Annotated in this window: 109 protein-coding genes and 1 pseudogene (2 of these 110 only partly in view); 45 read left to right on the plus strand and 65 right to left on the minus strand. The window is 69.7% G+C overall.

All coding sequences use genetic code 11. The features are described 5' to 3' along the window. Positions 1-219 carry the 3' end of a succinate dehydrogenase/fumarate reductase iron-sulfur subunit gene (locus ABZV42_RS26480; protein ID WP_356053827.1) on the plus strand. It extends 552 nt beyond the left edge of the window, so 219 of the gene's 771 nt are visible here — the last part of the coding sequence; the start codon falls outside the window, past its left edge; the stop codon is at positions 217-219. Between the two features lie 259 nt (positions 220-478). Here ABZV42_RS26480 and ABZV42_RS26485 read toward each other — a convergent pair whose 3' ends face one another. After that, a complete protein-coding gene (locus ABZV42_RS26485; protein ID WP_355985767.1) occupies positions 479-802 on the minus strand; it encodes a hypothetical protein in 324 nt (107 codons plus the stop codon). Positions 803-1,059: 257 nt separating this feature from the next. Here ABZV42_RS26485 and ABZV42_RS26490 point away from each other — a divergent pair, with 257 nt between their 5' ends. Beyond that, the gene (locus ABZV42_RS26490) at positions 1,060-2,655 is read left to right on the plus strand and encodes a hypothetical protein (protein ID WP_356053829.1); all 1,596 of its coding nucleotides are present in this window, start codon (positions 1,060-1,062) and stop codon (positions 2,653-2,655) included. Between the two features lie 24 nt (positions 2,656-2,679). Here the strand turns inward: ABZV42_RS26490 and ABZV42_RS26495 are convergent, their stop codons facing one another. From ABZV42_RS26495 to ABZV42_RS26520, 6 genes are all read right to left on the minus strand, one after another. Beyond that, complete coding sequence (locus ABZV42_RS26495) at positions 2,680-5,397, minus strand: SpoIIE family protein phosphatase (RefSeq protein WP_356053831.1); 2,718 nt, start codon at positions 5,395-5,397, stop codon at positions 2,680-2,682. A gap of 247 nt (positions 5,398-5,644) precedes the next feature. Next, on the minus strand, positions 5,645-6,076 hold the full coding sequence (locus ABZV42_RS26500) for an ATP-binding protein (RefSeq protein WP_355985761.1): 432 nt from the start codon (positions 6,074-6,076) through the stop codon (positions 5,645-5,647). A gap of 106 nt (positions 6,077-6,182) precedes the next feature. Continuing rightward, positions 6,183-6,590, minus strand: coding sequence for a (deoxy)nucleoside triphosphate pyrophosphohydrolase (locus ABZV42_RS26505; RefSeq protein WP_355985759.1), 408 nt, complete (start codon positions 6,588-6,590; stop codon positions 6,183-6,185). 45 nt (positions 6,591-6,635) lie between these two features. Further along, a complete protein-coding gene (locus ABZV42_RS26510; RefSeq protein WP_355985757.1) occupies positions 6,636-6,818 on the minus strand; it encodes an SPOR domain-containing protein in 183 nt (60 codons plus the stop codon). A 410-nt stretch (positions 6,819-7,228) separates the two neighbouring features. Beyond that, positions 7,229-7,981 (minus strand): GntR family transcriptional regulator, encoded by a 753-nt coding sequence (locus ABZV42_RS26515; RefSeq protein WP_355985755.1) that lies wholly within the window; start codon positions 7,979-7,981, stop codon positions 7,229-7,231. 148 nt (positions 7,982-8,129) lie between these two features. Continuing rightward, entirely contained in the window at positions 8,130-9,374 is a 1,245-nt protein-coding gene (locus tag ABZV42_RS26520) for a DUF4190 domain-containing protein (RefSeq protein ID WP_356053833.1), read from the minus strand. Between the two features lie 183 nt (positions 9,375-9,557). Here ABZV42_RS26520 and ABZV42_RS26525 point away from each other — a divergent pair, with 183 nt between their 5' ends. Together ABZV42_RS26525 and ABZV42_RS26530 are read left to right on the plus strand one after the other, a co-directional pair. Next, complete coding sequence (locus ABZV42_RS26525; RefSeq protein ID WP_356053835.1) at positions 9,558-10,664, plus strand: threonine synthase; 1,107 nt, start codon at positions 9,558-9,560, stop codon at positions 10,662-10,664. A 53-nt stretch (positions 10,665-10,717) separates the two neighbouring features. Beyond that, positions 10,718-10,903, plus strand: a pseudogene (locus ABZV42_RS26530) (type II toxin-antitoxin system RelE/ParE family toxin); the annotation flags it as partial. On the opposite strand, the gene ABZV42_RS26535 reads toward ABZV42_RS26530, so the two are convergent. Next, on the minus strand, positions 10,875-11,105 hold the full coding sequence (locus ABZV42_RS26535; RefSeq protein ID WP_356053837.1) for a Txe/YoeB family addiction module toxin: 231 nt from the start codon (positions 11,103-11,105) through the stop codon (positions 10,875-10,877). The pseudogene ABZV42_RS26530 and the gene ABZV42_RS26535 overlap by 29 nt on opposite strands. Before the next feature lie 261 nt (positions 11,106-11,366). On the opposite strand from ABZV42_RS26535, the gene ABZV42_RS26540 reads away from it, so the two are divergent. Both ABZV42_RS26540 and ABZV42_RS26545 read left to right on the plus strand, forming a co-directional pair. Beyond that, on the plus strand, positions 11,367-11,636 hold the full coding sequence (locus tag ABZV42_RS26540) for a type II toxin-antitoxin system Phd/YefM family antitoxin (RefSeq protein WP_355985746.1): 270 nt from the start codon (positions 11,367-11,369) through the stop codon (positions 11,634-11,636). After that, the gene (locus tag ABZV42_RS26545; RefSeq protein ID WP_355985744.1) at positions 11,629-11,892 is read left to right on the plus strand and encodes a type II toxin-antitoxin system RelE/ParE family toxin; all 264 of its coding nucleotides are present in this window, start codon (positions 11,629-11,631) and stop codon (positions 11,890-11,892) included. Before ABZV42_RS26540 ends, ABZV42_RS26545 begins: the two co-directional genes overlap by 8 nt. Positions 11,893-11,976: 84 nt before the next feature. Here ABZV42_RS26545 and ABZV42_RS26550 read toward each other — a convergent pair whose 3' ends face one another. From ABZV42_RS26550 to ABZV42_RS26590, 9 genes are all read right to left on the minus strand, one after another. After that, positions 11,977-12,609 (minus strand): hypothetical protein, encoded by a 633-nt coding sequence (locus tag ABZV42_RS26550; protein ID WP_356053839.1) that lies wholly within the window; start codon positions 12,607-12,609, stop codon positions 11,977-11,979. A gap of 710 nt (positions 12,610-13,319) precedes the next feature. Next, positions 13,320-14,528: a tyrosine-type recombinase/integrase gene (locus tag ABZV42_RS26555; protein WP_356053842.1), complete on the minus strand. Its 1,209-nt coding sequence runs from the start codon at positions 14,526-14,528 to the stop codon at positions 13,320-13,322. A gap of 99 nt (positions 14,529-14,627) precedes the next feature. Beyond that, on the minus strand, positions 14,628-14,813 hold the full coding sequence (locus ABZV42_RS26560; RefSeq protein ID WP_356053844.1) for a helix-turn-helix domain-containing protein: 186 nt from the start codon (positions 14,811-14,813) through the stop codon (positions 14,628-14,630). Between the two features lie 15 nt (positions 14,814-14,828). After that, on the minus strand, positions 14,829-15,356 hold the full coding sequence (locus ABZV42_RS26565) for an NUMOD4 domain-containing protein (protein WP_356053934.1): 528 nt from the start codon (positions 15,354-15,356) through the stop codon (positions 14,829-14,831). A gap of 383 nt (positions 15,357-15,739) precedes the next feature. Beyond that, positions 15,740-16,702: a hypothetical protein gene (locus ABZV42_RS26570; protein WP_356053847.1), complete on the minus strand. Its 963-nt coding sequence runs from the start codon at positions 16,700-16,702 to the stop codon at positions 15,740-15,742. Between the two features lies 1 nt (position 16,703). Then, a complete protein-coding gene (locus tag ABZV42_RS26575; RefSeq protein ID WP_356053849.1) occupies positions 16,704-16,997 on the minus strand; it encodes a hypothetical protein in 294 nt (97 codons plus the stop codon). Next, a complete protein-coding gene (locus ABZV42_RS26580; RefSeq protein WP_356053851.1) occupies positions 16,997-17,488 on the minus strand; it encodes a helix-turn-helix transcriptional regulator in 492 nt (163 codons plus the stop codon). The genes ABZV42_RS26575 and ABZV42_RS26580 overlap by 1 nt, the downstream gene beginning before the upstream one ends. 325 nt (positions 17,489-17,813) lie before the next feature. Next, positions 17,814-18,347, minus strand: coding sequence for a hypothetical protein (locus tag ABZV42_RS26585; protein WP_356053853.1), 534 nt, complete (start codon positions 18,345-18,347; stop codon positions 17,814-17,816). Beyond that, positions 18,337-18,558, minus strand: coding sequence for a hypothetical protein (locus ABZV42_RS26590; RefSeq protein ID WP_356053855.1), 222 nt, complete (start codon positions 18,556-18,558; stop codon positions 18,337-18,339). The genes ABZV42_RS26585 and ABZV42_RS26590 overlap by 11 nt, the downstream gene beginning before the upstream one ends. Before the next feature lie 597 nt (positions 18,559-19,155). Here ABZV42_RS26590 and ABZV42_RS26595 point away from each other — a divergent pair. Both ABZV42_RS26595 and ABZV42_RS26600 read left to right on the plus strand, forming a co-directional pair. Further along, complete coding sequence (locus tag ABZV42_RS26595) at positions 19,156-19,929, plus strand: histone-like nucleoid-structuring protein Lsr2 (RefSeq protein ID WP_356053857.1); 774 nt, start codon at positions 19,156-19,158, stop codon at positions 19,927-19,929. Positions 19,930-20,332: 403 nt separating this feature from the next. After that, positions 20,333-21,646 (plus strand): hypothetical protein, encoded by a 1,314-nt coding sequence (locus ABZV42_RS26600; protein WP_356053859.1) that lies wholly within the window; start codon positions 20,333-20,335, stop codon positions 21,644-21,646. Between the two features lie 115 nt (positions 21,647-21,761). On the opposite strand, the gene ABZV42_RS26605 is transcribed toward ABZV42_RS26600, so the two are convergent. Further along, entirely contained in the window at positions 21,762-22,097 is a 336-nt protein-coding gene (locus ABZV42_RS26605) for a hypothetical protein (RefSeq protein WP_356053861.1), read from the minus strand. Positions 22,098-22,467: 370 nt separating this feature from the next. Here ABZV42_RS26605 and ABZV42_RS26610 point away from each other — a divergent pair, with 370 nt between their 5' ends. The 4 genes from ABZV42_RS26610 (at position 22,468) to ABZV42_RS26625 (ending at position 23,953) form a co-directional block, all read left to right on the plus strand. Then, positions 22,468-22,701, plus strand: coding sequence for a hypothetical protein (locus ABZV42_RS26610; protein WP_356053863.1), 234 nt, complete (start codon positions 22,468-22,470; stop codon positions 22,699-22,701). A gap of 452 nt (positions 22,702-23,153) precedes the next feature. Beyond that, positions 23,154-23,306, plus strand: coding sequence for a hypothetical protein (locus ABZV42_RS26615; protein WP_356053865.1), 153 nt, complete (start codon positions 23,154-23,156; stop codon positions 23,304-23,306). Between the two features lies 1 nt (position 23,307). Then, positions 23,308-23,607, plus strand: a complete 300-nt coding sequence (locus ABZV42_RS26620) for a hypothetical protein (protein WP_356053867.1) — start codon at positions 23,308-23,310, stop codon at positions 23,605-23,607. Position 23,608: 1 nt separating this feature from the next. Beyond that, complete coding sequence (locus ABZV42_RS26625) at positions 23,609-23,953, plus strand: hypothetical protein (protein WP_356053869.1); 345 nt, start codon at positions 23,609-23,611, stop codon at positions 23,951-23,953. Between the two features lie 110 nt (positions 23,954-24,063). Here the strand turns inward: ABZV42_RS26625 and ABZV42_RS26630 are convergent, their stop codons facing one another. The 3 genes from ABZV42_RS26630 to ychF all read right to left on the minus strand — a co-directional run bounded on the left by ABZV42_RS26630 (position 24,064) and on the right by ychF (position 27,267). Continuing rightward, positions 24,064-24,816, minus strand: coding sequence for a hypothetical protein (locus tag ABZV42_RS26630; RefSeq protein ID WP_356053870.1), 753 nt, complete (start codon positions 24,814-24,816; stop codon positions 24,064-24,066). A 56-nt stretch (positions 24,817-24,872) separates the two neighbouring features. Beyond that, complete coding sequence (locus ABZV42_RS26635) at positions 24,873-25,754, minus strand: hypothetical protein (RefSeq protein ID WP_356053871.1); 882 nt, start codon at positions 25,752-25,754, stop codon at positions 24,873-24,875. Positions 25,755-26,178: 424 nt separating this feature from the next. Further along, the gene (gene ychF, locus ABZV42_RS26640) at positions 26,179-27,267 is read right to left on the minus strand and encodes a redox-regulated ATPase YchF (RefSeq protein WP_355975516.1); all 1,089 of its coding nucleotides are present in this window, start codon (positions 27,265-27,267) and stop codon (positions 26,179-26,181) included. Positions 27,268-27,670: 403 nt separating this feature from the next. Between ychF and ABZV42_RS26645 the strand changes: the two genes are divergently transcribed. Next, positions 27,671-28,042, plus strand: coding sequence for a DUF6542 domain-containing protein (locus tag ABZV42_RS26645; protein WP_355975518.1), 372 nt, complete (start codon positions 27,671-27,673; stop codon positions 28,040-28,042). 30 nt (positions 28,043-28,072) lie between these two features. Here ABZV42_RS26645 and ppgK read toward each other — a convergent pair whose 3' ends face one another. Together ppgK and ABZV42_RS26655 are read right to left on the minus strand one after the other, a co-directional pair. After that, positions 28,073-28,822, minus strand: coding sequence for a polyphosphate--glucose phosphotransferase (ppgK, locus tag ABZV42_RS26650; protein ID WP_355975520.1), 750 nt, complete (start codon positions 28,820-28,822; stop codon positions 28,073-28,075). 29 nt (positions 28,823-28,851) lie between these two features. Further along, positions 28,852-29,865 carry a 4-hydroxy-3-methylbut-2-enyl diphosphate reductase gene (locus tag ABZV42_RS26655; protein WP_356053872.1) on the minus strand — a complete coding sequence of 338 codons (1,014 nt, stop codon included), beginning with the start codon at positions 29,863-29,865 and terminating at the stop codon, positions 28,852-28,854. A gap of 92 nt (positions 29,866-29,957) precedes the next feature. On the opposite strand from ABZV42_RS26655, the gene ABZV42_RS26660 reads away from it, so the two are divergent. From ABZV42_RS26660 to ABZV42_RS26675, 4 genes are all read left to right on the plus strand, one after another. Next, a complete protein-coding gene (locus ABZV42_RS26660; protein ID WP_356053873.1) occupies positions 29,958-31,331 on the plus strand; it encodes an APC family permease in 1,374 nt (457 codons plus the stop codon). 92 nt (positions 31,332-31,423) lie between these two features. Then, positions 31,424-32,632: an exodeoxyribonuclease VII large subunit gene (gene xseA, locus ABZV42_RS26665; protein ID WP_355975527.1), complete on the plus strand. Its 1,209-nt coding sequence runs from the start codon at positions 31,424-31,426 to the stop codon at positions 32,630-32,632. 9 nt (positions 32,633-32,641) lie between these two features. Then, positions 32,642-32,881, plus strand: coding sequence for an exodeoxyribonuclease VII small subunit (locus ABZV42_RS26670; RefSeq protein WP_355975529.1), 240 nt, complete (start codon positions 32,642-32,644; stop codon positions 32,879-32,881). Between the two features lie 432 nt (positions 32,882-33,313). Beyond that, a complete protein-coding gene (locus ABZV42_RS26675; RefSeq protein ID WP_355975532.1) occupies positions 33,314-33,904 on the plus strand; it encodes a malonic semialdehyde reductase in 591 nt (196 codons plus the stop codon). Positions 33,905-34,009: 105 nt separating this feature from the next. On the opposite strand, the gene ABZV42_RS26680 is transcribed toward ABZV42_RS26675, so the two are convergent. Next, positions 34,010-34,528 carry a DUF4245 domain-containing protein gene (locus ABZV42_RS26680; protein WP_355975534.1) on the minus strand — a complete coding sequence of 173 codons (519 nt, stop codon included), beginning with the start codon at positions 34,526-34,528 and terminating at the stop codon, positions 34,010-34,012. 126 nt (positions 34,529-34,654) lie between these two features. Here ABZV42_RS26680 and glpX point away from each other — a divergent pair, with 126 nt between their 5' ends. Further along, entirely contained in the window at positions 34,655-35,686 is a 1,032-nt protein-coding gene (glpX, locus tag ABZV42_RS26685) for a class II fructose-bisphosphatase (RefSeq protein WP_355975536.1), read from the plus strand. 139 nt (positions 35,687-35,825) lie between these two features. Here glpX and ABZV42_RS26690 read toward each other — a convergent pair whose 3' ends face one another. Then, positions 35,826-36,197 carry a WhiB family transcriptional regulator gene (locus tag ABZV42_RS26690; protein WP_355975538.1) on the minus strand — a complete coding sequence of 124 codons (372 nt, stop codon included), beginning with the start codon at positions 36,195-36,197 and terminating at the stop codon, positions 35,826-35,828. Positions 36,198-36,394: 197 nt separating this feature from the next. Then, the gene (locus ABZV42_RS26695) at positions 36,395-37,123 is read right to left on the minus strand and encodes a DUF1707 domain-containing protein (RefSeq protein ID WP_355975540.1); all 729 of its coding nucleotides are present in this window, start codon (positions 37,121-37,123) and stop codon (positions 36,395-36,397) included. A gap of 245 nt (positions 37,124-37,368) precedes the next feature. Here ABZV42_RS26695 and ABZV42_RS26700 point away from each other — a divergent pair, with 245 nt between their 5' ends. From ABZV42_RS26700 to ABZV42_RS26720, 5 genes are all read left to right on the plus strand, one after another. Beyond that, positions 37,369-39,039, plus strand: a complete 1,671-nt coding sequence (locus tag ABZV42_RS26700) for a fumarate hydratase (protein WP_356053874.1) — start codon at positions 37,369-37,371, stop codon at positions 39,037-39,039. A 210-nt stretch (positions 39,040-39,249) separates the two neighbouring features. Then, the gene (locus ABZV42_RS26705) at positions 39,250-40,653 is read left to right on the plus strand and encodes a class II fumarate hydratase (RefSeq protein WP_355975544.1); all 1,404 of its coding nucleotides are present in this window, start codon (positions 39,250-39,252) and stop codon (positions 40,651-40,653) included. Between the two features lie 115 nt (positions 40,654-40,768). Continuing rightward, a complete protein-coding gene (locus ABZV42_RS26710; RefSeq protein ID WP_356053875.1) occupies positions 40,769-41,461 on the plus strand; it encodes a DUF402 domain-containing protein in 693 nt (230 codons plus the stop codon). A gap of 397 nt (positions 41,462-41,858) precedes the next feature. Beyond that, positions 41,859-44,039 (plus strand): SpoIIE family protein phosphatase, encoded by a 2,181-nt coding sequence (locus ABZV42_RS26715; RefSeq protein ID WP_355975548.1) that lies wholly within the window; start codon positions 41,859-41,861, stop codon positions 44,037-44,039. 272 nt (positions 44,040-44,311) lie between these two features. After that, positions 44,312-45,778 carry a catalase gene (locus ABZV42_RS26720; protein WP_355975550.1) on the plus strand — a complete coding sequence of 489 codons (1,467 nt, stop codon included), beginning with the start codon at positions 44,312-44,314 and terminating at the stop codon, positions 45,776-45,778. A 116-nt stretch (positions 45,779-45,894) separates the two neighbouring features. On the opposite strand, the gene ABZV42_RS26725 is transcribed toward ABZV42_RS26720, so the two are convergent. Together ABZV42_RS26725 and ABZV42_RS26730 are read right to left on the minus strand one after the other, a co-directional pair. Beyond that, positions 45,895-46,605 (minus strand): peptidase inhibitor family I36 protein, encoded by a 711-nt coding sequence (locus ABZV42_RS26725; protein ID WP_356053877.1) that lies wholly within the window; start codon positions 46,603-46,605, stop codon positions 45,895-45,897. A 613-nt stretch (positions 46,606-47,218) separates the two neighbouring features. Further along, positions 47,219-49,549: a transglycosylase domain-containing protein gene (locus ABZV42_RS26730; RefSeq protein WP_355975555.1), complete on the minus strand. Its 2,331-nt coding sequence runs from the start codon at positions 49,547-49,549 to the stop codon at positions 47,219-47,221. 528 nt (positions 49,550-50,077) lie between these two features. Here ABZV42_RS26730 and ABZV42_RS26735 point away from each other — a divergent pair. The 4 genes from ABZV42_RS26735 to ABZV42_RS26750 all read left to right on the plus strand — a co-directional run bounded on the left by ABZV42_RS26735 (position 50,078) and on the right by ABZV42_RS26750 (position 54,033). Next, positions 50,078-50,332, plus strand: a complete 255-nt coding sequence (locus tag ABZV42_RS26735) for a hypothetical protein (protein WP_355975558.1) — start codon at positions 50,078-50,080, stop codon at positions 50,330-50,332. A gap of 151 nt (positions 50,333-50,483) precedes the next feature. Then, positions 50,484-51,011, plus strand: coding sequence for a PadR family transcriptional regulator (locus ABZV42_RS26740; protein WP_355975561.1), 528 nt, complete (start codon positions 50,484-50,486; stop codon positions 51,009-51,011). 5 nt (positions 51,012-51,016) lie between these two features. Beyond that, the gene (locus ABZV42_RS26745) at positions 51,017-51,706 is read left to right on the plus strand and encodes an ABC transporter ATP-binding protein (RefSeq protein ID WP_355976131.1); all 690 of its coding nucleotides are present in this window, start codon (positions 51,017-51,019) and stop codon (positions 51,704-51,706) included. After that, positions 51,703-54,033, plus strand: coding sequence for an FtsX-like permease family protein (locus ABZV42_RS26750; protein WP_356053879.1), 2,331 nt, complete (start codon positions 51,703-51,705; stop codon positions 54,031-54,033). Before ABZV42_RS26745 ends, ABZV42_RS26750 begins: the two co-directional genes overlap by 4 nt. A gap of 83 nt (positions 54,034-54,116) precedes the next feature. Here ABZV42_RS26750 and ABZV42_RS26755 read toward each other — a convergent pair whose 3' ends face one another. From ABZV42_RS26755 to ABZV42_RS26770, 4 genes are all read right to left on the minus strand, one after another. Then, positions 54,117-54,545 carry a hypothetical protein gene (locus tag ABZV42_RS26755; protein ID WP_355975567.1) on the minus strand — a complete coding sequence of 143 codons (429 nt, stop codon included), beginning with the start codon at positions 54,543-54,545 and terminating at the stop codon, positions 54,117-54,119. A gap of 4 nt (positions 54,546-54,549) precedes the next feature. Beyond that, positions 54,550-55,032 (minus strand): roadblock/LC7 domain-containing protein, encoded by a 483-nt coding sequence (locus ABZV42_RS26760; protein WP_355975569.1) that lies wholly within the window; start codon positions 55,030-55,032, stop codon positions 54,550-54,552. A 53-nt stretch (positions 55,033-55,085) separates the two neighbouring features. Continuing rightward, a complete protein-coding gene (locus ABZV42_RS26765; protein WP_355975572.1) occupies positions 55,086-56,144 on the minus strand; it encodes a MarR family transcriptional regulator in 1,059 nt (352 codons plus the stop codon). A gap of 178 nt (positions 56,145-56,322) precedes the next feature. Further along, complete coding sequence (locus ABZV42_RS26770) at positions 56,323-57,297, minus strand: LysR substrate-binding domain-containing protein (RefSeq protein ID WP_356053881.1); 975 nt, start codon at positions 57,295-57,297, stop codon at positions 56,323-56,325. A 175-nt stretch (positions 57,298-57,472) separates the two neighbouring features. Here ABZV42_RS26770 and ABZV42_RS26775 point away from each other — a divergent pair, with 175 nt between their 5' ends. Together ABZV42_RS26775 and ABZV42_RS26780 are read left to right on the plus strand one after the other, a co-directional pair. After that, positions 57,473-58,027 carry a peroxiredoxin gene (locus ABZV42_RS26775; RefSeq protein ID WP_355975578.1) on the plus strand — a complete coding sequence of 185 codons (555 nt, stop codon included), beginning with the start codon at positions 57,473-57,475 and terminating at the stop codon, positions 58,025-58,027. 6 nt (positions 58,028-58,033) lie between these two features. Then, entirely contained in the window at positions 58,034-58,567 is a 534-nt protein-coding gene (locus ABZV42_RS26780; RefSeq protein ID WP_355975580.1) for an alkyl hydroperoxide reductase, read from the plus strand. 172 nt (positions 58,568-58,739) lie between these two features. Here ABZV42_RS26780 and ABZV42_RS26785 read toward each other — a convergent pair whose 3' ends face one another. From ABZV42_RS26785 to ABZV42_RS26800, 4 genes are all read right to left on the minus strand, one after another. Then, complete coding sequence (locus ABZV42_RS26785) at positions 58,740-60,158, minus strand: AI-2E family transporter (RefSeq protein WP_356053883.1); 1,419 nt, start codon at positions 60,156-60,158, stop codon at positions 58,740-58,742. A 136-nt stretch (positions 60,159-60,294) separates the two neighbouring features. Continuing rightward, positions 60,295-61,014, minus strand: a complete 720-nt coding sequence (locus ABZV42_RS26790; protein ID WP_355975586.1) for a transglycosylase SLT domain-containing protein — start codon at positions 61,012-61,014, stop codon at positions 60,295-60,297. 408 nt (positions 61,015-61,422) lie between these two features. Beyond that, positions 61,423-62,748: a PhoH family protein gene (locus ABZV42_RS26795; protein ID WP_355975589.1), complete on the minus strand. Its 1,326-nt coding sequence runs from the start codon at positions 62,746-62,748 to the stop codon at positions 61,423-61,425. A 320-nt stretch (positions 62,749-63,068) separates the two neighbouring features. Next, on the minus strand, positions 63,069-63,842 hold the full coding sequence (locus ABZV42_RS26800; RefSeq protein WP_355975592.1) for an isoprenyl transferase: 774 nt from the start codon (positions 63,840-63,842) through the stop codon (positions 63,069-63,071). Positions 63,843-63,986: 144 nt separating this feature from the next. Here ABZV42_RS26800 and mgrA point away from each other — a divergent pair, with 144 nt between their 5' ends. Both mgrA and ABZV42_RS26810 read left to right on the plus strand, forming a co-directional pair. After that, entirely contained in the window at positions 63,987-65,024 is a 1,038-nt protein-coding gene (gene mgrA / locus ABZV42_RS26805; RefSeq protein WP_355975595.1) for an L-glyceraldehyde 3-phosphate reductase, read from the plus strand. 406 nt (positions 65,025-65,430) lie between these two features. After that, a complete protein-coding gene (locus ABZV42_RS26810; RefSeq protein WP_355975598.1) occupies positions 65,431-65,775 on the plus strand; it encodes a DUF192 domain-containing protein in 345 nt (114 codons plus the stop codon). A 319-nt stretch (positions 65,776-66,094) separates the two neighbouring features. Here the strand turns inward: ABZV42_RS26810 and ABZV42_RS26815 are convergent, their stop codons facing one another. The 14 genes from ABZV42_RS26815 to ABZV42_RS26880 form a co-directional block, all read right to left on the minus strand. Beyond that, positions 66,095-66,715, minus strand: a complete 621-nt coding sequence (locus ABZV42_RS26815; RefSeq protein WP_355975600.1) for a dihydrofolate reductase family protein — start codon at positions 66,713-66,715, stop codon at positions 66,095-66,097. Positions 66,716-66,800: 85 nt separating this feature from the next. Continuing rightward, entirely contained in the window at positions 66,801-67,448 is a 648-nt protein-coding gene (locus ABZV42_RS26820; protein ID WP_355975603.1) for an OmpA family protein, read from the minus strand. Between the two features lie 3 nt (positions 67,449-67,451). Next, complete coding sequence (locus ABZV42_RS26825; RefSeq protein ID WP_356053885.1) at positions 67,452-68,045, minus strand: hypothetical protein; 594 nt, start codon at positions 68,043-68,045, stop codon at positions 67,452-67,454. 15 nt (positions 68,046-68,060) lie between these two features. Beyond that, positions 68,061-68,666, minus strand: a complete 606-nt coding sequence (locus ABZV42_RS26830) for a pilus assembly protein TadG-related protein (RefSeq protein ID WP_355976133.1) — start codon at positions 68,664-68,666, stop codon at positions 68,061-68,063. Beyond that, positions 68,663-68,863: a hypothetical protein gene (locus ABZV42_RS26835; RefSeq protein WP_339131188.1), complete on the minus strand. Its 201-nt coding sequence runs from the start codon at positions 68,861-68,863 to the stop codon at positions 68,663-68,665. Before ABZV42_RS26835 ends, ABZV42_RS26830 begins: the two co-directional genes overlap by 4 nt. A gap of 114 nt (positions 68,864-68,977) precedes the next feature. Next, positions 68,978-69,709 (minus strand): response regulator transcription factor, encoded by a 732-nt coding sequence (locus ABZV42_RS26840; protein ID WP_356053887.1) that lies wholly within the window; start codon positions 69,707-69,709, stop codon positions 68,978-68,980. Further along, the gene (locus ABZV42_RS26845) at positions 69,702-71,147 is read right to left on the minus strand and encodes an ATP-binding protein (RefSeq protein ID WP_356053889.1); all 1,446 of its coding nucleotides are present in this window, start codon (positions 71,145-71,147) and stop codon (positions 69,702-69,704) included. The genes ABZV42_RS26840 and ABZV42_RS26845 overlap by 8 nt, the downstream gene beginning before the upstream one ends. After that, entirely contained in the window at positions 71,147-72,037 is an 891-nt protein-coding gene (locus ABZV42_RS26850; protein ID WP_356053891.1) for a DUF5936 domain-containing protein, read from the minus strand. The genes ABZV42_RS26845 and ABZV42_RS26850 overlap by 1 nt, the downstream gene beginning before the upstream one ends. A gap of 12 nt (positions 72,038-72,049) precedes the next feature. Then, positions 72,050-72,991 (minus strand): type II secretion system F family protein, encoded by a 942-nt coding sequence (locus ABZV42_RS26855; protein WP_355975617.1) that lies wholly within the window; start codon positions 72,989-72,991, stop codon positions 72,050-72,052. A gap of 73 nt (positions 72,992-73,064) precedes the next feature. After that, positions 73,065-74,405, minus strand: a complete 1,341-nt coding sequence (locus ABZV42_RS26860; RefSeq protein WP_355975620.1) for a CpaF family protein — start codon at positions 74,403-74,405, stop codon at positions 73,065-73,067. A gap of 18 nt (positions 74,406-74,423) precedes the next feature. After that, positions 74,424-74,837: a TadE family protein gene (locus tag ABZV42_RS26865; protein ID WP_356053892.1), complete on the minus strand. Its 414-nt coding sequence runs from the start codon at positions 74,835-74,837 to the stop codon at positions 74,424-74,426. Further along, positions 74,834-76,453 carry an AAA family ATPase gene (locus ABZV42_RS26870; protein ID WP_355975626.1) on the minus strand — a complete coding sequence of 540 codons (1,620 nt, stop codon included), beginning with the start codon at positions 76,451-76,453 and terminating at the stop codon, positions 74,834-74,836. The genes ABZV42_RS26865 and ABZV42_RS26870 overlap by 4 nt, the downstream gene beginning before the upstream one ends. Before the next feature lie 177 nt (positions 76,454-76,630). Beyond that, the gene (gene cpaB, locus ABZV42_RS26875; RefSeq protein ID WP_355975629.1) at positions 76,631-77,344 is read right to left on the minus strand and encodes a Flp pilus assembly protein CpaB; all 714 of its coding nucleotides are present in this window, start codon (positions 77,342-77,344) and stop codon (positions 76,631-76,633) included. Between the two features lie 327 nt (positions 77,345-77,671). Further along, complete coding sequence (locus tag ABZV42_RS26880) at positions 77,672-78,553, minus strand: hypothetical protein (protein ID WP_355975632.1); 882 nt, start codon at positions 78,551-78,553, stop codon at positions 77,672-77,674. Between the two features lie 382 nt (positions 78,554-78,935). Between ABZV42_RS26880 and ABZV42_RS26885 the strand changes: the two genes are divergently transcribed. Both ABZV42_RS26885 and ABZV42_RS26890 read left to right on the plus strand, forming a co-directional pair. Further along, positions 78,936-80,621: a glycosyl hydrolase family 18 protein gene (locus ABZV42_RS26885; protein ID WP_355975635.1), complete on the plus strand. Its 1,686-nt coding sequence runs from the start codon at positions 78,936-78,938 to the stop codon at positions 80,619-80,621. 394 nt (positions 80,622-81,015) lie between these two features. After that, entirely contained in the window at positions 81,016-82,392 is a 1,377-nt protein-coding gene (locus tag ABZV42_RS26890) for a M14 family metallopeptidase (protein WP_355975637.1), read from the plus strand. A gap of 77 nt (positions 82,393-82,469) precedes the next feature. Here ABZV42_RS26890 and ABZV42_RS26895 read toward each other — a convergent pair whose 3' ends face one another. The 5 genes from ABZV42_RS26895 to ABZV42_RS26915 form a co-directional block, all read right to left on the minus strand. Then, on the minus strand, positions 82,470-83,282 hold the full coding sequence (locus ABZV42_RS26895) for a hypothetical protein (RefSeq protein ID WP_356053894.1): 813 nt from the start codon (positions 83,280-83,282) through the stop codon (positions 82,470-82,472). A gap of 63 nt (positions 83,283-83,345) precedes the next feature. Continuing rightward, the gene (locus ABZV42_RS26900; protein ID WP_355975642.1) at positions 83,346-84,830 is read right to left on the minus strand and encodes a gluconate:H+ symporter; all 1,485 of its coding nucleotides are present in this window, start codon (positions 84,828-84,830) and stop codon (positions 83,346-83,348) included. A gap of 142 nt (positions 84,831-84,972) precedes the next feature. Further along, positions 84,973-85,383 (minus strand): RidA family protein, encoded by a 411-nt coding sequence (locus tag ABZV42_RS26905; RefSeq protein ID WP_356053896.1) that lies wholly within the window; start codon positions 85,381-85,383, stop codon positions 84,973-84,975. Beyond that, positions 85,380-86,171, minus strand: a complete 792-nt coding sequence (locus tag ABZV42_RS26910) for an IclR family transcriptional regulator (RefSeq protein ID WP_356053898.1) — start codon at positions 86,169-86,171, stop codon at positions 85,380-85,382. Before ABZV42_RS26910 ends, ABZV42_RS26905 begins: the two co-directional genes overlap by 4 nt. Next, positions 86,168-87,247, minus strand: a complete 1,080-nt coding sequence (locus ABZV42_RS26915; protein WP_355976135.1) for a sugar kinase — start codon at positions 87,245-87,247, stop codon at positions 86,168-86,170. The genes ABZV42_RS26910 and ABZV42_RS26915 overlap by 4 nt, the downstream gene beginning before the upstream one ends. Before the next feature lie 186 nt (positions 87,248-87,433). Here ABZV42_RS26915 and ABZV42_RS26920 point away from each other — a divergent pair, with 186 nt between their 5' ends. Continuing rightward, a complete protein-coding gene (locus ABZV42_RS26920; protein WP_355975649.1) occupies positions 87,434-88,711 on the plus strand; it encodes an amino acid deaminase in 1,278 nt (425 codons plus the stop codon). A gap of 32 nt (positions 88,712-88,743) precedes the next feature. Further along, positions 88,744-90,372, plus strand: coding sequence for a D-aminoacylase (locus ABZV42_RS26925; RefSeq protein ID WP_355975652.1), 1,629 nt, complete (start codon positions 88,744-88,746; stop codon positions 90,370-90,372). A gap of 20 nt (positions 90,373-90,392) precedes the next feature. Here ABZV42_RS26925 and ABZV42_RS26930 read toward each other — a convergent pair whose 3' ends face one another. The 3 genes from ABZV42_RS26930 to ABZV42_RS26940 all read right to left on the minus strand — a co-directional run bounded on the left by ABZV42_RS26930 (position 90,393) and on the right by ABZV42_RS26940 (position 93,960). Continuing rightward, positions 90,393-91,295: a serine protease gene (locus ABZV42_RS26930; RefSeq protein WP_356053900.1), complete on the minus strand. Its 903-nt coding sequence runs from the start codon at positions 91,293-91,295 to the stop codon at positions 90,393-90,395. Between the two features lie 136 nt (positions 91,296-91,431). Further along, positions 91,432-93,195 (minus strand): P-loop NTPase fold protein, encoded by a 1,764-nt coding sequence (locus tag ABZV42_RS26935; protein ID WP_355975658.1) that lies wholly within the window; start codon positions 93,193-93,195, stop codon positions 91,432-91,434. Between the two features lie 57 nt (positions 93,196-93,252). Next, positions 93,253-93,960, minus strand: coding sequence for a hypothetical protein (locus tag ABZV42_RS26940; RefSeq protein ID WP_356053902.1), 708 nt, complete (start codon positions 93,958-93,960; stop codon positions 93,253-93,255). 126 nt (positions 93,961-94,086) lie between these two features. Between ABZV42_RS26940 and ABZV42_RS26945 the strand changes: the two genes are divergently transcribed. The 6 genes from ABZV42_RS26945 to ABZV42_RS26970 all read left to right on the plus strand — a co-directional run bounded on the left by ABZV42_RS26945 (position 94,087) and on the right by ABZV42_RS26970 (position 100,682). Further along, positions 94,087-95,298 carry a pyridoxal phosphate-dependent aminotransferase gene (locus ABZV42_RS26945; protein WP_355975665.1) on the plus strand — a complete coding sequence of 404 codons (1,212 nt, stop codon included), beginning with the start codon at positions 94,087-94,089 and terminating at the stop codon, positions 95,296-95,298. A gap of 123 nt (positions 95,299-95,421) precedes the next feature. Next, complete coding sequence (locus ABZV42_RS26950; protein ID WP_355975667.1) at positions 95,422-95,850, plus strand: hypothetical protein; 429 nt, start codon at positions 95,422-95,424, stop codon at positions 95,848-95,850. Positions 95,851-96,070: 220 nt separating this feature from the next. Then, positions 96,071-97,144 (plus strand): hypothetical protein, encoded by a 1,074-nt coding sequence (locus ABZV42_RS26955; protein WP_355975669.1) that lies wholly within the window; start codon positions 96,071-96,073, stop codon positions 97,142-97,144. 229 nt (positions 97,145-97,373) lie between these two features. Further along, a complete protein-coding gene (locus ABZV42_RS26960) occupies positions 97,374-98,546 on the plus strand; it encodes a toxic anion resistance protein (RefSeq protein WP_356053904.1) in 1,173 nt (390 codons plus the stop codon). Continuing rightward, a complete protein-coding gene (locus ABZV42_RS26965; RefSeq protein WP_355975673.1) occupies positions 98,543-100,087 on the plus strand; it encodes a VWA domain-containing protein in 1,545 nt (514 codons plus the stop codon). Before ABZV42_RS26960 ends, ABZV42_RS26965 begins: the two co-directional genes overlap by 4 nt. Continuing rightward, positions 100,074-100,682, plus strand: coding sequence for a hypothetical protein (locus tag ABZV42_RS26970; protein ID WP_355975675.1), 609 nt, complete (start codon positions 100,074-100,076; stop codon positions 100,680-100,682). Before ABZV42_RS26965 ends, ABZV42_RS26970 begins: the two co-directional genes overlap by 14 nt. Positions 100,683-100,753: 71 nt before the next feature. Here the strand turns inward: ABZV42_RS26970 and ABZV42_RS26975 are convergent, their stop codons facing one another. The 7 genes from ABZV42_RS26975 to ABZV42_RS27005 form a co-directional block, all read right to left on the minus strand. Continuing rightward, positions 100,754-101,923, minus strand: coding sequence for a hypothetical protein (locus ABZV42_RS26975; protein WP_356053906.1), 1,170 nt, complete (start codon positions 101,921-101,923; stop codon positions 100,754-100,756). Then, on the minus strand, positions 101,920-102,726 hold the full coding sequence (locus ABZV42_RS26980) for a PP2C family serine/threonine-protein phosphatase (RefSeq protein WP_355975679.1): 807 nt from the start codon (positions 102,724-102,726) through the stop codon (positions 101,920-101,922). Before ABZV42_RS26980 ends, ABZV42_RS26975 begins: the two co-directional genes overlap by 4 nt. A gap of 27 nt (positions 102,727-102,753) precedes the next feature. Then, a complete protein-coding gene (locus tag ABZV42_RS26985; RefSeq protein WP_355975681.1) occupies positions 102,754-103,515 on the minus strand; it encodes a hypothetical protein in 762 nt (253 codons plus the stop codon). Between the two features lie 16 nt (positions 103,516-103,531). Next, positions 103,532-104,782 carry a hypothetical protein gene (locus ABZV42_RS26990; protein ID WP_355975683.1) on the minus strand — a complete coding sequence of 417 codons (1,251 nt, stop codon included), beginning with the start codon at positions 104,780-104,782 and terminating at the stop codon, positions 103,532-103,534. Positions 104,783-104,900: 118 nt separating this feature from the next. After that, positions 104,901-105,365: a hypothetical protein gene (locus ABZV42_RS26995; protein ID WP_355975686.1), complete on the minus strand. Its 465-nt coding sequence runs from the start codon at positions 105,363-105,365 to the stop codon at positions 104,901-104,903. Beyond that, positions 105,352-106,338, minus strand: a complete 987-nt coding sequence (locus ABZV42_RS27000) for a serine/threonine-protein kinase (RefSeq protein WP_355975689.1) — start codon at positions 106,336-106,338, stop codon at positions 105,352-105,354. Before ABZV42_RS27000 ends, ABZV42_RS26995 begins: the two co-directional genes overlap by 14 nt. Before the next feature lie 220 nt (positions 106,339-106,558). Further along, the gene (locus tag ABZV42_RS27005) at positions 106,559-108,376 is read right to left on the minus strand and encodes a phosphoenolpyruvate carboxykinase (GTP) (protein ID WP_355975691.1); all 1,818 of its coding nucleotides are present in this window, start codon (positions 108,374-108,376) and stop codon (positions 106,559-106,561) included. Positions 108,377-108,699: 323 nt separating this feature from the next. Between ABZV42_RS27005 and ABZV42_RS27010 the strand changes: the two genes are divergently transcribed. From ABZV42_RS27010 to ABZV42_RS27025, 4 genes are all read left to right on the plus strand, one after another. Beyond that, a complete protein-coding gene (locus ABZV42_RS27010) occupies positions 108,700-109,413 on the plus strand; it encodes a hemolysin III family protein (RefSeq protein WP_355975693.1) in 714 nt (237 codons plus the stop codon). A 271-nt stretch (positions 109,414-109,684) separates the two neighbouring features. Next, on the plus strand, positions 109,685-111,250 hold the full coding sequence (locus ABZV42_RS27015; protein ID WP_356053908.1) for an MFS transporter: 1,566 nt from the start codon (positions 109,685-109,687) through the stop codon (positions 111,248-111,250). Positions 111,251-111,255: 5 nt separating this feature from the next. Then, on the plus strand, positions 111,256-111,918 hold the full coding sequence (locus ABZV42_RS27020) for a TetR family transcriptional regulator (RefSeq protein WP_355975699.1): 663 nt from the start codon (positions 111,256-111,258) through the stop codon (positions 111,916-111,918). A 4-nt stretch (positions 111,919-111,922) separates the two neighbouring features. After that, positions 111,923-112,180 carry the beginning of a Mut7-C RNAse domain-containing protein gene (locus ABZV42_RS27025; protein ID WP_355975702.1) on the plus strand. 468 nt of this gene lie beyond the right edge of the window, so 258 of the gene's 726 nt are visible here — the first part of the coding sequence; its start codon is at positions 111,923-111,925; its stop codon lies beyond the right edge, outside the window.

Raw genomic sequence — 112,180 nt, forward strand, 5'->3', positions numbered from 1 at the left:
CTGGACGCGGCCGCGGACTCCGGACTGGACCGCAAGGCGACGGCGCAGGACGAGCACGGTCTCGGCTACTGCAACATCACCAAGTGCTGCACGGAGGTGTGCCCCGAGGGCATCAAGATCACGGACAACGCGCTGATCCCCTTGAAGGAACGGGCGGTCGACCGCAAGTACGACCCGCTCGTGTGGCTGGGATCGAAGATCGGCAGACGCCGGACGTAGCCGGGAGCAGGCAGGAACGAGAGCGGGGCCGGGGCGGCACGCCGCCCCCCGGCCCGGCACGCCCTGCCGTCCCCGGCGTCGCGCGCCCGGCCGTCATCCGGCCTCACGTCTTCCATCTCCCGCCTCGCGTGGCCGGCCGTCATCCGGCCTCGCGCACCCCGGCGTCATCCGGCCTCGCGCGCCGGTCATCCCGACCTCGCGCACCCCGGCGTCATCCGGCCTCACGCGCCTGCCATCCCCAGCCTCGCGCGCCCTGCCGTCATCCGGTCCCGGTGTCCGCCGGGAGCGCGCCGCGCCTGCCGGGATGCTGCGACATCCCCTGGAGCACCATGCCCACGACGAAGAAGGGGATTCCGGTCATGGCGGTGGGTGTCAGGTCGGCGTCGCGTCCGTGGAACGGACCCGGGAACATGATCAGACCCAGGCCCACGGCCCCCGCCAGCGCGCCCCACCCGTACAGCTTCGGGCGCACGACCCGGCGGCGGAGCCACGGAGGAACCCAGTAGACGGTGACGGCCGCGATCCCGAATCCGGCGTGCGCGGCGACGAACACTGCGGCGATCCCCACCAGATACCAGTGCATCGAGCCCCCGTTCCCCCGCGTGCCGAAAGGAGCACGCGGGCCGATCATGACATGCGGAGCCGCGGCGGTCACCCCTCGCGAGGCGTCGTCCGCGGTACGCCGTTCCGTAGGTCTCCGTGGGTCTCCGTGCGCCGGAGAGCTCGGGAGCGGATCCCTCGAGCCCCTCCCCTGCACCCCCGTATCTCCCGTACCCCGAGTGACCCCAAGTCCTCGTATACCGGTCGCGGAGGCGCTCGAACGGCCATACGCTCCCAAATGTGACGTCGCCCCTGAGCCGAAGCCGGTCGCGCCGGGTCCCGTCGCAGATAGCCGTGCGGGTGGCGCATGCCGTGCTCGGGGGGCTGGTCGCGATGGGCTGGCTGCTGCTGCCGCTGGCGCGGGCGGGAGCCGACGCCCCGGCGGCCGCGTCGCGGAACACGCGGGCCGGCGCTCCCGCGGCCGCGACCGCGACCGCGCAGGACGCGACGTCGACCGGCGACCTCGTGCCGCCCCTGGTCGCGGCCGGCGCCGCGGGCGCGGTCGCCGCGTACGGGTACGGGCGGCGCAGACGGCGGGCGACGACCCGGACGACACCCGGCGGCGACCCCGGGCTCACCCCTCTGCCCGAACTCGACCGGCAGACACGGCGGTTGCTCGTCGAGACCGACGACTGCGTACGGGTCGGCGCCGAGGAGCTCGCCCTCGCCGCGGACCGGTCGGCGGGCGACGCGGTCGAACCGTACGTGTACGACCTGAGGCACGCGGAGGCCGGACTCGCCGCCGCCTTCCGGCTGCGGCAGAGCCTCGACGAGGCGGAGGCGGCCGGTGCCGGTCCGGACCCGGCCGGGGACGAGGACGACCGCAGGGACGTCCTGGAGGAGATCGTCGCCCGGTGCCAGGACGCCGGGCAGCGGCTGGACGCGGCGGCTCCGGGGTTCGACCAGATCCGGGCGCTGGAACGGAACGCGGCGGCCGCGCTGGAGTCCGCGGAGACCCGCTTCCGTGAGGCCGCCGCGCGCACCCGCGCCGCCGAGGCCACGATCGCCGGTCTTCATCAGCGGTACGCCCCCGCCGCCTCGCTCCCGGTCGCCGGGGACGCCGAACAGGCCAAGGACCGGCTCCTGTTCACGACCTCCCATCTCAACCAGGCGCGGCAGTACGCGGACCGGGGCGACGGAGCGAAGGCCGCGGCCCATCTGCGGGCGGCGGAAGGGGCGTTGGCGCAGGCCTTCGACCTGGTGGACGGCGTGGACCGGCTCGCCGACGAACTGGCCTCGGCGGCGGCCGGGCTGCCCGCGGCGATCGCGGCGGCGGAGGCGGCGCGGGACGCGGCCATGGCACTCCCCCCGGACGTCCGTGCCGGGCTCGTCGGGCCGCTGGGGCACGCGGAGTCGCTACTCTCGGCGGTGCGTCACGAGACGGCGGCCGGGCCGCACGATCCGCTGGACGCGCTGCGCCGGGTGACGGAGGCGGCGGCGGCTCCGGCCGGGGCGGGGGGCGCCGACGTCCCCGAAGGGCGGGGGAACACGCTTCTGCCCGCCCACAGCGCGCTCGCCGGGGCCGCGTGCTTCATCGGCACGCACCGCGGGGCCGTCGGCAGCGAGGCGCGGACCCGGCTGGCGGAGGCGCGGCGGCTGCTCGGACCGGGGCCTGTCCCCCTCTCCGCCGTGCTGCGGGCCGACGGACTCGCCCGGGAGGCGCGCCGGCTCGCCGAACGGGACGTACGGGCGTACGGCAACCCCTCGGGCGGGCGCGGTGGCGCCGGAGCGGGCGGCGCCGTGCTCGGCGGGATCCTCCTGAGCGACGGCGAGGGCGGCCCCATGAGCTACGGCGGCCCCCGCACGCGGGGCCGCCGGGGCGCGTTCTTCACCTGAGCCGACGACGGCCCGCGTGCGCCCTCAGAACAGGCTCAGCAGTGCTTCCGCCGGGTCGGTGAGGCTCGTGCCTCCGTCCGGCAGGGGGAGTTCGAACCACACGGTCTTGCCGCGCGGGGTCCGGCGGGAGCCCCAGCCGGCGGAGAGGAGGCCGACGAGCTGAAGGCCCCGGCCGCCCTCGTCGGTGTCGCGGGCGCGGCGGCGGCGCGGCTGGACGAGTCCGGCGTCCCAGACCTCGCAGACGAGGGTGCGGTCGAGGAGCAGCCGCAGCCGGATCTCGCCCTCGCCGTAGCGCAGCGCGTTGGTGACCAGCTCGCTGACCAGCAGCTCCGTCGTGTCGACGAGCGGCTCCAGGTCCCAGGCGACCAGCTGCGTACGCGCGTACTCGCGGGCCCGCCCCACACTGCGCGGCTCGCGCGGCAGGGTCCAGTCGCCGACCGAGTCGGCGGGCAGTCCCTGGACCCGCGCCATGAGCAGGGCGATGTCGTCCTCGCCGTGGTGGGTGTCGAGGGTGTTCAGGACGTGGTCGCAGACGTCCTCCAGCGGCCTGGAGGGGTCCGTGAGGGCGCCGACGAACGCCTGTAGGCCCTCGTCGAGGGGGTGGTCGCGCGATTCGACCAGGCCGTCCGTGTAGAGCGCCAGGAGCGCGCCCTCGGGCAGTTCGACCTCCACCTCCTCGAAGGGCTCGCCGCCCACCCCGAGCGGCATGCCGGGCGGCACGTCGAGCATCAGCGCGCTCTCGCCGGGCTCGACCAGCACGGGCGGCAGATGACCGGCGTTGGCGAAGGTGCACCGGCGGGTCACGGAGTCGTAGACGGCGTAGACGCAGGTCGCGAGGTACACCTCGGAGAGGTCGGCGTCGCGGGGCTGGCGGGCCGAGCGGGTGGCCTGCTGGACCCCTCCGGGGGTGCCGAGGCCGCGCGCGATCTCGTCCAGCGCCGAGAGGACCTCGGCGGGTTCGAGGTCGAGCAGGGCCAAGGTGCGTACCGCGGTGCGCAGTTCGCCCATCGCCACGGCGGCGCGCAGCCCGCGGCCCATCACGTCGCCCACCACGAGAGCCGTGCGGTGACCGGGGAGTTCGATGACGTCGAACCAGTCGCCGCCGACCTCCGTCGCCGCGTTGCCCGGCAGATAGCGGCACGCGATGTCGAGACCGGAGGCCTCCGGGTCGCCCGGGGGCAGCAGGGACCGCTGGAGGATGAGGGCGCGTTCGTGCTCACGGCGGTACAGGCGCGCGTTGTCGATACAGACGGCCGCGCGGGCGGCCAGCTCGACGGCCAGGGCCCGGTCGCGTTCCCCGAACGGCTCGCTGCCCTTCGTACGGGAGAACTGGGCGAGTCCCACGACCGTGTCGTGGGCGACCATCGGCACAGCGAGTGTGGACTGTATGAGGCCGCCGTCGTCGGCGGGGATGTGCCGCGGCCGCGCGGTGCGCAGGGCGTCCGCGCAGGGCGAGTTGAACGGGTAGTGGTGCACCGCACCGACGGCGACGGGTGCCGGGCCACCGGCGAAGGGCGCGTCGGAGACGGCGCTGGCGAAGGCCACCCTGCGGAGTTCGGCACTGCCGTCCGCGAGGCCGGGCGGGGTCTCGTCGCCGGCCACCAGCCCCTGGTACAGGTCGACCGTCGCGAGATCGCAGAAGCCGGGGACCACGACGTCCAGGAGTTCGCGTGCGGTGACCTCCAGGTCGAGGGAGTTGCCGATGCGGGCGCCGGCCTCGTTCAGCAGGGCGAGATTGCGCCGGGCGGCGGCCGCTTCACGGGCGGCGGCGCGGCGGGAGGTGATGTCGGTTCCGAGCCAGGCGATACCGATGGGACGGCCGCTTCCGCTGTGCACCCGGTAGAGGTTGATGGACCAGTGGCGGCGCTCGTCGGAACCGGGGACCTGCCCGGTGACGTGCATGTCCGTGATGGAGTCGCCGGTCTCCAGGACCCGGCGCAGGACCGCCGTGACCCGCTCGGCCTCCGCGCGCGGGAGATAGTCGTGGACGCCCTTGCCGCGGTGGTCGTCGACGCTGCCGCCGAAGATCGAGGCGAACCGCTGGTTGGCGCGCCGCACCTGGAGATCCGTGTCGATCAGCAGGAAGCCGAACGGAGATTGACCGAAAATCGCCTGCGAGGCGGCGAGGTCCGTCTCGATGGTGCGCAGCGTGCGGACGTCCACCACGATGCACACGGCGGCCCGCTCGCCGTGCTCGGTGGTCGTCGGCATCACATAGACCTCGGCGAGGCCCTCCCTGCCGCCGGAGTCCTCTGCGCCCTCGCCGGCGCCCTCGGAGCCGGGCGTGCGGAACGGCACAAGACCGGTCCACTCGCGGCCGTCCAGGATCTCCGCCATCTTCCGCTGGCCGAACTCGCGCCGGTCGGCGGCGACGAACGCCTCGATGGGGTCCATGCCGACGGCCCGCTCCGCCGGGATGCCGAAGAGCTGCTCGGCCCGCAGACTCCACTGGTCGACGAGCCCGTCCGCGCCGATGGAGAAGGAGGCGGCCTTGATGTAGTCGTAGATCGAACCGGGCGGACTGCTCTGCCACATCGCGTCGCCCGGCGCCTCGCCGGTCTCGTCGCCCGGCGCCTCCGCGGTCTCGTCGCCGGCCGCATCCGCCGCCGCGCCGTCCACCGTCCCACCCGTGGTGTCCACGGCGTCGCCGGGAACCCCGCGCGCGAATCCGCCCGCCGCATCGGACCTCGCGCCGTCCGACGGGTCCTCGGACTCCGTGGCCTTCGCTGGTATCTCGCTCACGCGAACCGTCCCCTCCAGCTCACCGCGTCCGGCACCGGTCACCGGGGGCGGCTGCCCGCAGTATCCAGCACTACGGGGCCGCACGACACGGTGTTCACGATCACAGCACGGTCCCGATGGTTTTTGGACCGGCCGCGACATACTCCCAGTCTTCTAACCAGGTGGCGCCCGGTCGAACCAAACAAGGGGACTCCGGTCCGAAGCGTGATCCGGCCGCGCGGCGCGCGGTCCCCCCGGCCTCCGCCCCTCACTCCGGAACGGACAGCTCGAACCAGACCGTCTTGCCGGTGTCCGCGGGCCAGGTGCCCCAGCGTCTGCACGAGCCGGCCAGGAGCTGGAGTCCGCGCCCGCTCTCGTCGGAGGTGTCGGCGGCCCGTTCCCGGGGCGGGTCCGGCAGCGGGTCCGAGACCTCGACGCGCAGTGCGCCCGGCAGGTCCTCGGGACGTACGAGGCGGACGCCGATCGGACCGGTCGCGTGCCGGAGGGAGTTGGTCACCAGTTCGCTGACCAGCAGTGCGGTGATGTCGCCGAGGGAGTCGAGATCCCAGTCACGCAGCTGTCCCCGGACGACGGCGCGGGCGGTGCCAACCGCACCGGGCTCCGCGGGAAAGGTCCACTCGGCGCGGTAGCCGTCAGTGTCGATCAAGCCGATCACTTCCCAGACCAGAAACCCACCCATGCCCGGTTTCGGGTGGTTAATGGGGACATACCCGGTATCGGGGAAGCTTTACCGCACCCCGGGGCACACTATGGCGCGAACAGCGCGCGAGGGGGCAGCCGGATCGTCACACACCCGGATCGAGCCACGGCAGTGCGCCCTTGACCGCCGGCACGTCCTGGTCGAGCCAGTCCACGTCCCAGATCTCCTCGGGCGTCAGCCAGCGCAGTTCGTCGTGGTCCTGGAGGGGCTCCGGTTCGGCCGAGCCGGGCAGCAGCCGGGCGGCCCACACCACGAGGACGTATCCCGGCTTCAGCGGCCACTCGCCGGGGACGCGCTCCAGCGCGCGCGTGTCGACGCCGAGTTCCTCGCGCAACTCGCGCACGAGGGCGCGCTCGGGGGTCTCGCCGGGCTCGACCTTGCCACCCGGCAGCTCCCAGCGCCCCGCGAGGTCGGGCGGCGCGCTGCGGCGGGCCGCGAGCAGGCGCCCGTCGCGCACCACGGCGCCCGCGACCACCACGATCCGTTCCGTCATGCGCCGGAGCCTACGGGAGCGGAAGGGGCCCAGGCTCCGGCCGGCTCACCGGGTTCCGTTCGCCGCGATCCGCTCGACCCAGTAGAGCTGTTTGTGCCCGCGGTGGTCGAGGCTGTCCGCGATCTTCTGGGCCTCGGCGCGGGTCGCGTACCTGCCGACGCGGTAGCGATTGCCGTTGTCGTCCTGCCGTATGACGAGCCAGGGAAGCGTGATCATGCTGTCGTTCATAGAGCCCCTCCACTTCCCGCCCCGGGCCCCCGCCGAACCCCGCATTCCACCGAAACCGCAATCCGCATATGCCCGAGCGTACGCCTTACCTTCACGCAGCGAACACGGGTTTACACAAAGAGATACGCAACCGGCCAGTAAGGAACGCGGACCCAGGGGGCGCGCGCCATCGAACGCGCCGCTCACGACTCCCGCACGCCCCCGGGCAGCGCGAAGCCGCCCCCGGCCCGCCACGCGAGAAAGGCCAGATTCCAACCGGGCCCGCAAGCGGCCTCGTCAGGACGTCGGCGGCCGGGCCGACACGCGGGCCCGCCGGGCCGTACGAGGTGCCGCACGAAAGGCCGTACGAGGTGCCGCACGAGATGCCGCGGGGCATGCCGGACGACATGCCCCGCGAAGGTGACGAGCGGTCACTTCACCGGCAGGTGATAGGCGATGCGGTAGCGGTCCGCCGGGACCACCACGTCCGCCGTCTCCACCGGACGGCCCGAGGCGTAGAAAGTTCGCTGGATGACGACGACCACATGACCGGGCACACCGCCCAGCGCCAGGAGTTCCTCCGCGAGGCCGGGACGCGCGCCCACCTCCTCGGTGACGTTGTCCACGATCACGTCGATGGCCGCCATGCGCTCGACGACACCCATGCCGCCGAGCGGACCCTCCTCCGGGAGCATCACCGGCGTACGCCCGGTCACGGCGAGGGGTTCCCAGGACGTGGAGAGCATCATCGCCTCGCCGCCGTCGCGGTAGAGGTAGTTCGTGCACATCACGCGGTCGCCGGGCTGGATGGCGAGCCGCTCGGCGATCGCGCCGCTCGCCTCGACCTGCCTGCTGTGGGACTCCCATGTGCCCCGCACGGCCAGGTCGGCCTGCTCCTGGCGGAAGGGGGTGGCACCGCTGTCCTGCCGATATCCCGTACGGGCCACGCGGCGCGGCACCGGCCGCTCGCGGACGTAGGTGCCCGAACCGGAGCGGCCCTCGACCAGGCCCTCGGCCATCAGCACCTTGCGCGCCTCCAGGGCGACCGTGTCCGAGACTCCGTACTCCTCGCGGATTCTGGCCTGCGAGGGGAGCCGGGTGTGCGGTGGCAGCGACCCGTCGACGATCTTCTTGCGGAGATCACCTGCGACGCGCAGGTACGCCGGCTGCTCACCGAATGTCACTTGGCCGCTCCCATCAGGTTGTACAGACAGCAACAGCGTGGCAACCGTGGGTTGTGCCATGCAAGCGAAGGCCAGAGAATCACTCGATGTGATGACGTGTGCCCCTTGAGGGCATTACGCAGGCGTTTTCTCCCCACTGTGGCTGCCGTCACACCTCGATTCCGGAGCCGTCTTCGCCGCCGCTACCGGCGCTCCCGCCCTGGTCGAGCTTCGGAGGGGTGGTGGCGAGCCCCAGAGCCTTGCGGGTGGTGACCGTCTTGTGGGGGTCCATGAGTTTCATGGCCTTGTCGTAGTGGGCGTAGAAGGTGTCCGCGTCCGCCGCCTGAGCGGCCTTCGCCCATTCCTTCCGGGCCCCGTCGAGATCCTTGGCCAGAGCCGCGACCCGCTTGCCGGCGGCAGGGGAGAACGTGTGGCCGCGGAGCAGGCCGGTCTGCTTCTCGAGAGCCCCCGACACCCTGGTCGCCCACTTCTTGTGGCCCGGCAGGTCGTCCTCGACGTACTGCGCCTCGGGGGCCGAGTCCATCGCCCTGTTGAGGATCCGCGCCGCCTCCAGATACGCGAGCTGGTCCGCGTCGAGCATCGTGGAGTCCTTGCGCAGCGAACCCTTCAGCGTGCCGTGCTCGTCGGTGTTCCCGAACATGCAGGTGATCTCGCGGTCGCCCATGCCCCAGCTCTGCCGGGTCGGCGTGAAGTAGTAGACGTCGACGTCGTCCGGGACGGCCCAGCCGTCCATCGCGTACGTGTCCGTGAGCGAGTAGCACATGTCCCCGGCCTCGGCGGAGACCGCGGAGTCGCCGGGATAGGAGCCGTCGTGCGCGGTGGCCTCGGCGAACACCTCGGCGTCGTGCTTCCCCGCGCACGGCACGACGTCGACGTCGTACGCGACGCCCTCCAGGGTGCCGTTCGGCGCGTCGAAGCACTCGCCCTTGTGCAGGGCGAACGTGCTGCCGCTGCTGTGCGCCCCCTCCTTGAAACCGTCCCAGAAGTCGCGCGCGCCCCCGGTGGCCACCATGAGCGCGAGCAGCGCGATCCCGATCGACGACAGCACCATTCCGGCCACGGCCATGCCCTTGCCGCGCTCGCCGCGCTTCTTGATCTGGACGAGCGCCACGATCCCCAGCACCAGCCCGACGCCGGGCAGGAAGCAGAGGATGCCGAGAACCAGCGCCGCGATCGCGAGCCCGTTGAAGGCGACGGGCCGGTTGTACGGTGAGTAGCCCTGCTCCCAGGGCTGGTACGGGCCGGCGTACGGGGACTGCTGGTACGGCCCCTGCTGGTAGGGGCCCTGCGGGCCGGGTCCCTGGGGATACGGAGCGTGCGGATACGGCGGCGTCCCCGGAGGCGGGTACTGCCCCTCGGGCTGCTGGGGGCCGGGCGGCGGGGGTATGGCCACGGTTTGCCTTGCTCCTCATCCATTCATGACGGAACGCACGTACGAATCCCGAACGGCTGCGCGCATCGTAAGGGCGGCACGGGCGGGGTCCCAACAGAGGCCGTCCGGGCGACGACCGGGCCGGCGGACGCTCCGGAAAGCTCGGAGCGGCCCGTCCCCCGGCGACGCGTCTAACCTCCACGTATGACTGCACCGCCGGACTGCTTCTGCCCGAGGGACGGCACGCGTGTGCCCGCCGGCTCGCTCACCTGGTGCTGCCCGGTCTGCCGCGGCCCGCTCGATCTGGACTTCGCGCCGACGCCGGCCCCCCTCGCCTCCCTCACCGGCCGGGTGAACTCGCTGTGGCGGTACGCGGAGTGCCTGCCGCTGGCCGCTCCCACCGTCAGTCTCGGCGAGGGCCGCACTCCGCTGGTCCCCCTGCGCGAGGGCGTCCTCGCCAAGCTCGACTTCCTCATGCCGACGCTGTCGTTCAAGGACCGCGGGGCCGTACTGCTGGCCGAACTGGCGCTGCGGCTCGGACCCCGGCAGGTGATCGCGGACAGCAGCGGCAACGCGGGCACCGCGGTCGCCGCGTACTGCGCGCGGGCCGGACTGCCCTGCACCGTCTACGTCCCCGAGGGCACCTCCGCGAAGAAGCTGGAGCAGATCGAGGCGCACGGGGCCCGGCCACGGGTGGTCGAGGGCGACCGCGAGGCGACGGCACGCGCGGCACGCGAGGCGGCCGACGAGGACGGCGTGTTCTACGCCTCGCACGTCTTCAACCCGTACTTCCTGCACGGCACGAAGACGTACGTCCACGAGCTCTGGGAGGACCTCGGCGGACGTCTGCCGGACGTCCTCGTGCTGCCGGTCGGCAACGGCACGCTGCTCCTCGGCGCCGCCCTCGCCGTGGCCGAACTGCACGCGGCGGGACTGATCGACAAGAGGCCCGCCCTGTACGCCGTCCAGGCCGCCGCGGTCGCGCCGCTGGCCCGTGCCTGGTCCGAGGGTGCCGACGACCTTCTCGACGCGACCCCCGTGGAGCCCACGTTCGCCGAGGGCATCGCGATCCCGCACCCACCGCGGGCCCGAGCGATCCTGAGCGCGGTACGCGCCTCCGGGGGCGCCTTCCTGACCGTGACGGAGGACCAGATCCGTCACGCGCAGACGGATCTCGCGGGGCGCGGGCTGTACGTGGAGTCGACGGGGGTGGCCTGCTGGGCCGCGGTCCGTGAGGGCGCGCTCGGCCGGCGCGAGGCGGTGGTGCCGCTGTGCGGCGCCGGGGTGAAGACGGGAATGGCACGGGCCTGATCCCCGGCCTCGGGGCTCGACCTCTGACGCTCACGGTCACACCCGGTCGGCCCGACGTCGGGCCACTCCTGACCCAAGGGTCACAGGCCGACCGACTCCACCGCCGCCGGCTACGGGTCGGCGACTACCGCGTCGTCTGCACGATCGCCAACGGGGAACTGGTGATCTGGGTCGTTCACTTGGGACACCGGCCCTCGGGCGGCCCGTCCGTCAGTAGTGATACCGGGCCGCGAGGATGATGATCTCCTTGTCCGTCACCAGGTGGACGAGGCGGTGCTCGTCGTCGATCCGCCGCGGCCACACCCCCGGCAGGTGGTACTTCAGCGGCTCGGGCTTGCCGATCCCCGTGAAGGGATCCGGCTTGACATCCTCGATGAGCTTGTTGATCCGGGCGAGCATCTTGCGGTCGTTCTTGAGCCAGGACGTGTAGTCCAGCACCATCCCAGCACGGGAAAAAAGGAAGGGTCCGCCTCGCGAGGAGGTGGACCCTTCTGACCTGCATTGCCGGCCGGCATGGGACGTGGTGCCAATTCACACGGTCACACGTTGAAGCGGAACGTGGAGCACAGCGCTCCGACCTGCGGAAACGTCGATTTCGAAGGTCCCATCCAGCACGCATCCAGCACGGTGGCGGTTCATCCAGCACGCCCGAGCAACCGGCGGCCGTTGTGTACACATGCGACACTCGGTACCCTTGGGCGCATGACGCAGCCACTACCCATAGAGTCCATCCGCGATGTCCGGGCGCACCTGGCCGAGGTCGTGGAGAGGGCCGACCGCGACGACGTGCCCACGGTGATCACGCGCCGAGGCAAGGAGGTAGCGGCCGTGGTGTCCATCGAGGTACTGCGGAAGTACCAGGAATGGGAAGAGCGCGAGATCAACCGAATCATCGACGAGCGCATGGCGAGCCCGGCGGCCGGAATCCCGATCGAGGACATCATGAGGGAGACGCTGGCGCGCAGTGAGTGAGTACCGAACGGTCTTCCACCCTGAGGCACAGGCCGAGCTCCGGAAGATCCCTCGCGACATGGCCCTGCGCATCCTGGCCAAACTGACCGAACTGGAGAGCGACCCCCTCGGCTTCAACACCACCGCGCTCGTGTCACAGCCAGAACGCCGTCGCCTGCGAGTCGGCGACTACCGGGTCGTCTACACGATCGACAACGGAGAGGTCGTGGTGTGGGTCGTCCACGTCGGGCATCGCTCCACCGTTTACGACACCTGATCCCGACTGATCCAGCGTCTGAACATCCAGCACAGGTCCGGCACGGGCAGGCCTCTTACAGGGAGTCTTCTGCACAGGTGGGGATTACTCCATCTCGCTACTCCGTTCCCACTGAGCACTGTTCCAAAGCGACGTGATGACAGGAACCATGTGCTCGGGATCCTGATAGGGAGCCATCTCCGAAAGTGCTCTGACAAACTTATGCAGCATGCCGAGGGAGAACTTTTCAGGCTGCATAAAGTTCTTGCGAAGCGTCTCACGCGTGTTCAGCTTGAGGCCCATGACAACGACAGCCTCGGCGAACGTTGGCGTGCCAGCATCGACATACAGAAAGTACAGGCAGCGTCCTAGATTCCTTCTAGCGCCCAGGGAATCCGCATGGGGCGGCCCCCACGGCCTCCTGGAAGAGTTGATCGGCTGAGTGGTGTGAGCCGAAGCCGCCTGCCTTACAGCGTCGTCGTGATCTGCAAACGCACTAGTTACATCGTCGCCCCAGTCAACGGGTGTTCCACCTGTAGCGTCAGCCGTCCCAGCGCATTCAGCACTATCGCTGGGAGCATCCTCCTGCCCTCCTATTGCCGCTTCATCCCAAAGCATGTGGAACCGAGCCACTTCAGGCTCAGCTTCCAAGCCAGCAATATCCTGAGCAAGGATAAGAACGATCAGCGCGAGGAAACCCCAGGCGGGAGGCACCGGCTTTGAGAACAGGTCATGCACGCGCCCGTGACTACCGATCCCGTTCGTCCTGCGGGCCAATTCACGCGTTGACGGAAACCCAGCCTTCCGATGCAGCGTATGCAGCTCTTCGCTCAGCCCTCGCATGGGCCCATCCGGCAACTCCGGCGCCCTCAGCCTTGCCACAGCCTCCCCCTCCGGCGCGAACCTCGCCCACTCCACGTAACACGCGTCTGATCCCGTCCAGTGACGTCTGATGTTGTCCAACACTGTCCAGAACTATCAAAACCGCACTCACAACGGGTCACTCTCGATGAGTCAAGATCGAGCGAGAGGACGCGAAATGGCTCTGCAACCACTGCTAATCGAGGGCCTGCTCACTCAGCTACCCGCAACCCTGATCACTGCTGGCTTGACAGCTGCGGTCAGTTGGGCAGTACGCCGCCGGCGACGCCGGAGGGCAGGAGAGCACACAACCGATCAGGTGACAGCGATCCCACCGGCAGGGCTGAGCGAGGGTGACTGGGCGTCAGGAAATCCAGCACGGGATGGACGACGGGGCCGACCCTCGATAGAGTCGACCCCTTCTGACCTGCATGTTTGCCACGTCAGCGACGTGGTGTTATCTCATCCACTCACACGTTGAAGCGGAACTTTCAACGAGGGCCATGCAGCCCAGTAATCCCAAGGGTTCCGCCCTCTCTCAGGCCGCCAAGTCACCACCAAGTCACCACCGTCCGGAGAGATGCCGCTCAGGCCGCTACAGTCAGGGAAACCGGCGAATCAGGACGAAGCGCACCCTGGATTACGTCCCGACACCGGTCCCAAGCCTCAGCGACGATGTGACCGTACGTATCCGCCGAGACGTTGATCGACCTGTGCCCGAGCCACCGGGAGACCTCCAGGAGGCTGACGCCGTTTGCCAGAGCCGTTGAGGCGAAGAAGTGCCTCAGTGAGTGCGGGGTGAACCGTGCCTCGCCCCGCCCATCCACCAGGCCAGCCGCAATGCAGGCTTTCTTGAAGTGGTAGCCGTAGGTCGATGCCGTTGGCATCGTGCCCTTGCCCCGCTCACGGGGCGAGAAGAGCACTTCCAGGCCGTCTACCTCGACCGTGCCCCACCGCTCCAGGTGAGCATTGATCTCCTCGTCCAGGAAGGGGGCCGTGGGTATGTCCCGGTACTCCTCGGCGGTGCGGTGCTTCAGAGGCACCAGCCGGGTCACGCAGTCGCCGCGGTTGGCCTTGGCGCTGACCTGGCGACGCAGCCGCAGGAAACCGTCACGCTGACAGTCTTTCGAGAAGCCCAGGGCCTCACTAATCCGGAGGCCGGCACCGGCCATCAACCACACGGTGAGCCGGTACTGAGGTGAGATCGCATCTGCCAGAGCGTTCACCTCAGCCAGGGTCGGGATCTCGTCCTGGTCTACTGCGAGCGTCCCTGTCTTGAGCTGGGGCACGTCATCACAAGGGTTGAACGGGATGCGTCGTTCTTTCACGGCCGCCGACATCATCCCGCGCAGGACGTTCATGCGGTCGTTGACCGTGGCAGCAGCAAGGCCACCCCTCACCATCTCGGCCTGAAGCGTCTTGACATCTGCGGTAGTTAGACCGGCTATCGTCTTCCGCCCAAGGTTCGGCACCAGATGGTTCGTGATGAAGCCCTGGTAGTTCCGGCGCGTGGATTCATGAACGATGTGGCGAGAGAGCCATTCCTCAGCCCAGACACGGACGGGAATCTTCCCGCGGTCCGGGTCGACGTATACGCCCTGGTTCTTGTCACTTTCCGTCTGGGCCGCGAATATCTCAGCCTCACGCTTGAGCTTGAATGAGCGTTCCCGCTTCCTTCCCTGCCTACCTCCGGGCTCTCGATATGAGACAGTCCAGGAGTGACCGCACCGCGTCTTCTCGCACGGGAAATCTCTGCTCTGCTGATCGGTCTTGCACCTCTGGAAGATGCTCGCCACGCGCGTTGTTCTCCTCTGCCCTAACGAACACCGGAGGGTGTTCCTTCGACTGAACCAAATTCCTACACCACAAAGACCAAACCGCACAATGGGCTTTCACTACTGGTTCTCGTGTTGCTCCAACCAGTGCTCAACATCCCGAACACGGAATCTCAGATGGCGGCCGACACGAACATGGGGGATGCCCCAGGTCCGATACTGCGCATACAACGTCTTCTTGGATATTGCCAGGTACTCCGCCATCTCGTTCGGACCCATGAGACGGTTAGATCCTCCAGCCGCCATATTTCCTCTCCCGATCTACTCGACGTGTTGCCACGTCTTACCGGTCAATGCCAGATGCATCGCGGCTGGTGTCACTCCGAAGTCCTCGGCCAGAGCAGATGCGCCCGTCCGATGATCACCAGGCACATAAACGCGTCGACAGAACCGAACGATGCCCTCAGTCAGCTTGGCGTTCGGATGATCCTCACCGCGGACTTGGCCATCCAGATGAAACGCAGACATCACCTCTGGAGACACGTATTCGAGGTTCACCAGCCGGTTATCGTTGTTGTTTTTGTTGAGGTGGAGCACAAGGGCCTCAGCCTCGGACGGCTCCCCCACAAAGGCAAGCATCACGAGACGATGCACGAGCTGACGCAGGTACTTCCCGTCTCTCCGGAGCGACACGTAACGCAGGCCCTTTTTGTGCGGCTGGTCCCGAAGGATCGTTGACTCTGTGGCACGGTCAGGCCGGCCGCGAGCTTTCCAAGAACGGACGCGGCCAAGAGAGCTGACGTCGTACCAACCATCAAAGCCAGGAACAGGCTTCCACTCCTCTTCCATCACCGGACCCCCATCTCTTGCTCCAAGGCACGGCGCTTATGCCAGGCCGAGGAGCACGGGTGACAGCGAACAGAAAAGCCGTCAGGCTGGGCGATATTGCGAGGGAAGGAACCGATCGGCGACTCTTCCCCGCAGTCCTCGCAAGACTTTGATTCGGGCCGTGCGTCCTTGTGAGAGGGACGCCCGAAAAGCTCTAGCCAGTGCTCGGGACAGTACCGAGCCACAGAACGAGGGGCAGTAATCACCCCAGAGGCGGTGCATTCGTACGACCAGCAGGGATTCAGCATTGTTTTCACTCCAAATGAGCGAGGGGCCCTGGCGGCTTAGCCAGGGCCCCTCTATCCATCCCGTGAGGTAGCGGGCGGTCTATCGGTTTTGGGGAATCAGATGTTCACCCAATCCGAGAAGTCGAAATTTTCCAGAGCTTCCTTAGCCTCGGCGGGCCAGTCGGAATAGGGTCGCTGAGTCATCTTCGACTCTCCGTTGGCCGTCCTGATCTCCTGCGAGACAGTGACTCGACCAAGCTCAATATCCTCGTCCAGAAAGCTCTGGAAAACCTCGTTCTTCACCCGGAGATGGGCGGCAGGGATCAGCTCAAGGATCTGAGACCGGAGGTATTCGAGCCGATCCCAACCATGGAGCTGCATCGCCTTGGCGTCGAACGTAGGAACCTGCCGAATCTTCCGATCCACCATCGTGGCGATCTGGAGGGCTTGAATGGACTCCTCGGTCAGCACTCCCCCGCTGGTCTGCCACGCCTGCGCAGGGTGCAGGTGCGTACGGCCCTGGTTCGCCGAGCCAACAAAGGCACCCTGAGCCGTCTCAGAGCCTCGCGTCACCGCGAACAGAGCGGCCTTCACTGCCTTCCCCAGCTCCGCGTCCGCGGCCCGCAGGGCAGCCTGGGCCTTGAGGTACTTCTCCTTGGCAGCATCGGCAGCGGGAATAGCCTTCTCCGCCCACTGGGGAAGCTCGGCCGGCCAGGCGTCCTCGATCGCCTTACGAGCGTCAGCGATCAGCTCGTCGTGCAGCTTGAGAGTCTGCCGATACTTGGCGACCTTGGCCTCAGCGTCCCTCACCAGCTTCGAGTGATCACCCAGAGGCTTACCCGCCGCAACATCAGTCTTGTCTTTCTCATGCTTCTTCACCTTGGCATCCACGATCACCTGAGGCGTGATCTGCTCAGGGCCGTTCTCAGTCCACCGAAGAGCGTGACAGTCCTTGTTGGCCTTCACGAACGCATCCCGGGATTCCTGCGCCTCGTCGTACTGCTTCAGCAGCTTCGCAAAATCACTGGAGGGCTCGAAATTGCCCCGAATGAATTCGAGTCGTTCATCAGTCAGCTTCATATCAGAGACCCTTCATAAGACCGTCAAGGAGCCCGTCCTTACGGGCCTGCATGATTTCCTGGTGGGACATGTTCCGGAGATCGGCCCGGGAGAGCTGATTGGCACCGGGAGCACCCTGCCGACCGAGGCCGATGTCTTGGGCGTACATTGCGTTCTCCTGGACAGGGGAAGGAGCCTCCGCGGCTCGCTCAATATCGCGGGCCGTCGCTGCCTCCCAATACGGGGCATGAAGGTCCATCAGCCGCTCCGCCTTCTTGTCGCGCTCGAAACCCTGCCAGTTCGTTACAGCTGCCATCAGCTGGCCTCCTCAGTGAGGCCAAGAGCCTTGGCCATGCGTTCGAAATTCTCCGCCGACGGGGTTCGGCGGCCCTGCTCGTACTTCTCGATGGTGCTCGCACTCAGTCCGGCCTCCTGAGCGAGGCGGACCTGAGACCAGCCCCGGGCTCGCCGTGCCTCTCGAAACCGATCCGGGTCATAAGTCATCGGAGTCCCCTCCCAGTTAGGTGGTGTAGGTGTGATGGTCAAAGACCAAATGAGAAAGCCCCCTCGTGAGCGAGGGGGCAACTCTTGACTAACTAACAGCTCAACAAAGAGGAGTTCTAAAAAAACTCTCTTCATAGATAATGTCGGTGTCCATCTGTGGGATCTGGGACACCTCCACCGGAGATTGAGACGGAGGTCACAGAGGCCAAGGCGAGGCAGGAGCCCGCAGGGAAGCAAGAGGCCCCGTACGGCCTTCTGCGGGCCCGGAAGCTTACTTCTGGAGCCTGGGCGCCCTTGAGTCATCAAAGGCGCTCACGGCGCTCTGAGCGCCTTCTGTGGCCTCTCGCGGTGTGGCGGCCGGCGCACGAAAGGCACTCAACTCTCTTGCCTGGGCTGCCCTGAAGCAGACCAAGGACTAACTACACAGCTAGCCAGGGCTTGAGAGGCCCTGGCCTACTGACGACATACAAAAGGCGCCTTCAGGGGGCGCCTACTAGTGATCTTGTTTAGTTGTTCTGCTGGTCCTCCACCAGGTCGGCCCAGGTACAGAAAGCCGCCCCTTAAAGGCGGCTCCCTCTATTTAGAGAGGGAGCTTCTAATCTTCCCAGGTCAGGAGGTATGTGCAGTCTCAGTTCTGAGACTGCTTGTGCCGTTCGGCTCGTTCCCGAACTCCTGCCGCCCAGTCGGCGTTGCCGATGCCCGTACGGTCCATGTCCCCCGGGTCGACCCAACCCCCGAGGCTGTTCGACCAGAAGTGACCGTGGCAGTCACGGGAGCACTTCTGTCTCCTCTTGAGGCCCTGTGAGGCTATCTCCGTGGGTACCGCGAGGAAGGTGGTCGTGGAGTCCGGGGCCAGCATCCCTGTCTCCCTGAGGGTCTTGAGGGTCCGGAAGAGGCTCGCTCTGGAGATGTCTGGGAAGACTGCTTCCAGCTCCCCGGCCTCCAGGTGGACATGCCCCACGTTGTTCATCTGGTCGCAGATGAAGGTGTGTACTCGCCACTCCTTCGGAAGGGTCGACTGCGAGACCACGGGGTGCACTCCTCCGTGCTTGTGCATCTTCCAGAACATCCCTGGTTCGTAGGGCTGCTCTGCTGTCTGGCGTTGCCACGCCTTGCCGTCCGACTTGAGCGGGCCGGCCTCCGTCTTGGTGTCAGATCTCATTCACGTTCCTGCCTGTTGCCTGCTGTATCAGCTCGTCCGCGTCCTCCAGGACCATCGGCACCATGGCGTCATCGATGGTCCGGTACGCCAGGGGGAGGCTGTAGCGGAGAACCTTTTTCATGAACCAGGCCGCACAGTCCCGGTCCATACCGCCCTGGTACACAGCCACGGTGACGCCCTCTAGGAAGGCGTCTTTCTCGGCCTTGGTCATGGTCTCTCTCCTCTCCATTGCGCTCGCTTCTGAGGCACTCTTGTACCTAATTTCAAGGTACATATATACCCTGGCATTGTCCAGTCTGTTACCTGGCCGTGATGCTCACTTGGATTCGAACTGCGCCATTGCTGGCGCACCAAGGTGGACACCTTTTACTTTGTTTCACGACTGCCTCATCGGACGCCGAGAACCCTCGGTGTCAATATTCAGATTCCGGGACAGGAACTGTCGAAGATGAGACTCAGGTCACTCCTCAGACCCGTTCCATCACGACAAACACGCAGGTCAGAGCCGCATCGACAGCTCCAGCGGCCCCTTTTTTGTGCATTCCGAGAAAGACGCCAAATAATACAAACCCGTACACCATGACAAGACGGCACCCCCGGTGGGTCCTTTCTCTTTCGAATTAGGTATTACCCCCGTATGCATTGTGAATGCAATTCAAATTCACTCCATTTTCTGTTATCGCTTCGAAATCTTAGCGTGACCGTCTCGGGATAGGTTTTCTTTGAATGGATGAGAGAATAGAGACGTAGGAAGACGTCAGGCGACGAGCCGATATGAGTCGACTCTCAAGGCAAAGGAAGCAGGCAAATGCGCAAGACGGTTGTGATTGAGGTCGAGAAGACGTTCTGCGATGCCTGCGTGCGTAAGGGCGTGGAGGTGGAGGCGACCGAGGTTCTGTCCCTGGTCACCTCTGCTGAGGGCGCCTCTGACCGTGCATGGGACCTGTGCCTTGTCCACAGCGTCACGTTCGGTCGCTACCTCATAGACACCCTGGGCATGGGTGAAGGCACTGTGTCCGAGGCTGCTGCCGAGTCTGTTTCCGTGCCTGAGGTGGACGAGCACCAGGGCGTGACCGAGGCTGAGCCCGAGGCCGTTGCTGAGCAGCCCGCCGAGGCTGCGCCTGTGGCTGAAGCGGAGCGCAAGGGCAGTGTGGTTGTGGCTGGCCTGCCTGATGACTACAGCGTGACTGACTACCGGGCGGCCTTGACCAACCTGGGCTACAAGACGGTGCACAAGGCGCAGGGCGACACCGTAGGCATCATCGTCGGCACCAACGGAGCCAACGCCGTTGGCAAGCTGCTGGACGCCAGTGAGAAGGCGCTCCCGTGCCTGGACACGAATGAGCAGCCTGGCGCATTCAGGGCCGCTGTCTCGGCCGGTGTGCTGACGTTCCCTCACGCTGTGCCTGCTGTGGCCAAGGTCTACGCCGTTCGCAGCACTGAGCCCGAGGCCGGTAGCCCGGAAGCGATCCGTGCGTGGGCCAAGGCCAACGGTGTGCACTGTGCATCCAAGGGCCGGATCAGTGCCAAGATCCGTGAGGCTTACAAGGCGGACGCAGCGGGAAAAGCGGATGCGGCCTGAGGGAGTCTGAGAACGGGGCCGCGGTAGCGGCGGCCCCCGCTCCCAAGAGGGTCGCTCGCAAGCACCCAACGCCCAAGGACACGACCGTATGGCGGTCGGCCCGAGGCAGCTTTCCCACCAAGCCCAGCCGTAAGGCATTCACCGCTGGTTCGTGGGTGAGGTGGACCGGCACGAACGGCCGTGACTACCAGGGCATCGTGTCGACCGACCGGGAGACGCTTCACCACGTGAGCCGTGAGGTCCCGTTCGGGCCCCGGTCGGCCCGGGTGAAGGCCGTGATCATCCCGGCCGATGGCTCAGAGATTCTGCCTCTGGCACTGCCTAATGCGAACCACTACAAGGCAGAGGCCAAGCAGGCCGGCCGATGGATGCAGGTACAGCGAATGGATATGGAGGACGCAGCGTGAGTGACGTTCAGATGTACGGCCCCATTGGGCAGGCCGTGAAGGCCGTTGCTCCCAAGGTCGAGACTGACCCGGTCGGCATCTACCTGGCGGCGCTCAGCCTGTGGTCTGCTGCCATCAGTGGCACGGTCACGGTGGAGGGCCGTGCGCCCCTGGTGTGGTCCGCCCTGGTGGCCAAGACGGGCCGCGGTAAGGGCACTGCGCTGCGGGCAGCCAAGCACATAGCTGGGCCCGGCATCGGTCGGTTCCTGGGCACACACACTGCCTCTGGCCTCACCTCGGGGGCGTCCCTGGTGAACGCTCTCTTCGAGGCCCAGGAGACCTCTTCCGAGACTGAGCACGGCACCGATGTGCGCATGTTCGTGGAGGAGGAGGAATGGCAGGAGACGCTTCGGCGCGTGAAGCGTGACCCGTCTTTCACGGGCAAGCTTCGGTTGGCCTGGGACGGTTCCGTGTTGCGGAATACGACCAAGGAGGGCCCTCAGGAGGTCCGTGACCCGCGCATGGTCATGCACACACACTGCACCCCGTCTGACTGGAACAAGTACGTCAGTGCTGATGAGGCTGCGGGCGGCTCGTACAACCGCATCCTGCCTGTGATCCTGGGCAGTGCACACCTGATCCGGAAGCGGTCGGCCCTACCTCACGTCGACCCGTTCTCTGAGGCTTACGCGTGGGCCACGGCCAAGCGTCGCGTGATGGTGATGGACGCTTGGGCCGAAGACCTCTATTTCGTGATCCGCCGTTACGGGTCCATTCTCAGTGAGTCCCTGCCTGAGGTTGAGGCTGCGATGATCCAGCGCACGGCAGAGCAGACGCTCAGAGTTGCGGCCTGCCTCGCAGCAGCCGACATGACCGAGGTGATCACGGAAGACATCCTCTTGGCTGCGTTTTCATTGGTGCGCCGTTCCGTGCGTGACGTCCTGGTGCTCACCCGTGGGCAGGCGACTGCCGCCAAGGCGCCCGTGAGGACGCTTGAGGAGAAGGTTCGGGAGCGCATTGCCAGCCTGGGAGGCAAGGCGTCTTCCAGTGATCTGCTGCCGTTCCTGCGAGTGTCCAAGGCTGCTGTGGAAGCCATCCCAGGCATCGTGATGATCCACGCCCGCAACGGGAAGCAGGGCCGCCCGGTCACGTTCTACTCGTTCGGGGAAAAGCATGGGCCGGCCAGCTCGGAGAGCGGGACGCAGCGTCCTGCCTCGCCTAGGGTGGCTGCCGCGGTCAGGGCCACGCCGAAGCGGGTCACGGTTCGCATCCCTGCCCCGGCTGCGCCTGTGGCCGTTCAGACTGACAACCCGTTTGCTGCCCTGATCTAGTAACGCTCGGATGTAAGGCCCCCGCTAGGCGTCAGCATCGCTGATGCCGACTGGCGGGGGCTTTCCTCGTTCTTAATGCACATGCCCTTAGGACCGGGCGGGAGCGCAGTCCGCTTCAGGCCGGCGTGGAGCCACCCCGGGAATAAGACTGAACAGTCTGAGTCCCGTATTTGGTCGTCCTCTGATACCCGGATACCTCGTGCTTGCAAGGGGATTGGCGTTTCTGGTCCCCGGCTACGGGCTCGGAGAACGATTCGAAGACCTCACTGTCCTCGGTCTCGTCCTCCTCTCCGTCGAGGCTGGCGAGCACAGCGGCCAGGCCCACGACGCCGACGACGCCGAGCGTCGTCTTCCAGTGCTTCCGGCACCAGTTCTTCGCGGTCTCAGCGAAGGAGGCGGGATCGCCGTCCTCGGGGGTGGGCTCGCTGGGCGTGGGCGCATTCACCTGCACAGATCTACCGGACCCATCCCTCACCTGTCAGGCAATCACCCGACATCGCCCAATCAAGTGCAGTGATCGTTCCGCACCACCAGGGCGAAGGACGTGCAGAGGCGCCGGGAGCCACCGTGTCCGGTCCGGCCGGTATGGCTCATGTACTCGACATCGACGGCGGCCCCGTCCGTCGACGGGGGTGGCCTGCCAACCGCACTCGCATGTCAGACACTCGACCTCGAAGGTCACGTCAGTGTCCGGGTGCTGGGTGATCCGGTGCTCGACATAGCGCAGGGCGGAACGGGGCATCAGGCGTCACCGCGTCCTTCTAGAAGGTGCGTTCGGAGGACGACGTTCGCATCTGACGCCTTCTAGTAGTACTCGACTGATGGCCAGGGAGATCCGCAGGAACTCAGAGATGTGGGCCGCGGTCGGCTTCTACGTCTGTGCTTCCTGCTGGCGGTCGGAGGACCAGGCGCCCGCGGCCGTCGAGGAGAAGGTGCCGGCCGGTGGCTACGAGGTCCCGGAGAACTTCCTCGAACTGGCTGCGGAGGACAACACCGATGAGGCCAAGACGTACCGGAAGCGCCGTTGCGAGCAGTACAGCCGGACCGGCAAGTGAATCCCTCTGAGATGCCAAAGCAGCAGCCTGTAAGGCTAGTTCAGGGGCGATACGGCAGAGTGACAAGCAAGTGGAACCGTCTCGGCAACGATCAGAGCTAGGACGAGGGAAGCAAGTAAAAAAAGAACGGCCCCGGACAGGGTAAGTGTCCGGGGCCGTTCGCTTTCACCTTACAGGGCAGAGAGGTCATCCAGACCTCTTCTCGCCAAACGATCAACTACGTATGATCATCTATCACACGAACCATGTGGAGGGTACACCTAATGAGACGCTCGCTGACGGCAGTTGCCTGCATCGCAAGTCTGGTGCTCGTCGGCTGCTCGTCGTCGTCCGGCCTGGACACCACCTCGTCCGAGTATCAGCAGGGGTGGAACACCGTTGTAAGTTTCGGCCTTCCGGACGGCGTTAGTCGGGTCATCCAGAGTGATACCGACGTGTGCAAGATTCCGATCGTGTACAAGACTTCCCCGAACGGTGCCACTTCCGCGCTGTACAGCCACTGGGACTACAGCGACCACCAGCGCAAGGAATGGTCGCACGGCTGTCTCGATGCCCTCCGCAACTTGACCGACTACAAGGTGCCGCAGCAGAGTTGGGAGAACTGACGTGAGCGACAAGACGAATCTGGAGTACTGGGCGTTCTTCCCTGCCGGGTTCGCCGGCATGGGCCCGGAGGATTTTGGAATCAAGGTGGGCGAACGGAAGGAGGACGGCAACTATGACGCGACTTTCCTCGTGCCTGCTGAGAAGGAGTGGCAGATAGCCAGGCTGCTCATGCACCTGCTGTCGAACAACTTTGTGAGGGAATCCCGCCCTATGCAGGTTACGAAGACCGAGCACATAACTCGGATCACGGTTGAGTACCCCGGTTACCTCGGAGACCCGAACGCGGAGCACAAGTACTGATATGCCGGCGAGTGAGACAGCAGAAGCCCCCAGCATTCAGTTCATACACGTCGAGGCCGAGGCACCTACTTGGGACATCGTGATGGGCGGAAGCACGGTGGGGCTGGTCAGGTTGAACTTCCGTAGCGGCAAGTTCGAGGTCGCCATCGACACTGCATTCGGCTACAGCAAGACCGTCCAGAAGGCCGTTGACGAAGCCGAGCATCAGACGGTGGAAGACATCAAGGCCGCCGTCCTGCGGGGATATACCGAACATCTCACGGTGTTGCAGCGGCTCAAGGTCGTTGACCGAGAGGGCCGCCCGAAGTTCATCACCGTCCCCATGGGCGGCAAGCCCAAGAACTGAAACAATGTAAAGTCCCCCGGCTTCAGCCGGGGGCTTTACATTTCCTTTTCTCACCCAAGGTAGACCCCTCTACCTCAGCCAGTGGGCCTCACAGAGCCTCTGGCGGGGCGTCAGGCAGTCCGGGGATGGTGCCGGTAGTAGGTGGCCGGAGAGATGCCCAGGAACTCGCAGACACGGGCCACGGTCGGCTTCTCACCGCTGTCCCTGGCCAGCCTCTCGCGGGCTTCCTCGATGTCCTGGCCCGTCACCCTGGTACCCCCGCGCTTCCTCGGGGTCATGTCCAGCTCGATGCTGTCGATGGTCTCCGCGGCTTCCTCAACGGCTGCGCCGGCCTTCAATTCCAGGTGCTTGGTCACGCCGAGAACGGCGACGGTGCGAGAGAGGAGAGCCTTCCCCTCGTGCTCGATCAAGGCCGTAAGCAGGCGAGAGTTGGTCTCTCTCAGTTCGTCTATCTCCTCGGAAGCGGAGACGGCCTGAGAGGGCGTCTCCGCCATGTGGATCAGGTGACCGATCACCAGAGGCGGGATACAGGAGACAGCCACAGTGAGGAACGCTGAGCCTGCCATGTACGTCTGCTCGATCAGGTGAGAGATCGACTGCGCCGACATGGCCAGCAGGAGAGCCATCAGGGCCCCGATGAGAGCTGTTGCCTGCCCCGGGAGCTTGGCCTTCCTTCGGTACGTGGCGATGGCGCCTGCTGAGAGCGCGTAGACGCTCAGGCAGACCGGCATGGCAGGGGCGTACCTGGCAGACCATCCCGCAGTGGAAGCAAGGGAGATCTCACCGGGAATGGACAGGTACAGGGCCGCGAGGCAGGCCGCGGGGAGGGCGAACCTCAGGACGGCCTTGATATACCAGGGCATGGCTGAAGTAGGCATGGGAGTCCTCTCAATCGAGGGAAGTCGAAGGGGTTCTCAGCTCAGAGAGAGGGCTGAAGCTCAACGCCGAGGTGATCGGCGGCACGGGTCATCTCGGCCCGGCAGTCAGAGCAAACGTCGCCCGGGGTGCCGTTCTTGATGGGCCGTTGACACCCGCCGCACTCGACCCGCACGGGGGCAACAGGACGAGGCGTCGGAACCCCAGCACTGGGCATGCGTTCCGGCGTGAAGGTCTTCAGCCGGTGGGAGATCAGGCCCGGGACAGAGCCGATCTGCTCAGGGAGGGCCGCGGTGAGGCACTGAAGGATTTCGTCGCTGCGGTAGTCCTCACGCAGCCACGGCACGACCTTGGGAGCCAGGCGAGCAATCTCCTGGTCGGAGAGGGTGAGGCTCTTGTGCAGGCTCAGCCGCTCAAGGACGCGGCGGGCCTCACGGCCCATCTCGCGGCTGATCTTGGTCAGGAAGGTGTCATCCCCCTCCCCACCCTTCTCGGCGCTCTCAGGAGCGAGCGGAGCGGCTTCCTGAGGCTGGCGGGTGGGAGGGGTGGTGTTCTTTTCTTCTTCCGTCTTACTCCCTATGGGAGAACCGCCGACAGCCCGACCAGTCGCTATCCCGACCGTCGGGAACCGGTCAGTCGGAGAGGTCTCAGCGTCGGGGGTGTCCGTGACGGTGGTGATGGTGACCCATCGGCCCGTCTCGGGGTCCTGCACCTTCGCGCGCTTGACGTAGCCAGCCTCGATCAGCTCGTTCATGGCCATGGAAACCGTGCGCCGGCCGTTGGGCACCTGGCCAGTGATCTTCTCGACCGTTGCCCCCGAGCCATCGGGGAGGGAGAGGAGGCGAACGAGGAGGCCCACGGCCTCAAGGGAGAGGTTCCCGTGCCTCGCTATGGCGTTCGGGATTTGGACGTACTGACGCGCCAAACGCGTACGATGAATCCGCATCTGAAGCTGAACCCTTCAGGTGTGTAGTAGCGCCCGGTTGCTGCCGGGCCTGCTGTTGCCCCTCAGGGATTCCAGTCCCTGGGGGGCTTTGTTTTGCGCGGTGAACTTACAGCACGTTATGACATACGTCCAACATCACCACTCTGCGTGACAATGATCGGGAGCCTCAAAGGTGGCGTCGGCGCCACGGAGGGCACCGCATTGAAGCCTGAACCGCCCCCAAGAGAAACCCCAGGTCAGAGCGATGCAGCCTCCAGCCTGGAGTCACCACCAAGTCACCACGGGAACGCGTAACAGCGGGTTTCAACGGGGATGAACGAGGAAAGGCCAGATCCGAAGATCTGACCTCTGACCTGCGCTTATGCCCCTTGACCAGCCCTCTTAGCGATCAAGGCAAATCGCCCTACACGTTGAAGCGGAACTCCACCACGTCGCCGTCCTGCATGACGTAGTCCTTGCCCTCCATGCGGGCCTTGCCCTTGGCGCGGGCCTCGGCGACGGAGCCCATTTCGACCAGGTCGGCGAAGGAGATGACCTCGGCCTTGATGAAGCCCTTCTGGAAGTCGGTGTGGATGACACCGGCGGCCTCGGGGGCGGTCGCGCCCTTCTTGATGGTCCAGGCGCGGGATTCCTTGGGGCCTGCCGTCAGGTACGTCTGGAGGCCGAGGGTGTCGAAGCCGACCCGGGCCAGGGTCGCCATGCCGGGCTCCTCGACGCCCACCGACTCCAGGAGTTCCATCGCTTCCTCCTCGTCGAGCTCGGCGAGGTCCGCCTCCAGCTTGGCGTTGAGGAAGATCGCCTCGGCGGGCGCGACCAGGGCACGCTGCTCGGCCTTGAAGTCGTCGTCGACCAGCTCGTCCTCGTCGACGTTGAAGACGTACAGGAACGGCTTGGTGGTGAGCAGGTGCAGGTCGTGCAGCAGCTCCTCCTTGCCCGAGCCCTGGACGATGCCCGCGGAGAAGAGGGTCTCGCCCTTCTCCAGGATGGCCTGGGCCGCCTCGACCGCCGCGACCTTGGGGCCGATGTCCTTCTTGATGCGCGACTCCCGCTGGAGGCGCGGCAGGACCTTCTCGATCGTCTGGAGGTCGGCGAGGATCAGCTCGGTGTTGATCGTCTCGATGTCGTCCTTGGGCGAGACCTTGCCGTCGACGTGCACGACGTTCTCGTCCTTGAAGGCGCGGATGACCTGGCAGATCGCGTCCGACTCGCGGATGTTCGCGAGGAATTTGTTGCCCAGACCCTCGCCCTCGGAGGCGCCCTTCACGATGCCGGCGATGTCGACGAAGTCGACGGTGGCGGGAAGGATCTTCTGGGAGCTGAAGATCTCGGCAAGCTTCGCCAGCCGCGCGTCGGGCACGCCGACCACGCCGACGTTCGGCTCGATCGTGGCGAACGGGTAGTTGGCCGCGAGCACGTCGTTCTTGGTCAGGGCGTTGAACATGGTCGACTTGCCGACATTGGGCAGACCGACGATTCCGATCGTGAGCGACACGTTGCGACTTCCCGTACGAGAGGTGGGCGAAGGGCCCTCCATGAGAGCGGGCCGATCCACCAGTCTACGGCGTGACCCGGACCGGACCGGCGAGGTATCGAACGCATGGCCAAGCTCTTTCCACAGCCTCGCCTTCGGCCGGTCTCCGGCGTGTCCGATGAGCCATTCCACACATAAAACGACCTAAGTTGGTCCAGTGGAGCAACACAGGACGCGTCCCCCTCAGTACAGACCGCGACGCGGGGCACCGGTTCCGGCACAGGCCGGGCGAGCCGCGGACGGCGGAGTCCGAAGGGACGGCCCCGCGGCGCGGCGGCCCGCGCCCGCACGTCTCCGGCAGCCGCGCCGCACGTCGCACCCCCGGCTGACCGGGCTCGGCGGGGGCCTGTTCTGCGGCGCGTCGATGTTCGCGCTGGCCTGCCTGGACGCCCTGCTGTTCGGCGGGTCGGCGACGGTGTACGGGGTGCTGTTCCTGCCGGTGTGCGTGCTGACCGCGCTGTGGGTGCGGCCGGGCGACCTGGTGACCGCCCCCGTGGCCGTACCGATCGCCTTCGCCTTCGGGCTACCACCGATCGCCGACGACGGCGGAGGCGGCCTCGCTGGCCACTTCATGGGCCTGGTCACCGCGCTCGCGCTCCAGGCGGGCTGGTTGTACGGGGGAACGCTGGCCGCGGTCCTGATCGTGGCCGTCCGCAGGATCCGGCTGCTGAGCCGCCGCGCCGCCCAGCGCCGGGACCGGGCGCGCGACCTGCCGTCAGACCGGCAGGCCCGCTGATCCCTCGTAGCCTCGCGGGCGGCCCGGCCGCTACCGGGAGACCTGCGCCGCCCGCATAGCCGCGCCCACGATGCCGGCGTTGTTCTGGAGCTGCGCGGGGACGATCTCCGCCTTGATGCCCTCGATCAGCGGCAGGAACCTGTCCGCCTTGCGGCTGACACCGCCACCGATGATGAAGAGTTCAGGGGAGAAGAGCATCTCGACGTGGGCGAGGTACTTGGTGACGCGGCGCGACCAGTGTTCCCAGGTCAGTTCGTGGTCGTCCTTGGCCTTGGTCGAGGCCCGCGTCTCGGCGTCGTGGCCGTTCAGCTCCAGATGACCGAGCTCGCTGTTCGGGACCAGTTCGCCTTCGGTGAAGACGGCGCTGCCGATACCGGTGCCGAAGGTCAGCAGGATGACCGTGCCCCGGCGGCCCTTGCCCGCGCCGAACTCCATCTCGGCGACACCCGCCGCGTCCGCGTCGTTCAGGACGGTCACCGGCAGACCGCCGAGCCGCTCGCCGAGCAGCGCCCCCGCGTCGATGTCGATCCAGGACTTGTCGACATTGGCCGCCGTGCGGATGGTGGAACCGCCGGTCACCACACCGGGGAACGTGATGCCCACCGGGCCCGTCCAGCCGAAGTGGTCGATGACGTCCTTCACACCGTCGGCCACCGCGTCGGGCGTCGCGGGATGCGGGGTGAGCACCTTGCAGCGCTCCTCCGCGAGGTCCCCGCGATCAAGGTCCACAGGGGCGCCCTTGATCCCGGATCCGCCAATGTCCACACCGAAGATCTTCATGGCCCTACGTTACGTCGTACGGCTGACCGTCACTTCCCGGACGGACCACCGGTGCGCGCCTCCACCAGTGCGGCCGCCTCGGCCCGCAGGTCGCGGCGCAGCTCCTTGGGGAGCGAGAAGGTGATCGACTCCTCGGCGGCCTTGACGATCTCCACGTCCTCGAAGCCACGCCCGGACAGGAATTCCAGGACCTGCTCGACGAGGACCTCGGGGACGGAGGCGCCGGAGGTGACGCCGACCGTGCTCACGCCCTCCAGCCAGGCCTCGTCGATCTCGTCGGCGAAGTCGACCAGGTACGCGGCGCGGGCGCCGGCGAGCTTGGCGACCTCGACCAGCCGCACCGAGTTGGAGGAGTTGCGCGACCCGACCACGATGACCAGGTCGGCCTCCGCGCCCATCTGCTTCACGGCGAGCTGACGGTTCTGCGTGGCGTAGCAGATGTCGTCGCTCGGCGGGGAGATGAGCAGCGGGAACTTCTCCTTCAGGGCGTCGACCGTCTCCATGGTCTCGTCCACGGAGAGGGTGGTCTGGGAGAGCCAGACCACCCTGGAGGGGTCGCGGACCTCGACCTTGGCGACGTCCTCGGGGCCGTCGACCAGGGTGATGTGGTCGGGGGCCTCTCCGGAGGTGCCGATGACCTCTTCGTGGCCCTCGTGCCCGATGAGGAGGATGTCGAAGTCCTCGCTCGCGAAGCGGACGGCTTCCTTGTGGACCTTGGTGACCAGCGGGCACGTCGCGTCGATGGTGGCGAGCTTGCCGGCGGCGGCCTCGTCGTGGACGACGGGGGAGACGCCGTGGGCCGAGAACATGACGATGGACCCCTCGGGGACCTCCGCCGTCCGCTCGACGAAGATCGCGCCCTTCTTCTCCAGGGTCCGCACGACGTACTTGTTGTGGACGATCTCGTGCCGGACGTAGATCGGAGCCCCGTACTGCTCGAGGGCCTTCTCTACGGCGATCACGGCGCGGTCCACGCCCGCGCAGTAGCCACGGGGGGCGGCGAGCAGGACACGGCGGCCGGGCGAAGCAGTCATGCCCACCATCGTAAGGCCGCGCCCGGCAGGTCGAGGATCGCCTCCTCGGAGAGACTGTGGGCAGTCGTGGGGGCGGGACCAGGCGATTCCCGGGAGGCACGATGTCCGACGCGCGGACCACCGCCGGCACGGACCCGGCGGAGCGGGAACTGCGGCGCAGCCTCGGCTTCCGGGACCTGGTCGTCTACGGGCTGCTGTTCATCGCCCCGATGGCGCCGGTCGGGGTCTTCGGGACGCTGGACGCGAAGTCGCACGGGGCGGTCGCGCTGGTCTACGTGGTCGCGACGGCCGCCATGGCGTTCACCGCCTTCAGTTACGCCCAGATGGTCCGGGTGGTCCCCCTGGCGGGTTCGGTGTTCGCCTACGCGCGCGCGGGACTCGGCCCCGAGGCCGGGTTCGTCGCCGGGTGGATGGTGATGCTGGACTATCTCCTCATTCCGGCGGTGGCCTATCTGTTCTCCGGGATCGCGATGAACTCACTGGTCCCGGAGGTGTCCCGGTGGGTGTGGACCACGCTCGCCGTCGTCGTGACGACGTTCCTCAACCTCCGCGGGGTCCGTACGGCGGCGCGCGTCGGTTTCCTGGTGCTCGTGACGGAGATCGTGGTCCTCGCCGTCTTCGTCGTGTCGGCGGCCGTGGTGCTCGGGGGCGACGGGGCGCAGCGCGGCTGGCTGTCGCCGCTGACGGGTGACGGCACCCAGGGCGCGTTCGCGCTGTCGGCGGTGATCGGCGCGGTCTCGGTCGCCGTCCTGTCGTTCCTGGGCTTCGACGCGATCGCCTCCTTCGCCGAGGAGGTCACGGGCGGTTCGGAGAAGGTGGCCCGCGCGGTGCTGTTCTGTCTGGCGCTTGCGGGTGTGCTGTTCGTGGCGCAGACCTATCTGGCGGCGCTGCTGGAACCGCTGCCGTCCGCGCGGCTCGCCGCCGACCCCGCCCTCCAGGGTCCGGCCTTCTACGACGTCGTGGACGCCTCCGTCGGTTCGTGGCTGCACGATCTGGTGGCGGCGAGCAAGGCGGTCGGCGCGGCCTTCGCGGCACTGGCCGGGCAGGCCGCGGCCGGGCGGATCGTCTTCGCCATGGCCCGTGACCGGCGGCTGCCCAGGGCGCTGGCGCGGACCGGCTCCGGAGTGCCGCGGGCGGCTCTGCTGTGCGCCGCGGTGATCACACTGGTCGCGGCGGTCTGGGCGGCGCGCCGCGACGACGGCCTCGACAGGCTGGTCTCGGTGGTCGACATCGGCGCGCTGACCGCGTTCACGCTGCTGCACGCGTCGGTGGTGGGCTGGTTCGCGGTACGGCACCTGGGCGGGCCCGTGGTGTGGTGGCGGCACGTCCTGCTCCCCGTGCTGGGGGCCGCGGTCACGGTCGCGGTGATCGTCGAGGCGTCGGGAACGGCCCAGCTGGCGGGTCTCCTCTGGCTGACGGCAGGTCTGGTGGTTCTGCTCGCCCAACGGGGGCGGTCGGGGGCCGCGACCGGGTAGCGCGGCCGGCTCCGTGGCCGTCGTTCACCGGCCCGGGCCGGGGCGGTCCGGGTGCGCGGGCGTTGTCGGTGGGGGCCACTACGCTCGGGCGCATGGCTCTCAACACGTCCGCGGACGCTCCGCTGCCCGTCGGCGAGGTGTCGCGGCTCATCGGGGGATGGATCGACCGGCTCGGCGCGGTATGGGTCGAGGGGCAGATCACCCAGTTGTCGCGGCGCCCCGGCGCGGGCGTCGTCTTCCTGACGCTGCGCGACCCGTCGCACGACATCTCGGTGGGCGTGACCTGCTACCGCCAGGTCTTCGACGCGGTCGCCGATGTCGTCAGCGAGGGCGCCCGGGTGGTCGTCCACGCCAAGCCGGAGTGGTACGCACCGCGGGGGCAACTGTCCCTGCGGGCCGCCGAGATCAAGCCGGTGGGCGTGGGGGAGCTCCTCGCCCGCCTCGAACAGCTGAAGAAGTCGCTGGCGGCGGAGGGGCTGTTCGCCGCCGAGCGCAAGAAGGCGCTGCCGTTCCTGCCGCAGCTCATCGGGCTGGTGTGCGGGCGCGCGTCCGCGGCCGAGCGGGACGTGCTGGAGAACGCGCGGCACCGCTGGCCCGCCGTCCGCTTCGAGGTGCGCAACGTCCCCGTGCAGGGCGTGCACGCCGTACCGCAGGTCGTACAGGCGGTGCGGGAGCTGGACGCTCTCGACGAGGTCGACGTGATCGTCGTGACGCGCGGCGGCGGCAGCGTCGAGGATCTGCTGCCGTTCTCCGACGAGCAGCTCGTCCGCGCGGTCGCGGCCTGCCGCACGCCGGTCGTGTCCGCGATCGGGCACGAGCCTGACACCCCGCTGCTCGACCTGGTGGCCGACCTGCGGGCCTCCACACCGACGGACGCCGCGAAGAAGGTCGTACCGGACGTCGGCGAGGAGTACGAGAGGGTGCGGTTCCTGCGGGACCGCGCGCGGCGCTGTGTGCGGGCGTTCGTCGACCGGGAGGAGCGCGGCCTCGCGCACACGCTGGCCCGGCCCTCGATGGAGGATCCGCACCGGATGATCGACGAGCGGGCGGACCAGGTCTCCGCCCTGCTCGACCGCGGCCGGCGCACGCTCGGGCACCTGCTGGACCGCGCGGACTCGGAGCTGACGCACACCCACGCGCGCGTGGTGGCCCTCTCCCCCGCGGCGACACTCCAGCGGGGGTACGCGGTGCTTCAGCGGGCGGATGGTGATGTGGTCCGGGACCCGGCCGAGGTCGCGGCCGACGAGACCCTGCGGGCGCGGGTCGCCGAGGGTGAATTCACGGTTCGAGTCGATGCATAGGGTGGGCGCATGACCAGCAAGGTGGACGAGGCGCTCGGGTACGAGCAGGCGCGGGACGAGCTGATCGAGGTCGTACGCCGCCTGGAGGCGGGCGGTACGACCCTGGAGGAGTCCCTGGCGCTCTGGGAGCGCGGCGAGGAGCTGGCCAAGGTGTGCCGGCGCTGGCTGGAGGGCGCCCGGGCCCGCCTGGACGCGGCCCTGGCCGAGGAGGAGTCCCCGGAAGGGAACACGGGCCCGGGCTCCGAGTGAGGAGCGCGTCCGGCCCGGGCTCCGAGTGAGGAACGGGTCCGGCCCCGGTCCCGAGTGAGAGCGGGCTTCGGTCCCGTCCGGGTGAGAAGCGGCTTCGGCCCCGTCCCAGTGAGAAGCGGTACCGGCCCCCGTCCGGGTGAGGAGCGGCTCCGACGCCCGTCGCGGGGGACGAGCGGCTCCGGCGCGCGCCCGGCAGCAGCTGCGGCCGGCTCGGCGGGGGCACTACGAGGCACCCCGACCGGCTCGGCGCGGCGCTGCGCGACAGCTCCGGTGAGGCCCCGCGATGCCGCGCGGCCTCGTGTTTTCCGTTCGCACGTCTGTGAAGCGGATCACGACGCCCCGGTTTTGGTTGAACTTTAAACCTCTTCGACGTACTGTCGTAGACGCAAGCAGATCCCCCGGGATCCACCGCACATACCGAGAAGGTTCTTCATGTCTCTCGTCCTTGACCCCACCGCTCAGGACCTGCTGTTCCGCGAGGCCCGCACGGCGAACACCTTCACCGACGAGCCGGTGACCGACGAGCAGGTTCAGGCGATCTACGACCTGGTCAAGTATGGGCCGACCGCCTTCAACCAGTCGCCGCTGCGCATCACCCTGGTCCGCTCCCCCGAGGCCCGTGAGCGCCTGGTGCGGCACCTCGCCGAGGGCAACCAGGCGAAGACCGCCGCGGCCCCGCTCGTCGCGATCCTCTCCGCGGACAACGAGTTCCACGAGGAGCTGCCGGCGCTCCTCCCCCACTTCCCCGCCGCGAAGGACCTCTTCTTCTCCGAGCGTCCGGTCCGCGAGGGTGCCGCCGCGATGAACGCCGCGCTCCAGGCCGCGTACTTCATCATCGGCGTCCGCGCCGCCGGCCTCGCCGCCGGTCCGATGACCGGTGCCGACCTCGCCGGGATCCAGAAGGAGTTCCTGGACGACGACCACACCCCGCTGATGATCGTCAACATCGGCAAGCCGGGCGAGGACGCCTGGTTCCCGCGCTCCCCGCGCCTGGACGCCGAGCAGGTCATCACGACCGTCTGACCGACGGTCCCGGTCGGACGGCGGTGCCGTCCGATCCGCACCCGCACGAGAAGGGCCCCCGGCGCCACACGGCCGGGGGCCCTTCTCGTACGTACGAACACGGGCCTACGAGGTCTTCAGGGCCTCCGCCATCTTCACCAGCGTGCCGAACGACCCGGTGCCGGTCACCACCGTCGTCGCGCCCTTGTCCTCCAGGACCAGGGCGTCGTAGTGGTCGCCCTCGTAGCGCCGCCAGGTCCGGTCACCGATCTGCTGGGTGCCCTTCGTCTGCCGCGCGCCCTGGCTCGCCGTGTCGATGAACACGGCCGGCCGCTGAGTCGACTGCTCGACCGCCACGTACTGACCGTCGGGGGCCTGGAAACCCAGATGCCAGGTGTCGAACTCGCTGCCGTCGTAGCGCACCGAGGTCGCCTTCCACGCCGAGGGCAGCCCCTCGGGCGCCGCCACGGGATAGCTCGCCGCACGGCGTGCCGTCAGCAGCTCGACCCGGTAGTCGACACGCTTGAGATCGGGCTTGGAGTCGTCATGGGGGATGAAGATGTAGATGACGCCCGCCATGAGCCCGATGAGGCCCAGGGAAAGAATCATGTCCCGGACCGACTGCTTGCCTTTCATACCTGCCACGCACCTATCGTCGCAGGTGCCCTGGCCTGCTCATCCGTGGGGCCCCCTGCTCATTTTGTAAGCCTGGCGATAGAGTCGGGGCATCACCCTCATCCGGCCGTCGTCGTATCAGAAAGGTGCGTGTCGATGACCGAGCATCATCTGCCCTCCGAACTCGAAGTACCGTCGGAAGCTCCCGACCGTAACCTCGCCCTCGAACTCGTCCGCGTCACCGAGGCCGCCGCGATGGCCGCGGGCCGCTGGGTCGGCCGCGGCGACAAGAACGGCGCCGACGGCGCCGCCGTCCGTGCCATGCGTACCCTCGTCTCCACCGTCTCGATGAACGGCGTCGTCGTCATCGGCGAAGGGGAGAAGGACGAGGCCCCGATGCTCTTCAACGGGGAGCGCGTGGGCGACGGGACCGGTCCCGAGTGCGACATCGCCGTCGACCCGATCGACGGGACCACGCTCACCGCCAAGGGCATGACGAACGCCATCGCCGTCCTCGCCGCCGCCGACCGCGGCACCATGTTCGACCCGTCCGCGGTCTTCTACATGGACAAGCTGGTCACCGGCCCGGAGGCCGCCGACTTCGTCGACATCAACGCGTCCGTGGCGGTGAACATCCGCCGGGTCGCCAAGGCCAAGCGGGTCACGCCCGAGGACGTCACGGTCGTCATCCTCGACCGGCCGCGCCACGACGGGATCATCAAGGAGATCCGGGAGACCGGCGCGCGCATCAAGCTGATCTCCGACGGCGATGTCGCGGGCTCCATCCTCGCCCTGCGCGAGGGCACCGGCATCGACCTGCTGCTCGGCATCGGCGGCACACCCGAGGGCATCATCTCGGCCTGCGCCGTCAAGTGCCTCGGCGGCACCATCCAGGGCAAGCTGTGGCCCAAGGACGAGCAGGAGCGGCAGCGGGCGATCGACGCCGGGCACGACCTCGACCGCGTCCTGACCACGAACGACCTGGTCTCCGGCGAGAACGTCTTCTTCGTCGCGACCGGAATCACCGACGGCGAGCTGCTGCGCGGAGTGCGGTACCGCTCCGAGACCGCGACGACCGAGTCGATCGTGATGCGGTCCAAGTCGGGCACGGTGCGCCAGATCCGGTCCGAGCACCGGCTGAGCAAGCTGCGTGCGTACAGCGCGATCGACTTCGACCGCGCCAAGTAGGACCACCGCCGCCTCGGCGGGCCGACGCCCACGAGGCAACGGAAGGGGCGCCCCTTGTGCGGAGGGGCGCCCCTTCTTCCTGCTTTCCGCGCTCAGGCTCCCGCGGGTGCGCGTGTCGCGCAGGCTGCCCGGGGCCGGGTCAGCCGGCCGCGGCTATCGTGCCGCGGGCGGTCTTGTTGAGTTCCAGGTCGCGGCGGCGGCGCCGGGCGAGCACGACGCGGCGCTCGGCGGCGGTCAGGCCGCCCCAGACGCCGTACGGCTCGGGTTGCAGCAACGCGTGTTCGCGGCACTCGACCATGACCGGGCAGCGGGCGCAGACGCGCTTCGCCGCCTCCTCGCGGGAGAGCCGTGAAGCGGTCGGTTCCTTGGAGGGAGCGAAGAACAGGCCGGCCTCGTCGCGCCTGCACACCGCCTCCGTGTGCCATGGCGCTTCCTGATCCCTGTCCCGCACGGGCGCCCGCTGGGCCGGAACGGCAGCTACATGCAGGGACTGATGCGGCGGTTGCAGCACGGTCTACTCCTGACGACGGCTTCGCGAGCGTGCCGGGCACCGGGGGAGTTCCGCAGCACCCTCCAAGAGACGATGCAGCAAGCCCTACCCGCTGTGCGCGCGCCTATGCACTGCGTGCCGAAGCGTGCCGTTCTCGCGCGTGATCGATCGTCCGCCGCCGGAGCCGCCCGCATCCGCCACCCGCATATTCACAAGCGTCAACGGTCGAGGTGCTTGCGCAAACTCCGGTCCAGCCGGTCCGCCACCCGCTCGTTCACCCGGCTCGTGACCCGGTCGAGAATGTCCGCGATGAGCTTGCCCCGCTTGGGCCTCGCCTCGACGTTGCCCAGGACGGCGAGACCGTCGATGTAGACCACGGGCGCGTCGGGGTCGCCCGAATCCAGCGTGTCCACCTCGAAGTTGCCGAGCACACCGCCGCCGCTGCCGCGCAGCGAGACGTTCTCCGGCACGAAGATCTCGACGTTGCCGAAGACCGAGATCGCCTTGATCACGACCTGCTGGTACTCGAAGATCGCCTCGCTGAGGTCGATCTCGACATTGCCGAAGACCGAGTACGCGTGGATGCGCCGGCCCGCCCGCCAGCGGCCCTTGCGGACGGCGGAGCTGAAGACCGCCACCACGTTCTCGTCGACCTCCACCGGGATCGCGCCCTGGGTGGGGCGATTGGGCGCGGAGGCGTACGACGAGGGCGCGCGGCCGATGTGGGCGGCGGGCAGATCCCGGACGAACTGGTCGAGCTCGCCGACCGTCTTGGTGGCCAGCACGCCCTCGACCCGCTCGGCGTGCTCCTCCGCGGTCAGGCGCCCCTCGGCGACGGCCTCGCGCAGGATGTCGGTGATCCGGTCGCGGTCGGCGTCGGAGGCGCGCAGCTCGGCCGGCTTCGCCGCCGTGGCGGCACTCGCGTCGGGGCTCTTTTGAAGGTCCACGGCGACAGCGTACCCAAACGCGATAGATCGCGACTACCCCTCTCCCGTCAACGGCGGGAAACCCGCCCTCCGGCCCGGGCAGCCGGTCCGGTGTCCGAACTGAGCCTTACCTCACAGCCTCGGCGTCCGCGCCAGGTTCTACGCTGGTGGACGCTGCCAATGACGGCCGGCCTCCGGCGAGTGCGCCGAAGGGGTGCGCCCGAGGCGAGGCCCCAAAGCTGTCTGTCGAGTGAGGAATGGGCGAGATGCCTGAGTTTGCGTACACCGATCTGCTCCCCCAGGGAGAGGACACCACCCCCTACCGGCTGGTGACCTCCGAGGGTGTCTCCACCTTCGAGGCCGACGGGCGCACGTTCCTCAAGGTGGAGCCGGAGGCGCTGCGCGAGCTGGCCGCCGAGGCCATCCACGACATCCAGCACTACCTGCGGCCCGCGCACCTCGCCCAGCTGCGCCGCATCATCGACGACCCGGAGGCCTCGGCGAACGACAAGTTCGTCGCCCTGGACCTGCTGAAGAACGCGAACATCGCCGCCGCGGGCGTCCTGCCCATGTGCCAGGACACCGGCACGGCGATCGTCATGGGCAAGCGCGGGCAGAACGTGCTCACCGAGGGCGGCGACGAGGCGGCGCTGTCGCGCGGCATCTACGACGCGTACAAGAACCTGAACCTGCGCTATTCACAGATGGCCCCGCTGACCATGTGGGACGAGAAGAACACCGGATCGAACCTGCCGGCCCAGATCGAGCTGTACGCCACCGACGGCGGCGCCTACAAGTTCCTGTTCATGGCCAAGGGCGGCGGCTCCGCCAACAAGTCGTTCCTCTACCAGGAGACCAAGGCGGTCCTCAACGAGGGCTCCATGATGAAGTTCCTGGAGGAGAAGATCCGCTCGCTGGGGACGGCCGCCTGCCCGCCGTACCACCTGGCGATCGTCGTCGGCGGCACGAGCGCCGAGTACGCGCTGAAGACCGCGAAGTACGCCTCCGCGCACTACCTGGACGAGATCCCCTCGGAGGGCTCCGACCTCGGCCACGGCTTCCGGGACAAGGAGCTGGAGGAGAAGGTCTTCGAGCTGACCCAGAAGATCGGCATCGGCGCGCAGTTCGGCGGCAAGTACTTCTGCCACGACGTACGCGTGGTGCGTCTGCCCCGCCACGGCGCGTCCTGCCCGGTCGCGATCGCCGTGTCCTGCTCGGCCGACCGCCAGGCCGTCGCGAAGATCACCGCCGAGGGCGTGTTCCTGGAGCAGCTGGAGACGGACCCCGCGCGCTTCCTGCCGGAGACCACGGACGAGCACCTGGACTCGGCCGAGGACGAGGTCGTCAGGATCGACCTCAACCAGCCGATGGACGACATCCTCGCCGCGCTGACGAAGTACCCGGTCAAGACCCGTCTCTCACTCTCCGGCCCGCTCGTCGTGGCGCGCGACATCGCGCACGCCAAGATCAAGGAGCGGCTGGACGCGGGCGAGGAGATGCCGCAGTACCTGAAGGACCACCCGGTGTACTACGCAGGCCCCGCCAAGACCCCCGCGGGCTACGCCTCGGGTTCCTTCGGCCCGACGACCGCCGGCCGCATGGACTCCTACGTCGAGCAGTTCCAGGCGGCGGGCGGCTCCAAGGTGATGCTGGCCAAGGGCAACCGCAGCAAGCAGGTCACCGACGCCTGTGACACGCACGGCGGCTTCTACCTCGGCTCCATCGGCGGCCCGGCCGCCCGGCTCGCCCAGGACTGCATCAAGAAGGTCGAGGTCGTCGAGTACGAGGAGCTCGGCATGGAGGCCGTCTGGAAGATCGAGGTCGAGGACTTCCCGGCGTTCGTCGTCGTGGACGACAAGGGCAACGACTTCTTCCAGGATCCGGCGCCCGCCCCGACCTTCACCACGATCCCGGTGCGGGGTCCGGGACTGGGCTAAGGCTGCCGGTACGGCTCGTACGGCGTCCTGGGTGACGTCGTACGAGCCGTACCTCGTACGGGACACGTGAACGGCCGCCGGTCCGGCGGCCGTTCGCCGTTCGCCGTACGGCGGCCCTGCCACGCTGGTCCACCCGGGCGAACGGTTTCGCGCGCGCGGGCGGGAACACCGGCGGCCTCCGGGATGCTGTCCTGCATGGAGGTGTCACCGATGGCAGATGGCCAGGGCGAAGGCGCGTACCGGATCGAGCACGACTCCATGGGCGAGGTGCGGGTGCCCGCGGACGCGAAGTGGCGGGCGCAGACGCAGCGTGCCGTGGAGAACTTCCCCGTCTCGGGGCAGCGTCTGGAGCGCGCCCACATCGAGGCCCTCGCCCGGATCAAGGGGGCCGCCGCGAAGGTGAACGGCGAGCTGGGCGTGATCGGCAAGGATGTCGCGGAGGCGATCCAGGAGGCGGCGGCGGAGGTCGCCGAGGGCCGCTGGGACGCGCACTTCCCGGTCGACGTCTTCCAGACGGGCTCGGGCACCTCCTCCAACATGAACGCCAACGAGGTCATCGCGACGCTCGCCGGCGAGCGTCTTGGCCGGGACGTCCACCCCAACGACCAGGTGAACGCGTCGCAGTCGAGCAACGACGTGTTCCCGTCCTCGATCCACATCGCCGCGACCGCCGCCGTGACCCGCGATCTGATCCCGGCGCTGGAGCACCTCGCCGCCGCGCTCGGGCGCAAGTCGCACGAGTTCGCCGACGTCGTGAAGGCGGGGCGCACCCACCTCATGGACGCGACGCCGGTGACGCTCGGCCAGGAGTTCGGCGGGTACGCGGCCCAGGTGCGGTACGGGGTCGAGCGGCTGGAGGCCTCGCTGCCGCGGCTGGCCGAACTCCCGCTCGGCGGCACGGCCGTGGGGACGGGGATCAACACCCCGCCCGGGTTCTCCGCCGCGGTCATCGCGGAGGTGGCGCGGGCGACCGGGCTGCCGCTGACCGAGGCACGTGACCACTTCGAGGCGCAGGGGGCGCGCGACGGGATCGTGGAGACGAGCGGGCAGCTCCGGACCATCGCCGTCGGACTGACGAAGATCGCCAACGATCTGCGCTGGATGGCCTCCGGGCCGCGCACGGGGCTGGCCGAGATCAGCCTCCCGGACCTCCAGCCGGGCTCCTCGATCATGCCGGGCAAGGTGAACCCGGTGATTCCCGAGGCGGTGCTGATGGTCGCCGCTCAGGTGACGGGCAACGACGCGACCGTCGCCGTCGCGGGCGCGGCCGGGAACTTCGAGCTCAACGTGATGCTGCCGGTGATCGCCAGGAACGTCCTGGAGTCGGTGCGGCTGCTCGCGAACGTCTCGCGGCTGCTCGCCGACCGTACGGTCGACGGGATCGTCGCGCACCGTGAGCGGGCCCGGGAGTACGCGGAGTCGTCGCCGTCCGTGGTGACGCCGCTGAACAAGTACATCGGGTACGAGGAGGCCGCCAAGGTCGCCAAGAAGGCGCTGGCGGAGCGCAGGACGATTCGCGAGGTGGTGCTGGAGTCGGGGCACGTGGAGCGTGGGGACCTGACCGTGGAGCAGTTGGACGAGGCGTTGGATGTCCTGCGGATGACGCACCCGTAACAGCGCGCGTCCGGGGAGAAACGCCTGATGACGGCTCCGTAACAGCAGGTGGCCGTTGGCGCGAACCATGACGGGTACCGCAGCGCCGTATGCCTGGGGCACCTAATATCTGTTCATGGCAGAGGGTGGAGCGGTGAGACGGACGGAAGCGGGCGGGCCGGCGGCGTACTGGGAACCCGGGAGCCAGATCCTGTGGCGGTACCGGGAGAACGCCGGCGAGCATGTCCACATCTGCCGCCCGGTCACGGTGGCCCGGGACGACGCCGACCTGCTCGCGGTGTGGATGGCGCCGGGCACGGAGTGTGTGAAGCCGGTGCTCGCGGACGGCTCGCCCGTGCACGGAGAGCCGCTGGAGTCGCGCTACACGAAGCCCCGCGCGGTACTGCGCGACCGCTGGTTCGGGGCCGGTGTCCTGAAGCTGGCGCGGCCTGGCGAGGCCTGGTCGGTGTGGTTGTTCTGGGAACAGGGCTGGCGTTTCAAGAACTGGTACGTGAACCTGGAGGCTCCGCTGGCCCGTTGGGCCGGCGGGGTTGACTCCGAGGATCATTTCCTCGACATTTCGGTCCATCCGGACCGCAGTTGGCGCTGGCTGGACGAGGACGAATTCGCCATGGCGCAGCGGGTGGGTCTGATGGATGCTCAACTGGCGGCACAGGTACGGGAAGCGGGGTGGTCGGCGGTGGAGGTGATCCGTTCCTGGGGCGCGCCGTTCTCGGACGGATGGCAGCACTGGAGGCCGGATCCGGGCTGGCCGGTTCCCGTTCTGCCGGATGACTGGGACCGTACGCCCGCGCACGTGTCCTCATGAGACCCTTGATGCGCCCCCGTGGTACAACCGTAGGATCGTCTTCCGCAAGGGCACACGGCAGCGACAACTCCCGCAGGCTGAGCCGGGCTTGACCATATGTCACCGAGGGGCGGCAGGACGTGAGCGAGGGGTACGAGGCGTACGGCGGCGTGGCCGGCCAGGGACAGGTCGAACCGCGCCGGCTCGCCACGACGACCGTGCGGACCAGGGCTTTTGCCGCCGCCCCGCTGTCGGCACGGGCCGTTTTCGGCCGTGGGCGAGCCGTACCGTGCCGGGCGACGGCCGTTCGCGCCGTCGGTCCCGGCCCTGACGACACGCAGAATCCGTTCCTGGGGCACACATTCCGGGTATCGGGGCTGCGGGAAGAACTGCACGCACGGCGCGCAGCCCCGGACGGATGGACTCGACACGCGTGACGGAGCACCCCACCTCGCACGAGCGACGGCAGAGCGGCGCCGCCCGGCCGCCCGCCCCCGCGGACCCTCGCGGGGCGCTCCTGCGTACCTCGGAGCCGCCGGACCGGCTGCCGGGTGCCGGCGCGTTACCGGTACAGGCCCGCACGGGCGACGCACCGAGGGGTTCGGGTGCGTCGAAGCCGCGCGGCAAGCGCGGGAAGGCCGGTGGTCAGGTGTCCGCCGACGCCGGTGGGTCCGCGTCCTCGGACACGGACGTGCCGCCGCCCTCGCCCGCCCCTTCCGGACGCGGTTCCGAGCACTCGCAGCCCTCGGCGGCCGAGCCCGACACGCACCGCCCGCGGCCCGCGCCCGAGGGCATCCCGATCCAGCCGGACGCCGAGCAGGGCCGGTCGTCACGGACCTCGGGCGGCAAGGAGCGCCGTACGGGGCAGGGTGGTGTGCCCCAGGGCGGCCCGATGCCGATGCGGCGGGACGGGGACCGGCTGCGCTTCGTGGGCGCCGCGACCCGGCGGATCGCCCGGGGCATCGACCTCGACGAGATCGTGATGGGGCTGTGCCGGGCGACCGTGCCGACCTTCTCCGACGCGATCCTCGTGTATCTGCGCGACCCGCTGCCGGTCGGTGACGAACGGCCGACGGGTCCTCTCGTGCTGCGGTTGCGGCGCACGGACCGGATTCCCGAGGAGCGGGACACCGAGAGCGGTTTCCTGCCCGCGCTGCGGCCGGAGCCCAGTGAGCTGTCGGCGCTGTCGGCCGAGCTGTGCGAGGTGCGCCCCGGCGGCGCCCTCGCCGAGGTGCTGCGCGGGGTGCGTCCGGTGTTCGCGGACGCGCCCGCCGCGCGTGCCGCGCTGCCCGAGCTGCTGGGCGACGATCTGCCGGTGCCGAGCGGGCAGCGCGCGATCCTCGCCCCGCTGCGCGGCCGGCGCCGGGTGATCGGGGCGGCGCTGTTCCTGCGCAGGCCGGAGCGGCTCGCCTTCGAGGCGGACGATCTGCTGGTCGCGGCGCAGCTGGCCACGCACAGCGCGCTCGGCATCGACAAGGCGGTGCTGTACGGCCGTGAGGCGTACATCGCCGACGAGCTCCAGCGCACGATGCTGCCCGAGACTCTGCCGCGGCCCACGGGGGTGCGGCTCGCGTCCCGCTATCTGCCGGCCGCGGAGACGGCCCGGGTGGGCGGCGACTGGTACGACGCGATCCCGCTGCCCGGCAGCCGGGTGGCGCTGGTCGTCGGCGACGTGATGGGCCACTCCATGACCTCGGCGGCGATCATGGGCCAGCTGCGGACGACGGCGCAGACCCTCGCGGGGCTCGATCTGCCGCCGCAGGAGGTGCTGCACCATCTCGACGAGCAGGCGCAGCGGCTCGGCACCGACCGCATGGCGACCTGCCTGTACGCCGTCTACGACCCGGTGTCGCACCGGATCACCATCGCCAACGCAGGCCATCCGCCGCCGGTGCTGCTGCATCTGGGCGGGCGGGCCGAGGTGCTGCGGGTGCCACCTGGTGCCCCCATCGGCGTGGGCGGGGTCGACTTCGAGGCGGTCGAGCTGGACGCCCCGGCCGGGGCGACGCTGCTGCTGTACACGGACGGTCTGGTCGAGTCACGGCTGCGTGACGTCTGGACCGGGATAGAGCAGCTGCGGGAGAAGCTCGCGGCGGTCGCGGCGCTGACCGGGCCGGATCATCCGCCGCCGCTGGAGGCGCTGTGCGACGAGGTGCTCGACATGCTCGGCCCGGGAGACCGGGACGACGACATCGCGCTGCTCGCCGCGCGCTTCGACGGGATCGCGCCGAGCGATGTCGCGTACTGGTTCCTGGAGCCGGAGGACGCGGCACCGGGCCGGGCCAGGCGCCTGGCCCGGCGGGCGCTGGCCCGCTGGGGCATGGAGGACATGACCGACGCCGTCGAGCTGCTGGTCAGCGAGGTCGTGACGAACGCGGTGCGGTACGCCTCGCGGCCGGTGACGCTGCGGCTGCTGCGGACGGACGTGCTGCGCTGCGAGGTCGGTGACGACGTGCCTCAGCTGCCGCGGCTGCGACAGGCGCGGGCCACGGACGAGGGCGGTCGCGGACTGTTCCTGGTGAACCGGCTGGCACGGCGGTGGGGGGCGACCCGGCTGAGTACGGGAAAGGTCGTCTGGTTCGAGTTGAACCGGAACTGACCGGGTACTCGTCCGGCCTCACCCCGGTGGACCGGCGCCGAACGGCGCCGGTGCCGATGTCCGTGGGCGCCGGTGCTTTCGTGCCGGCGCCTTGCCGGTGCGCTCCCGGTGCCTGAAGGGACCGTGCCGGTGCTTTCTCGGTGCGCGCTCGGTGACTGAGGGACCGTGCCGGTGCCGCGCCGTGGTCCATGTTGCCGACATGCTGTCGGCAGCGTTGACTGCTGGGGTGAGCGAAGCGACCTGACGACCTCATCTCCGACGGGAGGACGCTCGTGACGCAGGCATCCCGGAAGGCTCCGTACACCACGAACAACGTCGGGATTCCGGTGGAGAGCGACGAACACTCGCTCACCGTCGGCCCCGACGGCCCGATCCTGCTCCAGGACCACTACCTCATCGAGAAGATGGCGCAGTTCAACCGGGAGCGGGTGCCCGAGCGGGTGGTGCACGCCAAGGGCAGTGGCGCGTACGGATTCTTCGAAGTGACCAACGACATCAGTCAGTTCACCAGGGCCGACCTCTTCCAGCCGGGCAGGCGCACCGAGATGCTGGCGCGGTTCTCGACCGTCGCCGGTGAACAGGGATCGCCCGACACCTGGCGCGACCCGCGCGGTTTCGCCCTGAAGTTCTACACCGAGCACGGCAATTACGACATGGTGGGCAACAACACCCCGGTCTTCTTCGTCCGTGACACGATCAAGTTCCAGGACTTCATCCGCTCGCAGAAGCGCCACCCGGTGACCGGGCTGCGCGACAACGACATGCAGTGGGACTTCTGGACCCTCTCGCCGGAGTCGGCGCATCAGGTGACCTGGCTGATGGGCGACCGGGGCATCCCGAAGACGTACCGCCACATGAACGGCTACAGCTCCCACACCTACATGTGGATCAACGGCGGCGGCGAACGGTTCTGGGTGAAGTACCACTTCAAGACCGACCAGGGCATCGACCACCTGACCCAGGCGGAGGCCGACGAGCTCGCGGGGACGGACGGCGACAAGCACCGGCGCGACCTGTACGAGTCGATCGAGTCCGGCCACGCGCCGAGCTGGACGCTGAAGGTCCAGATCATGCCGTTCGAGGACGCGGCGGACTACCGGTTCAACCCGTTCGACCTGACGAAGGTCTGGCCGCACGGGGACTATCCGCTGATCGACGTGGGCCGCATGGTCCTGGACCGGAATCCCGAGGACTACTTCGTCCACATCGAGCAGGCCGCCTTCGAGCCGTCGAACATGGTGCCCGGCATCGGACCCTCGCCGGACAAGATGCTGCTGGGCCGGCTGTTCTCCTACCCCGACACCCATCGGCACCGGATCGGCCCCAACTACAGCCAGCTGCCGCCCAACCGGCCGCACGCCCCGGTGAACTCGTACGCCAAGGACGGCCCGATGCGCTACGAGCCGTCGAAGGCGTCCCGCCCGTACGCGCCGAACTCCTACGGCGGTCCCGCGGCCGACTACGACGGCCGGTTCGGTGACCCGGCGAGCTGGCAGACCGCCGGTGAGCTGGTGCGCGAGGCGTACAAGCTCCACCGTGAGGACGACGACTGGGGCCAGGCCGGCACGATGGTCCGCCAGGTGCTGGACGACGCGGCCCGGGACCGGCTGGTGGACAACGTCAGCGGTCACCTCAAGGCCGGGGTCACCCGCCCGGTGCTGGAACGCGCCTTCCAGTACTGGCGCAACGTGGACAAGGAGACCGGCGACCGGATCGCGCGGAGCGTCGACGGAGGCTGAGGCTGAGGCGACGAAGTCCGAAAGGCCCACGGAGGTGGACGGGCCGGCCGGTTCCCGCGGTGCGGGGACCGGCCGACCCGTCCGCCGGGCCCGCCGGTGACGGGCCGGTGGGCGGATCAGGCGCGCTTGACCTCGAAGGCGTCGACCTTGTCGTTCCAGTCGCCGCCGCCCGGGTAGTCCATGTTCTTGAAGTTGGCCCAGCCATGCGGCGGGAGCATGTCGCGCTGCCGGTCGTGCAGGACGCCCGACCGGTAGTCCCAGATCGTGGCGGTCCCGTAGTTGAGGCTCCAGCGCAGGACCCAGTAGTAGACGGAGCTCACCTTGTCGCGGAAGCCCCACTCGCTCAGGTCGTGCTTGCCGCTGCTGCTCAGGCGAATGATCTTGCCCTTGTAGTCGGCGTCCGCGTACAGGCACCAGTAGTCGGCGATGCACCGGTCGGGCGCGGCGGCGACGGCCTGCGTGGCGAGGGCCGCGCGGGTCTCCTTGCGGATCGAGGCGGGCAGCGCGGGGTCGGTCTGCGCCTCCCGCGTCGTGTCGTAGCAGTGGACCTCACCGCTGGGGAGCTCGGTGCAGCTGTCGGCACCTTCCCAGGACTCGGCGAGGTTGATCTTCCGCCCGTCGTACTCGGCGATCACCGGGCTCGCCGGTTCCGCGGCGGGTGTCGAGGGGTCCTGTGTCGAGGGGTCCTGCGTCGAGGGGTCCTGCGTGGCCGTGGCCGACGGCTCCGCAGTGGACTCGTCCGCGGACGCCACCGGCCCGGCGGTGAGCAGCAGCGCGCCGGTCGCGGCGGCGGCCAGCAGAGTGGTGGTCAGACGTATGTGTATCAAGATGTGCACTCCACAGCGATATCGAGGTCGTGCGTCCGGTCATGGGGACGGCGAAGGCGTCGTACGGGCGCCCGGCAGGAGCCGTGGACACGGAAAGCCGCGGACGAGGCCCGTGAGGGCGACGCGGGACGCCGCCGTCCGAGGTCAGGAGCGACGGATACGGCGGAACGGGGCGCACGGGGACGGTCCGGTGCGCCGGAAAAGCCGGAAGTACGGCATGACGAAGTGTTCCCCCTGTGGCGACATCGTTCCCCCGGTCGCGAACTGACGTGCGCGGTGGCGGGCTGGTCAGGACCGCCGTGCGCGGCAGCCACCATACGCACAGGCGTACGGACCGGGACAAGGTCATTTTCCGGGTCCGGCCACCGCCGGTCCCCGGCCGGCCGGCCGACGGCGAGGTCCCGGCAGGACCGACTCCCCTGGTGAACACGGGGAATGGCCTGGGCGCACCTCATGAGGGGGAGCGGGATCCGGCCGCACCGTCCCGGCCTGGAGCCGGCCGAAACGCGCCGTCCGTGCGCGCCGGGGGGATTCCGTGCCAACACAGCAAAAAAGGGAGGGCACCCGGGTCTCCCGGGTGCCCTCCTCCTCACGCGTCAAGGAATCGTGCGCGCTACTGGCTCGTCTGGCCGAACGGATTGTCGAGGACGCCGCCGGTGGGTGAACCCGTCGGTGTGGACGGGCTCGTCGTCGTCGGCTCGGTGGTCGTCGGCTCGGTCGTGGGGCTCGGCGGGCTGCTCGTGGTGGGCGGCTCCGTCGACGGCTCCGCGGTGGTCGGGGTCGACGACGGTGTGCTGGAAGGCGACCGGGTGGGGGTGGGCAGGTCGGTCGGCGCCACCGCCGCGCCCGAGGTGGTGTTCAGGTCGAACTTGGTGACGTTCCCCGCCATCGCCTCGAACGTGTAGGCCGCCCAGATCTTCGCCGGATAGCCACCGCCGTTGACACGGCCGCCCTCCAGGTAGAGGCCCGTGGCGCCCTTCATGGAGACCTGGGCGTGGGTCTTCGCGTCCTCGCCGAACAACAGGACCGAGGTGACCAGGTTCGGCGTGTAGCCGGTGAACCAGGCCGACTTGTTGTTGTCGGACGTACCGGTCTTGCCGGCGACCACCTGGCCGTCGCGGGACGGGTTGTCCCGCACCGAGACCCGGGCCGTACCGTCGTCGACCACGCCGGTCAGCACCGAGGTGACCGTGTCGGCGGCCTCCTCGCTGATGACCCGGCCGCCGATCGGGGTCGGCATCCTGACGGTGGTGTCCTTGTGCTCGGCCGAGGCGACGATCGTCGGGGTGACCTTCTTGCCGTGGTTGTCGAGCGTGGCGTACGCGCCCGCCATCTCCAGCGGGCTCGCGCCCATGGAGCCGAGGGTCTGGGCGGGCACCGCCTGGAGACTCTTGGTGTTCATGCCGAGCTTGCCCGCGACCTTCAGCACCTCGTCCATGCCGACGTCGACGCCCATCTGCGCGAAGACGGAGTTGATGGACTTGTTCATCGCCGTCTGCACGGTGACGGGCCCGTAGCTGTGCTCGTCCTCGTTCGGCGGCGCGAAGCCGATGGCGCTGCCGACGACGGGACGGCGGTTGGTGCCGTCGTAGATCGTGTTCGCGGTGATCGGCTGCCCGGAGCCCGTCTTGGCCGCCTCCTCGAGGGCGGCCGCGAAGATCATCGGCTTGAACGTCGACGCGGCCTGGTAGTCATGGCGCGTCGAGTTGTTGATGTAGTGCTTGAAGTAGTCCGTACCGCCGTACATCGCGACGATCTTGCCGCTCCGGGGGTCGACCGAGACGGCGCCGGCCTGCATGTTGGCGTCGACCTTGCGCTTCTTCGGGTCCAGCTTGCTGGTGAGCTGCTGCTTGACCGTCTTCTCCAGCAGGCCCTGCTTCTTCTTGTCGACGTTCAGCTTGATGGTCCAGCCGCCCGCGGTGAGCAGGGCCTTGGCGTCGTCCAGGTTCTCGGCGGTGCCCTGGGCGACGAGTTGCTTGGCCACCTCGTTGTTGGCCGCCTCAACCAGATAGCCGGTCTGGCCCTCCATGCCGGGGGCGCCCTTGGGGTCCTTGGGGACCGGGAACTTCAGGCCCGCCCGCTCGCCGGAGTCCAGCCAGTGCATCTCGACCATGTTGTCGAGGGTGTAGTTCCAGCGGGCCTGGACGAGCTTCTTGCCGGTCTTCGAGGCGACCGCCCAGTCGTACTGGCTCGGGGCCTGGAGCAGCGAGGCGAGGTAGGCGCCCTGCGCGACCGTGAGCTTCTGGGCGTCGACCTGGTAGTAGGCCTGCGCCGCCGCCTGGATGCCGTACGCGTTGCGGCCGTAGTAGCTGGTGTTGATGTAGCCCGCGAGAATGTCGTCCTTGCTCTTCTTCCGGTCCACCTTCAGCGAGATGACCATTTCCTTCAGCTTGCGCGTGACGGTCTGGTCCTGGCTGAGGTAGTAGTTCTTGACGTACTGCTGGGTGATCGTCGAGCCACCCTGCTTGCCCTTGCCGGAGAGGGTGTTGATCAGACCTCGGGCGGTGCCCTTGAGGTCGATGCCCGAGTCGCCGTAGAAGGTCTTGTTCTCGGCGGCGACGAACGTCTTCTGGACGCTCTTGGGCACCTTGGACAGGTCGACGATCTCGCGGTTGACCTTGCCACTGCGCCCGAGCAGCGAGCCGTCGCTGTACTCGTAGATGTTGCTCTGGCGCTTCGCGGCGGCGTTGCCCTCGGGCACCGAGACGACCATGTAGAGCACGATGAAGCCGCCCATGCCGAGCAGGCAGAAGCCGAGGAAGGTCCCGAGGATCGTCTTCCAGTTCACGAACCGGCGTATGCCGGTGCGGCGGGGCTTCGCGCCGGCCTTGCCGCTCGCCTTGCCACTGGGCCCGGCGCCCCCGGACTCGTGCCCGGACGAGCGCTGGGGCGCCACGCGGCGGCCCTGCGCCTGCCGCGCTCGTCTCTCTTCAGCTCGTCCCATGGGTCGATCCGCTCCGCTTCATTCTCGTGTGGCACACAAGTTCGCCGGTCAGGTCAGCTCAGCAAGCTAACACCGCGCGCTATGACAAAGGGGCGCCGATCCGGTCTTTTCCGGACGTGAGAATCAGCACGCCACAGGGGCCGCCCCACTGAATCCGACGAGCGGAAGGGGTGGAAGGTTGCCACGACGGTTAAAGTGTTATCACTTTGCTAGAACGAGGCTAGGCCTTATGAAGCGCGGGATCCGCCATGCCGTCACACCCTTCCCACCCGCCCCACGACTCCTCGTCCGCGCCGGGCGCGTCCGGGGCGCCGGATCCCCGGGTGACACGGCCGGCGAGCCGGCGCCCCGGGCGCCGGAGTTCGCCGCGCACGGCATCGGCGGAGGGCTCGCGCCGCTCCCCGGCCTGCCGGTACCGCCTCTCCGCGCCGCCCGGTGCGCCGTCGGCGCGGTCTTCGTGACGTACGGGCCGCACACCTTCGCGCCCCGCGCCGCCCGGCCCGTACCGAACAGGAGGACCCTTCACCGATGACGGCTCCCACGGGAGGGACCCCGCCGCGACAGCCGCAGCAGCGCAAGCAGATGCTGCTGCGGCTCGACCCGCTGGTGTACGAGGCCCTGGCCCGGTGGGCGGGCGACGAACTGCGCTCGGCCAACGCGCAGATCGAGTTCCTGCTGCGCCGCGCGCTCGCCGACTCCGGCCGCCTGCCGGGCGGCGCCGGACCGATCCCCCGCCGCGGCCGGCCGCCGGGCTCCGGGGATCCGGGAACCCCGGAGGAGTAGAAGCGGGGGTTCCGGCCGCTCCGGGCGGGACGGTTCCAGAACCGTGACAATCGGCCGTGACCAGCCGGTTCCCCCGGTCCGAGCCGCCTCCCCCGCGAGCTATACCCGGTGCGTATACACGTCGTGTATACGCCGTGTGTAGAGTGCTGGCATGTCCATCGGTCACACCCTTCTAGGGCTCCTGGAGTCCGGGCCGCGCCACGGTTACGACCTGAAGCGGGCCTTCGATGAGAAATTCGGTCACGACCGGCCGCTGCACTACGGCCAGGTCTACTCCACGATGTCGCGGCTGCTGAAGAACGGACTCGTCGAGATCGACGGGATCGAGGCGGGCGACGGGCCCGAGCGCAAGCGGTACGCCATCACCGAAGCCGGTGTATCCGACGTACAGCGCTGGCTGGCCACGCCCGAGACACCCGAGCCGTACCTTCAGTCGACCCTGTACACCAAGGTCGTCCTCGCCCTGCTGACCCGGCGGGACGCGAGCGAGCTCCTCGACACCCAGCGCTCGGAGCATCTGCGGATGATGCGCATGCTGACCGAACGCAAGCGCAAGGGCGACCTGGCCGATCAGCTGATCTGCGACCACGCCCTCTTCCATCTGGAGGCCGATCTGCGATGGCTGGAACTGACGGCCGCGCGCCTCGACAAGCTCGCCGAGGCGGTGACGACCCGATGACCGCGATCACCCCTCCCCCGGGCTCCCTGCTCACCGCCTCGGAGCTCCGCAAGGCCTACGGTCCCACCAGCGCGCTGGACGGTGCCGACTTCTCCATCCACCCCGGCGAGGTCGTCGCCGTGATGGGCCCCTCCGGCTCCGGCAAGTCCACCCTGCTCCACTGCCTCGCCGGCATCGTCACGCCCGACTCCGGCTCGATCACGTACGACGGCCGCGAGATGGCGACGATGAACGACGCCCAGCGCAGCGCCCTGCGCCGCTCCGCGTTCGGGTTCGTCTTCCAGTTCGGCCAGCTCGTGCCCGAGCTGAGCTGCGTCGAGAACGTCGCCCTGCCGCTGCGCCTGAACGGCATGGGCCGCAAGGAGGCCGAGCGCACCGCGCTGTCGTGGATGGAGCGGCTGGAGGTCGACGACCTCAGCGGCAAGCGGCCCGGCGAGGTCTCCGGCGGTCAGGGCCAGCGGGTGGCCGTCGCCCGTTCGCTGGTCACCGGCCCCCGGGTGCTGTTCGCCGACGAGCCGACCGGAGCGCTCGACTCCCTCAACGGCGAGCGGGTGATGGAGCTGCTGACCGACGCGGCCCGTTCCACGAACGCCGCCGTCGTGCTCGTCACGCACGAGGCGCGCGTGGCCGCGTACTCGGACCGTGAGGTCGTCGTGCGGGACGGCAGGTCCAGGGACATGGAGCGGATCGTATGAGTGCCCGCCAGTGGTCCCGTGATCTCGCCATGGGCGCCAGGTTCGCGGTGACCGGGGGCCGTGAGGCCTGGGTCCGCGTCCTGCTGACGGCCGTCGGTGTCGGGCTCGGGGTGGCCCTGCTGCTGCTCACCACCGCGCTGCCGAGCGCACTGGCCTCCCGGCACGACCGTGAGAGCGCCCGCAACGACATGACGTACAGCTCGGCGGTCAAGAAGAAGTCGGACCGCACGCTGGTCGTCGCGGACGCGGACACCGTCTTCCGCGACCAGGACGTACGCGGCCGGCTGCTCGTACCCGATGGCCCCCGGGCGCCGTTGCCACCGGGCGTGTCCGCCTTCCCCGCGGCCGGCGAGATGCTCGTCTCGCCCGCTCTGGACCGGCTGCTGAAGTCCGCGGACGGCACGCTTCTGCGCGAGCGGCTCGGCTACCGGATCAGCGGGACGATCGCCGACGGCGGGCTCGTCGATCCGCACGAACTCGCCTACTACGCGGGCGCCGAGGGACTGAAGGTCACCGGCACGAGCACCGGCCGGATCGAACGGATCGAAGCGTTCGGATCCACGGGGCAGTCCGAGGCGATGGACCCCGTCCTGCTGCTCCTCGTACTGATCGTCTTCGTCGTGCTGCTGATGCCCGTCGGCGTCTTCATCGCCGCCGCCGTACGCTTCGGCGGCGAGCGGCGCGACCGGCGGCTCGCGGCGCTGCGGCTGGTCGGCGCGGACGGCCGGATGACCCGGCGGATCGCGGCCGGCGAGGCGCTGGCCGGAGCGCTGGTCGGCCTGGCCCTCGGCGCGGGATTCTTCCTGATTGGGCGTCAGATTGCGGGCCTGGTCATGGTCTTCAGGATCAGCGTCTTCCCGGACGATCTCGATCCGGCACCCGCCCTGGTGGCGCTGGTGGCCCTCGCGGTGCCCGCGGCCGCGGTCGCGGTCACGCTGCTCGCGCTGCGCGGTGTCGTCATCGAACCGCTCGGCGTGGTGCGTACGGCACGGCCCTCGCGGCGCCGGCTGTGGTGGCGGCTGCTGCTGCCGCTGGGCGGCCTCGCGATGCTGTACCCGATGATCGGGCAAGGGCGGTCCAACGGGGACTTCAACCAGTACCTCGTCGTCGGCGGCGTCCTGCTGCTGCTGGTCGGCATCACGGCGCTGCTGCCCTGGGTGGTCGAGGCGGTCGTCGCCCGGCTGAACTCCGGTGGTGTCGCCTGGCAACTGGCGATCCGCAGGCTCCAGTTGAGCAGCGGCTCGGCGGCCCGGCTGGTCAACGGCATCGCGGTCGCGGTGGCCGGCGCGATAGCCCTTCAGATGCTGTTCGCCGGGGTCGACGACGACTACACCAGGATCAACAAGAACGACCTGACCCGGGCCCAGATGTCCGTGGACCTGCCGGCCGGGGTCACCCTGGCCCGGGCGGTCCGGCAGCTGTCCGGGACGAGGGGCGTCACCCGCGCGACCGCTCTCGGCCGGACCGACGCCGGAGACGGGCGGAACGAACCGTCGAATTCGACGCCCGCCACGGTCGGCGACTGCGCGGCCCTGCGGGAGACGGCCGTGCTGCCCTCCTGCGCGGACGGCGACGTCTTCGCGGTGGAGAACGCCGAATGGGACACCGGTACCGCCAAGCTCGACAAGGCCGGCACCGGTCTCTATCTCAACCCGTCCTACGGCTCGAACAAGGGCGAGGAGATCGCCTGGACGGTGCCGAAGGGCATCCGCAAGGCCATGTCGCGCAAGGACCCGACGGGCAGCGAGCTCGGCGGCTTCCTGTTCACGCCCGGTGCGCTGCCGAAGCGGACCGCGTCGGCCGTGCGCCAGACGGTCTATCTCCAGCTGGACGAGTCGGTGCCGGACGTCCGTGAACTGGTCCGCAACAGCGCCGCGCGGATCGGCCCGCTGACCGCCGCCAACACCTGGACGGCGACGACTCAGGCCCAGAAGTTCACGTCCATCCGCACGGGTCTTTCCGTCGGCGCGACCTGCGTCCTCATGCTGATCGGCGCGAGCCTGCTGGTCTCTCAGCTGGAGCAGTTGCGCGAGCGCAGGAAGCTGCTGTCGGCGCTGGTCGCCTTCGGTACCCGGCGGCGCACGCTGAGCCTGTCGGTGCTGTGGCAGACCGCGATCCCGATCGCCCTGGGGCTCGGCCTTGCGTCGGTCGTGGGGCTCACCCTCGGCACGGTCCTGCTCAAGATGACGGGAACCTCGGTGAGCGTGGACTGGGCGAGCGTGCTGTCGATGACCGGCATCGGCGCGGGAGTCGTACTCCTGGTGACCCTGCTCAGCCTGCCGCCGCTGATCCGGCTGATGCGGCCCGACGGGCTGCGTACGGAATAGGGCGCGGAACGTCCCGCCGGCCCGGCGGGACGGCGTCCGCGGCCGGTGGCCCTCCCCGCCCGGGGAGGGCCACCGGTCCGCGTTCAGAGGCTGTACTCCTTCACCACGCGGCGGACCTGCGCGAAGAGCATGCCCACGTTGACCGACTTGCGGCAGACGACCACGGCGACCACGTCCCCCTGGTCGCTCATGCGGATGAACAGATGGGTGAGGTTGTCGCTGTTGACCAGGATCTCCTGGAAGAAGTGCGAATCGGACTCGATGCCGCGACGCTCCTTGAAGACGTCCTCGATCATCTGGACCGTGCGCCCCTGGAACAGGTCGAGGGTCGCGCCCGCGAGCAGGTCCAGTACCTCCGGCGGATGGTTGTCGACGGTCTCGTAACTCAGCAGCATGCCGGTCGACATGTCGACCGCTCCGGAGGCGAGGCAGTCCGGTGCGTCGGCGCGCAGAGATTTGACCAGTCCCATGATCTGGTCCGAGAACCCCGGAGTCATTCGCTTGCTGGCCATGTCGTCATACCCCTTCGGTCGCGGTGTCGGTCGCGGCTCCGACGAGTGCGTCGGCCGCGGCGGGAGGTGAGGCGAGCGGACCGGGCCCGCCCGGGGCGTCGGCGAACGGGTCGGGGCCGGCCCCGGTGAGAATCGATCCGATACGGCCGAGAGCCGGCCGGGTCTGTTCGTGGAGCCGTTCGAGGTCGATGCCCTCGTCACCGAGGACGATCATCAGCGCGGTGTCTCCGACCGCGTAGAAGGCCGCGAGGCCCTGGCTGCCGTAGGTCACGGTCTGCCGGAACGCGCCCCGGCCCGTCACCGCGGTCGCGCGGCGCGCGATACCCAGGCCCGCGGCGGCTATCGCGGCGAGGCTCTCCGGGTCGATGGTGTCGGCCGTGTCGGCCGCGATGAGCATTCCGTCGGCGGCCGCCACCGCCGTATCGGTGATTCCGGGCACCCGTTCCCGGAGTTCCCTCATTTCCCTGGCCAGTGCCTCATGATTCATGTATTGAACTCCCTGGTCATTGTGCGCATTTGATCGATGACGGGTATGGAATTTCACGTACCGGAGTCCGGTGTCCAGATCCGGTGCCGCAGCCGGAAGAATCCTTTCCAGCCCGCTCCGGCCCTTTCCGGGGCGAGGGTTTCGGTTATTCCGCTGGCGCCGGGCTCACGGCGGGGCAGCGACGGGCTGCTCGCGCCGGGCTCTCTGCGGGGCAGGGCGGGAGCCGTCGCTCCGGGCGGCGGGGCGGGGTCCGGCCGGGGTTCCGGCGCCGCGGGCTCTCCGGCGGCCACCGCGATCGACAGGGCGGAGAACACGTCGGGGTCCAGGGCGGGCGGAGCGCCGGACGGCCGCTGACGGAGCGCTCCGGTCGGCAGATCCCGCACGGTGACACGGGGGGCGGAATCGGGTTCCGCCGGCAGTTCCAGCAGCCCCTCGCCGAGCATGCGGGCCATCCCCACCGTGACGGTGTAGGCACCGAGGCCGGTCGCGAAGGCGATGTCACGGGCGGTCCGGCGGCCGTCGGCGTGGGCCAGCAACTCCCGCTGCGGAGGCGGGAGCCGCTCGCGTATCTGGTCCGGCACCGCGGCGGGCACCGGGCGTTCCCGGTCCGGTCGTACGGGCCTCGGCAGAGCGGCGACGGCCGCGAGCTTCCTCGCCGCGTCCTGGAGCAGCCGCCCGGGCGCCTCTCCGAGGGCGACCGGCGCGTAGGGTTCGAAGGCGCCGTCGAGCGGGTCGCAGGTCTCGACGTCTCCGGCCACGACGGCGAAGGCCGCGTCCTGCATCGCCATCATGCACACGACCCGGAGCTGCGCGGCCCCCGCGTAACCGTGCGCGATCAGCCCGGCCTCGGGCCAGCGGGTGCCGCCGGCCTCGCGGAGCAGTTCTGCCCACTGCTCACCGCTGACACGGCCGGAGCGCAGCAGCCGCGCCTCCGCGCCCGGGGCGCCCGGACTCTCGACGGCCACGACGCAGCCGTCGCGGAGATGGAAGACTCCGCCGGGCTTTCCGGACACCCGCAGTTTTCCCGTCGCGCCCGCGTTCTGGCATTCGCTCAGCGCGCGCGACAGCAGGTCGTATCCGACCCTGCCAAGGGAATCACGAATGCCCGACATCACTCCCCTTGGAACTACCGGCACTTCGCACAGATGCCTGACGAGTCACCCTGAGGAGGTATGTGTATCAGCCGGGGCGGATATCCCAGCGGGAGTCGCGCTACCTGACGGAAGTTGAAATATCCCGGCTGACGAAGGTCCCCATCGGGTTCTCGAATGACCGACTGTGCACGGCAGTTCAGACTTCCGTGCCCAACACCCTTACGGGCAGCGGCCGCAGAGCCTCGCGCAGGGCCTCCGCCAGTTCCCGATACTCCGTGCTCCGCGCGGCACCCGACCGCATCGCGAGCGCGATCCGCCGAGTGGGCGCCGGATCCGCGAAGTACCCGGTGAGGAGCTGATCGCTGCGGGTCGTCTCCACCTTGACGGCGGTACGCGGCAGCAGGGTCACCCCGAGACCGCCGGCGACCAGCTGGACGAGGGTCGACAGCCCCGCGGCGGTCGTGGTCACGGGGGCGTCCGCGCGTCCGGCCTCACGGCAGATGTCCAGGGCCTGGTCGCGCAGGCAGTGACCCTCGTCGAGCAATAGCAGACGCAGTTCCCGCAGCGCCTCTCGCGGAATGCCCTCCTGGCCGCCGAGCCGGTGGTCCAGCGGGGTCACCAGCACGAAGTCCTCGTCGAACAGCGGGAGTTCGACGACGCCGGGCATGCCGAGGGGGACCGCGAGCAGCAGCAGGTCGAGCCGGCCGACGGTGAGCCCCTCCAGCAGGCTGGCCGTCTGCTCCTCGTGCACCTGGAGGTCGAGGTCGGGGTAGCGGTCGTGGACCAGACGCAGAACCGTCGGCAGGAGGTAGGGGGCGACGGTGGGGATGACACCGAGACGCAGCGCCCCGGTGAACGGCGCCCGTACGGCCTCCGCCTCCTCCATCAGCGCGCCGACCTCCTCCAGGACCGCCTTAGCGCGTACGGCGAGACGCTCACCGGCGGGCGACAGGAGCACTTTGCGGGTCGTACGCTCCAGCAGGGTCACCCCGAGGGTCTCCTCCAGGGCGGAGACGGCACCGGACAGCGCGGGCTGGCTCATGCCGATCGCGGCTGCCGCGTCGCGGAAGTGCAGATGCTCGGCCACGGCGGTGAAGGCGCGCAGCTGCGCGAGGCTCGGGCTGCGGCGGCCGCCGCCCTTGCCGCCCGCCCTGCCGGTGGGACTCGCCATGGCCGTACCTCTCACTCCGGGTCGCTTCACCGGCCGTCACTGATAGCCGCACTCGATCAACACGACCAAGTGTAGCTATTTCTCGAATCAATGCTGCCTGTGCCACCATCGGGGTCGTCCACCCCCTAGGGGAAACGCCCCCAAAAAGGGCTATCCCTTGCTGCAAGGAGAGTTCGTGCTCACTGTCGGTGACAAGTTCCCCACGTTCGACCTGACCGCCTGCGTCTCGCTGGAGAAGGGCGAGGAGTTCAAGCAGATCGACCACAAGACCTACGAGGGCAAGTGGAAGATCGTCTTCGCGTGGCCCAAGGACTTCACCTTCGTGTGCCCGACCGAGATCGCGGCCTTCGGCAAGCTGAACGACGAGTTCGCCGACCGTGACGCGCAGGTGCTGGGCTTCTCCGGCGACTCCGAGTTCGTGCACCACGCCTGGCGCAAGGACCACGACGACCTGCGTGACCTGCCCTTCCCGATGATGGCCGACTCGAAGCACGAGCTCATGCGCGACCTCGGCATCGAGGGCGAGGACGGCTTCGCCAAGCGCGCCGTCTTCATCGTCGACCAGAACAACGAGATCCAGTTCTCCATGGTGACCGCCGGCTCCGTCGGCCGTAACCCCAAGGAGGTCCTGCGGGTCCTCGACGCTCTCCAGACGGACGAGCTCTGCCCGTGCAACTGGACCAAGGGCGAGACCACTCTCGACCCGGTCGCCCTGCTGGCCGGTGAGTGACCTTCCATGGCTCTCGACGAACTGAAGTCCGCCATACCGGACTACGCCAAGGATCTTCGCCTGAACCTCGGTTCGGTGATCGGCAACAGTGACCTCCCCCAGCAGCAGCTGTGGGGCACGGTCCTGGCCTGCGCCATCGCCTCGCGCTCCCCTCGGGTGCTGCGTGAGCTGGAGCCCGAGGCGAAGGCCAATCTGTCGCCCGAGGCGTACACGGCCGCCAGGTCGGCCGCCGCGATCATGGCGATGAACAACGTTTTCTACCGCACGCGGCACCTGCTGTCCGACCCGGAGTACGGGACGATGCGGGCCGGTCTGCGGATGAACGTCATCGGCAACCCGGGTGTGGAGAAGGTCGACTTCGAGCTGTGGTCGCTCGCCGTCTCCGCGATCAACGGCTGCGGCCAGTGCCTCGACTCGCACGAGCAGGTGCTCCGCAAGGCGGGCGTCGACCGGGAGACGATCCAGGAGGCGTTCAAGATCGCGGCCGTGCTCCAGGCCGTCGGCACCACGCTGGACGCCGAGGCGGTCCTCGCCGAGTAGTCCTCGCGCGCTCCGAGCGGCCGAAGGCCCGCTCAAGCTCTCAGGGCCCCGGCCACCTTCACGGTGGCCGGGGCCCTGTGCGTTGTGCGTTGTGCGTTGTGCGAGGACCGTTACGGCGTCAGAGCCGGTTTTCTCGACGGCCGTTCGGACGTCAGCCGGTCCTCGAAGAGCGTTACGGCGTCAGCCGGTGGGCCGGGGACGCGTCCAGCGCGGTGGCGCCGCGGGGTTCGGGCGCGTGGCGCAGATCCCCTTCCTTGGCGTACGAACGCAGGTACACGACCACCGTGTTGGTCACCGCGACCAGCGGGACGGCGACGACCGCTCCGCCGATGCCGGCCACCATGCCGCCCGCGGCGACCGAGAGGACCACCGCGAGGGGATGGACCCGCACCGCGCGGCCCAGGATGAACGGCTGAAGGATGTGCCCCTCGATCTGCTGGACGGCGAGGACCACGAGGAGCGTCATCACGGCGACGAAGACACCCTGGGTCACCAGCGCGACCACCACCGCCAGCGCCCCGGAGATCACCGCGCCCACCAGCGGGATGAACGCGCCGAGGAAGATGAAGACGGCCAGCGGGACGGCCATCGGGACCTTGAGGAAGTAGATGCCGAGGCCGATGAAGATCGCGTCGATCAGGGCGACTATCACCGTGCCGCGGACGTAGGCGGTGAGCGTGCGCCACGCGCGCGGGCCCGCGCCCGCGACCCCGGGCCGGGCCGCGGCCGGGACGAGCTTGAGCGACCACTCCCAGATCCGCTTGCCGTCGTAGAGCAGGAAGAGGGTCGAGAACATCGTGAGCAGGATGCCCGTGAGCGCCTCGACGACCACCGTCACGCCCTGGAGACCCGCGGACGTGATCTGGTCCGTGTTCGCGCCGATCGCCTCGCGGAGGTTCTTCGCGATCTTGTTGATCTGCTTGTCGGTCACGTGGAACGGGCCCTTGAGAAGCCACTTGCGCAGCTCGTCGATGCCGTCCTGGATCTGGTTGGAGAGGTTGTCGATGTTCTCCTGGACCTGCCAGACCACGAACCACCCGACCAGCCCCATGATGACGAAGCCGAGGATCGCGGTGAGCGCGGTGGCGAGCCCGCGCGGCACCCCGTAGTGCGTCAGCCGGGCCACCGTCGGCTGGAGCAGCGCGGTGATGAGGAGCGCGGCGACGAAGGCCAGCACCACCAGTTGCACGGCGCTGATGACCCGCATCAGCACCCAGACGGTGCCCGCGAGGATGAGCAGCCGCCAGCCGGCCTCGGCGGCGACGCGTACTCCCCACGGAACGGCGAAAGCGGGGTCGGGACGGTGGGGCGACGGTGCGTACACGTGGGCCGCCGCGCTCTCCTCGGCCTCGCGCTGGAACGGGAGCGCGGAGGCGTCGGCCTCCAGCGCGGTGGCCTCGGCGGGCCCTGGGCCGGAAGCCGGCGGGAGGATGCCCGGTTTCTCCAGGTGTGCGCTCCGGCCGGGGTCGTCCTCGATGTCGAGGGGGCCACTCGACTCCAGCTCGACCTCGGCGCGGCGTTCGTCGAGCCGTTCGCCGAGTTCGGTGAGTCCGGCGCCGATCCGACCGAGCCATCCTGGTACACGCGACATGATGCGTCCTTTTCCCCCGCTGCTCCCCACCACTCCCCCCTGGAGTCGTCGGATCCGACCGTACATGGCCGAAGCCCCTCCCCCTAGGACGGGGAGGGGCTTCGCAAGGTTGAGCGGCCGGCCAACGGCCTGCAACCTAGTACCAGCTGTTGGCCTGCCAGAAGGACCAGGCGTCGCAGGGGCTGCCGTAGCGGCTGTTCATGTAGTTGAGGCCCCACTTGATCTGTGTGGCCGGGTTCGTCTGCCAGTCGGAGCCGACGGACGACATCTTGGAGCCGGGCAGAGCCTGGAAGAGACCGTAGGCACCCGAGGAGGCGTTGACAGCCCGGTAGTTCCAGCTCGACTCGTGGTTCACGATGTTGCTGAAGCACTGGAACTGACCGCTCGGCACCATCTGGGCTGCCATCGCCTGGATCTGCGAGACGGAGTACGAGGCCTGGACGGAGAAGCTGGAGGCGTCACGCGTCGCGGAGCGGCTGGCCGCTTCCGAGGCCGCCTTGCGCTCCTTGGCTTCCTTCTCCGCCTTCGCCGCAGCAGCCTTCTGCTTGGCGACGGCGTCGTCGGCCGCCTGCTTGCGTGCGGATGCCTCCGCGTCCTTCTTGGCGCTCGCGTCGGCGGCGATGGCCTGGGCGTCGGCCTGCTGCGTCAGGGACGCGGTCTGCACCTGGGCCTGCTGGCCCGCAGGTATGTCAGCGAGGAGAGTCGAGTCGCTCGCCGTCGCCTCGGCATCGTTCGAGGGCTGGGCGACGCTGCCCGAGGCAACTCCGACCACGCTTCCGACGGCGGTGACCGCGGTGGCCGAAGCCACTGCGAATCCCCGGACCGAAATCCGGCTCACACGGTTTCCTTCCAGCATCGCCCGTTTAGGTGACCCTCGCGGACGCAATCGTGCCCCTCGGCGCTGGCCTCCCAACTGCGGGGTCACGGGGAGACACGGGCCCGGTGGGCAACTCCCGCTGGGGGAGCGCCGCGTGGTGCGCGGGCGGCATACGACGGCTCTATGGAGTTCTGAGGTTCCGGTGCTCCGTGCCGCTGGGGGTACGGATGTGTCGTATGCGGGGCCTGACAGGAGTGAGACTCTAGCCGTAACCCGGCTCCGCAAGGCAATTTCGTGTCGCGTGTGAAAGCTCACACCCCGTTTGCCTCAGCTGTTTCCTGGAAACGCCAGCGCAGCAAGACGCCGCCCGGCTAGGCTCTTCGCCTTTGCCGGACGGCGCCAACCAGCGTGTATCCACCACCCTTTGACCGGGCGGTACAGCCGGGATCAGATCTGCCCGTCCTCCAGCATTTCGGTCACGAGTGCCGCAATCTGGGACCTCTCGGAACGATTCAGCGTGACGTGCGCGAAGAGCGGATGGCCCTTCAACTTCTCTACGACGGCGACCACTCCGTCGTAGCGCCCGACGCGCAGATTGTCCCTTTGCGCCACGTCATGAGTCAGAACGACTCGTGAATTGGCGCCGATACGGGACAGAACGGTCAACAGGACGTTCCGTTCCAGGGACTGGGCCTCGTCCACGATCACGAACGCGTCGTGGAGCGAGCGGCCGCGGATGTGCGTGAGCGGCAGGACCTCCAGCATGCCGCGCGCGGTGACCTCCTCGATGACCTCGCGGCTGGTGACCGCGGAGAGCGTGTCGAAGACCGCCTGGGCCCAGGGGCTCATCTTCTCGGACTCGGAGCCGGGCAGATAGCCGAGCTCCTGCCCGCCCACCGCGTACAGCGGCCGGAAGACCATCACCTTCTGGTGCTGGCGGCGTTCGAGGACGGCCTCCAGGCCCGCGCACAGCGCGAGCGCGGACTTGCCGGTGCCGGCCCGGCCGCCCATCGACAGGATCCCGATGTCCGGGTCGAGCAGCAGATCGAGCGCGATGCGCTGCTCGGCACTGCGGCCCTTGATCCCGAACGCCTCACGGTCGCCGCGTACGAGCCGGACGTTGCCGTCGGCCGTGACACGGCCGAGGGCCTTGCCGCGCTCCGACTGGATCGTCAGACCCGTGTGAACGGGCAGGTCGGCCGCTTCGGGGACGTAGACGTGCCCCTCCTCGAAGAGGATGTCCACCTGTTCGCCGGACAGGGCCAGTTCGGACATTCCGGTCCAGCCGGAGGAGCCCGTGATGGCGAGCTCCGCGCGGTACTCCTCGGCGAGGAGACCCACGGAGGACGCCTTGATCCTGAGCGGCAGGTCCTTCGAGACGACGGTGACGTCGAATCCCTCGGCCTGAAGATTGCGGGCGACCGCGAGGATGCGGGAGTCGTTGTCCCCCAGGCGGTACCCGCTGGGCAGGACGCTGGGGTCCGAGTGGTTGAGCTCGACGCGTACCGTCCCGCCGAGGTCCCCTACGGGAATCGGGGAGTCGAGGCGGCCGTGCCGGACCCGGAACTCGTCGAGCAGGCGCAGCGCCTGCCGGGCGAAGTAGCCGAGTTCGGGATGGTGCCGCTTGGCCTCCAGCTCCGTCACCACGACGATCGGAAGCACTACTTCATGCTCGTCGAAGCGGCTCAGGGCATTCGGGTCGGCCAGCAGGACGCTGGTGTCGAGAACATAGGTGCGCCGGTCAGGCTTACGGCGCTTTGTGCTGGTCACCACGGAAGGACGTACCCCCTCGGATGAGGTCGGGGAGCGACGAAGGAGAGCTGGACCGGTGTCCGGCACCGATGCACGGGCCGAAAACCGGCCCTCCGCTTCGTCCGTGCTGACCGCACGGTCGGGCTGGTGCAAAGGGCCTCCCGGGCGGACGGCCCCGTGCCGTCCGCTGAGATACGACACCCGTGGTTCGGGCGTCGACCTGCAAGGCTTATGCCCTCGAACGAGCCAAGCCATGCCACGGCGTAGGACGGCGCGTTCGTTAACTCCCGATGACGGGTGTCCCTCCCGGGTGTCCCTACTGCCGCGGGACACCCGGTGTTTCAGCCTCCGTAACGGCGGTGTCGCGCCGCGTAGTCGCGCAGGGCGCGCAGGAAGTCGACCTTGCGGAAGGCCGGCCAGAAGACTTCGCAGAAGTAGTACTCGGAGTGGGCGGTCTGCCAGAGCATGAATCCGGACAGCCGCTGTTCCCCGCTGGTACGGATCACCAGGTCGGGATCGGGCTGGGCACCGGTGTAAAGGTGCTTGCCGATGAGGTCGACGTCGACGCGGTCCGCGAGGTCCTCCATGGAGGTGCCCTTGTCGGCGGCGTCGAGGATCATCGCGCGCACGGCGTCGGCGATCTCCTGGCGGCCGCCGTAGCCGATGGCGACATTGACGACTATCCCCTCGACGTGGGCGGTCGCCTCCTCGGCCTCCTTGAGGGCGGACTGCATCGCGGAGGGCAGGATGTCCCGCGTGCCCACGTGGTGCACCCGCCAGCGGCCGTCGGCCGCCAGGGTGCGGACGACGCCCTCGATGATGCCGAGGAGCGGACCGAGCTCCTCCTGCGGGCGGTCGAAGTTGTCGGTGGACAGCAGCCACAGGGTGACGACCTCGACATCGGTCTCGGAGCACCAGCCGAGGAACTCCCCGATCTTGTCGGCTCCGGCCCGGTGTCCCTGGGCGGTGGTGGAACCCGCCGCCTTCGCCCAGCGCCGGTTGCCGTCCATGATGACGCCGATGTGCTTGGGCACCTGGTCGTGATCGAGGTGGCCTTCCACCCTGCGTGCATAGAACCTGACCAGCAGGCGGCGCAGGTTGTCGCGCAAGGTCACGTGTTGTCAGCCCCTCCGTGCGAATCGGACAGACGCGCCCGAGCACAGTCCCTGTCCATATGGCGGTCCCCCGGGGCGAAGCCTACCCCCGTGAAACGCGAGGGCTGCCGAGGGCCCTGTGCACCCTGGCATAGGTTCGTCCCCATGAACGACCCCACTCTGTACCGGGCCGCAACGGAGCGGTACGACTCGATGGAATACCGGCGTACGGGCCGCAGCGGCCTCAAACTGCCCGCCGTCTCGCTCGGCCTGTGGCACAACTTCGGCGACGACCGCGCACTGGACACCCAGCGGGCGATCCTGCGCCGCGCCTTCGATCTCGGCGTCACCCACTTCGATCTCGCCAACAACTACGGGCCGCCGCCCGGCTCGGCCGAGCTCAACTTCGGCAAGCTGCTGAGGGAGGACTTCGCCCCCTACCGGGACGAGCTGGTCATCTCGACCAAGGCGGGCTACCTCATGCACCCGGGCCCCTACGGCGAGTGGGGCTCCCGCAAGTATCTGCTGAACTCCCTGGACGCCTCGCTGCGGCGGATGGGCGTCGAGTACGTCGACATCTTCTACTCGCACCGCTTCGACCCGGACACCCCGCTGGAGGAGACGATGGGCGCGCTCGCGTCCGCCGTCCAGCAGGGCAAGGCGCTGTACGTCGGCGTGTCCTCGTACAGCAGCGAGCAGACGGCGGAGGCGGCCCGGATCCTGACCGGCATGGGCGTCCGTCCGCTGATCCACCAGCCCTCGTACTCGATGCTCAACCGCTGGACCGAGGACGACAGCCTGCTCGACACGCTGGAGGCGGCCGGCATGGGCTGCATCTCCTTCGCACCGCTCGCGCAGGGTCTGCTGACGGGCAAGTACCTCCAGGGCATCCCGGAGGGCTCGCGGGCCACCCAGGGCAAGTCGCTGGACCCGGGCCTGCTGAGCGAGGAGGTCGTACGCCGGCTGAACGGGCTGAACGGCATCGCCGCCCGGCGCGGCCAGTCGCTCGCCCAGCTCGCGCTCACCTGGGTGCTGCGCGACCAGCGGATGACCTCCGCCCTCATCGGCGCGTCCAGCGTGCGACAGCTGGAGGAGAACCTGGAGGCGCTGGCGGCTCCGGAGCTCACCGACGAGGAGCTGAAGGAGATCGACACGTTCGCGGTGTCGACGCCGGGCACGAACATCTGGGCCGGTCGGCGCTGAGTCACCGAAATCCCCGCCGCGCGGGGCGGCCCGCCCGAGGGGCGCACGGGGGGCGCCCGCCGAGCGGGCCGTCGCGGGCACAAAAAACGGGCCGGTCCGTGGGGGGGAGACGGACCGGCCCGAGGGGGGGTTTCCACCATAACCCTTCGTAAGTGATGCTGCGTGCATCCGCGTGCCACAACTACTCTCCGGAGTCGCCCGACGACGCCGCGATGAGCGTGGAACCATCGATTCCGGGCGTGATCATGGCTGAATCAAGGCTGATTCAAAGGGAATCGTGGAGGATCGACAGAGATCCAATGGGTCTGTGCCCGTTCTGGGGACGTGGCGCCGACTTGCCCACGCGTACTCCGGGCGAGTGATCCGCGTGGCGCCTCGCGCTTGACCTCCCCGCTAACTTCGCACCATGGCCACGTTCACCACGGACACGACGGAGGGGACGCCCGAGCCGGTGCCCCTGGAGCTCGCCGCCACGGCGCGGGCCCGGCGGCGCGGGCTGCTCGGACGCGAGGGGATCGAGGGCGCGCTGCTGCTGACACCGGCGAACTCGGTGCACACGCTGGGGATGCGGTTCGCGATCGACGTCGCCTATCTGGACCGGTCGTCGCGGGTCCTGGCGGTACGCACGATGCGTCCGGGCCGGCTGGGGCTGCCCCGGCCGCGGGCCCGGCAGGTCCTGGAGGCGGAGGCCGGGTCGATGGAACGGTGGGGTGTGCGGCGTGGTGCGCGGATCACGGTCCGGCACGCCTGACATCACGTCACCAGGCAAGGCAGCACCGCGCAGCCCCCTCCTCCGCGCGGTGCCACACGCGCAGATTTGCTCACGCGAATTACCTTGGTCTGAACTTACGTGAGCCGAACATCCCTGGCGACAGCCGCCGGATAACGATGTGGAAACCCCGTGCAGATCTTCCGCGCACGGCGTGTCGTACCACCGGCCCTCCGTCCGCGATCCGGAGGGACATCTCCCGCCGAGCGCCCCTCATTAGGAGGTTTTCGGTCAATCTGGCTCGGCCGGGGCCGGATCATGCTCAGGGGCCCGTCCCGGGCCACCCGCCACGACGGCCGCTCTACGCGCCTTCGGTACCGGCGGTGCCGGCCGTCCCCGTGGCATCGCCCGTGCCGGCGGCGCGGTCGCGCTCGTAGCGCAGGAGGGCGACGCCGTTGCCGAAGGTCCGCGTCTCGATGAGGCGGAGGTCGGTCGGCGCCTCGGCCTCGGGGAACAGCGGCTTGCCGGTCCCGATGAGGACGGGGTGCACGTACAGCCTGATCTCGTCGACAAGGCCCAGGCGCAGGAACTCCGCGGAGAGATCGGCGCCCCCGAGCGCGAGGTCGCCGCCCTCCTGCGCCTTCAGCGCCATGATCTCCTCCGGCACGACCTCCCGTACGACCGTGGTGTGCCCGTCACCGCGTTCGAGCGTCCGTGAGAACACCACCTTGGGGATGTTCCGCCAGATCCCGGCGAACTCGGCCATCACCGGGCTGACGTGCGGGTCCTTGTCGGCCGTCGGCCAGTAGGAGGCCATCAGCTCATAGGTCACGCGTCCGGACATCAGGGCTCCGAACTCCCTGATCGTGTCGTTCATGTGCTGGTGCAGTTCGGTGTCGACCCGGTGCCAGTCGATCTCGCGGTTCGGGCCCTCGATGAATCCGTCGAGGGACACCGACATCATCAACACGATCTTCCTCATGGCGGACTCCATCGACCTCGTGCGCGACCCGTTCGTCGGGGGCATGCTGCCAGGAGGCCGGTCCCGGGAGAAGGTGACGCGCGCGTCAGGCGTTGTTCCCGTCGGCGGCGCCCCTCGGGAAGGTCACCTCCACGCGACGGTTCTTGCGGCGGCCCTGTTCCGAGGTGTTGTCGGCGATCGGGTAGTCCTCGCTGTAGCCCCGCACCTCGAAGGTGATGTCCGACTCCGCGGAGCCGAGCGCGGCGGCCAGCCGGTCGTGCACCTGCTCGGCGCGCTTCTTGGAGAGGGTCAGGCCGTGTGCGTACGAGCCGAGGTTGTCGGTGAATCCGAAGACGCGGACGGTCGTCGCGTGCTGGGCCTTGATCTCGTCCGCGATCGCCTGGATACGGGACTGGGAGTCCGGGTTCAGTGTCGAGCTGTCCTTGGGGAAGAGGACTTCCGCCTGGAGCGCGAACGTCACGTCCGCGTTGGTGTCCTCCCGGCGCTCCTCACCGCCGAGGTCCTCCACGACCGACTTGATGTCCAGCACCTTGGCGGGCGCCAGGGTCGCTCCGTCGGCGAGCTTGAGCCCGGGGCTGTTGGCGTCGACCTCGGGGGGCGGGGAGGTGGTGACGCTGCCGGGCGGGGCGCTGGGGTCACCGCCGTCCGCGTGCGCGGGGCCCGGGAGACCGAGGGTGATCAGCACGGCGAGGGCCGTGAACGTGGTCGCGGCGGCACGGGGCGGGAGGGCCATGGGTCAGCCCTCGGAGATCTCGATGGAGGCGGGTGGCATGGAGCCGACCTGGAAGTCGACGGCGGTGGTTCCGGCGGGGGGTGCGGGGAACTGGGCGAACCACTCGGCCGACTTGCCGGCGTCCACACCGCCCCCGTCGAACTTGGTGCACAGGCAACGCCCCTGGGTGTCCCGCAGGACCAGGTACTTCTTCTTGCCCTTGCTGTCGGTCAGGGAGGCCCCGGCCATGGAGGCGCCGTTCCTGCTCAACTCGCGCTCGTCACCACGCCAGTTCGCGGCGACCCAGAACTGACCGCCGCCATTCGTCACCGTCCCGCTGAGGGTCACGAATCCGCCTTGGTCCCTCACCGCCGAAGTGATCGTGAGGGTCACGTCGTCACCCTTGACCTCGGCGAGTACCTGATCCTGGCTCGCTGTCGGCAACGCCTGCTTCGCGTCGTCACCGCCGCCCTTGTTCGACGAGGAGGACGACGAGGTCGCCTTCGACTGGTTGCCGCCGTCTCCCCCACCGCACCCGGACACCGTGAGGAGCAATCCGGTACTGATCGCCACCGCGGCCATGACCCTGCGGCCCTTCATGGTGTGCCGGAGATCCATCGGTACGGCTTCCTCTCACTCGGCCAGATGCACTGAGAACAGCACGGACGCGTCGGGAAGGTCGTCCGAATGGAAATGTTCGGGATCGATGTCCACACTGTGCCCGGCACAATCCAGCCGCACGGGCTTCTTGGGGTCCGCGTCGGTGGCGAAGGTGCAGCGCGGCTCGATGACAGCCGTCGCCTGGGCCTTGGCATGACGGCTCTCCGTGCCCGGGATGATGGAGGCGCCGACCGTGTAACGGGTCTCGATCGCCACGCGATAGCCGGGGAAGCCGTTCACGACGGCGGGCTGGGCCCCGCCCTGCACCGTCGAGTCGTTCTCGGCGGCCAGCCGGCCGGCGGCGGCGGATGCCCCGGCGCCCTGGAACTTGTCGCCGTTGAGCCAGTCCAGCCAGTGGTCGTCCGAGCCGATGGCTCCCGTGAGCCCCTTCATGAGCTCGTCGCGGGAGTCCTGCGCGGCCGCCAACGCGGCAGCGTCCGCCGCGGATTGAGCTCCATTGCGGGCGGACGCTGCTTGGGCGAAGACGAAGAAGACGAACGCGGCGAAGAGCAGAATCCCCGTCAGCCAGATGTAGATGGGGAGGGTCTGCCCCCGGTCGCCGCGGACCGATCGGATCAGCCGCCGGTGACCTGGGTGACCGCGTTCCTGATCGCACCGGAGATCATTCCGTCCAGGCCGATCTGGTCGATCAACGTGAAGATCCCCGCGATGATGATCATCAACCCCGCGTACTCCACGAAGCCCGCGCCCGCGTCCCGGTGGGCTCCCCGCGTCCGGGAGATCACCGTTCGGGTCCATGTGGTGAACCTGTTCATCAGGACTGCCCTCCCTGCCGACGCCACTAACGACCCGAGCACCGTACGTGAGAAGCCGCCTACCGCGAGTGGGCCCAGGGGCCCAACTTCGCTGGTGAGGAAGGCGGGGCGGAGTCATCGGCTCCACCCCTCGCGTGTCGTGCCCAGCCAGTGGGCGATCGCTTCGCTCCGCGAAGAACTGTGCAGCTTCGCGAAGATGCGATTGATGTGATTCTTGACGGTCTTCTCCGCGATGAAGCAAGTGGCGGCGATCTGGCGGTTGTTCATGCCGGCCGCGATGAGGTCCATCACCTCCACCTCCCTCGAACTCAGGCCGAACTCGGACTGATGGACGGCATGGCGGTGAAGTCCCGCCGCCGGTAAGGGCCGAGCCTCCGAAGACTGTCCCACAGCCGATTGCAGATGCGAAGAGAATGAGTGTGGTTGGTACGAAACTCCGAGCGAATCCGGGACAGTCGGACGTCCGTGGCGTACTTCCCTCACGGCGGAGATGAGTTCGGCCGCCGTGAACGAGCCATGGACGAGATAGCCGGACGCGCCCCTGCGCAGGGCCTCCGCCACGACCTCGGGTTCACGGCTGTACGTCAGCATCATCACGGGGGCGATCGCGCAAAGTCCGGGCAGTGCGGTGAGGCCGTCCGTGCCGGGCATCCGCACGTCGAGGAGGACGACGTCCGGGGTGAGGAGGGCGGCGCGGTCCAGTGCCTCCGCGCCGTCCCGGGCCGTCGCGACGACCGTGATGTCGGGGTGCGCGTCCAGCAGCGCGGTCAGTCCGGCCCGTACGACCGGGTTGTCGTCGGCCACGAGGACACGCAGGGACGGGCCGTGAAGTGCCTGTTCAGACATGTGCGGCCTCCTCTTGGGAAGTGGGGGGAGCGGAAAGGGCGGCCGCCGCGAGCGGGAGGGTGAGCCGGACCTCGGTGCCCCCTCCGGGCGGCCGGTCCAGCGTGACGAGGCCGCCGACGCACGCGGCGCGTTCCGTCATGCCGAGCAGGCCGAAATGGCCGGAACTCGTCCAGGCGGCGAGCAGCGCGGGCGTCACGGGCGCGGGCAGGCCCGTGCCGTCGTCCCGGACGAGCAACGAGAACTCGTCAGCCGATACGTCGAGTTCGACCGTCACCGTGCTCGCCCTCGCGTGGCGGTGGGCGTTCTCCAGGGCCTCGGACACGATCGCGAGAACGTGGTGGGCGGCGGCGCTGGGCAGGACAGGGTGCGGGCCCCGGTGCCGCAGGGACGGGGCGATGCCGGTGCGGGCCTCGAAGTCGGCGGCCATGGAGTCGAGTTCGGGACGAAGGTCGATGTCCCGGTCGGTCAGGTCGGTGTGCCGCCGCAGGTCCGACAGAAGTGTGCGGGACTCGGCGGCGGCGACGCGCGCGGCGTCCGCGACGACGGTCGCCTGGCGTTTGAGCGCCCGCGGGTCCGCGCCGTCCGCGGAGGCGGCCAGGGCCTCGGCGGCCAGCGCGAGGCCGTACAGCGTCTTGGCCACGGAGTCGTGCATCTCGCGTGCCAGGCGGGCCCGTTCGGACTCCACGGCCTCCGCGACGGCGAGCCTGCTGGTCGCCTCGGCCAGGGCCTGTCCGGCCGTGCCGAAGCGGAACAGCAGATTGCGCAGGGTGACCCCGATGATGCCGGCGCCGACGCAGAACCCCGCGATGAGCAGGGTGTTGGAGCCCGCTCCGGGCCGGTGTTCCCAGGCCCTGAACACCGTGAGCAGCACGATGAGCTGGAATCCGGTGAAGACGCCCGCGCCGCGCCAGCCGTACAGCAGGCCCGACAGGAGCGGGGTGCAGACGGTGGCGTAGGCGAGGGGGGAGGCCGGGGACGCGGTCAGGAGCAGGACGGCGCCGAAGGTGAGGTCCAGGCCCATCAGCGTCGGGTGGGCGAGGAGGCGGGGGCCGAACCGGTCCCAGTCCCTGAGCATGGCGTAGGAGCCCATGACGCCGAGGACGGCCGCGGCGAGGACCGCGTAGCGCAGGAGGCCGCCCGTGGCGTTCGTCATCGCGAAGGGCGCGCCGACCGCGATGGCCGCGAGGCGGACGGCGAAGGCCTGACGGCACAAGGCCTGGAGGGCGTTGAGCTGAAGGCGGATGCCGCCGGGGGCGGGGGCGTCGTCCGCGAGGTAGCCGGTGCCCCGTTCGCGGCCTCGTACGCACCGCAGGACCCGGCGCGCACGGCTTCGCGCGAGCTGAAGGGAACGGCGCGGGTTCTCGCGGACCGAGTGGCCGTGACCTTGGCCCCGGCCCTGACCTCTGCCCCGGCCCCGGACCTTCGGGAGGCTCTTCATCAGCGCCCCAGGATCGAGCCGAAGTCGGTGCCCGAACCCAGGAACATGCCCGTCGCGATGAGGATCATCGTCGCCGGGAGCATGAACACGAGGGTGACCATCGTGGCCTTGGGGATGGTCTTGGCGGCCCGGCGGCGGGCGTTCTGGGCGTCGGTGCGGCGCATGTCGGTGGCGAGCTGGATGAGGGTCTCGGCGATCGGGGAGCCGAGTTCCTCGCCCTGCTGGAGCGCCGAGACGAACTGGGCCACCTGCTCGGAGGAGTTGCGCCTGCGCAGTTCGTCGAAGGCCTGCCGGCGGCTGACGCCCATGTCCATCTGGCGCAGGGTGATGCGCAGTTCGTCCGCCCAGGGTCCCTCGTACTTCTCCGCGACGCGGTCCAGGGCCTGGCGGAAGCCGAGGCCCGCGGAGACGACGACCGCGAGGACGTCGAGGAAGTCGGGCAGGGTCCGGTCGATGACCTCCTTGCGCTCCCGGACCGCCTGCCAGATGAGGGCGTCCGCGGCGACCAGTCCGAAGACCAGGGTGAGTACGGCGAACAGGAGCTGGCCGTTGGAGAGGAACACCAGGCCGAGGACGACGCCGAAGACGCCGTACACCGCGCGGCGGGCCGCGTAGCGGTTCAAGGTCAGACCGCCGGGGTTGCCCGCCATGTCGATGCGCCGGCGTTTGGCGTCCACGCGCCGGGGGCCCATCAGGCGCAGGACGCTCGGCGCGAAGCGCATGCCGAGGCGGTCGACGGCCGAGTCCGCCACGGAGACACGGGTGCCGCCGACCTCCAGGGCGAGCTGGAGGTCGCTGGGGAGTTTGACCTCGGAGCGGATCATCCGGACGCCCAGGAGGACGCCCGCGAGGGCCGCGCCCATCAGGACGGCGAGCAGTAGCGGCAGCATGTGACCCCTCCCTCACACTTCGATCTTGCCGAGCCGGCGGATGACAAAGAAGCCCACGGTGTAGAGGCCGAGGGCGAGCAGGACGAGACCCTGGCCGAGCGCGGAGCCGGTGACCCGGGCCAGCGCTCCCTCGTTCGAGGAGTTGATCAGCACCAGCGAGCCGAGGCCGAGGAAGGGGACCGTGAAGGCGGTCGCGTTGACCTCGGAGAGCATCGTGCGGACCTCGCGGCGGGTCTCCTTGCGGTCCTCCAGGGTCTGGGTGAGGTTCCGCAGCGAGCTGACGACGGAGCCGCCCGCCTTGTTGGCCAGGACGAGGGTGGTGACGAGGACGATCAGCTCACGGGAGGGCAGGCGTTCGGAGAGTTCGCCGAGGGCGTCGTCGATCGTGCGGCCCAGCATCAACTGGTCCGCCACGTGCGCGAGTTCCTCGCCCGCCGGGGCTTCCAGCTCCTCCGCGGCCATGGCGAGGGCCGTGCGCAGGGCGAGGCCCGCCGCCGTGGCGTTCGCCAGCAGGCGTGCCACGTCGGGGAGTTGGTTGATGAACGCCTCGATGCGTTTCTGGCGCTGCCAGTTGAGGAAGACGGCCGCGCTCCACACGCCGAGGAGAGCGGCGATCGGACCGAAGAAGGGGGCCAGGGTCGCGGCGGCGATCAGCCACAGGGCGACGACCACGGCGGTGACGTAGGTGAAGAACTCCCCCGCCGTGAGATCGAGTCCCGTGGCCGTCAGGCGCAGGTGGATCGTGCGGCCGAGGCGGGTACGGCGCAGCCGGCGGTCGACGCCCGCGAAGCGGCGTACTCTGCCGCCCGCCGTGTGGGCGTGGCCGCCGCCGGAGAGCCGGTCGAGCAGGTCCCGGCGCTGGGCGCGGCCCGAGGCGTAGGTGTGCACACCCGCGACGGCGAGCGTGCCGCCGAGGAGCGTCCCGCCGAGGGCGAGAAGTGCGGGGTCGTTCACGGCTGCCTCCCTTCGGAGGTGGACGACACGGAGACAGAGGGTGCGGAGGTCAGGGAATCCGTGGTGGGGGGCGTCATCCGATGGCCTGCCTCGTGTCGAGTACGTCGATGGCCTCGGCGACGCCGAAGGCGGGCGGCAGCGGCTCGTTGGCGACGTACAGCTTCTCCGCGACCGTGCGCGGCAGCGGGAGATGCTCGAAGTGGCCGCGCACGACCCGGTCGGCGCCGACCGGGCGGGGCACGAAGCGGGTGACGGGGGTGACGCGGAACTGTTCGCGGCCGTGCGAGACGAGCAGCGCGACCTCCGTGACCTTGCGGGAGCCGTCGGCGTGCCTGGACAGCTGGACGACGACGTCGACGGCGGAGTTGATCTGGTCCTTGAGCGCCTCGAAGGGGATCTGCACCTCGGACATCGAGCCGAGGGTCTGGAGGCGCATGAGGGCGTCCTCGGCCGAGTTGGCGTGGACGGTGGCGAGGGAGCCGTCGTGGCCGGTCGACATGGCCTGGAGCATGTCGAGGGTCTCGCCGCCGCGGACCTCGCCGACGATGATGCGGTCGGGGCGCATGCGCAGGGAGTTGCGGACCAGGTCGCGGATGGTGATCTGACCCTTGCCCTCCACGTTCGGGGGGCGGGATTCGAGCCGGATGACGTGCTCCTGCTGGAGCTGGAGTTCGGCGGAGTCCTCGATGGTGATGATGCGCTCGTGCGAGGGGATCAGGCCGGAGAGCGCGTTGAGCAGGGTGGTCTTGCCGCTGCCGGTGCCGCCGCTGACGATGACGTTGAAGCGGGCCCGGACGAAGGCGGCGAGCAGCATCAGCGTCTGCTCGTCCAGGGAGCCGAGCCCGATGAGCTCCGGGAGCGTGTACGCGCGCGGGAAGCGGCGGATGGTGAGGGTGGGGCCGGTCAGGGCGAGCGGCGGGATGATGACGTTGACGCGCTCGCCGGTGGGCAGGCGGGCGTCGACCATCGGGTTGGACTCGTCGACGCGGCGGTTGACCGTCGAGACGATGCGTTCGATGGTCTGCATGAGCTGCTCGTTGGACGCGAAGCGCAGCGGCAGCTGTTCGACGCGGCCGGCCCGCTCGACGAAGATCGAGTCCGGGCCGTTGACCATGATCTCGGTGATGGACGCGTCGGCGAGGAGCGGTTCGAGGACGCCGAGTCCGAGTGCCTCGTCGACGACCCGGCGGATCAGCTGGGAGCGTTCGGCGGTGGAGAGGACGGGCCCCTCGCGGCTGATGATGTGGCCGAGGACGCGTTCGAGACGGACCCGGCGCTCGGCCGCGGCCAGGCTGGACATCTCGGCGAGGTCGATCTCTTCGAGGAGTTTGGCGCGGTAGACGGCGACGAGGTGTCCGTCCTCACGGGCGGGTCCCCCTTCGTCGGGGGCGGCGATGCGTGAACGCAGGCTCATGGTGTCGGCTCCTCCCGGTCAGTCGTCGGTGGGCATGGTGGCGCGGCGGGTGACGTCGTAGCCGCCGAAGAGGGGGATGACGCCGGGGACGTGGACCTGGACCGTCGCGGTGGTGGTCTCGGCACCCTTCTCGGGCGTGACCCGCGGATCGAGCCATCCGCTCACGGCGGCGCGTCCGGCCGCCCCGCCGTCGCCGCCCTGGGACGCGACCCGCGCGGCGGCGCGCGCCCCGGAACCGGCCTGGTTGACGCCGTAGCCGATGAGCCCGAGCTGGATGGCCGCCATCCCGATGAGCAGCAGAACGGGCAGGAATCCGACGAACTCCAGGATGGAGACACCCCGGTCGCCTCTGAGCCGGCGCGCGGAACGGAGCCGGCACGAGGAACGGAACCCACGCGTGACACGGAACCCGCGCCGGAGGTACGTGCTCATCCCACGTCCCCCTCGAGCGCCGCGCCCGCGCTTCCGTTCACGTGCCAGCCAGCGTCGAAGCCCGGGAAGAACAACGGGACGTCGACCTTGACGGTGGCCTTCATGACGGAGCCCGCCGGACCGCAGTCGATCTCGGCGCCGCTCCAGGAGCCCGGCAGATGTCTGCTCCCGGCCGCGGCGCAGGCGCCCGGGACGTCGCCGTGGACCGCGTAGGCCGCGGTGGCGGCACGGGCCGCCTCGTCCGCCGCGTTCCCGGCCAGCGAGTACGAGTAGCCGTACAGCACGCACTGCCACAGGATCGTCATGACGACGAGCAGCAGCGGGAACATCCCGGCGAACTCGAGGGTGACCGCTCCCCGGTCGCCGCCCCGGCCGCGGAGCGAGAGCGCGCCCCGGTCCGACGCGGAGGCCTTGCGGCGCCTGCCGCCGCCCCCGCCTTCCTGGGGGACCACGAGGCCCAGATCGGCGGCGAGTGCCCACAGCGCCTGCTTGACGGTCGAGCGGGCGTCCAGGTCCTGGAGCCTGCCCGCGTCGACGACCGACTGGAGTTCCTTGAAGGCGGCGGGGATCGTGGAGCGGGCGACCTTGGTGCCGGTGACGCGTTCGACGAGGGACGGCTGGATCTCCGTCCCTCGGGCGAACCGGTTCACGACCGTCGTGGTCTCCTCCGCCTTGCGGATCTGGAGGCGGTCCCACATACGGACCATGCGTTTGGCGGCGCGTACGGCGATGACGTCGGGGGTGACGAGGAGCAGGGCCTGGTCGGCCATCTCGACGGCCGCGGCGGTGGCGGAGTTCATCTGGGAGCCGCAGTCGACGACCACGACCTCGTGACGCGAGCGCAGGGCGCCGAGGACCTGGCGGGCCACCCGGTCGGTGACCTCCTCGCCCCGTTCGCCCTCGGCGGGGGCCAGCAGCAGGGCGATTCCGCTGTCGTGGGTGTAGACGGCGTCCTGGAGGACGCGCGCGTTGATGTCGGTGATGGCCGCCAGGTCGGCCACCGACCGGCGGAACTGCACATCGAGGTACGAGGCCACGTCGCCGGACTGGAGGTCCAGGTCGAGCAGCGCCACGCTGTGGCCGGAGGCCTTCGCCGCGAGGGCGAGCTGGACCGCCGTGACGGTCGTGCCGACACCGCCCTTCGCGCCGGTCACGGCGACGACGGTGCCGCCGGGGCCCGCGTACAGCTCGGGCGTGCCGCTGTGCAGGTGGCGGCGCATTCCGGCGGACCAGGCGGCGGCGGCCTGGACGCGTTCGGCGAGGGCGTCGTAGCCGAGCGGGAGGCCGATGATTCCGCGGGCGCCGGAGTCCATGGCGGCGGTGAGGACGCCGTTGCCGGTGTCGGCGGTGATGAGGACGACACCGACGGCCGGGAAGCGCATCACCAGATCGCGGATCAGGTCCAACGCCGGTACCGGGCCGATGCGTTCATGCACCAGGACGACTTCGGGGAGCTCCTCGAGGGAGTCGGCTGCCAGGCGCGCGAGGGTGTCGAGGAGGGCGGTCGAGTCGGGTACGGGCGGGGCGGGTTCGGTGTCGGCGAGCTGGCTCAGCAGAGTGGTGAGCGCGCGGGCCGAGTCGATGTCTCCGACGGCGGGAAGGATACGGATGGTCATCGGCGAAGCTCCTCGCTCGCGTGCCGCGCGCCGGCCCCTGTGCCCAGCACTCCGCGAACCCGCCGTCGTGCCCCGGCCGCCCGGGGAGCCGTCGACGGCTTCGTCCGCGTCGTACGGGCCGGCCCCGTACGCGGCCCTGGGCACCGCCCCGTGTGCTTGGACCTCATCCGCGGCCTCCTACTTGTCCTCGTCGAGGGTGTACGTACGGTCGCCCGGCGCAACGGTCGTCGCCGAGCCGCCCGCGACCAGGGCGAGCCGGACGTGTTCGGCGAACGACTCGGCGTACGCGACGCGTTGGGCGTCGGCGGTGCCGAGCGCGAAGGTGATCGGGACCGCCTGGGCCGCGCTGTTGCGCCGGTCGGCGCTGGACTGGTCGGGTTCGAGGGCGGTGAGCTTGCCGACGTCGATGACGCGGGCGTTCGCGACGATCACCTTGGACTGGTCCCTGCCCTTGTCGTTCTGGGCCTTGAAGGTGGCGTAGATGTTGACCCGCGAGCCGGGGTCGATCTTCCCCGCGACACCGGTCGACGCGTCGATCATGATGGCGATCTCCTGCTGCCCGGGGCCCAGAGTCGGCTTCTCCACGATCATGTCGGCCTGGAGCAGGGAGCCCTTCTCCAGCCGGGTGACGGCGATCTTCCCGCGGATGCGGGCGAGGTCGGTGACCGCGGTGGACGACAGCCACCGCTCGGGCATCGAGATCTTCTCGAACTGGTCGGCCGACAGCTCCTTGTAGGGCGCGATGTCGCTCTTGAGGCGGTACGCCGTGACCTCCGGGCCGACCTTGGAGTTCACGTCGCGGATCACCGAGAGGACTCCGGCGAAGGCGCCGAGGGCGCACAGGACCGAGAGGACCAGCAGGATGACGCCGCGGCGCTGGCGCGAGTTCACTGAATCTCACCTCGTGGGGCGGTACCGGGGAGTGGACCGGGCTGTCGTTCCTGCCGGGGATCCGGGGGCTGACCTCCGGGCTGATGCAGCATGTTCAGGACAACCTCGATCTACGGGGACGGCGGGGTCGGGCGGGTGGTGCCTGATGTGCTGTTCGGTCGTGCCTGCTGCGCTGTTCCGTCGTGCCGGGCGGGTCGTCCCCTCGTACCCGGCGGACTGTTCCGTCGTGCCTGGTGCGCTGTTCCGTCGTGCCGGGCGGGCTGTTCCGTCCTGCCGGGTATGCGGTTGCCTCGTGCCGGGTGTGCGGTTCCGGTGTGCCCGAGGGGCCTAGGTGACACCTCGGGGCAGGGCGCGTACCGGAGAGGCTGCCCGGACAGCGGTGGCGGGATGCTCCTCGGTGGAGGGCTGTGGCAGCGGGGCGGCGCAGAACCCGCAGCGGTCACCGATGAGTTCGAGGCCGCACCAGCGGCACTCGTCGCGCCGGACGGACGAGACGAGCTGGTAGAGGACCGAGACGTCGTACAGTCCGGCGGCGAACTCGACGAGCCGGTTCGTCCCCCACCAGCGGACCGACTCCGCGGGCAGCGGAACGGTGGCCGAACCCTGGACCTGCCAGGCGGGCGCGAGGGTGGAGGTGACCCAGTCGGAGGGCGCCTGGCCCGCGGCCGAGAGCAGCCGGGTCCCGAACTCCGGTCCGGGCAGCTCCTCCTGACCGACCCGGATCAACTCGGCCCGGGGATTGGCGAGTACGGCGAACTGGGCGCCGGGAACCCATGACTTGGCGTGCGACTTCAGGGAGACCGGGACCCGGTCGAGCTTGGCCACCGAGCCGAGCAGGGCGCCGGCATAGATGTAGTGGGCGAGCAGCCGGGCGGCGGAGGCGAGCACGCCGGGGCTGAAGTCGCAGACCGACAGCTGGCGCAACTGCTGTGCCAGCAGGGCGATTCCGAGCGGCGGAAGGTCGATGCCGAGCAGGGCGATGCGGTCGCTCTCCAGGACGGAGCGGACGGTGTGCAGCCGCTGGGTGACGGCGCTCTCGCCGCCGGCCGGGTAGAGGGAGATGACGTACCCGTGCTGCTCGATGAGCGTGTGCATCCCGGTGAGGGAGTCCTCCAGGGTGCCGAGCGGCTGGACGACCGCCGGCGGGGTCTGCCGGTCGTGCGGCGGGAGCACCAGATCGGGACTGGTGACGGCTATCGCGGTCGGCACGCTGCACACACCCCGTTCGCTGCGGCGGGGTGGTCAACCACCGCCTCAGATCGCCCCTTTGTCGCCACAGAGCGCTCACGGACGTGTCTCGTACGGCCGCGGATCGCCACTGTGACGCCCTCTTGCATCAGCACCATATCCACGGCATGGCCCGCTCAACACAGAATCTCCGAGATCATCTCACCGAAGGTGCGGGCGTGATCAACGCAGAGTAAGCCGTCTCAAAACAACTGGGCCCTCCCATAAGGGTGTTGAGGATGCCGCGGGGCTTGACAACCCGATTGGTCTGGACCAACTTGTATCCACCGGCGGTGGCCACCGTTCCGTTCCCCCTCCCCTCCCCCACCTCTCCCTGGAGGACCCAGTGGACCGCGTCACCCGTATGCCCGGACGGAGATGGGCGGGAGCCCTCGCCGCCGCCGTCACCGCGTCCGTCCTCTCCCTCACGGGCCTGGCCGGCCAGGCCCAGGCCGCCGACGTCAACAACGTCAAGAACAGCGGCTTCGAGTCCGGCCTGAGCAACTGGACCTGTTCGGCGGGCAGCGGTACGACCGTCTCCTCCCCGGTGCACAGCGGCTCGGCCGCGCTTCGGGCCACGCCCGCGGGGCAGGACTTCGCCCAGTGCTCCCAGTCCGTCGCGGTGAAGCCCAACTCGACGTACACGCTGAGCGCCTGGGTGCAGGGGGCCTACACCTACCTCGGGACGACCGGCACCGGAACGACGGACGTGTCGACCTGGACGCCCAACACCACCTGGACGCAGCTCTCGACCACCTTCACCACCGGCGTCTCGACGACCTCGGTGACGGTCTGGACGCACGGCTGGTACGGGCAGCCCGCCTACCAGGCGGACGACGTCTCGGTGTTCGGCCCCGACGGCGGCGGTGGCGGCGACCCGGCCCCGACGGTCCCGGCGACCCCCGGGGGCCTCGCGGTGTCCGGCACGACCTCCTCGTCCGTCTCCCTGGCCTGGAACACGGTGTCGGGCGCGACCGGCTACAACGTGTACCAGGGCGGCTCCAAGGTCCAGGCGGTGAGCGGCACTTCCGCGACCGTCTCGGGGCTCACCGCCTCGACGGCGTACTCGTTCCAGGTCTCGGCGACCAACTCGGCCGGTGAGTCGGCGAAGTCGTCGGCCGTCACCGGGACGACGGCCGCGTCCGGCGGTGGCGGGGGCGGCGGTACCGTTCCCGCGCACGCCGTGACGGGCTACTGGCAGAACTTCAACAACGGCGCGACCGTGCAGAAGATCTCCGCCGTGCAGTCGCAGTACGACATCATCGCGGTCGCCTTCGCCGACGCCACGAGCACGCCGGGCGCCGTGAGCTTCACGCTCGACTCGGCCGGGCTCGGCGGCTACACCGTCGACCAGTTCAAGGCCGACATCAAGGCCAAGCAGGCCGCGGGCAAGAAGGTCGTCATCTCCATCGGCGGCCAGAACGGCACCATCTCGGTGAGCGACTCCACGTCGGCCGCGAACTTCGCCAACTCCGTCTACTCCCTGATGCAGACGTACGGCTTCGACGGCGTGGACATCGACCTGGAGAACGGCCTCAACGCGACCTACATGTCCCAGGCGCTGCGGTCCCTGTCCGCCAAGGCCGGCTCGTCCCTGGTCATCACCATGGCCCCGCAGACCATCGACATGCAGTCCACGTCGAACTCCTACTTCCAGACGGCGCTGAACATCAAGGACATCCTCACCGTCGTCAACATGCAGTACTACAACAGCGGTTCGATGCTCGGCTGCGACGGCAAGGTCTACTCGCAGGGCTCGGTCGACTTCCTGACGGCGCTCGCCTGCATCCAGCTCCAGGGCGGTCTCGACCCGTCCCAGGTCGGCCTCGGCCTCCCCGCCTCCACCAGTGGCGCGGGCAGCGGCTACGTCTCCCCGACGATCGTGAACAACGCCCTCGACTGCCTGACCAAGCTCACCAACTGCGGCTCGTTCAAGCCCTCCAAGGCCTATCCGGCCCTGCGCGGCGCGATGACCTGGTCGACGAACTGGGACGCCTCGGCGGGCAACGCCTGGTCGAACGCGGTGGGCCCGCACGTGCACGCGCTGTAGTTCCGGCGGTCCGGCGCCCTTCTCCCGGGCGGCCCTCTTCCCCCCTTCCCGGGCGGGTTCGCCTTCCGGCCCCGCTCGCCGCACTCGCGGCGGGCGGGGCCGGTGCCGTTGCGCGCGGCGGGCGGGGCCGGTGCCGTTGCGCGCGGCGGGCGGGGCCTGCGCCTGTACGCACGGTGGACGGGGCCGACAGAGGTGCGCGCGGCGGACAGGGCCGGCGCTGTCTCGCGCGGCCGATTCCCGTCGACGGACCTTTGTCGTCTCTTGACCTGCTCATGCCATGACCCTCACCATGAGCGCCACACCCGTACCAGGCACGTCACCTTGAGCCACCTTCCGGCTCCGCTCCCCCACAATTCCGGAGATCCCGGGATTACCGGAGAAACAAGGAGACTTCATGCGACTTCGCCTACGCGGCAGGGGCACCGGCAGCGCCGACGGCAGGGACAGAGGCGGACGGCGCTCCGCCGCCCTCGCCGTCCTCGCGGCGCTCGCTCTCGCGGCCCCCCTGACCGCCACCGCCACGGACGCCACAGCGAGCGGGGCCAGGGTCCACAGGCCCTCGTCCGACGACGTCAGGCAGTACGAGATCCACCAGAGCTCGACCCCCGCGTCCCGCACCGAGATCCAGCGGTCGGGGGTCACCGTGGACGAGGCCGACCGGGAGACCGTCGTTGTCTCGGGCCGCGCTGACCAGATCGCCGCGCTGCGCCGCCAGGGCTACGACGTCACGCCGCTGGGCTCGGCTCCCGACCGCTCCACCGCGGCCGGGGACGTACGCCTCTTCGATTTCCCGACGGCGGACTCGAAGTACCACAACTACGCCGAGATGAACACGGAGATCGACCAGCGGCTCGCCGCGTACCCGGGCATCATGAGCAAACGGGTGATCGGCAAGTCCTACCAGGGCCGGGACATCGTCGCCATCAAGGTCAGCGACAACGTGGCGACCGACGAGAGCGAGCCCGAGGTCCTGCTCACCTTCCACCAGCACGCCCGCGAGCACCTGACCGTGGAGATGGCGCTGTATCTGCTGCGCGAACTCGGGGCCGGCTACGGCAGCGACTCCCGGATCACGAACATGGTGAACAACCGCGAGATCTGGATCGTCCCGGACCTCAACCCGGACGGCGGCGAGTACGACATCGCGAGCGGCTCCTACCGCTCGTGGCGCAAGAATCGCCAGCCCAACTCCGGTTCCTCGTACGTCGGTACGGACCTGAACCGGAACTGGAACTACAAGTGGGGCTGCTGCGGCGGCTCTTCGGGTTCCACGTCATCCGAGACCTACCGCGGCGCGTCGGCCGAGTCGGCGCCCGAGGTGAAGGTGGTCTCCGACTTCGTGCGCGGCCGGGTCGTCGGCGGCAAGCAGCAGATCACCGCCGGGATCGACTTCCACACCTACAGCGAGCTCGTGCTGTGGCCGTTCGGGTACACCACCTCCGACACGGCCACCGGAATGACGGCGGACGACGCGGCCGCGTTCAAGGCCATCGGCCAGAAGATGGCCGCCAGCAACGGGTACACGGCCGAGCAGGCCAGTGATCTGTACATCACGGACGGCTCGATCGACGACTATCTCTGGGGCACCCAGAAGATCTTCGACTACACCTTCGAGATGTATCCGACGTCCAGCTCCGGCGGCGGCTTCTACCCGCCCGACGAGGTCATCGAGCGGGAGACGTCCCGCAACCGGGACGCGGTGCTCCAGCTGCTGGAGAACGCCGACTGCATGTACAGGTCCATCGGCAAGGCGGCCCAGTACTGCTCGTAGCGGACCCGGTGCCGGCCCGGCCGAGGACAGGGGATCCGCGCGCCGTACCTGACGGGGCGCGCGGATCCCCGTACCGCTTACGGCTTCTCGGCCTCGACCGCGTCCGCCGAGTCGTCCGGCGCGGCCGCCTCGGAGTCCTTGGAGTCCTCGGAATCCTTGGCCTCGGCGGTCGCCTTGGAGTCGTCCGACACCTCGGACCCTTCGGAGTCCTCGGGCGCCTCGGCCTCGGCGCTCACCGCGGACTCCTCCGCGGCCCCGGTCCCGTCACCGTCCTCGAAGTAGGTGTCCAGGACGGCGTCGAGCTGTTCCTCCCACTCCTTGAAACGTGCCCGGGCGTTCGCCTCGATCTCTATCGGATACCAGCGACGCTCCGGCGTGTGCACCGTGATGGTGAACCGCTTGCCGAAGCGAGGCGACTCCGTCTCGACGGCGCCGATCTCGTCCCAGCGGAACTCCGCCTGCTGGTCGTCCAGACGCAGCAGGACACCGCTGTGGTCGGCCCTGATCGAGGCACGCCGGTCGGAGGCCTCGAAGACGGGACCGTCGGGGACGGGACCGGACTCCGGATCGGTCCCGGAATCGGTCTCCTCCCCTGACACGGACTCCTCGGACTCCTCGGACTCCTTGGACTCCTTGGACTCCTCGGACTTCTCCGGGGCCTCGGCGGCGGGCGCCTCGCCGGACGCCGTGCCGCCGGAGACCGCATCGTCGGACGCCGCCTCGCCGGGGACCGCGTCGTCGGCGGCGGGTTCCCCGACGGTGGCCTCCTCGGTCTCCGCGACCGCGTCCTCCGGCTCCGCCGGCACGGGTGACGTAAGCCCGGGGATGTACGCCGGGTTCACCGCGGCGGCGTCCAGGGGCTGGCTCTTCGAACCTATGCGCTGCTCCACAGCGGAAGTATGGTCGAAGATCCTGTGCGGGGCACAGTCAGCCCCGAATTGGCGATGCCTCTGTTACACGAAGGGACTCAACACAGCGGCCACGGCGAACCCCGCGACGGACAGCACCGACTCCAGAACGGTCCAGGTCCTCAGCGTGTCGCGCTCGGTGATGCCGAAGTACTTGGCCACCATCCAGAAGCCTCCGTCGTTGACGTGCGAGGCGAAGATGGAGCCCGCGGAGATCGCCATGATGACGAGGGCGACGAAGGCCTGGGAGTGGTGGCCCTCGGTGAGCAGCGGCGCGACGATGCCGGCCGTGGTGACGATCGCGACCGTGGCCGAGCCCTGGGCGACCCGCAGGACCAGGGAGATCAGGTAGGCCAGGACGATGACGGGGAGTCCGACGTCGTTGAAGGTGTCCGACAGCGCCTGGGCGACCCCGCTGGCCTTCAGCACGGCGCCGAAGACGCCGCCCGCGCCGACCACGAGCAGGATGTTGCCGACCGGCTTGAGGGACGAAGTCGACACCTTCTCCAGGGACTTGCGGGACCAGCCGCGCCGGATGCCGAGGAAGTAGTAGGCGAGGAGCAGCGCGATCGTGAGTGCGACGAAGGGGCTGCCGAAGAACTCGACGACCGAGCGGAGCGTGGAGGGGTCGAGGGCGACCGAGGAGAAGGTGGCCGCGAGGATCAGCACCAGGGGCGTACCGATGATGCCGAGGACCGTGCCGAGCGGCACCGGCTTCTCGCCCGGCTCGGCTCCGGTGGCCCGCTGCTCCTCGACGACGGCCCGCCTGGCCTCGGCCGCCGCCTCGACCATGTCCTGCGGCACGGGGACGAAGATGCGCCTGCCGATCCAGGCGGCGTAGACCCAGGCGGCCAGCACGGCGGGGACGCCGCAGACGATGCCCATGAGGATCACCCAGCCGAGCTGGACGTGCAGCAGTCCCGCGGCGGCGACCGGGCCGGGGTGCGGCGGCAGGAAGGCGTGGGTCATCGACAGGCCGGCGAGCAGCGGCAGACAGTAGAGGAGGATCGACTTGCCGGAGCGCTTGGCGGCTGCGTAGACGAGCGGCGCGAGGACGAAGATGCCGACGTCGAAGAAGACCGGGATGCCGAAGACCAGGCCGGTCAGGCCCATGGCGAGGGGGGCTCGCTTCTCCCCGAAGAGATTGAGCAGCCGGGAGGCCAGCACCTCCGCGCCGCCGCTGACTTCGAGGATCGCCCCGAGCATGGTGCCGAGGCCGATGATGATCGCGACATGGCCGAGGATGCCGCCCATGCCGGTCTCGACGACCGACACCGCGGTGGACCGCTGGACGGTGCCGAACAGTTCCGTCACGGAGAGTCCGGCGGCCAGGCCGACGGCTATGGAGACGGCGAGCAGGGCGACGAACGGCTGGAGCCTGACCTTGATGATCAGGAGGAGCAGGAGCGCGATACCGAGGGCGGCGACCGTGAGCAGTCCGGCCGTGCCGTCGAGGAGGAGAAGGAGACCGCCGGTGTGGGGTGGTGTCTCCGGGGCCGGGGCTGTGGCTGCGAGCGGGTACGACGACATGTCGGGGGGCCTCGTTTTCGTGGGTCCATGGAGCTTTCGGGCAGGGCGGATCGCGGTGCGGCACCCCGGGGTCGGCGGGTGCCGCACCGTGACGTCGTACGGGGTGCGGGAGTTGTGCGGGCGTGGGCCCGGCGGGAAGGCGTCAGCCGAGAACGGCGAGGACGTCGATCTCGACGAGGAGTCCGGCCGGCAGACCGACGTAGACCGTCGTGCGGGCGGCGGGGGGCGCGGTGAGGCCCTGCTCCTCGAAGTACTGGTTGTAGATCTCGTTCATCTCGGCGAAGTGGCCGACGTCCGTGAGGTAGACGCGGATCATCATCGCGTCGTCCCAGCCGGAGCCGCCCTCTTCGAGGATGGACTTGACGTTGGCGAGGGTCTGGAGGGTCTGCTCGCGCAGGGTCGGCCCGGCGGGCGTCGGGGGCCTGCCCTCCTCGGCGGGCAGGAAGCCGACCTGGCCGGCGACCTGGAGGATGTTCCCCTTGCGCACGCCGTGCGAGAACTTCGCGGGCGGGGTGGTGTGGGTCGTGGGGGTGAGGGCGGTCTTGTCGGTCATCGAGCTTCCTTCGTGGATGCCCCGGCCTTGGGGTCTTCCTTCGTGGGGGCTTTGCCTGAGTAGTCGTGGCTGATGGCGTCCGCCGTACGGCGCACCAGCGGGAGCAGGGTCAGGAGTTCCTCGGCGGTGACGACGACGTTGGGCGCGGAGAGCGACATGGCGGCGGCGACGCGTCCGTCGGCGCCGCGGATCGGGGCGGCGACGCAGTTGATGGATTCCTCGTGGCCGCCGAGGTCGGTGGCCCAGCCCTGTTCGCGCACCGTCGCCAGTTCCTTCAGGAAGGCGGGGGCGTTCGGGGTCGAACGGGCCGTGTACATGGGGTAGTCGAGCCTGTCGGCGACGGCGCGGCGCTCGGCCTCGGACAGGTCGGCGAGGAGCAGTTTGGCGACGGCCGCGACGGTGATGGCGACGGGTTTGCCGATCCGCGAGTACATGCGCACCGGGTAGCGGCTCTCCACCTTGTCGATGTAGAGCACCTCGTTGTCCTCGTACACGGCGAGGTGGACGGTGTGGCCGCAGCTCTCGTTGAGGCGGACGAGGTGGGGGTGGGCGATCTCGCGGACGTCGAGGTTCTCGACGGCCTCCTGAGCGAGGGCGAACAGCCGGGCGCCGAGCCGGTAGCGCTGGTCGGACTGGCGGTACACCAGGCCGTGTTCGTGCAGGGTGCGCAGCAGGCGCAGGGCCGTGGACTTGTGGACGCCGAGGCGGTCGGCGACCTGTCCGAGGTCGGCGGGGCCCTCGGCGAGCAGCGGCAGGATGCTCAGCGCTCGGTCGACGGTCTGGCTCATGGCGTACGTACCTCCTCGGCGGCCCGTGCGTCGGCTTCGGTCCAGCCGGGGCCGAGACGAAGTGTCTCCCAGGCACGGTCGTCCAGAGCGGCCAGCCGGTCGGCGTGCCCCCGGGCGGGCGGCTCGGCGAGATCGCCCCGGACGGTGAGGGCGGCGGCGGCCGTCAGATGGCCGTGCCGCAGCCGGTCCCGGGCGGGCAGGCCGCGCAGGGTGGCGGAGAGGAATCCGGCGGCGAAGGCGTCACCGGCGCCGACGGCCGCGACGACGTCGACCCGCGGGGCACGGACGAAGGTGGCGGTGCCGGTGGCGTCCTCGGTCCCCTGGGGGGCGTCCCTGTCGAACATGACGGCTCCGCCCTTGCCGTACTTGACGACCAGGACGTCCGGTTCGGGCAGGGCCTCGCGGATCGCGGCGGCTCCGCGCAGTCCCCAGGCGTCGCCGGCCTCGTCCTGTCCGACGAAGACGATGTCGGCGCCGCGCGCGAGGTCGAGCAGGACGCGCGGTCCCTCCGGGTGGCCGTGCCACAGGCCCGGGCGATGGTTGACGTCGAAGGAGACGAGGGGGCGGCCGGGCCGGCGGGTGGTCAGTTCGCGCATCAGGTCCAGACAGCCGCCGGAGAGCGCGGCGGTGATGCCGGACAGGTGCAGCACGCGGCCGGAGCGCGCGGCGGCCAGGTCCACGGTGTCCACCGTCATGGCGGAGGCGGCGGATCCGGCCCGGTAGTAGGCGACCTCGTGGGCGTCGGTCGCCCGGTCGCCCGCGGTGCGGAAATAGACGCCCGTCGGCCGGCCGGGGTCTCTGCGGACGGCGGAGGTGTCGACGCCGTACGCGGTGATCGTCTCCACCAGGTGGTCGCCGAACGCGTCGGCGCCGACCCGGCCGACCCAGCGGGCGGAGTGACCCGAGCGGGCGAGCACGCAGGCCACGTTCGACTCGGCGCCGCCGATGCCCCGCTCGAACGAGGGCACGTCGGCGAGGCGTCCGGCCCGGGTGGGCAGGAAGGTGACCATGGACTCGCCGAGCGCCACCACGTCGACGCTGCCGGTGCCGGTGCCGGCACCGGCGTAGGCGTCGATGCCGTCGTCGGGGGACGCGGCATCCTCGGGTCCGTTGCTGCTCACGGTGGTCGGGCTCCTCGCTCTGGCGGCCGGCGGCGGCGAACGGCACCGTTGACCTTGCGTCGGCTGGGATGTTAGACAGCTGTAAACGACATACGCAATGACCGTTGCACATACTGCAACGCGACAGGCCGAGGAGGCCCCATGAGCGCCGACACCGCCGCCGCACCACTCGCCGCTCTCGCGGCGGAGCGCGTCGACCACCGTTTCAAGGGCCTGCCCCCGGACGCCTGCGGTCTGAGCGTCGGCGAGCTGGCCGCCCAGCGCCGCAACCTCTTCACGGACGGCTTCACCACCCCCGTCCTCGCCCTCTCCGCCGAGCGCCTGACCCACAACCTCGAACTCATGGAGACGTACGCGACCCGGCACGGCCTCGCGTTCGCCCCGCACGGCAAGACGTCCATGGCGCCCCGGCTGTTCTGGCGGCAGATCGAGCACGGCGCCTGGGGCATCACACTCGCGGTCCCCCACCAGGTGCGGGTGGCCCGGGAGTTCGGCATCGACCGGATCTTCCTCGCGAACGAACTCGTCGACCCGGCGGCGCTCGGCTGGATCGCCGCCGAGCTGGCCGAGGACCCCGCCTTCCAGTTCATCTGCTACGTCGACTCGGTGCGCGGGGTGGAGCTGATGGACGCCGCGCTGCGCGGGAGCACCCGCCCGGTGGACGTCGTCGTCGAACTCGCGGCGGGCGCGGGCGCCCGGACCGGCGCCCGGACGGAGGAGGAGTGCGCGGCCGTCGCCGACGCGGTGGCCGCGACCGGGACGCTCAGGCTGGTCGGCGTCGCCGGATACGAGGGCGAGGTGCCGGACGCGAACCCCGAGCGGGTGCACGCCTGGCTGCGGCGGCTGACCGCGCTCGCGGCGGCGTTCGACACGGCCGGGCGGTTCAAGGACGTCGACACGATCGTCGTCAGCGCGGGCGGCAGCGCCTGGTTCGACGCGGTCGCCGACGTCTTCGCGGAGATCCCCGGACTCTCCCTCCCCGTACTGAAGTTGCTGCGCTCGGGCGCGTACGTCTCGCACGACGACGGCCACTACCGCAAGCTGACCCCGTTCACCCGCGTCCCGGACGAGGGGGCCCTGCACCCCGCGTTCCGCCTCTGGTCGCAGGTCGTCTCACGTCCCTCCCCCGAGCAGGCCTTCACCAACGCCGGCAAGCGGGACGCGGCCCACGACCTCGATCTGCCGTTCGCCCAGGTGGTGCGCCGCGGCGGAACCGAGCGCCCGGCGGACGGCATCGAGGTGAGCAAACTCTCCGACCAGCACGCCTGGCTGCGCACGGCCCCCGAGGCGGACCTGGAGGTCGGCGACTGGGTCGGCATGGGCCTGTCCCACCCGTGCACGTCCTTCGACAAGTGGCAGCTGATCCCGCTGGTCGAGGCGGACGGCACGGTCGTCGACTACATCCGTACGTTCTTCTAGTGATCCGTTCCATACGACACGGGAGTCGCCCCATGGACCTCGCCGACCTGGTCCTCCAGGACGTGGACGTCGCCGACGGCAGCGGCGCCCCCGCCTACCGCGCGGACGTGGCCGTCAAGGGCGGCCGGATCGTCGCGATCGTCAAGGAGGCCGCGGCGGCCGGCTGCCAACGGCCGCGCGGCACAAGGGAACTGGACGCCGAGGGTCTCGTCCTGGCGCCCGGCTTCATCGACATGCACGCGCACAGCGACCTCGCCCTGCTGCGGGACCCGGACCACAGCGCGAAGGCCGCCCAGGGCGTGACCCTCGAAGTCGTCGGCCAGGACGGCCTGTCGTACGCGCCGGTCGACGACCGTACGCTCGCCGAGGTCCGCCGGACGATCACCGGCTGGAACGGCCACGGAGACGACATCGACTTCGACTGGCGGTCGGTGGGCGAGTACCTGGACCGTCTCGACCACGGCTTCGGCGGCGAGGGCATCGCGGTCAACGCCGCCTATCTCGTCCCCCAGGGAACCGTCCGCATGCTCGCCGTCGGCTGGGAGAACCGCGAGGCGACGCCTCAAGAGCTGGCCCTGATGCGGCGGTTGGTGGCGGACGGGCTCCGGGAGGGCGCGGTCGGCATGTCATCGGGACTGACGTACACCCCCGGGATGTACGCCCGGGACGCCGAACTCACCTCCCTGTGCCGGGTGGTGGCGGAGTACGGCGGCTACTACTGCCCGCACCACCGCTCGTACGGGGCGGGCGCCCTGGAGGCGTACGCGGAGATGGTGGCCCTCACCCGTGAGGCGGGCTGTCCGCTCCATCTCGCCCACGCCACCATGAACTTCGGCGTGAACGAGGGGAAGGCGCCGGAGCTGCTCGCCCTGCTCGACGAGGCGCTGGCGACGGGCGCGGACATCACCCTCGACACCTATCCGTACACCCCCGGGTGCACCACGCTGGCGGCGATGCTGCCGAGCTGGGCGGGCGAGGGCGGCCCGGAGACGGTGCTCGCCCGGCTGCGGGACGACGGCACCGCCGAACGCATCCGCCACCACATGGAGGTCGTGGGCTCGGACGGCTGCCACGGCGTGCCCATCGCGTGGGAGACGATCGAGATCTCGGGTGTGAACGACCCCGGCCTCGGCCCGTACGTCGGCCTGACCGTCCGGGAGTCCGCCGACCTGCGCGACGAGGACCCCTGGACCACCGCGCGGCGGCTGCTGGTCGAGGACCGGCTCGGCCCCACGATCCTCCAGCACGTCGGCCACGAGGAGAACGTCCGGACGATCATGCGGCACCGTGCGCACACCGGCGGCTCCGACGGCATCCTGCACGGCGCCAAACCGCACCCCCGCGCCTATGGCACCTTCCCGCACTATCTCGGCCGGTACGTCAGGGAGTTGGGCGTCCTGACGCTGGAGGAGTGCGTCGCCCATCTCACCGGCCGGCCCGCCGCGCGGCTGCGGCTGCCCGACCGCGGTCTGGTCCGCGAGGGGTACCGCGCCGACCTGGTCCTCTTCGACCCGGCGACGGTCGCGGCGGGCTCGACCTTCGCGGCGCCGCGCACCCTGCCGACCGGCATCCCGTACGTCCTGATCGACGGCCGTTTCGTCGTCGAGGACGGGCGCAGGACGGATGTGCTCGCGGGACGGGCGGTCCGCCGCACGGCGTGACCGCCCGCCCTCCCGCGGTGTTACGGCTTGGGCAGGACGCACCCGCCGAGGCTCAGGTCGAGCTTGTTGCGCGTCGTGAAGCAGGCCGGGATCTGGTAGGTCTCCTCGGCGTAGTTGATGCCCTGGCGGACGGTGACGGTGCCGTTCGCGTCGACCTCACACGGGTTGTCCACCGTGCAGCGCTCGCCGTCCTCGTTGCCGGTGTTGTTGACGGCGACGACCTTGCCGGTGGACTGGTCGACGACCGGCGAGCCCGAGGTGCCGCCGATGGTCTGGCAGGCGGAGGTGTAGCGGACCGAGTCCTTCCAGGTCCAGTCACCCTCCTTGAGGCGGTAGACGAACCCGTCGATGCTGCAACTGTAGAGACGCTTCCAGTAGCCGGAGGCCACGGTGATGGCGGTACCGGCGGCCGGGTGCGTGTCCTGCACGGTCAGCGCGCTGATGCCGTACGAGTTCTTGATGGTCGCGTAGGTGCTGGTGAGCTGGTAGATCGTGATGTCGGTGTCGGTCATCGTCGAGTACGCGACCTTGCTCGCGCGCAGGGTCGCGACCCTGGTGCCCGCCGAGTTCAGCAGACCGAAGGTCCGGCTGGACGACTGACCGACGATCACCTCACCCGGGTCCGGGAAACCCGTCTCCAGGCAGTGCCCGTTGGAGAGCACGAGCGCCGGGTCGGTGTCCGCCGAGTTGGGGAAGCGGATGACCGAGCCGGAGCAGTTGCTGAGCGCGACGGTCCCGGCGAGGCTGACGGCCTTGAGCGTGGGCGCCGCCCCGGCCTCCGCCGTGACGGCCGGGGCCGACACGCGCGCGGGAGCCGGGTGGGACGCGGGTACGGCGTGCGGAGCGGGTGCCGCGACCGCGGGTGCCGCGCCCGCCCCGGCAAGCACCAGGGCGAACAGAACGGCGACGAGAGGCTTTCTCATGTGGGGCTCCCCTCTTGCGACTTGGGGCCGCCGGAGGTCGTCCGGCAGCCTTCCGCTGACCGGAGGTCTTCCGGCCACCTGTTGTCATGAGCATTGTGATAGGAGAGGGGAAAGTGAACAAGGAGCCGTTTCCGGCCTAGGCGGCGGAAACTCCGTACGCCTCCTCGGCGTAGCGGAAGAGCAGGGCGCCGCTCGTGGCGACCCTCGCGTCGAGCGCCTCGGCTCCGGCCTCGAGGCTCGGGGTGGTGCGGCTGGTGAAGAAGACGGCGGGCCCGGTGTAGCGCCCGCTCTCCCGCCAGCGGCGCAGATCGCCGAGCCCCGCCTCCCGGTCGGGGCCGCGCTGCACGTCGGAGACGAGCAGGTCGATCCCGGTGGCGCCGAGGATCTGCTCCGCCCGCCTCCGGTCCACGGCCGTCCAGACGCGGGCGCCCCGCGCCTCCAGCCGCTCGGTGAACCGGGTGTTGCGCTCGGGATGGTCGTCGACCCAGAGCACCCGCATCCCGGCGTACGGCGGCCGGCCGCCACCCGGCACCGCTGACGAGCCCGGTTCCGGTGTAGCGTCCGCCGGGTCCGGCGCCAGCCGGGAGGCACCCTGCTGCAACTGCCCCACCAGATCGTCCACCTCGGTGAGCGCCATCAGCTCCTCGATGAGACGGACGAAGTTCGCGTCCAGCGCCAGCTCGGGGAATCCGGTGGGCAGTTGCTCCTCCAGCCGGGCGAGGAGCGGGCTCCAGTCGTCGGGGCGGTCGAGGTCCGGCGCGAGAAGGTCGTAGGCGAGAAGACAGCTCACCGCGACCGGCCAGGTCTCCTCCGTGGGCCGGGCGAACGGCCGGCTCAGCACCCGCCGGGCCGCGCGGTAGCGCAGGAACTCACGGGCCGCGTGCACATCGGCGCCCTCGCGGGCGAGCAGCAGCCGGTAGAAGTCGGGATACAGCTGCTGGAGGAGCAGGACCCGGATGACCGCCTCCGCGCTGAAGGACTCCCACACGGGGTTGAGCGCGCACTCCAGGCCGAAGCCGTTGATGAGCCGCTTGATCCGGCGCGGGTTGCGGGCGGAGCGCAGCGCGATCAGCTCGGCGAGGTGGTCGCCGAGCAGGTCCCGGATGCCGGAGCGCTCCGCGCACCGGTCGACGTACGCGCGCACCTCGGCGGTCGCCGGAACGGGGACCCGGTAGCTCGTCTGGAAGATCTTCTCCATGAACGCCGAACCGGCCGGCGACAGGTCCCGCAGGAGCCCGCTCGGCCCGAGGGCGGAGCGGTCGCAGCCGATGACGAAGGCGAGCCCCGGCACGTCCAGGTACACCTTCACCGCCTCGCACACCGCGAGCACGGTCTCCTCGGAGCAGCGGTCGAGGTCGTCGACGAAGACGACGAGCAGGCGCCGGGTCTCGTACGGCGTGGACTCGGCCCACTCCTGGGTCAGCCGCAGCAGCGCGTCCCGCATCGCGTTGCGGGACGCGGCGTCGGCGGAGAGGTCCCGCCAGAGCCGGTCGACGAGGGCGGCGACCCCGAACGGCGCGGCCCCGAGCGTCAGCGCGGCCCGCAGGAGACCGAAGAGCGCGCCCTGCCCGGAGACCCGGTGCAGCGCCCGTCGCAGCAGCCGCCGGTCGAACCGCGCCAGGACGGACTTGATCAGGCCTTCGAGCGCGTCGGCGCCGGTGGAGGTCCAGGCGTTGTACCAGACGGTGTGGACGCCCTCGCGAGTCCGCAGCTCGGCGTCCACGAGCCGCATCAGGCTGCTCTTGCCCATGCCCCAGCCGGCGTCCACCGCGAGGGTGAGCGGGGTCGCGGCGCGCGAGTCGTGCAGCAGTCGGGCCAGTTCGCGGGCGGCCCGGCCGGTGCCCAGCAGGTCGTCCCCCGGCCCGGTGACCGGCTCGTCGTTCAACAGCGAGAATTCCATGCCCTGCCTCCCCCTTGCGGCAGGGTCAACCTACTGGGGCCGGCCCGGACGAGTCCTCTAACCGAACCCGCCGCCGTGCCCGTGACCGTGGCCGTGCCCGTGGCCGCCGGGGGCGCTCGTCGCCGGGGCGGTCGGGGTGGCCGGAGGGGTCGCGGTGGTGGCGGAGGCCGTGGGCACGGTGGCCGCGGGGGACACGGGTGCCGTGGAGGCGCCAGCGGACATGGAGGCGGACGCGGTCGTGGTCGCTCCCGGGGAGGCGCCGGACGCGTCGGCGGACGGGTCCGGCGCGGGCGCCGACGTGGTGGTCGGCGAAATGGCCGGCGGGGCCCGGAGGGGCCGCGCGGAGGCGGTGCCGGTGGAGTCGGCGCCGGCCTGCGCGGGGTCGGTGGCGAGGTGTGCCGGGCGGGTCGTGGGCCGGGTCGTGCCGCCCGGTCCCCCGGCCGCCCCGGAGTCGAATACCCCGGAGGCCGCGACACCGAGGGCGACGACGCCCGCCGCCGCCCCGGCCACGGCCAGCCGTCCGGTCAGCCTGCCGCGGCGGCTCCGCCTGTGCTGCTGCCGCCGCTCCTGCCGCCGGGCCGAGCCGACGGGCGCACCGGGCACGACGGGCAGGACGCCGGTGTCCTCGCCGTCCGTGTACGCCTTCCGCCAGCCGTGCGCCTCGGCGGGGTCGGCGTACGTCTCGTAGGCCAACGGCGTCGCTCCGTCGCTCTGCGGGAGGTACACCGTCGGCCGGGCTTCGGGATCTCCGGACTGCCAGGACATGATCGCGCATTGTAGGGACCACCTGGGCGTTCGGCGCAGCCGGAGGACAAAGCCGCCGGAACCGACACGTCTCACGTGGTGAAAAACACGCCCCGGCGCGCGGCGGGCCGCCGTAAGCTCACGGGCATGCAGGTGATCCAGTCCACGAAGCTCGCCAACGTCTGCTACGAGATCCGGGGTCCGGTTCTTGAGGAGGCGATGCGGCTCGAAGCGGCCGGTCACCGCATCCTCAAGCTCAACACGGGCAACCCGGCCGCCTTCGGGTTCGAGTGTCCGCCGGAGATCCTCGAGGACATCCTCCGCAACGTCTCCTCGGCGCACGGCTACGGCGACGCCAAGGGGCTGCTCGCGGCCCGCCGGGCTGTCGTGATGCACAACCAGACCCTCGGCATCGAGACGGACGTCGATCACGTCTTCATCGGCAACGGTGTCTCCGAGCTCATCGTGATGGCGATGCAGGCGCTGCTGGACGACGGCGACGAGGTGCTCGTACCGGCTCCGGACTACCCCCTGTGGACCGCGGCGGTCTCCCTGTCGGGCGGCACCGCCGTGCACTACCGCTGCGACGAGCAGTCCGACTGGATGCCCGACCTCGCGGACGTGGAGCGGAAGATCACCGACCGCACCAAGGCGATCGTCATCATCAACCCGAACAACCCGACCGGCGCGGTCTACGACGACGCGATGCTCCGGGGGCTGACGGACATCGCCAGGCGGCACAACCTGCTGGTCTGCTCGGACGAGATCTACGACAAGATCCTCTACGACGACGCCACGCACACCGCGACCGCCAAGATCGCCCCGGATCTGCTCACCCTGACCTTCAACGGCATGTCGAAGGCGTACCGGGTCGCGGGCTACCGCGTCGGATGGATGTCGGTGTCGGGGCCGCGCGCCCACGCCACCTCCTACATCGAGGGTCTGACGATCCTCGCCAACATGCGGCTGTGCGCGAACATGCCGGGGCAGCACGGAGTCGTGGCGGCGCTCAGCGGGCGCCAGACGATCAACGACCTGGTCCTGCCGGGCGGGCGCCTGAAGGAACAGCGGGACATCGCGCACGAGCTGCTGACGCAGATCCCCGGCGTGACCTGCGTGAAGCCGAAGGGGGCGCTGTATCTCTTCCCGCGCCTCGACCCGAAGGTCTTCAAGGTCAAGGACGACCGGCAGATGGTGCTCGACCTGCTGCGCCGCGAGAAGATCATGGTCGTCCAGGGGACGGGCTTCAACTGGCCCGAGCCGGACCACTTCCGGGTGGTCACGCTGCCGACGGTCGCGGATCTGACGGACGCGGTGACGCGGATCGGCACGTTCCTGGACGGCTACAGCCAGCCGTGACACCCGCCGGGGCCGCGGCCCCACTCACCCTGTGTGTGCGTCGCGTCCCAGTATGCGAACCTGCTCAACTTTAGACGAGATCCAAGCTAGGATGGCTTCCTGTCAGGCACAGGAGGCCATCCCATGTACGAACCGATCCGCTCGAAGTCGGTCCACACGATGGCCGGCGCCCCCTCCTCCGACTTCCCCCACCGGACGCGCGAGGAGGAGCTGGACATCCAGCTCGCCGGTCACCTCGCGGCGCTGCTCGCCGTCACCGACGAGATCCGCGCGCTCGCCCCGTCCGCCGACCTGGACGCCGGCGCCGAGCGGCTCACCGAGCAGGTGACCCGGCTGCGTGGCGGCGCCCCGCTCCGCACCCAGGCGGCCCCGGCCGCGCCGGCGCCCGAGGCGTCCCACCTCGTGACCCTCCACCGGCGGGCCCACGCGCTGGCGGGCCGCGCCCTGGTCGTCGCGGCCTCCCGCGCCGACACGGCCGCCGCGATCCTCTCCGCCGAGCGCATGGACGCCCACGCGCCAGCCGTCGAACCCCGCGAGCTCGCCGCCCGCTGAACCCCGGGCCACCGGCCCGAGGCCCCCGCACGGCCCCGGTCCGCGCGTCTTCGAGGACGCGCGGACCGGGCGCCACACCCACCCCGTCCGCCCCGCCCGGGGCGCCGTGCCGCCCGCTTAGCGGCGCCCCTTGCTCCGGTTTCGTACCGGGACCCGGTGGTCACCTCTCGTTCACCCTCCGAGACGGGGAACGTTGGATTCCGAGGTGCACGCTCCAGGCGTGAGACGCATCGCGGGAATCGTCCTGGCGGTCCTGTTGATCGGCGGAGTGGCAGCAGCCGTCGTCGCGGGCCGCACTGCTCAGGACAAGGGCACGGCAACGAAGACCGTGCACGGAGTGATCGGTTCGGAGAAGGCGGAGTTCTTCTCCGATCCGGATGTGGTGAAGGCCCTCGCCGCCAAGGGCTACACCGTGAAGACGGAGACCTCCGGGTCCTGGGCCATGGACGGCCTCGACCTCAAGGGGTACGACTTCGCCTTCCCTTCCAGCCAGGCGCCGGCCGACGAACTCGCGGACAAGTACCACGTCCGCCAGCCGCTGCCCCGGCCCTTCTACTCGCCCCTCGTCGTGGTGGCCCACCGCAGCGCGGCCCAGGTACTCGCCGCCAACGGACTGGCCGCCCTCGGCAAGAACTCCGGCACGCTGAAGATGGCCGCCTACCTCGACGCGGCGAAGCACGAGCGGACCTGGCAGCAGCTCAAGGGCGCCAAGGCACACGGTGAACTGACCGGCACGCTGTACATCACCAGCACCGACCCGGAGACCTCCAACTCGGGCGCCCTCTACCTCGCCGCCGCGTCCTACGTCGCCGACGGCGGGCGCGTCGCCGCCGACGACGCCGCCGTCGGCCGCACCGCGCCCTTGATGCACCGGCTCATCAGCGTCCAGGGCGCCCAGCAGTCCAGCACCGACGCCGCGTTCCGCGACTTCGTCAGCGGCGCCGGCAACCCGCTCGTCCTCGTCTACGAGTCACAGGTCGCCGCGCTGCTCGCCGAGGGCCAGGACACCGGAGACCTCACGGTCCTCTACCCGGACACCACGGCCAACAGCGACCACACCGTCGTACCGCTCACACCCGAGGGCCGCGCGCTGGGCGAACTCCTCAGCACCGACCCGACGTTGCGCAGGCTCGCCGTCCGGCACGGGTTCCGCCCGCAGGGCGCGACCGGCGAGTTCACCGCGGCCACCGCCGCCCACTCCACCTATCTCAACCAGAAGCTGACCGGCGTCCGGCAGGCGCCCGTGCCCGCCTACAAGGTGCTGCACGAGATGGCGCGCCGGGCCGGGAACTAGGGGCTGTCGTCTGGATCATGCCGCAGACGACGGGGTCTGGCACGCACGCCTGCGGCGTTGTCGTCACTCGCCGACGTCCCCCAGCCTTCGGCCGGGAGGTGCCCCCACCGCGTCGACTCCCTCCTCCGCCTTGCAGCCGCACGCACCAGACCCCGCTCACCCCCGCCGACAAGGCACCGCCCACATCCTGCAACCTGACCCACACAACAGCCCCTAGGGGGAAGAGCACATGAGCACCGAAGACACGTTCACCCTCACACCGCCCGAGGCCGTGGCACCCGTGCCCCGCGAGAAGGCGGGCGGGCTCGTACCCGTCGAGCCGGGGGTGCAGGACGAAATGGCGCGCAGGGCCGCGGAGTACATCGACGGACTCGCCGTCCTGGACGCCCGCTCCCCCGAATTCGCGGGCAAGGTCGGGGAGATCGCCGGCCTGGGGGCGAGCGAGATGCGCGGCGCCGCCGCCCAGTCCAACCGCATGCTGGAGCGGACGATCCGCAGCCTGCCCTCCAAGGGCGAGGACGCGCAGTCGCACGTCGCGGGCTCGCTCGTGGAACTGAGGCGCGTGGTCGAGGACCTGGACCCGCGCGACCTGTCCGCGAGCAAGGGGAGGAAGTTCCTGTCCAGGCTGCCCGGCGGCAACAGACTGCGCGACCACGTCGCCAAGTACGCCTCCGCGCAGGGCACGTTGAACAAGATCGTGGGGTCGCTGCGCGGCGGCCAGGACGAACTGCGCCGTGACAACGCCGCGTTGCAGACCGAACGCGTCCGGCTCTGGGAGACGATGGGCAAGCTCCAGGAGTACGTCGTGCTGACCCAGGCCCTGGACACCGCGGTCGAGGCCCACATCGCGGGCGTCGACGCCGCCGACCCCGCGGGTGCCGACACACTCCGCTCCGACGTGCTCTTCCCGGTCCGGCAGAAGAACCAGGACCTGCTCACCCAGCTCGCGGTGTGCGCCCAGGGCTACCTGGCGATGGACGTGGTCCGGCGCAACAACGAGGAACTCATCAAGGGCGTCGACCGCGCGGCCACCACCACCGTCTCCGCACTGCGCATCTCCGTCATGCTCGCCTCCGCCCTCGACAACCAGCGCAAGGTAGTCGAGCAGGTCAACGCCCTGCGCGGCACGACGGAGGACCTCATCCGCGGCAACGCCGAGATGCTCGCCACCCAGAGCGGGGAGATCCAGCGCATCGCCGCCGACCCCGCCGTCGGCGCCGAGACCCTGCGCACCGCCTTCCAGGAGATCTACCGCACCCTCGACGCGATCGACACGTACAAGGTCCGGGCGACCGAGACGATGGCCGCGACCGTGGAGTCGCTGACCTCCGAACTCCAGAACGCCGGAGCCTACTTGGAGCGCAGCCGCACCCGGGGCGCCCTGGAGGGCGGGCACGGATGAGAAGCCTCCGACGGGCGGCCGGAGCCGCCGCGGCCCTGCTCGCCCTCACCGCCTGCACGGCCCACGGGGACGCGAAGTCCGGGGACGACGGCGCCCCGCGGCCCGGCACCCTCCGCGTCCTCGCCTCCAGCGAACTCGGCGACATGAAGCCGGTCCTCGAACAGATCCGGCGGGACACCGGCATCACGGTCAGACCCACCTACATGGGCACCCTCGCCGCCGTGGACCTGATCGCGCGGGGCACGGCGGACGACAGGTACGACGCCCTGTGGCTCTCCTCCGACGCCTATCTGCATCTGCGCCCCGAGGCCGCGAAGAAGGTCGTCTCCGAGACGCCGGTCATGTCGAGCCCGGTGGCCATCGGCGTCAAGCCGGCCACGGTGCGGGCCCTCGGCTGGAAACCTGACGACGTCACCTGGTCGCAGGTGGAGAAGGCCGTGACGGACGGAAAGCTCACGTACGGCATGACTGATCCGGCACGCTCCAACTCCGGCTTCTCCACGCTCATCTCGGTGGCCTCCGCGCTGTCCGGCGCCCAGTCCGCGCTCACGGACGCCGACGTCGCCAAGGCGACTCCCCGGCTGCGGGAGTTCTTCAAGGGGCAGAAGCTGACCTCGGGTTCGTCGGGCTGGCTGGCCACCGCCTACGAGCGGCGCGGCACCGTGGACGCCCTGCTCAACTACGAGTCCGTCCTCAAGGGCATGAAGGGACTGACGGTCATCCGCCCGCGCGACGGCGTGGTGACGGCCGACTATCCGCTCTCCTCCCTCGCCGCGTCCTCCAAGGACACCCGCGACGACGTCCGGCGCCTCGCCGAGGCCCTGCGCGCCCCCGCCGCCCAGAAGATGATCACCGAGCGGACGCACCGCCGCCCGGTCATCGCCTCCGTCCCCCCGGCGGCCGGGCTCGACACCGGACGACGGCGTGAACTCCCCTTCCCCGGAAGCCGGTCCGTCGCCGACCATCTCCTCGACTCCTACGAGAACAAACTGCGCCGGCCGTCCAGGACGGTGTACGTCCTCGACACCTCGGGCTCGATGGACGGCGACCGCCTCTCCCGGCTCAAGAAGTCCCTCGGCGACCTGACCGGCGACTTCCGCGACCGCGAGGAGGTGACGCTCATGCCGTTCGGCTCGCAGGTCAAGAGCGTGCGCACCCATGTGGTCCGCCCCGAGAACCCGAAGGCCGGCCTCGACGCCATCCGCCGGGACACCCGCGCGCTCAGCGCCGACGGCGACACCGCCATCTACACCTCGCTGGAGAAGGCCTACGGTCATCTGGGCGCCGGTGACGACACGTTCACCTCGATCGTGCTGATGACGGACGGCGAGAACACCAGAGGCGCGAGCCCCTCCGACTTCGACGGCTTCTACCGCCGGCTGCCCGGCGGACAGCGGGAGATCCCCGTCTTCCCCATCCTGTTCGGCGACTCCGACCGCGGCGAGCTCCAGCACATCGCCGACCTGACCGGCGGCCGTCTCTTCGACGCCCGGCAGGGCTCGCTCGACGGCGCCTTCGAGGAGATCCGTGGCTACCAGTAAGTTCCTCGGCTTCCTCGAGTCGCGCAAGAACCTCACCGGCAGCGCGTGCGGGATCGCCGGACTCGCGCTGACCTTCACCGGCACGGCGGGCCCGTACTGGCCGGTCGTCGTCGCGGGTCTGTACGGCGCGGGCGCCCTGATCGCGCCACCGGAACGCCCGGCCCCGCCCGACTTCCCGGACCCCTCCGCCCAACTCGCCGAACTACGCGTCGACTTCGGCAAGCTGCGGGAGTATCTCGACGGCGTCGACCTCCCCCCTGCGGCGGCCGGGCGGCTCACCGAGCTGACCGAGGTCCTCACCGCCCTGCTCGATCCGGGCTGGGTCGCCGAGATCCTCGCCCAGGACCCCGAAGGCGTGCACGCCCTGTCCCGCGCCGTACGGCAGGACATCCCGGAGGCGGTCGACACCTTCGTCCGCACCCGGTGGTGGACCCGGCTGGCCCCCGGCACCGAACCGCCCGAACGCCATCTGGAGCGTCAGCTCACCCTGCTCCAGGAGGAGTCGGACCGGCTCGCCGCAGCCCTGCGGGAGACCGAGGCACGGCGCCAGGAGTCGCACACCCGCTATCTGGAGGACCGCGGCCGCTCACAGTGACCAGGGCCGCTCGCGGTGCCCGGGGCCACGCGCGACGCCCCGGCCGCCTGGCCGCCTGCGGTGCCGGCGGCTCAGGTGCTCGCCACAAGCACCACCAGGATCACGAACAGCAGGACCAGCAGCGCCACCTTCAGCCCCACCGGCCACGGCTCCCCCGGCGTCGGCACGGGCGGCCCCGGCTGCGGCATTCCGGGCGTCGGGACCGCCACCGGGACGTTGAACACGTCGTGCCCGGTGAGCCCCGCCCTGGTGCACCAGGGGCACACGGTCAGATGCGAGCCGAACGCGTGCAGCGGGCGGCCCGGACAGACCCGTACCAGCGCGCGCTCCTTGTCCAGGGCGCGCAGCCACGCCTCCGCCGGAGGCCGGACGGCGGGGTCCTGCACACCGGGGCCGAACGCGGTGCGGGCCAGCGTGAGGAGTTCGGGAGGGAGCACCGAGGGATCGATGGTTCCGCGCGGCATCACGACCCGCTCGGGGCGCACGACGTAGGAGATGCTGGCGGCGATGTTGTCCTTGACGGTCGACTCGGAGGCACTGTCGTGCGGGACACCGCCGAAGGGGTGGTTCCCGGCGGTCAGCAGCTGGTAGACGAGGACCGCGAGGGCGAACTCGTCCGTCGCGCGGGTGGCGGGGCCACCGGCCTGCCGCTCGGGCGAGGAGTAGTCGGTGGTGTGCATCAGGCAGGGGAAGAGTTCCCCGGTCACCGGGTCGTTGAAGGCGATGGAGTCGCAGTCGAGGAAGGTGACGAAGCCGTTGGCGTCGACGACGACGTTGCTGCTGGAGAAGTCGCCGATGACGAGATCGTCGTAGTGCATGCGGGCGGTCATGAAGGCGAGGTTCCAGGCGACGCCGACCAGGAAGCGCCAGTCGGCCCGGTCGCCGAACAGCTTGAGGCGCTGGGCGCGGGTGAACAGGCCGATCAGCTGGACGTGCTGGGGCTCGCCGAAGCGGCGCATGGCGTAGCCGAGGAACTCGCCCTTGGCGCCCCGGGCGAGGGCGGTCGGCCAGGCCAGTTCGGGTGGCTGGGAGGCGTCGGTGGGACGGGTCACGAGCGGGGACATGGTCAGCATCCGCTTCAGCCGCTGTTCCTGTTCGGGGCCCGGCGGTTCGCGGTACAGCTTGACGACGATGCCGTCGTCGCCGACGACGGGGAAGACGGCCGCCTGGCCGCCGCCCTTGAGGGGCAGTTCGGCGAGGGTGACCGGCTTGCCGTCCAGGAACACGGTGAGGCCGCTCATGGCCGCGCCTTGAGCACGGCCCGCAGCAGGGTCTTGTCGTCGGCGTTGAGGGCGGTGAGCCGGTCCGACCTGAGCAGGGTGCCGAGGCCCTCGTGGGCGCTCGCGGTCACCGGGCCCGGGACGTCGAGGGAGCGGAACACGGCCTCGGCGAACGACGTGTTCGGCGACAGCGCGCCGCCCGTGGACCGGTTGAGCGCGGCCTGCGCCAGTCCGTCGGTGGACAGCAGCACCCCGTCGATCCCGTCGTCGGACACACAGTCGGTGTGCACCCAGCGGGCCGCGTCGGGCGAGGTGAGGAAGACCGTCTCGTTGCTGTACTCGCTGGCCGCGGCCGGCTGCGGCAGCAGATGGAACTGACGCTCACCGTCCTCCGTACCGGCCCGCAGGACGACGAAGCCGTCCCCCACGGACAGATGGCCGAGCCAGCCCCGCGCGAGCACGACCACCGTGAGGGTGGTCGCGAAGTCCGCCGCGTCGGGACCGGTGCGGTCCAGGAACACCTTGCAGACGTCGTGGAAGGCGTCCCGCATGAGCTCGCGCACGGCCTTGCCCGGACGTCGGTCCGCCGCGGTGGCGGCCCGGCGCGCGAAGTGCTCGGTGGCCAGCTCCACCGCGAGCCGGGCTCCCTCCTCGGAGCGCGGCCGGCTGCCCGCGCCGTCGGCGACGGCGAGGACCGCCACGGACGCCGTCACCCTGTGCGCGCAGGCGTCCTGGCAGGGCTGCCCCTGGCGGCGGTGCCGGTATCCCTCGACGCTCATTCCGTGGATCCGCCACGGCGTCTCCCGCTCGTCGACTGCGGTCATCAGTCAGGAATCCCATCGGGTCATCGGTCACGATTCCCAGGCCGGGCGCTGCGTCTTGAACTGGCTGAAGATCTTCTCGAAGACCTCGTCGCCCGCGCCCTTCTGCTCGGCGTTGGCGCTCGCGGACATCATCTGGAGCAGCTCGCGGAACGGGAATCCCTGGAGCCGGGCGTTGAACTTCGGCGCGAACGACCGGAGCACCTGCTCGCCCCGGTCCGTGATGCCGCCGACGCCGATCGCGTAGAGCCGGAAGCGGCGGGCCTGCTGCTCGTCGGCGAGCACCGGGATCAACCGGTGCCAGGAGTCGGTGAGATGGCCCGTGGCGTCGGTGGGCAGTCCGTCGGTGACGAGACAGATCTGCGGCCGGTAGTACTGGAGCCCGGAGGCGCGCAGTTCGGCCTTGCGGGCGGCGACGATGTTCATCGACAGTTCGAGGGCCTCGGTCATCAGGGTGACCCCGGCGGCGGCGAGCTGCGGCGGGTGGAACATGTGCGCCGGCACGAACGGGCTCACCGGGGCGCCCGGGGCGAGGAACTGCGGCCCGCGCCAGGCGGCGACGCCCTGGCCGCCGAAGGTGACCACGGCGACCTCGACGCTGTAGCTGAGGCTGACGTCGTCGTGCAGTTCGCGGGTCCACTCCGCGAGCGCGTTGTTGAGCGTCTGGATGGGCTGACCCGCCATGGAGCTGGAGATGTCGAGGCAGAGGACGAGCGGCAGCCGCTGTGCGTTGTTCTCGAACTCGATGTCGGCGTATTCCGCCGGCAACGTGGGCGGGTAGTCGCTGTGCATGGGTTCTCTCCTGGTCTCAGGGCCGGGCGGCCTTGGCGTGCCGTCCGGGTGTGGGCGGGAACGCGTAGAGGACGTCGGAGTCCCGCTCCCCCGCCTCGGTGACATCGACGAGTCCGCCGGGCGTGGGCGGCGGGCGGCCCGGCTCGGCCCACACCGCCCGGTACAGCACGTGGTCCACCTCGACATAGCCCTGCGGGTGCAGTTCGGTGCGTACGACGGCGGGCCGGGCGGGTCCGGGTACGTTGCCGACCCGCCGTCCTCGGCTGCGGGGCGCCGGCGTGGCCCGCAGCCGGGTGGTGGCCTCGTCGGGCACGTGGGTACGAAGGGCGGTGGTGGCCTCGTCGGGCACATGGGTACGAAGTGCGGTGGTGGCCTCGTCCGGCGCATGGGTACGGGGACGGCCGCGCGGCCGGGGCGCCGAGGCGGCCGGTAGGGGGCCGACGCCCGGTGCGGCGAGCGAGCGTCTGGACAGGCTGCCGATGGCGACGGACCGGGCGGAACGGCGGATCAGGAAGAGGAGCAGGCCGAGCAGGAGGACGAGCACCGCGCACAGGACGGTGAGCACCTGGGTGGCGGTGTCCCAGCCGGAGTCGCCGCCCGGGTCGGGCGCGACCGCGGGGTCCTGGTCCGTGCCGCCGACGTTCCCGGTCTCATGGCCCCGGCCCGCGTTCTGCCCCTGTCCTTGCCCCTGTTTGCCGGTGGGGGTCGCACCGGCGGCGGTCTCACCGGTGGGGGTCGCGGACGTGCCGGTCCCGGAGCCGGTGACGGTGTAGGCGTGCCGGGAGAGGTCGGCGGCCAGCCCGGCGTCGATCAGATCGCGGCCGCTCAGCCCGCTCTTGCCGAGCCGCGCGCACAGGTCGTCGGCGTTCCTCGGGTGGCAGGCTCCGCGGCCGGCCAGCTCGGTCACGATCTCGGGCTTCAGCTTGTCGATGACGGCGTCGTCCGCGACGAGCCTGCCCTTGCTGTCCGCCAGCACGAGGAGTGCCGATCCTCCGGCCCCGGTGTGGACGCCCGACGGCACCTCGACCAGGAGTCGACCGCTCTGGTCCGAGAGCGTCTGTTCGAAACCCTTGCGCTTCTCGGCGCTGCCGTCGAACGGCAGGGTCCGGTCGAGGGTGACCCGGACCGTTCCCCCGCGAATGGCGTCGGACCAGCAGCCGAGGCGCTGTTCGAAGGTCGGCCCGCACTGCTCGCGGGCCGCGGCGGGCACCGCCGGGGCGAACGCGGCCAGGAGTCCGGAAAGCATCAGGAAGGAAAGCCGCCGCATGGAAAAGACCCCCCATGGCCTTAAAAGAACACCCCCGTGGCCCTGAAAGGCACTCGCCCATAGTGGCGGAAACCGGAGGGTGTCCGGAAGGGTTTGGGGAACGCGGCGGACTTCACTTCTACAACTCGAACACCTGATGGCATCGGGTGAACATCTGTCTCGCCCGCTCCACCCAATCACTGGCCAAAGCATCGAAATCTGTTTGCGTCATGCGACAGGTCAGCGGAAGATCGCACACTCCTGCGAGACAGGGGCGCGGCCCCCGTACGTCCCACACGGACAGCATGGGATGGAGCTGTTCGGTGTTCCACGCGTTCGACGCGGCCGCGGCGAGGGCCAGTTGGTCCTTACGCAGGAAATGCCCGTCGGTCGCGAAAGCGACCAGCAGTCTCTTGGTCGTCATGAACCGGACGGTAACCATCCGGCCCGTTTCCTCGATGTCGAATCGCATGGAGACGGAAACGGTGTCGGTCACCGTGTGGAAATTCCTTCTGGCCACCCAGTTCTGCACCAGCTGACGCCAGTGCGTTCCGATTTCGAGGATCTCCCGGCCGTGGCCCGCAAAGGAGTCAGGCGTCGCCACGGCCCACCGCCTCGGCGACCATCGCGTCGGTCAGTCCGGCGTCGAGCAGCGCCTGGGCGTGCGACAGCAGACAGGAGGGTACGGACACGCTGGTGCTCTGCTTGCGGCGCTTCATCAGATCGTTGGTCCGCACCTTGATGCTGTGGGCGACCGTGGGCGGCGGCCAGTCGGCCTGCCGGGGCTCCTGCTCCAGCAGCCCGGCCAGCAGCCGGTCGAGCGGGGGCCGGTCCTCGGGGCGCTTCGCCAGACAGTGCGCGATCAGATCCCGCAACGGCCCCGCGATGCCGTCGAGTTCGGGTTCCTCGAAGGCGACGCGGTAGCGAACGGCCTCTCCGCTGCCGTGCGGCGGCCGTCCGGTGAGCGCGTACACCAGCACCCCGCCGAGGGAGAAGACATCGCTCGCCGGGCCCACCGCGGCGCCCCTGATCTGCTCGGGCGACATGAAGGGCGGGGTGCCGACGACGACGCCGACCTGGGTGAGGCCGGGAGCGCCGTCCACGCGGGAGATCCCGAAGTCGATGACACGCGGTCCGTCCGAGGCGAGGAGCACGTTGGCCGGTTTGAGGTCCCGGTGCACCACGCGTGCGGCGTGGATGGCCTGGAGTGCCTCGACCAGGCCCGCGCCGAGCCGTCGTACCTGTGGTTCGGGCAGCGGGCCGTCGGTGTGGACCGCCTCGGCGAGCGAGGGACCCGGCACGTACAGGGTGGCCAGCCACGGCAGTTCGGCCTCGGTGTCGGCGTCGACCACGGCCGCGGTGTAGGCGCCGCTGACCACACGGGCCGCCGCGACCTCGCGCGCGAAGCGCTCCCGGAACTCGCCCTGCGCGGCCAGTTCGGGCCGCACCACCTTCACCGCGACCTCGCGCCCGGCGGGCGAGCGGCCGAGATACACCCATCCCATGCCACCGGAGCCCAGCCGGCCCACGATGCGGTACGGACCGATCTTCATGGGGTCGCTGACAGGCGTACGCACCCCGCCCACCTCATTTCGGGGTCGACTGCGAGATGTCAGGAGTGTCCCCCGAAATCCTCGCTTTTTCAGCCGTTCCGGCACGGGCGGGACGGCGGGCACGAAAAAGCCGGGGTCCCGCGCAGATGTGCGCGGAACCCCGGCGGGTGCGGTCACCGCGGCCGACCGCCGCAACGGTCGCAGGTCAGGGCAACTCGGATCGGCCGCGGAGCAACAGCGGGCGTCAGCCCAGGCGCTGCACCAGAGCGCGGTACTCGTCCCACAGTTCCTTCGGTGTGTGCTCGCCGAAGGTGTTGAGGTGCTCGGGGACCAGTGAGGCCTCGTCGCGCCAGACCTCCTTGTCGACCGTGAGCAGGAAGTCGAGGTCGGCGTCGGCCAGTTCGAGGCCGTCGGTGTCGAGGGACTCCCGGGTCGGCAGGACCCCGATGGGGGTCTCGACGCCCTCGGCCTTGCCGTCGAGGCGCTCGACGATCCACTTCAGGACGCGGCTGTTCTCGCCGAAGCCGGGCCACACGAACTTGCCCGCGTCGTTCTTGCGGAACCAGTTCACGTAGTAGATCTTCGGGAGCTTCTCCTGGTCCCTGTCCTTGGCGACGTCGACCCAGTGACCCATGTAGTCGCCCATGTTGTAGCCGCAGAACGGCAGCATGGCGAACGGGTCGCGGCGCAGCTCGCCGACCTTGCCCTCGGCGGCGGCGGTCTTCTCGGAGGCGACGTTCGCGCCGAGGAAGACACCGTGGTTCCAGTCGAAGGACTCCGTCACCAGCGGTACGGCCGACGCCCGGCGGCCGCCGAAGAGGATCGCCGAGATCGGCACGCCCCGGGGGTCCTCCCACTCGGGCGCGATGATCGGGCACTGCGAGGCGGGAGTGGTGAAGCGGGCGTTGGGGTGGGCGGCCGGGGTGCCGGACTCCGGCGTCCAGTCGTTGCCCTTCCAGTCGGTCAGGTGTGCCGGAGTCTCCTCCGTCATGCCCTCCCACCAGATGTCGTTGTCGTCGGTGAGCGCGACGTTGGTGAAGACGGAGTTGCCCCACAGCGTCTTCATCGCGTTGGCGTTGGTGTGCTCGCCGGTGCCGGGCGCGACGCCGAAGAAGCCGGCCTCGGGGTTGATCGCGTAGAGGCGGCCGTCCTCGCCGAAGCGCATCCAGGCGATGTCGTCACCGATCGTCTCGACGGTCCAGCCGGAGATCGTGGGCTCCAGCATCGCGAGGTTGGTCTTGCCGCAGGCGCTCGGGAAGGCGGCGGCGACGTACTTCGACTCGCCGTGCGGCGGGGTCAGCTTGAGGATCAGCATGTGCTCGGCGAGCCAGCCCTCGTCGCGCGCCATCACCGAGGCTATGCGCAGGGCGTAGCACTTCTTGCCGAGCAGGGCGTTGCCGCCGTAGCCGGAGCCGTACGACCAGATCTCGCGGCTCTCGGGGAAGTGGGAGATGTACTTCGTGGAGTTGCACGGCCACGGCACGTCCGCCTCGCCCTCGGCCAGCGGCGCTCCGAGCGTGTGCACTGCACGCACGAAGAAACCGTCGGTGCCGAGTTCGTCCAGGACGGGCTGTCCCATACGGGTCATGGTGCGCATGGACACGGCGACGTAGGCGGAGTCGGTGATCTCGACGCCGATCGCGGAGAGGTCCGAGCCGAGCGGGCCCATGCAGAACGGGACGACGTACATCGTGCGGCCGCGCATCGAGCCGCGGAAGACGCCCTGCTCACCGGAGAAGATCTCCCGCATCTCGGCGGGGGCCTTCCAGTGGTTGGTCGGGCCCGCGTCCGCCTCGTTCTCGGAGCAGATGAACGTCCGGTCCTCGACCCGCGCGACATCGGTCGGGTCGGAAGCGGCGTAGTACGAGTTGGGGCGCTTGATCGGGTCGAGCTTCTTGAAGGTGCCCCTGCGGACGAGCTCCTCGCTCAGCCGCTCGTACTCGGCCTCGGATCCGTCACACCAGACCACACTGTCCGGCTCGGTCAGTTCGGCGATCTCGTTGACCCACGAGATCAGTTCCTTGTGGTTGGTCGGGACGGGAGCCGCGATGTCGCGCGCCACGATTGCTCCTAAATGAGGGGTTTTGTTGTTGTGCCCCGTGGGGGCTGCGACCCGGATGCTTCTCGGTGATGGAACCTCTGGCGCTCATCCGGTGCCGACCGCACTCATTTGATGATCGGACCGATCCGCGCATATGTCCAGAGAGCCTCACACCTGAGCGGAGTGAGCATCGCCACTCCCCACGGGGTTTCCGCCCGCTCACCCCGGGTTCATCGCGAGTACCCCGGCGGCGCCCGCCGACGCCGTGAGATCATGGCCACTATTGCGGTTCCCTTACGCGGGACTGACACGTAACTTACGGTTCCGTAGGTACGATTCGGCCCATGACTGCGTCCGTCCCCGACGCGCCCACGGACTCGCCGGCCGCCGGCCGGACGTCCGTCGCGCACTCCTTGCCGGAAGAGATCAAGCCCAAGCTCCGCGGCTGGCTGCACCTCGGCATGTTTCCGGCCGCCCTCGTCTCCGGACTGGTTCTCACAGCCCTGGCGGACTCGACCCGCGGCCGTATCGCCTGCGGGATCTTCGCCCTGACGGCCTGCCTCCTGTTCGGCGTGAGCGCCCTGTACCACCGCGGCAACTGGAGTCCGCGGATGGACGGCGTCCTGCGCAGACTCGACCACGCGAACATCTTCCTGATCATCGCGGGCACCTACACGCCGCTGACCATGCTGCTCCTGCCCGAGGCCAAGGGGCAGTGGCTCCTGTGGAGCATCTGGGCCGCCGCGGCGGCGGGCATCGCCTTCCGGGTGTTCTGGGTCGGCGCCCCGCGCTGGCTCTACACACCGTGCTACATCGCGATGGGCTGGGCGGCCGTCTTCTTCCTGCCCGACTTCATGCGCACGGGCGGCATCGCCGTCCTCGTCCTGGTGATCGTCGGCGGGCTGCTCTACAGCGCGGGCGGCGTGATCTACGGGATCAAGAAGCCCAACCCGTCCCCGCGGTGGTTCGGATTCCACGAGGTCTTCCACTCCCTGACCCTCGCGGCGTTCATCGTGCACTACGTCGGCATCTCCCTGGTGGCCTACCAGCACGGCTGACCCCCGCCCCCACCAACTCGCCCTTCTCAGTGGCCGCGGCTCCCCAGTCGCGGCCACTGCGCGTTTTCCGGCCACGACACGCCCGGGCGCAGCGTTTTCCCGGCCATCACGCCTCCGCGTCGACGCCAACGGCACCCGGCCCCATCTCCGCGCCCTCGTCAGCGTCCCGCTCCCCACCTCCCGCCACCCGCAACCCGCCACTCACCACCAACCCCAACTGAAAGACGTGCCGGATTGACAGCAACCATCTTTTGAGAGTTACTTTCATTTCATGGCGACTCTCACGCAAGACAGCGCCCCACGGCGCGACCCCCGCCGCTGGTGGGCCCTCGGGGCCCTGGTCGCGAGCATGCTGGTGCTCGGCTTCGACATGACGATCCTCAATGTGGCGCTGCCGACGATGGCCCGGGACCTCGGCGCGTCCACCGGTCAGCAGCAGTGGATGGCGGACGCGTACGTCGTCGTCTTCGCCTCGCTGATGCTCCCGGCGGGCCTGCTCGGCGACCGCTTCGGACGGCGCCGGATGCTCATCACCGGCCTCGCGGTCTTCCTCGTCGGCTCCCTGGCGGGCTCCCTCGTCCACGACGTGACCTGGGTGATCGTCGCCCGCGCCCTGATGGGTGTCGGCGGCGCGCTGGTGATGCCGCTCGCGCTCGCCGTGCTGCCCTCGCTGTTCGGAGCCGACGAGCGCACCAAGGCGGTCGGAGCCGTCTCCGCCGCCTCGGCGCTCGGCCTGCCGCTCGGCCCGATCATCGGCGGCTGGCTGCTGAACCACTTCTGGTGGGGATCGGTGTTCCTGGTCAACGTGCCGATGGCCGCCATCGGCATCACCGCCTGCGTCCTCCTGCTCCCCGAGACCCGCGACCCCGCCTCGCCCAGGGTGGACGCCGTCTCCACCGCGTTCACCGCGACCGGGCTCAGCGTCCTCGTCTACGCGATCATCGAGGCCCCGTCCCGCGGCTGGGGCGACCCGCTCGTCCTCGGGTGCCTCGCCGCCTCCGCCGTCCTGCTCACGCTGCTCGTCGCCCGCGAACGCCGCAGCGCGCGACCGATGCTGGACCTCTCCCTGCTCGCCCAACGCGGTTTCCTGCTCAACACACTGGCCGCGACGCTCGTCATGTTCGTCCTGTCCGGCCTGATGTTCGTACTGCCGCAGTACCTCCAGGCCGTGCTCGGCCACGACGCCCTCGCGACCGGAGTGCGTCTGCTGCCGATGATGGGCGGGCTGCTGGTCGCCTCCCGGGGCGCTCAGCCGCTGGTCACCCGGTTCGGGGCCCGCGCGGTGATCAGCGGAGGTCTCGTCGTCCTCGCCTTCGCCGCGTTCCTCGGCAGCCGCACGACCGTCGACGACGGGTACGGCGCCACCGCCCTGTGGCTGTCCGTCGCCGGCCTCGGCTTCGGCTTCGCCGTGGTGCCCGCGATGTCCACCGCACTCGGCGCACTCCCCCGCGACCGGGCCGGCAGCGGCTCCGGGCTGCTGATGTCGGTGCGCCAGGTGGGCAGCGCGATCGGCATCGCCCTGCTCGGCTCCCTGCTGGCGAGCACGTACGCCGGCCGGCTCGACACCTCCACGCTGCCGCGCGCCGCCGCGAAGACCGCCGACGACTCGGTGGTCGGCGCCCATGTCGTCGCCGCCCGGCTCGGAGACCGGGCCCTCGAAGCCTCCGCGAACGCCGCGTACGTCCACGGCATGGACCTGGTGCTGCTGGTCAGCGGGATCGCGGCGCTGGTCACCGCGCTGCTGGCGGCGGCACTGCTGCCGAACCCGGGGCGGCCCGCCGAGGCGGAGCACGAGGACGCCGACATGGCCCCGGCCCCGGCGGATGCCGGACAATAAGAGGCATGGCCGCCACCGCACAGACCTCCGCTCCCGCCGCGGAACCCCAGCCGGGGCTCCGCGAGCGGAAGAAGATCAAGACCCGCATCGCGATCCGCGAGGCGACGTACCGGCTGATCGGGCAGCAGGGGTACGACGCCACGACGATCGAGCAGATCGCGGAGGCGGCCGAGGTCTCCCCTTCCACGGTGTTCCGCTACTTCCCGACCAAGGAGGACATCGTCCTCACGGACGAGTACGACCCGCTCCTCGAACAGGAACTGCGGGAACGCCCCGCGGACGAGCCGTGGTTCGACTCCCTGCGCCATGTGCTGCGAAAGGCCGTCGGCGTCGGCACCTCGGAGGATCCCGAGATCAGCCGCCTGCGCACCCGGCTGATGGTCGAGGTGCCCGCGGTGCGCTCCCGGATGATGGAGAGCATGTCCGTCACCGGGCGGCTGCTGAGCCGGGTCATCGGGGAGCGCTCCGGCCGGGACCCGGACGGCCTCGAGGTCCGGGTCTTCGCGATGTCGCTGATCGGCGGCCTGATGGAGACCTCCCTGTACTGGGCCGAGACCGGCCAGGGCGACGACCTCGCCGACCTCGTCGAGCGCGCCGTGAACGTCCTGGAGCACGGGCTGCCGCCGCGAAACCCGGAGGCCCCCGGGGTACCCCGCGTGACATCCTGACCGCGTGAACGGACCGGAGATCCACATCGAATTCGCCCCCGAACTGGGGCTGTTCGTCCCGCACGCCCGCCGCGCGGGGCTCACCCCCGTCGGCACCGACGGCTCCTCCACCCTCGGCCATGTCGTCGAGTCGCTGGGCGTCCCGCTGACAGAGGTCGGCGCCCTGGTCGTGGACGGGCACGAGGTGCCCTTCTCGCACATCCCGGCCGCGGACGAGTCCGTGCGGGTCCGCGCCGTCGAACGACCGCAGCGGGTCCCCGGC

Origin of the sequence: Streptomyces sp. NPDC005281, assembly GCF_040607495.1 — a bacterium.
GTDB lineage: Bacteria > Actinomycetota > Actinomycetes > Streptomycetales > Streptomycetaceae > Streptomyces.

What these genes read in the sequence shown, in the direction of transcription:
- ABZV42_RS26890 (WP_355975637.1), top strand. Translation starts at nt 81,016, where the DNA reads ATGCGACTTCGCCTACGCGGCAGGGGCACCGGCAGCGCCGACGGCAGG.
- ppgK (WP_355975520.1), bottom strand. Translation starts at nt 28,822, where the DNA reads ATGAAGATCTTCGGTGTGGACATTGGCGGATCCGGGATCAAGGGCGCC.
- ABZV42_RS26990 (WP_355975683.1), bottom strand. Translation starts at nt 104,782, where the DNA reads ATGCGGCGGCTTTCCTTCCTGATGCTTTCCGGACTCCTGGCCGCGTTC.
- ABZV42_RS26935 (WP_355975658.1), bottom strand. Translation starts at nt 93,195, where the DNA reads ATGGAATTCTCGCTGTTGAACGACGAGCCGGTCACCGGGCCGGGGGAC.
- ABZV42_RS26825 (WP_356053885.1), bottom strand. Translation starts at nt 68,045, where the DNA reads ATGGATCTCCGGCACACCATGAAGGGCCGCAGGGTCATGGCCGCGGTG.
- ABZV42_RS26740 (WP_355975561.1), top strand. Translation starts at nt 50,484, where the DNA reads ATGTCCATCGGTCACACCCTTCTAGGGCTCCTGGAGTCCGGGCCGCGC.
- xseA (WP_355975527.1), top strand. Translation starts at nt 31,424, where the DNA reads ATGGCTCTCAACACGTCCGCGGACGCTCCGCTGCCCGTCGGCGAGGTG.
- ABZV42_RS26820 (WP_355975603.1), bottom strand. Translation starts at nt 67,448, where the DNA reads ATGGCCCTCCCGCCCCGTGCCGCCGCGACCACGTTCACGGCCCTCGCC.
- ABZV42_RS26985 (WP_355975681.1), bottom strand. Translation starts at nt 103,515, where the DNA reads ATGCACAGCGACTACCCGCCCACGTTGCCGGCGGAATACGCCGACATC.
- ABZV42_RS26625 (WP_356053869.1), top strand. Translation starts at nt 23,609, where the DNA reads ATGCCGGCGAGTGAGACAGCAGAAGCCCCCAGCATTCAGTTCATACAC.
- ABZV42_RS26660 (WP_356053873.1), top strand. Translation starts at nt 29,958, where the DNA reads ATGTCCGACGCGCGGACCACCGCCGGCACGGACCCGGCGGAGCGGGAA.
- ABZV42_RS26525 (WP_356053835.1), top strand. Translation starts at nt 9,558, where the DNA reads ATGACTGCACCGCCGGACTGCTTCTGCCCGAGGGACGGCACGCGTGTG.
- ABZV42_RS26925 (WP_355975652.1), top strand. Translation starts at nt 88,744, where the DNA reads ATGGACCTCGCCGACCTGGTCCTCCAGGACGTGGACGTCGCCGACGGC.
- ABZV42_RS26860 (WP_355975620.1), bottom strand. Translation starts at nt 74,405, where the DNA reads ATGAGCCTGCGTTCACGCATCGCCGCCCCCGACGAAGGGGGACCCGCC.
- ABZV42_RS26790 (WP_355975586.1), bottom strand. Translation starts at nt 61,014, where the DNA reads ATGCTGGAAGGAAACCGTGTGAGCCGGATTTCGGTCCGGGGATTCGCA.
- ABZV42_RS26750 (WP_356053879.1), top strand. Translation starts at nt 51,703, where the DNA reads ATGAGTGCCCGCCAGTGGTCCCGTGATCTCGCCATGGGCGCCAGGTTC.
- ABZV42_RS26510 (WP_355985757.1), bottom strand. Translation starts at nt 6,818, where the DNA reads ATGAACGACAGCATGATCACGCTTCCCTGGCTCGTCATACGGCAGGAC.
- ABZV42_RS26590 (WP_356053855.1), bottom strand. Translation starts at nt 18,558, where the DNA reads ATGACCAAGGCCGAGAAAGACGCCTTCCTAGAGGGCGTCACCGTGGCT.
- ABZV42_RS26760 (WP_355975569.1), bottom strand. Translation starts at nt 55,032, where the DNA reads ATGAATCATGAGGCACTGGCCAGGGAAATGAGGGAACTCCGGGAACGG.
- ABZV42_RS26580 (WP_356053851.1), bottom strand. Translation starts at nt 17,488, where the DNA reads ATGACTCAAGGGCGCCCAGGCTCCAGAAGTAAGCTTCCGGGCCCGCAG.
- ABZV42_RS26770 (WP_356053881.1), bottom strand. Translation starts at nt 57,297, where the DNA reads ATGGCGAGTCCCACCGGCAGGGCGGGCGGCAAGGGCGGCGGCCGCCGC.
- ABZV42_RS26575 (WP_356053849.1), bottom strand. Translation starts at nt 16,997, where the DNA reads ATGGCAGCTGTAACGAACTGGCAGGGTTTCGAGCGCGACAAGAAGGCG.
- ABZV42_RS26705 (WP_355975544.1), top strand. Translation starts at nt 39,250, where the DNA reads ATGGCAGATGGCCAGGGCGAAGGCGCGTACCGGATCGAGCACGACTCC.
- ABZV42_RS26905 (WP_356053896.1), bottom strand. Translation starts at nt 85,383, where the DNA reads ATGACCGACAAGACCGCCCTCACCCCCACGACCCACACCACCCCGCCC.
- ABZV42_RS26850 (WP_356053891.1), bottom strand. Translation starts at nt 72,037, where the DNA reads ATGCTGCCGCTACTGCTCGCCGTCCTGATGGGCGCGGCCCTCGCGGGC.
- ABZV42_RS26735 (WP_355975558.1), top strand. Translation starts at nt 50,078, where the DNA reads ATGACGGCTCCCACGGGAGGGACCCCGCCGCGACAGCCGCAGCAGCGC.
- ABZV42_RS26655 (WP_356053872.1), bottom strand. Translation starts at nt 29,865, where the DNA reads ATGGTGGGCATGACTGCTTCGCCCGGCCGCCGTGTCCTGCTCGCCGCC.
- ABZV42_RS26965 (WP_355975673.1), top strand. Translation starts at nt 98,543, where the DNA reads ATGAGAAGCCTCCGACGGGCGGCCGGAGCCGCCGCGGCCCTGCTCGCC.
- ABZV42_RS26730 (WP_355975555.1), bottom strand. Translation starts at nt 49,549, where the DNA reads ATGGGACGAGCTGAAGAGAGACGAGCGCGGCAGGCGCAGGGCCGCCGC.
- ABZV42_RS26765 (WP_355975572.1), bottom strand. Translation starts at nt 56,144, where the DNA reads ATGTCGGGCATTCGTGATTCCCTTGGCAGGGTCGGATACGACCTGCTG.
- ABZV42_RS26810 (WP_355975598.1), top strand. Translation starts at nt 65,431, where the DNA reads ATGGCCACGTTCACCACGGACACGACGGAGGGGACGCCCGAGCCGGTG.
- ABZV42_RS27020 (WP_355975699.1), top strand. Translation starts at nt 111,256, where the DNA reads ATGGCCGCCACCGCACAGACCTCCGCTCCCGCCGCGGAACCCCAGCCG.
- ABZV42_RS27010 (WP_355975693.1), top strand. Translation starts at nt 108,700, where the DNA reads ATGACTGCGTCCGTCCCCGACGCGCCCACGGACTCGCCGGCCGCCGGC.
- ABZV42_RS26485 (WP_355985767.1), bottom strand. Translation starts at nt 802, where the DNA reads ATGCACTGGTATCTGGTGGGGATCGCCGCAGTGTTCGTCGCCGCGCAC.
- ABZV42_RS26885 (WP_355975635.1), top strand. Translation starts at nt 78,936, where the DNA reads ATGCCCGGACGGAGATGGGCGGGAGCCCTCGCCGCCGCCGTCACCGCG.
- ABZV42_RS26540 (WP_355985746.1), top strand. Translation starts at nt 11,367, where the DNA reads ATGACGCAGCCACTACCCATAGAGTCCATCCGCGATGTCCGGGCGCAC.
- ABZV42_RS26835 (WP_339131188.1), bottom strand. Translation starts at nt 68,863, where the DNA reads ATGAACAGGTTCACCACATGGACCCGAACGGTGATCTCCCGGACGCGG.
- ABZV42_RS26870 (WP_355975626.1), bottom strand. Translation starts at nt 76,453, where the DNA reads ATGACCATCCGTATCCTTCCCGCCGTCGGAGACATCGACTCGGCCCGC.
- ABZV42_RS26815 (WP_355975600.1), bottom strand. Translation starts at nt 66,715, where the DNA reads ATGAGGAAGATCGTGTTGATGATGTCGGTGTCCCTCGACGGATTCATC.
- ABZV42_RS26950 (WP_355975667.1), top strand. Translation starts at nt 95,422, where the DNA reads ATGTACGAACCGATCCGCTCGAAGTCGGTCCACACGATGGCCGGCGCC.
- ABZV42_RS26945 (WP_355975665.1), top strand. Translation starts at nt 94,087, where the DNA reads ATGCAGGTGATCCAGTCCACGAAGCTCGCCAACGTCTGCTACGAGATC.
- ABZV42_RS26715 (WP_355975548.1), top strand. Translation starts at nt 41,859, where the DNA reads ATGGACTCGACACGCGTGACGGAGCACCCCACCTCGCACGAGCGACGG.
- ABZV42_RS26565 (WP_356053934.1), bottom strand. Translation starts at nt 15,356, where the DNA reads ATGGAAGAGGAGTGGAAGCCTGTTCCTGGCTTTGATGGTTGGTACGAC.
- ABZV42_RS26865 (WP_356053892.1), bottom strand. Translation starts at nt 74,837, where the DNA reads ATGAGCACGTACCTCCGGCGCGGGTTCCGTGTCACGCGTGGGTTCCGT.
- ABZV42_RS26505 (WP_355985759.1), bottom strand. Translation starts at nt 6,590, where the DNA reads ATGACGGAACGGATCGTGGTGGTCGCGGGCGCCGTGGTGCGCGACGGG.
- ABZV42_RS26960 (WP_356053904.1), top strand. Translation starts at nt 97,374, where the DNA reads ATGAGCACCGAAGACACGTTCACCCTCACACCGCCCGAGGCCGTGGCA.
- glpX (WP_355975536.1), top strand. Translation starts at nt 34,655, where the DNA reads ATGACCGAGCATCATCTGCCCTCCGAACTCGAAGTACCGTCGGAAGCT.
- ABZV42_RS26700 (WP_356053874.1), top strand. Translation starts at nt 37,369, where the DNA reads ATGCCTGAGTTTGCGTACACCGATCTGCTCCCCCAGGGAGAGGACACC.
- ABZV42_RS26630 (WP_356053870.1), bottom strand. Translation starts at nt 24,816, where the DNA reads ATGCCCTGGTATATCAAGGCCGTCCTGAGGTTCGCCCTCCCCGCGGCC.
- ABZV42_RS26595 (WP_356053857.1), top strand. Translation starts at nt 19,156, where the DNA reads ATGCGCAAGACGGTTGTGATTGAGGTCGAGAAGACGTTCTGCGATGCC.
- ABZV42_RS26920 (WP_355975649.1), top strand. Translation starts at nt 87,434, where the DNA reads ATGAGCGCCGACACCGCCGCCGCACCACTCGCCGCTCTCGCGGCGGAG.
- ABZV42_RS26675 (WP_355975532.1), top strand. Translation starts at nt 33,314, where the DNA reads ATGTCTCTCGTCCTTGACCCCACCGCTCAGGACCTGCTGTTCCGCGAG.
- ABZV42_RS26780 (WP_355975580.1), top strand. Translation starts at nt 58,034, where the DNA reads ATGGCTCTCGACGAACTGAAGTCCGCCATACCGGACTACGCCAAGGAT.
- ABZV42_RS26785 (WP_356053883.1), bottom strand. Translation starts at nt 60,158, where the DNA reads ATGTCGCGTGTACCAGGATGGCTCGGTCGGATCGGCGCCGGACTCACC.
- ABZV42_RS26845 (WP_356053889.1), bottom strand. Translation starts at nt 71,147, where the DNA reads ATGAAGAGCCTCCCGAAGGTCCGGGGCCGGGGCAGAGGTCAGGGCCGG.
- ABZV42_RS26710 (WP_356053875.1), top strand. Translation starts at nt 40,769, where the DNA reads ATGGCAGAGGGTGGAGCGGTGAGACGGACGGAAGCGGGCGGGCCGGCG.
- ABZV42_RS26900 (WP_355975642.1), bottom strand. Translation starts at nt 84,830, where the DNA reads ATGTCGTCGTACCCGCTCGCAGCCACAGCCCCGGCCCCGGAGACACCA.
- ABZV42_RS26755 (WP_355975567.1), bottom strand. Translation starts at nt 54,545, where the DNA reads ATGGCCAGCAAGCGAATGACTCCGGGGTTCTCGGACCAGATCATGGGA.
- ABZV42_RS26560 (WP_356053844.1), bottom strand. Translation starts at nt 14,813, where the DNA reads ATGGCGGCTGGAGGATCTAACCGTCTCATGGGTCCGAACGAGATGGCG.
- mgrA (WP_355975595.1), top strand. Translation starts at nt 63,987, where the DNA reads ATGAACGACCCCACTCTGTACCGGGCCGCAACGGAGCGGTACGACTCG.
- ABZV42_RS26670 (WP_355975529.1), top strand. Translation starts at nt 32,642, where the DNA reads ATGACCAGCAAGGTGGACGAGGCGCTCGGGTACGAGCAGGCGCGGGAC.
- ABZV42_RS26930 (WP_356053900.1), bottom strand. Translation starts at nt 91,295, where the DNA reads ATGAGAAAGCCTCTCGTCGCCGTTCTGTTCGCCCTGGTGCTTGCCGGG.
- ABZV42_RS26910 (WP_356053898.1), bottom strand. Translation starts at nt 86,171, where the DNA reads ATGAGCCAGACCGTCGACCGAGCGCTGAGCATCCTGCCGCTGCTCGCC.
- ABZV42_RS27015 (WP_356053908.1), top strand. Translation starts at nt 109,685, where the DNA reads ATGGCGACTCTCACGCAAGACAGCGCCCCACGGCGCGACCCCCGCCGC.
- ABZV42_RS26840 (WP_356053887.1), bottom strand. Translation starts at nt 69,709, where the DNA reads ATGTCTGAACAGGCACTTCACGGCCCGTCCCTGCGTGTCCTCGTGGCC.
- ABZV42_RS26585 (WP_356053853.1), bottom strand. Translation starts at nt 18,347, where the DNA reads ATGAGATCTGACACCAAGACGGAGGCCGGCCCGCTCAAGTCGGACGGC.
- ABZV42_RS26570 (WP_356053847.1), bottom strand. Translation starts at nt 16,702, where the DNA reads ATGAAGCTGACTGATGAACGACTCGAATTCATTCGGGGCAATTTCGAG.
- ABZV42_RS26940 (WP_356053902.1), bottom strand. Translation starts at nt 93,960, where the DNA reads ATGTCCTGGCAGTCCGGAGATCCCGAAGCCCGGCCGACGGTGTACCTC.
- ABZV42_RS26980 (WP_355975679.1), bottom strand. Translation starts at nt 102,726, where the DNA reads ATGACCGCAGTCGACGAGCGGGAGACGCCGTGGCGGATCCACGGAATG.
- ABZV42_RS26645 (WP_355975518.1), top strand. Translation starts at nt 27,671, where the DNA reads ATGTTCGCGCTGGCCTGCCTGGACGCCCTGCTGTTCGGCGGGTCGGCG.
- ABZV42_RS26535 (WP_356053837.1), bottom strand. Translation starts at nt 11,105, where the DNA reads ATGGTGCTGGACTACACGTCCTGGCTCAAGAACGACCGCAAGATGCTC.
- ABZV42_RS26975 (WP_356053906.1), bottom strand. Translation starts at nt 101,923, where the DNA reads ATGAGCGGCCTCACCGTGTTCCTGGACGGCAAGCCGGTCACCCTCGCC.
- ABZV42_RS26610 (WP_356053863.1), top strand. Translation starts at nt 22,468, where the DNA reads ATGGCCAGGGAGATCCGCAGGAACTCAGAGATGTGGGCCGCGGTCGGC.
- ABZV42_RS26500 (WP_355985761.1), bottom strand. Translation starts at nt 6,076, where the DNA reads ATGGGTGGGTTTCTGGTCTGGGAAGTGATCGGCTTGATCGACACTGAC.